Origin of the sequence: Polaribacter glomeratus, assembly GCF_002954665.1 — a bacterium.
Taxonomy (GTDB): Bacteria; Bacteroidota; Bacteroidia; order Flavobacteriales; family Flavobacteriaceae; genus Polaribacter; species Polaribacter glomeratus.
The window spans coordinates 1,490,974-1,606,316 of the sequence record NZ_MSCM01000002.1 but is presented as its reverse complement, the minus strand read 5'-3'; the positions used below and the strand labels follow the sequence as shown (position 1 = coordinate 1,606,316).

Below are 115,343 nucleotides of genomic sequence, written 5' to 3'. Positions count from 1 at the left end.
AAGTTACACTTGCCGTGTATTCGCCTAATAATGTTCATACAGCAAAAGATATGGAAGATGCGCTAAAAACAATGGTGCAAGCACAATCAAACTTTTTAAAAGGATTTAAAACTACCAACGAATATAATATTTTACTCTATCTTTTTGATCCAGAAATTTACAAATGGGATAGCTTTGGAGCCTTAGAGCACCTTTCGTCTACAACGGTTGTGTATCCAGAAAATTTTACAAAAGAACGTTTGTCTAATGGAATGATAAACGGAACTGTTTCACACGAGTTTTTTCATATTGTTTCGCCGCTTTCTGTACATTCCGAAGAAATTCATTCGTTTGATTTTAATACTCCAAATATGTCTAAACATTTATGGATGTATGAAGGAGTTACCGAATATTTTGCAAACTTATTTCAAGTAAACCAAGGCTTGATAACTGAACAACAGTTTATTGACGAAATGAAAGGTAAAATTGCAAGTTCATTAAGTTATAATGACACGATGTCTTTTACCAAAATGAGTAAAAATATTTTGGAGGATGAATATGCAAAAAATTACGGCAATGTATATCAAAAAGGCGCATTAATTGGTATGACTTTAGATATTTTACTAAGAGAAGAAAGCAAAGGAGTTTACGGAATTAGAAATTTAATGAAAGATTTGTCTGTTAAATATGGAGAAAAAAAACCTTTTAAAGATGATGAAATCTTAGCTGAAATTGTAAAAATGACGTTTCCATCTGTGGGTGCTTTTTTCGAAAAACATTTAACCGGAAACACACCTATTGATTATGTTCAATTTTTGAACAAAGTGGGTGTTGCTAACAAAACAGAAGATATTGATGCTTCCTACTTTTTAGATAGCCAAAATCAATTATTTATATCTGCCAATAATAACAAAGAAATTTTCTTTATTGATAGAAAAAATACAGCTTTAGATACTTTAGGTGTAAAAGCAGGTGATATTTTAAAGTCTGTTAATAACGAAGCTGTTACCTTGCAAAGTGCTAGAGTAGTTATTGGAAAATCGATGCAATGGAAAGAAGGTGATGCTGTAACATTTGAAGTTGTAAGAGATGGTGATACATTAAAACTTGAAGGAAAAGTGATGAAAGGAGAAGCCGAAATAGAAAACTTAGTACTTGAAGATTTACCAGAAAATGACCCTAAGAAAAAACTTAGAGAGGCTTGGTTAAAAGCACTATAATTTTAGTTTTTAAAAATTTAAGAAAGGTTATCATTGCGATAACCTTTTTTTTGCGCCAATTTTTAAAACGATTTTAATTCATTTTAACAAAAGATTTTCTAATACCTCTTTTTAGTTTCGTAGATTTAACGAAACTTAGTAACTCAAACAATGAAACATCAAATTTTAAGGCTCTTTTATATCGCTATTTCCTTTACTTTTTTTATCGGATGTACTCCAAAAACGGAAAAAACATTACAATCAGCTGCAATTCCAGACACTTTTGTTGCGGACCACTACACTAAAAAAGAAGTTGATATTATAATGAGAGATGGGATTAAACTCCACACAACCATTTACACGCCAAAAGACAAAAGCATAAAATACCCAATTTTAATGCAAAGAACTCCTTATAGTTCTGCGCCTTATGGAGAAGGAAAAATGAAGACCAAAATTAGTCCGAATGTTCATTTAATGAAAGAAGGAAATATTGTAGTATATCAAGATGTTCGTGGCCGTTGGATGAGTGAAGGCGTATATGATAATATGCGTGCTTACATCCCAAATAAAAAAGAAAATCAGTCTGATGAAGTTTCTGACACCTATGATACAATAGACTGGTTGGTAAAAAACGTAGAAAACAATAATGGCAATGTTGGAACTTGGGGAATTTCTTATCCTGGGCATTATGCAACAATTTCTGCTATTGATGCGCATCCAGCTTTAAAAGCAGCTTCTCCACAAGCCTGTATTGGCGATTTTTTCTTTGATGATTTCCATCATAATGGTGCATTTTTATTGAGCTATTTTAGAGCTATTCCGTTATTCGGAACCTACAAAGATACACCAACGGATTCTGCTTGGTATTCTTTACCTGAGATGAAAACTCAAGATCAATATCAATTTTTCTTAGACAAAGGACCTTTAAAAAACTTGAATGAATATTTTCAATATGATAAATTAGATGTAAAAACAGCCGAAAATAAAGATAAAATTGATGATTTTTTCTGGAAAGAAATTATTGAACATCCTAATTACGATTCAGTTTGGCAAAGCAAAGGCATTATACAACATATGGATAAAGTACCTAGCTCTGTAGCAACCATGATTGTTGGTGGTTTCTTTGATGCAGAAGATTTATATGGGCCTTTAGAAACGTATAAAGGCATAGAAAAAAATGGAAAAGAAAATTACAACACACTCGTTTTTGGCCCTTGGGATCACGGAAAATGGGCAAGTTCTGCTGTTAGAAATGATGTGGGTAATTATTATTTTGGAGATTCTATTTCATTAAAGTTTCAGAAAGAAATTGAAACAAAGTTTTTTAATCATTTCTTAAAAGGAAAAGGAGACAAAAACTCTGGATTGCCAGAAGCGTATGTTTTTGATTCAGGTAAAAAAGAATGGAAAAGTTATGATGCTTGGCCACCAAACAACATGGTGAAACAAGATTGGTTTTTATCAGAAAATCAAGAATTAACAGCGGCTAAGAAATCAAAATCAGCAATAAAATTTATAAGTGATATTAAAAGACCTGTTCCGTATTCTGAAGATATTAAAACCGTTTTTACGCCAAGAAAGTACATGACTGATGACCAGCGTTTTGCAGCAAGAAGACCCGATGTATTGGTTTTTGAAACAGATGTTTTAACCGAAGATTATACTTTGGCGGGAGATATTTTAGCAAAATTAAAAGTAGCAACGACAGGAACTGATGCAGATTGGATTGTTAAAGTAGTAGATGTTCATCCTGCGGATGCTGCAGAAAATAATGATAAAATGCAAGACCATTTAAAAATGAGTAATTATCATTTAATGGTTCGTAGCGAAGTAATGCGTGGCAGATTTAGAAATAGTTTTGAACACCCAGAACCTTTTACGCCCAATAAAAAAACGGATGTAAATATTAAATTACAAGATGTTTTTCATACGTTTAAAAAAGGACATAAAATACAAATTCAAGTGCAAAGTACTTGGTTTCCTTTAATCGATTTAAACCCGCAAACCTATGTAGACAACATTTACAAAGCAAACGAAAAAGACTTTAAAACGCAAACACATACTGTGTTTACAGATTCTTCAATCGAATTTTCAGTACTAAAATAACCCTATAGATATCAACATGAAAAATAACATCAAATTTCAATTTATCATTTTATTTCTTATTGCTTTTTCAATAAAAGCGCAAGAAAAAGCAGTACCCGTTTTTAAAGATGGAGAAGCTCAAATTGTAGAAGCTTTTAGCAATCCAGAAAAATGGATTCAACACGATTTATGGGTAGAAACTACCTTTGACTCAGACGGAGACGGAAAATTAGACCGAATGCACGTAGATGTAACCAGACCAGAACAAACAGAAACGGAGGGTTTAAAATTACCTGTAGTTTATGAATCTAGCCCTTATTATGCAGGAACAGCTGGTGATGCACCTGGTTTATTTTGGGAAGTAAAACACGAAATTGGCGCAAAAGAAAAACCTAGAACTAAAGTAGAAGTAACAAGAAGAGGCGAACGCCCAATTATTTCAAATTCTCAAGTAAAAAATTGGCTTCCTTTAGGATATATTGTGGTGCATTCGTCATCACCAGGAACAGGTTTATCCGATGGTGCGCCAACAGTTGGGGGCGATAATGAATCTTTTGCTCCGAAAGCAGTTATAGACTGGTTAAACGGTCGTGCAAAAGGATTTACGTCTAGAGAAGGAACTGAAACTGTAACCGCATTTTGGTCTACAGGAAAAGTAGGCATGACAGGAACTTCTTATAACGGAACAATTCCTTTAGCAGCAGCAACCACAGGTGTTGAAGGTTTAGAAGCAATTATTCCTGTAGCCCCAAATACTTCTTATTATCACTATTATCGTTCCAACGGATTAGTGCGTTCTCCTGGAGGTTATTTAGGCGAAGATATTGATGTTTTGTACGATTTTATCCATAGTGGAAAAGAAGAAAATAGAGCCAGAAATAACAAGGTAGTTCGTGATACAGAAATGGCAAATGGCATGGATAGAATGACTGGAGATTACAATGATTTTTGGGCTGGACGTGATTATATAAATGATATGAAACCGATGAAAGCAGCATTATTAATGTCTCACGGTTTTAATGATTGGAATGTTATGCCAGAACACAGTTATAGAATTTATAAAAAAGCTTCGGAAATGGGCTTGCCTACTCAGATTTATTATCATCAAAATGGACATGGAGGACCACCACCAATGAAAATGATGAATCGTTGGTTTACACGTTATTTACATGGAGTAAAAAATGATGTAGAAAACGATGCTAAAGCTTGGATAGTTAGAGAAGATGACAAAAGAGAAGAACCAACGGCGTATGCAGAATATCCCAATCCTGAGGCAAGTAAGGTTACTTTTTATTTAGAAGCAGGTGCTCCCGAAGCAGGAAATTTATCAACCGACAAATCAAAATCCAAAGGAAAAGAAACCTTGGTAGATAATTATTCGTTTTCATCCGAAGTACTAGCACAAGCAGCTTATACAAATCATCGTTTATTATATGTTACTCCTGTTTTAAAAGAAGATGTTCATATTTCTGGTTTGGCTTCAATTACTATAAAAGCTTCGAGCTCTAAAGCTGCAGTAAACTTATCCGTTTGTTTAGTTTCTTTGCCATGGAATACTAGTAAAAATTCTAAAATTACCGATAATATTATTACTCGTGGTTGGGCAGATTTACAAAACCATGCTTCTTTAACTAAAAGTGCTCCTTTGAAACCAGGAAAATTTTATGACATGACTTTCGATTTACAACCGGATGATCAAATTATTAAAAAAGGACAACAAATTGGTTTGATGATTTTTTCTAGTGATAATGAGTACACTTTATTACCAAAACCAGGAACTGAATTAACCATTGATTTACAAGGAACAAAAATAACAATACCTATTGTTGGTGGCGAAAATGCTTTTAAAAAATCTGTTGAATAGTTTTTAAAATTCTTAAAATTCATTTGTAAAAATCAAAACCCGATGAAAAGATTATATGTGCTCTTTTTAATGATAACATCAGTTTCTATTAGTCAGAATATTAAAAAAGATTCGGGAAAATACAGGGTTTTAATTGTTATTACGAGTGATAAAAACAATGTCGATTTTATGAATCAAATTGAATTGTTAAAAAATAAAAGTACTGAATTTGAGGAACGGAAATTAAAAATTCTTCAAGCGCTACCAAATTTTTTTAAATCAGATTCTGATGAAAGTTGGAACCCATCACCAGATTTATATCAAAAATTTAATAAAGAAAAAGCAGCATTTAAAGTAGTGTTAATCGGTTTGGATGGTGGTATAAAACAATCTCAAACAACAGTTTTGTCCGCAGAAAAATTATGTGCCATTATTGACGGAATGCCAATGAGACAAAGAGAATTAAAAAATTAAGATTAATGAATGAAAAATTAATTTACGGAATTCAGCAAATTGGTATTGGTGTAGAAAATGCAGATGTAGCTTTTAAATGGTACGCAACCATTTTAGGTGCAGATGCTCTAATTTTTGATGATTATAATGAAGCTACTTATATGGCAAAATATATGGGTGGAAAATCAAGAAAAAAAAGAGCACTTTTAGCAATGAACTTGCAAGGTGGTGCAGGTTACGAAATTTGGCAATATGCAGATAGAAAACCCTCTAAACCAACGCATGAATTTAAAATTGGCGATTTAGGAATTAATTTTCCGTGTTTAAAAACGAGAAATATCGAAAAAACTTACGATCGTTTACAAAACTTACAACAAAATATTATTTCTAAAATAGTTGTTGAGCCCGATTTGAGTAAATGTTTTTACATCAAAGATCCTTTTAATAATATTTTAAAAATAAAAGAATTCAGCTCTTTTTACACGAATAACAAAGGTGAGCTAGGAGGTGTTTTTAGTGCTGTTTTAGGCGTTTCTAATATTGAAAACTCTTTAAAATTATATGCTGATATTTTAGGATATGACAACGTTATTTATGACAAAACAGCTTGTTTTGATGATTTATCAGCCTTAAATAATGGTGATAAAAAATTTAGAAGAATTCTGTTATCACATTCAAAAGAAAGAGTTGGAGGTTTTTCTAAATTGCTAGGAAATAGTCAAATAGAGTTAATTCAAGCCATTGAAAATACGCCTAATAAAATTTTTGAAAATCGTTTTTGGGGAGATTTAGGATATATTCATTTATGTTTTGACATCAGTAACATGAAAATACTTGTTGAAGAATGTAAAGAAAAAAAGCTTCCGTTTCAAGTTTTAAGCGCACCTTCTTTTGATATGGGTGACGCAAATGGCCATTGGGGTTATATAGAAGACGCAGATGGCACTTTAATTGAATTTATAGAAACCCACAAAGTGCCTTTGATAAAAAAACTTGGTATTTATATTAACCTTAAAAATAGAAACCCTAAAAAATCACTGCCAAATTGGATGTTAAAAGGCATGAGTTTAAAGCGTGTTAAAAAATTTAAAATTTAGCAACTTTAAATTATTTAAAATTTAAACAACTATTTTTGCGCTATGTTTAAACCAAGAATAGAACTAGAAAAAGACGATTATTACCTAAATGAACAGGGTTATAAAGTTTTTACAGAGAAATATCATTTAAAAAGAGGATATTGTTGCAAAAGTGGTTGCAAACATTGCCCTTTTGGCTATGATAAAAGAACGGATAGTTTTAAATAAAAATAATAACTTTAACCGTAAAATCGATTTAAATTAAAAAAAAATACATGATAAAAAGAATTTTAGTTTTGGTAATTGCAATTCAGTTTGCTGGCTGTGCAGAATTACAAAATGTAATTAATCAACTACCAAATGGTGTTGGTTTATCTCAAGAACAAATTGGTAACGGATTAAAACAAGCATTAGATAACGGGATTCAAAATCAGGTTTCTAAATTAACAACACAAGATGGTTTTTATAAAAACGATTTAGTTAAAATTTTATTACCAGAAGAATTGCAAGCTGTAGATAACGGTTTACGTAAACTTGGCCTAGGCAATTTAGCGGATGAAGGAATTAAAGTTTTAAACAGAGCTGCAGAAGATGCTGTAAAAACGGCTACTCCTATTTTTATAAATGCGGTTAAAGAAATTACGTTTAACGATGCTAAAAATATTTTATTAGGCAATCAAAATGCGGCAACTAGTTATTTACAAACTAAAACATCAGAAACTTTGTATAGCAGTTTCAGCCCCGTTATAAATGATTCATTCTCTAAAGTAGGCGCAGACAAAATTTGGGCTAATTTAATTACTAAATACAATTCTATTCCGTTTGTAGCTAAAGTAAATCCAGATTTAACTGGCTATGTTACAAGTGAAGCTTTAAAAGGTGTTTTTACAATGATTGAAGTAGAAGAAAAAGGCATACGAGAAAAGGTAAGCTTAAGAACTACCACTTTACTAAAGCAGGTCTTTGCATTACAAGATAAATAATTAATTTACTTACAAAGTTTTAAGCCTCGTTATATGTTAATAATGAGGCTTTTTTTTAGACTGTATGGTTTTTATATAGGTTTAACTTTAGATAAACGTATTTAAGTGTCCTTATTTTTTTTAGACTGTATGGTTTTTGTATAGGTTTAACTTTAGATAAACGTAATTAAGTGTCCTTATATTTGTAAAATGACTTATTTACAGAATATGCGAAACTTATTTACGCTACTAGCAATTGCTTTTTTTACTTCCATTTTTTCTCAACAAAATGTTACTGATGATTTTGAAGGAAATGGAACAATTACAACTTGGGCTGGTGATGCTTGTGGCATGAACAAGGCTTTTTTAAATCCTTTTAAAACAGGAATTAATAATTCTAATACCGTTTTAAAATATACCGATGAAGGAGGCCAATACGCAAACATACGCTTTGATATTCCTGTGAATTTCGACTTATCAATTAACAATACGTTTTCATTAAAAATATATGTACCATCTTCTAGTATTACTGGTAGTGAAAAAAATCAAATTTCCTTAAAATTACAAAACTCAAAAATCGCAGCTGCTTGGTCTACACAGTCCGAGATTATTAAAACCATTGTTTTAGATCAATGGCAAACCATCACTTTTGATTTTGCAAATGACAACTATATAAACATCAACAATAACTCAGCAAACCCAGCTGATAGAGATGACTTTAATAGAGTTTTAATTCAAATTAATGATGAGGACAATACGAGTAAAGTTACTGCATACATTGATGATTTTTTATATGATGGAACAATAGCAGAGAATAACAATTCTGGCACAAATCCTATTTTTGACAATTTAGTTTGGTCTGATGAATTTGATGGAACTGGTAACTTAAATACCTCAAATTGGTTTAAACAAACCATCCCTATTATAAATGGACAAAGTTGGGCAAATGGTGAAATTCAACATTATACAGACAGAACAGACAACTCATTTGTTAGTAACGGAACGCTTAAAATTTTAGCAAAAAAAGAAAACTATTCAAAAAACGGAGTTTCAAAAAATTACACATCAGCAAGGTTAAACTCTAAGTTTGCATTTACGTACGGTAAAGTTGAAATTAAAGCAAAAATGCCTTTTGGTGTTGGTACTTTTCCTGCACTTTGGATGCTAGGTCAAAACATTACAGAAAATGGTGGGTATTGGGCTGAAACATATGGAACTACAGGTTGGCCAGACTGTGGGGAAATAGATATTATTGAACACTGGGGCGCTAACCAGAACTACGTGGCAAGTGCACTACACAATGGATCAAGTTCTGGAAATACGGTTAATAAAGGCGGGCGATATATTCAAAATGCTTCAACGGAATTTCATATTTATACTTTAGAATGGAGTGCCACTAAAATGGTTTTTAGTGTTGATGGCATTGCACATTACACATACAATCCAGAAAATAAAAATATGCAAAACTGGCCTTATAACGCTCCTCAATATTTGTTATTTAATGTAGCTATTCTGCCTAACATTGCTGCAAATTTTACAGAAAGCGCCATGGAAATAGATTATGTGAGAGTCTATCAAGAGTCTACAGCTTCTCTTTTTGAAAACAATAATTTAATGGATGTAAGCGTATATCCAAACCCAGTAAATGATAAGTTAACAATTAAAATACCGAATCTTGAAGGTGCATCAAAAGCTATTTTATATACCATAACAGGTAAAAAACTATACACTTTTAATCAAAATTCTAGGCTAGAAACTCATGACGTTTCCTTCTTAAAGTCAGGAATTTATTTATTAAAACTTGAAATGAATTCTGATTCTAAGTTTATTAAAATTATAAAAAACTAAAGGTGAGCCCTTTAAAATTAGAGAAAGTTTCTTTTTTTTAAAATTGTTTGTTTTTATAATATAATTTTTTTTATATTTACTTTGGTAAATCCCCTAAAAAGACAAACTGGCATGCAACATCAAAACCAATTTAATAGCTTTAAAAAACACCTTAAAGAAAGGTATGATAATCTTGTAGAAAAATCTAATGATTACAGATTCGAAGATGAAACCGTTAGCGATTTAGCTGCTTTTAAAGCAATGAAACTGCTTAAAAAACTGAATCAAATTAGTTATTTAGATAGAAAGTTTACCCTGTAAATTACTCAGAATTTAAACAACAATAGTTACCTAATCTCATGCATCTATTTAGTTTCTTATTTTTAAACAAAAAAAATCTAAATAGTAAGTTTTTTTAATGAAAGGTTAAACAACGCAACTCGTAGACAATTTAATTCTCCTTATTAATTACCGAAGAAGGTATTTCAAAAGTAAAATCTTTCCATACTTTGCTATTTAAAACAAATGTAGTCTCATTTATATTTTACAATACGACATATAAATTTAACTATAATTACTTGTTTTGTCAACAAAACAATCCGAATTAGCATACTTACACCAGATAAAAAAAATCGGTTCCAACTTTTATGCCTATTTGCTAAATGACAATTAATATGTTTTATCACAAAAAAATAAAACCAAATAGCTAAAACATAAAAGATTTCTAAAAATTATCCTGTTATAAGTAACTTAAAAGTCTCTTATTAAAAAAGTATAAAAATTGCTTGACAATTTTTAAAAAAAAGTAGCAAGACAATCTATTTATTTAACTCATAAATGACATTTTAAAAATGAATTTAACTAGCAAAAGAGGTTTAGCTTACATTATAAATAATCATTTTAGCTTTTTTTAAGATTTATTGACCCTTTCAAAACTAAAAACACAACAATTATTATCATAAGAAGCAAATTAACCAGATAAATATCGATTGAATTTACAGCGATAAGTATTTTACATTAAATTATAATTAAAATTTTAACATTAATTTAATAAATAATATAATTTTCACATATTCTTAGTGTTAATGTTGTTTTGCGTAATAATAAATTAAGAAAAGGTGTTTATTTTAGCAATCAAATAATTCAAATCAAATATTTATGAAACAAATGTATAAGAAGGCACTGTTGTTTATGATACTCATTGGGAGTGCATTTACAATTAATGCACAAAAAATGTCTGTAACAGGTAAAGTGTCTGATAATTCAGGAACTTTACCCGGAGTTAGTATTTTAATTAAGGGAACCAAAACTGGTACTGAAACTGATTTTGACGGAAAATATACTATATCCGCAGAAAAAGGTGCAGTTTTAGTTTTTCGTTATTTAGGATACAAAGCTGCAGAAAAAACTGTTGGAAACTCATCTGTTATCAATATTACATTAGCAGAAGATAGTAGTGTTTTAGATGAAGTTGTTGTAATTGCTTTTGGTACTTCTACCCTAGAAGCTTTTACTGGATCTGCAAGTGTTGTAGGTGCAAAAGACTTAGCACTTAGAAACTTAACCTCGCCAATAGCCGCTATAGAAGGTAGAGCTACGGGTGTTCAATTTACATCTGCTTCGGGGCAACCAGGTTCTTCGCCAGGAATCGTTATTCGTGGTGTGGGTACACTTAATGGTAACTCAGATCCACTTTATATTGTTGACGGAATGCAATATGAAGGTGATTTAAATACAATTAACCAAGAGGATATTGATTCTTTTACCATCCTTAAAGATGCAGCTTCAACTTCTTTATATGGATCTAGAGCAGCAAATGGTGTTGTTTTAATTACTACAAAAAGTGGTAGTAAAGGAGACATAAAAGCATCCTTTTCATATTCAACAGGTATTGTAAATCAAGGAATCCCTTTTTATGATGAAGTTACACCTGGACAGTATTACGAAACTATGTGGGAGGCTTTAAAGAACTCAACTGCAGGTGCTGGAGATGCTGCTTTTGCTTCGGCAAATATTTACAATAGTTTAGGGTATAACCCTTTTAATGTACCTAATAACCAAATTGTTGGTTTAGATGGTAAATTAAACCCTAGCGCTCAAGTAATTTATAAAAGCTTAAGCTGGTATGATGAATTAGAACGCACTGGTGTTAGAAATAATTACAATGTTAATGTTTCTGGTGGTGGTGATAAACATAAAGTATTTTTCTCTGCTTCGTATTTAGATGAAGAAGGATACGTTGTTACTACTGGGTTTGATCGTTTAACAACTCGTTTAAATGCAGATTTTGAAGTAAACGACAGAATTTCTATGGGTGGTAGTGCAAACATAACAATAGCAGAATCTACAGGACCTACTTCTGCAGGAGCTGCAAGTATTGTAAATCCATTTGCTTTTGCAAAAAATATAGGTTCAATTTACCCTGTTTATGTAAACGACTTAGACGGTAACCTAGTGCTTGATGCTGCTGGAAATCCAGTTTTTGACAACGGAGAAGGTTTCTCTCAATTTAATATTGGATCAAGACCAACAAACCAAGGGCGTCATGCGCTTCAAGAATTGTTATTAAACGATGAACGTACTAGAAATAATACTTACGGTTTTAGATATTACGCAGACTTGAAACTAGCAGAAGGCCTTAGTTTTAGAGTAAACTACGGTAGGGATATTAATGAATTACTAAGTAAAGAGTATGAAAATAATATTATTGGTGATGCACAACCAACAGGAAGATATAGTGAAACAAGAGCTAGAAGAGAAGTAAGAAACTTCAATCAAATTTTATCTTATTCTAAATCCTTTAAAGATGTTCACAATATAGATATTACCGCTGGGCATGAAAGTTTTGAAAGAATTTTTTCTTCTATGAACGGAAGATCTATTGAACAAACTGCTGAAGGTATCTACGAATTTGACAACTTTGCAACTCCTAATGGTTTAGGTGGTTCTACAACAAATAAAACATTGGAAGGATACTTTGCAAGAGCAAATTATAACTTTGATAATAAATATTACATTAGTGCTTCTGCAAGAAGAGATGGTTCATCTGTTTTTAGTACTGGTGCAAGATGGGGTAACTTCTACTCTGTTGGTGCATCTTGGCGTATAGATCAAGAAGATTTCATGAAAAATGTATCTTTTATTAATAAGTTAAAGCTTAGAGGGTCTTATGGTGAAGTTGGAAATGATGATTTAGGAGACTTTTTCTTATCTCAACCTCGTTACGCTTTAACATCCAATGCTGGTAAACCTGCAATTGTATGGACAGAAATTGGTAATGCTGGTTTACAATGGGAAACTGCTGAGAGTTTTGATGTTGCTTTAGAGTTTGGACTATTTAATAACTTTATAGATGGTTCTGTTGAATATTATAAAAGAAATTCGTCTGACTTATTGTATGATTTACCAATAGCACTTAGTAATGGATTAAATGCATTTCCTGCAAACATAGCAGATATGTATAATTCAGGTTGGGAAGTTGGTTTAACAGGTCATTTAATCAATAAAAATAATTTTAAATGGGACATTACTTTACAAGCATCTACATTTAAAAATGAAATTACAAGTCTACCAGATCCTTTTATAAATGGATCTAAAAGATGGGAAGTAGGTAAATCTAGATTCGATTTCTTTTTACTACACACAGCCGGAGTTGACCCTGCAACGGGTGACCAATTGTTTAAAATGTTCGAATTTGATGCAGATGGTAACAGCGTAGCTGTTTTAGATGCAAATGGTGTGCAAGAAACTACAAACGATTGGCAAGCAACAGAAAGAGCTTATACAGGAGATAGTACGCTTCCAGATCTTTTAGGATCTATTTCAAACACATTAAGCTATAAAGGATTTGACTTAAACTTGTTGGTAACTTATGGTATTGGTGGTACATTTTTAGATAATGGATACGCAGCAATGATGCATAGTGGGGCTTTTGGAAGATCTTACCATCCAGACATTTTAAATGCATGGCGCAAACCAGGTGACATTACAGATGTACCTAGATTAGAAAGTGGTAATGCAGATTTAGTGCTAACACAATCTACTAGATTTTTAACAGATGCTTCTTTTTGGGCATTAAAGAACATTAATTTAGGGTACTCTTTTGACAGCTCGTTAACTAAAAAACTTGCAGTTGACAACCTAAGACTTTCTTTAACTGGTGAAAATTTATTTTTACAAAGTAAGAGAGATGGTTTAGACCCTCAGTATAATTTAGCAGGTACACCTGATGGAACTGACTTTAACCCAGCTAGAATTTTCTCTTTTGGTTTAAATGTTACATTTTAAATAATCTTAACTATATAAAACATACTAATTATGTTCAAAAAAATAAAAATACTGTTATGTGTAACAGGGCTAATTACAATAACATCTTGTTCTGAAGATTTTCTAGAACAATCACCAACGGATGCTATTTCTGCCACAAGTGCTTTAGCCACTGCAGATAATATGAATCTGATTCTACAAGGAATGCACCGTGCGTTATATGCACAAAATGGATATATTTCTGGAGGCTCTAACAACAGAGCAGGTAATCACTATTGGATTCCTTTAGACGATAATATAGGAGGCCAAGTAATACATTCTGCACCAGCTAATAATTTAGGTTGGCAAGATGATACGAGATGGTTATCACACACACAAGAAACATCAGAAACAGGAGAGCAATTATGGTATCAACGTTATCAACTTATAGCTAGTGCTAATGCTATTATTAATAGAGCAACAGATGGATCAATTCCTTCGGATGCAAAATTAAAGCAAATTATAGGACAAGCTTATACTTACAGAGCGTATGCATACCTTTCATTAGTGCAGCATTACGGTAAAGGCTATTTAATTGGAAGCCCTGCTACAGATCCTGGAGTTCCAATATTGTTCTCATCTGAGTTCCCTTTCGAAAGTGGACCTAGAGCATCAGTAAAAGCTGTTTATGATCAATGTATGTTAGATATTGATGCAGCAATAGCTTCTTTTAAAGGCGCTACGGCAAGACCATCAGGAAACCCATCAGATAAGGCTGAACTAAACATTGATGTTGCTTATGGTATTAAAGCACGTATAGCATTAAATAGTGGAAAGTGGCGTATTGCTGCCGATGCTGCAAAATTAGCACGTACTGGTTACCCTTTAATGAATGAGACTGATTATAAATTAGGATTTAATTCTAATAACCTTCCAGAAGTTATTTGGGGTAGCAATGTAATAACAACCGAGACAACATTTTTCCGTGCTTACTTTTACTTAATATCTAATACATTTAACGGAAGTCAAGTTAGAAACAATCCTAAAATTGCAGATAAAAGATTGATTGATGCACTACCTAATACGGATTACAGAAAAGATCTTTTTTTAATTAATGCACCAAATGAAAACGGTTCAGCATCTAATGGTACTGGTGGTTTTGCAAGGAACACAAACCCTTTATACCCAACTAGAGCTGCATGGAATGCAGAAATAACAAGACTTGAAGGTGTTTATGGCTGGAAGTCTAACTTTAATGCGCACCCGTACATGCATGTTAAGTTCAAACAAACACAACCAGGAGGTATAGAACCAGATGATATTATTTATATGCGTACTTCTGAAATGTATTTAATAGAAGCTGAGGCGGAAGCTATGATTCCAAATATTGCTGCTGCACAAACAGCACTAAGAACTTTAGCAAGAGCAAGAAATAGTGCATTCGATGTAACTATTTACAATAATCAACCATTGCTTTTACAACAAATTAAGTTTCAAAGAAATATAGAATTATGGGGTGAAGGATTTAGATATACAGATTTAATACGTTGGGATGAAGGCATTGATCATGCTGCTAACGGAGGTTCTGGGGCATCTCAAATTCTTTATCAAGACGGGTACTTACAAGGAAAACCATCAGTTAACAAAGAGTGGATATTTAAAATTCCTCAAAGAGAAATTGATGCAAACCCAAATTTAGGTCCTGGAGATCAAAATTAATCTTAATACAAATTAATTTGTCTTAAGTAAATATTTACCTATTATGATTATAATTAAAGCCAAAACTGTAAAAGTTTTGGCTTTTTTTTTAAAAATATAATTCCATTTGTTGCTGTAGCTCTTTTGCTTTCAAAGCTGCAACTTTTGCAAAATCATCAGAATTTGAGGCGTAAATTATTCCGCGAGAAGAATTAATTAAGAGACCAATATTTTCTGATAAACCATATTTACAAACGTCTTGTAAACTTCCTCCTTGTGCACCAACTCCCGGAACTAATAAAAAAGAAGTTGGAATAATTTTTCTTATTTCTTTAAAATATTCTGCTTTTGTTGCACCAACAACATACATTAGGTTTTCGGCATTTTTCCAGTTTTTAGAAGTTTCTAACACTTGTTTATACAATTCCAGTTCACCAACTTTTTTTGTTTGAAAGTCAAAGGCCCCTTCATTAGAGGTTAATGCCAACATAATGGTATGCTTATTTTTAAACGCTAAAAAAGGCTCAACAGAATCTTTACCCATATAAGGCGCAACCGTAACCGAATCAAACGCTAAGTCTTCAAAAAAAGCTTTTGCATACATTGTTGATGTGTTGCCAATATCGCCTCTTTTAGCATCCGCAATTGTAAAAATTTCTGGATACTCTTTGTTAATGTAGGTAATTGTTTTTGCTAACGCTTGCCATCCTTTAATTCCGTAGGCTTCATAAAAAGCGGTATTTGGTTTATATGCTACACATAAATGATGAGTTGCATCAATAATAGCTTTATTAAACTCAAAAATAGGATCTTCTAAGTTTAACAAATGTTTAGGAATCTTTTCTAAATCTACATCTAAACCAATGCATAAAAAAGATTTCTTTTGTTTAATTTGCGCTACAAGTTGTTGGGTTGTCATTAGTTGTACTTAAAGTTTCACAAAAGTACTATTTTTAAGATGCAACATTTGTAAGTTATTCATTTTTTAATAGACAAATTTTACATGAAAAAAATAATTCTTTTACTATTTATCGTTTTTGTAAGTTGTAATTCAAAAAAACCAACTCAGTTTTCTGAAGAAGCAAATATGGAAATGTTACTTGGTTTAGACGATTCTAAAATTACTTTGAGAGAAGTTATCTATGAACATAAAGGAAAAAAAATATTAATTGATGTTTGGGCCTCTTGGTGTAAAGACTGTATTGTTGGTTTTCCAAAAGTAAAAGAGCTGCAGAAAGAGTTTCCGGATGTTGTTTTTCTTTTTTTATCAGTAGACAGAAGTAGTCCTTCATGGAAAAGAGCCATTGAAAAATATAATTTAATAGGTGAACATTACAATTTACCCGAAGGAATGGACGATGGTGCGTTTGTAAATTTCATCAATTTAAGTTGGATTGCAAGATATATGGTGATAGATGAAGCCGGAGAAATTAGTCTTTTTAAAGCAACAGATGCATCCGACGAAAAAATAAAAAAAGCATTAAAAGCTGATATATAAATCGTTTTAGTAACTATTTTAATTTATAAAGTAGAAATCCTTTAGCATTTGTTAAATTTACCTTTTAATAAATAAAATAATTATGAGACAAAAAATAGTAGCTGGTAACTGGAAGATGAATAATGATAAGGATGAAACAAAACAGCTTATCAAAGAAATTAAAAAATCGATTAAAAAATTATCTCTAAAAAGTACTAGAGTTATAGTTGCACCAACGTTTGTTAATTTGGCTTCTGCTGTTAAAAGAGCAGAAAACACTAAAATAGAAGTAGTTGCACAAAATATGCATCAAGCTAAAAATGGCGCTTATACTGGCGAAATTTCTGCAGATATGCTAAAATCAATTGGTATAAAAACTATTATTTTAGGCCATTCAGAAAGAAGATCTTATTTTGGTGAAACAGATGCTATTTTAGCGGAAAAAGTAAATGCAGTTTTAGAAAATAACTTAGAAACTATATTTTGTTTTGGAGAATTACTAGAAGATAGAAAATCTGAAAATCATTTTAAAGTTGTAGAAAGTCAATTAAAAAATGGTTTGTTTCATTTAGAAGCGGCCGCATGGAAAAGTATCGTTTTAGCATACGAACCTGTTTGGGCAATTGGTACAGGAGAAACTGCAAGTCCAGAACAAGCGCAAGAAATGCATGCTTTTATTAGAAGTATTATAGAAAAAAAATACGGTAAGGAAATTGCTGATGATGTATCTATTTTATACGGTGGAAGTGTAAAACCTTCAAATGCCGAAGAAATTTTCTCTAAACCAGATGTTGATGGAGGATTAATTGGAGGTGCTGCTTTAAAGGCCGAAGATTTTACTGCAATTATAAAAGCAATTTAAAAAGAAGTTAATTTGTAAAACTTCTATAGAAAACCAATAAATTTGCGTCAAGATTTAAAATCTTGACGCATTTTTAATTATGGACAATATTTATATAGAATACAATTTTACAATTACACCAAAAGAACCTGCAACAGAAATTTTAATTGCAGAATTAGGTGAAGTAGGTTTTGAAAGTTTTGTTGAAAACGAAAACGGAGTTACCGCTTATATTCAAAAAAGCGAATGGAATTCTTCAATTCTTGAAACTGTTTTTATTTTAACTTCTGATGAATTCTCGATTGAATATAATCAAAATGAAGTTGAACAAACTAACTGGAACATAGAATGGGAAAAGAACTTTAACCCTATTCAAGTTGATGATTTAGTGAGTATAAGAGCACCCTTTCATGACAATCCTAATTTAAAATATGATATTGTTATAGAGCCAAAAATGAGTTTTGGTACTGGTCATCATGAAACTACACACATGATGGTGCAGCATTTATTGCAATTGGATTTAGAGAACAAGAAAACTTTAGACATGGGTTCTGGCACAGGAATTTTAGCAATTTTTGCTGAAATGAAAGGCGCAAAACCTGTTGACGCCATTGATATTGATAATTGGTGTTATGAGAACTCTATAGAAAATATTGAAAGAAATAATTGCAAAAATATTACTGTTTTTGAAGGAGATTCATCCCTTTTGGTGAACAAAAAATATGATGTAATTATTGCCAACATCAACAGAAATATTTTATTGATGGATATGGAGATATACACCAACTGCTTAAATGAAAAAGGTGTTCTTTTATTAAGTGGTTTTTATGAAGAAGACATTCCTATTATTGATGCCGAAGTCTCTAAATACAATCTAAAACTAGAAACTTTTTTACAAAGAAATAATTGGGTTGCCTTAAAATACAACAAAGAGTAAAAAATATTTTATACTTTTATAGCATGAGCACAAAAGAAAAAATACAAGAAGAAGTAGATGTTCTTGAACAAGAAACTTTTCAGCATGAAATAGTGTTACATAATGATGATGTAAACACATTTGATTTTGTTATTGATTCTTTAGTTTCTGTTTGCGAGCATACTTTTGAACAAGCAGAACAATGTGCCACTTTAGTACATTACAAAGGCAAATGCACAGTTAAATCTGGCGAATTTAAAGACCTAGAGCCAAGGTGTTCTAAATTATTACAACTAGGTTTATCCGCAGAACTTATTTAAATTATGGAAAACGTATTAAAATACTATGAATTTTCTCTTTTTATGAAAGATGAGTCAAACTCATTTTCTGGAAACGAAATTGCATATACAGAACTAAATGAAACTCATTTTCTAATTTTTGAAAAAATAGACGAAACCTATAATTTGTATGTTTCTAAATATTTGAACAAAAAAGAGATTGGTATAAATGCGCCAACAATACTAGAATTGTTAGTAGAAAATTATGATAAAAGTATTCCAGAACACAGAATGGCTATTAAACAATATTTAAATTAGATAGCTAATTTTTTATTTTATAAAAAGTGTGACTTATTAAACTTTATGGTGTCTTACTAATAGAAGACATTAAAATATTCGAAAGAAGAAAGTATTAGTAGTTAGTTTTTATACTAAGTTTGGTTAGACGAAAAGGCCTTGAACATGTTCAAGGTCTTTTTTAATTAGCTTAATTTTCTTTGGCAACATCCTTAATAACTTTTTTTAATGGCAACACTTCTCGTATCATACCATAAATAAGTGTATCCTTATTATCTTTAATATCTCTCCATTTTATAACTTTAACTTCTATCGTATTACCATCTTTATCAATAATCTTTTCGATAACATTTAATTTATCGCCAGTAATAGAGACAGCAACGTCATTTTCATAATAAAGTTGAGCAGTAAATTTAGGAAATAACTCAAAGTTATTCTTACCCATAATTTGGTACTTATCATAATTAAAATTATGTCCTACTATTTTCATAAATTCAGGATTTACGTAATTCATTACAAAATGATTACCTCTTTTTACCTTTTGCCATAGCGGTAAAGGAAATGTTTCATAATCTCTATTAAAAATAATTAAGTTCTGCTGTAAACCTAAATTTTTTTCTTTTAAAGTAGCAGACTCAATTTTAACGTCTTGGTTTTCTCCTCTTAAAAAATAGGTGGAAACAGTCAAGAATAGTAAAGAAACATAAGTTATTATTTTATGTTTTTTTTCTAAATTAGAAACTACAAATAAAATTTGTTTTGATTTTACTGTTAATTTATTCATGCCTTTTCATTTAAAAGATTCATTAAAAGAGCATTACTAAAAAATAAACTAGTAACTAAAAAAGCGTAAACATTTGCAAATTGATATTTGCTCGTATTTTTAAAAACACGGTAATAAACGGAATTTAAAGACATAAATTCTTTTTGATTGGATAAACTTAAATTTTTAGAGAGGTTTTTTTTGGTAAAATAAGATTGTTGAAAGAAATATCTTTTAACTAATTTACTGAAACTTGACTTAATATTAGTTTTTATCTTATCCATGTTTGGGGGTTTAGGACTTATTAAATAACTAAATATCTACCATAATAGATATATGATTAATAACAAATATAGGAATTTAAAATTATAATTTCTATTAATTGGTCGATAATAAAAAATTTAACATTGATGCCTTGCTACTTTATAATACTTACTATTATTTAAAGAAAAAGCAACTATCTGCTCAATTTAATTAAAAAACTCACCTTTAATAAAGGTGAGTTTCAGTGACCATGACTGGATTCAAACCAGTAACCTCTTGAGCCGTAATCAATTTTTACACCACATGTCTATTATGGTTTATTATTTAACAATGCTTAATATCAGTTAGTTAAATTATTTTAATACTATTCAGTATGTTCTATTATTTGTCTAATACTGATTTTTGTGGGCAAATCGTGGGCAAATGATTATCTTTGTTTTAAATAAATAGGCAATGATTTACACCATTTCAATAGTATTAGATAAAAGACGTAAAAAAGGTAACGGAACCTACCCTGTTAAATTAAGAGCATTTAACAGGCAATTAAAAAAAGACAAACGTTATCCGCTTTACATTGATTTATCTGAAGATGAATATATTGAGGTATGGAAGAACCCAGAAAACAAAAGCTTTAGAGGTGCAAAAAAAGAACTTGAAATAAAACTTAAAGCAATTGAATCTAGAGCAAATGAAGAAGCAAAACAAATGACTGTTTTTGACTTTGATAGATTTGAAAATCGCCTATTTAGAAAATCGTCTGATAAAAATAGTGTGAAATATTATTTTGATACTATCATAAAAAACAAAATGGATGATAATAAAATTGGTACAGCAGAAAGTTACAAATACACTTTAAACTCTTTAGCCGAATTTATTAAAGACAAAAAAAACGTAAACATAGAAAAACTAACATTTAGCCTTATTGATGTTAGTTGGCTTAAAGAATACGAAAAATTCATGTTGGATAAAGGTAAAAGCTACACTACAGTAGCAATCTACACCAGAACATTAAGGGTAGTATTTAATGTTGCCATAGAAAATAATGACATTAGTATTGATATTTACCCATTTGGTAAAAACAAATACAAAATACCAAGAACTAAAAAAGTAAAAAAAGCACTAAACTCACAACAACTAAAAACTTTATATAGTGCCGAAACTTTAAATGATAATGAAGTAAAATGTAAAGACTTTTGGTTTTTTAGCTTTGCTTGTAATGGCATGAATTTAAAAGATATTGCACTTTTAAAATATTCAGATTTTGAATCTGATAAATTTAATTATTATAGAGCCAAAACACTAGATAAATCGGCAGAAAAAACGAAAATAACCATTTATTTAACCGAATTTACAAGCTACGTAATTGAAAAATACGGAAATAAGAAAAAAACAGGTTTTGTGTTTAATATTGTAAGTGAAAAAGATGACAATTTAACAGAATATAAAAAAATAAAAAACTACACTAGGTATATTAATGACCATATAAAAAAAATTGCCAAAAGAATAGAAATACCCAATGACATTTCCAGCTATTGGGCGCGCCATTCATTTGCAACAAATTCTATACGAAAAGGAGTATCTAAAGAGTTTATAAGTGAAGCTCTTAATCACAGCAGTATGGAAGTAACAGATAACTATTTTGCAGGGTTTGAAGATGAAACCAAAAAAGAATTTGCTAACACTATAATGGATTTTTAAATGGAAAATAGAATAGAAAAAATTTTAACCCTAACAAAAGATTTTAAAAATATTTACGACATTGAAATTGTTCTTAATCCAGAATTATTAGATGAGTATTTTTATTCAGTAAAGAAAAAAGTTAAGCATCATTTGTGTTTAATTAAAGATTATTTGGAAGATTATAACCTTTTTATCTCTTTGATCAAACTGTATAAAATTCATCCAGATTATTTTATAAACAAACAAGAAAATACTTCCTGTAATGGTTGTTTGATGAATTGCATAAACCATATGCATCCAACTTTTAATTTTGCTTGTTATATTATTATTGCAAATATTGAAGTTAGAGGTAGTTCAATTCATGAACAAGATAAAAATTCATTAGTAATAAATTGCCTAAACTTATTTTCAATAAAAGATGAATTATTATTTTATGATTATGAAAAAATGATAGCAAATTTTACTGAATTTGACTTTAGAAGTATAAATCATATATTATCGCAAAATATTGATTTAAAAAATTTAGAATATTTGAATAAATTAGGTGACAGTATAAATTCAATAGACAGCCAAATTTCTATTTTCTACAACTACAAGAAAAAGCCCTGCGTAATAAAAAAACACATAAAAAACAAAAAAAAATACTTTGATAAAAAAATAATCATTGATGAGAAACTAAAGGAAATAGAAGAAGTCTCAACACCTGTATCTTTTAACTTCGAAAACAATTTTGATAAAATAGATAAAAATACTGTTTACAACTATTTTAATGATTCCCTTGTAAAAAAAGGATACTTAACAAAAGTAGATTTAGAAAAATATCTTTTACTAGCTTTTCAAGATAAGGAACTGCCAAAAGAAAAGTTTACTTTCATAAAAATAGATATAGGTAACATAATTAATATTTTCTACAAATATTATCGAATTGTTGCCGCTAAACCACATGGAAAACAAATAAACTACGCAGAACTTTTAGGTATATATTTTGAGGGTTTTAATACACAAAAAGTGAAAAATAATTTTGCTAAAAACTACTAAATAGTACTAAAAAGTACAGAATTAATACAGAAATACGTATTTGAGTACGTACATTACGAACTTCTATTAAACATTCTTAACACTCATTAATATTACGGAATAAAAAAATTTAAACCCGTAATAATGGTAGATTTTGAAAGAATGCAACTTGATGTTGCAGAGGCAAAAAAAGACCTCAAAGAATTAAAAGCTTTATTGCTAAATAAAGCAGAAACTACAATTGGAGATGAAACACCAATTAAAATTGATGGAGTTGAAAAACTTACAGGATATAAAAAGCAAACTATTTACGAGTATTGCCGATTTAACAAAATTCCGTACCACAAAAAGAACAATCGTTTATTCTTCTTCAAATCCGAAATTACTGATTGGATAAGACAAGGAAAACAAAAAACGATTACCGAAATTGAAGCTGAAACTGACACCTTTTTTTGTAACAAAGTAAAAAAGTATAACAGCCGCAAAACAAAAACTTCATTAACTAAAACTAAAAAATAGCTATGGAGAATTCAAAAAAATTAGAGGGAGTTGTTGGCGGAACTAATGATGTTGTTAAAAATCAATTTCAAGAAACTGCGGTTGAAGTAAAGATAGCGGAAGGTTTAAGTTTCAACAGCAATCATTACCAAAATGAACTAAAAACCATAAAAGAACTTTTAAAAGAAGCAGAAATAGACCCTTTTTCAGTTATTGAGAAACCACCTACAATTTTAAGTGTTGATGATATTTCATTTGGTACTTTAGGTAATTTTTCTTGTATTACAGGAAAACCAAAGAGTAAAAAAACTTTTTTTTTATCAATGCTAATCGCAGCAGCTTTAGATGTAGATGGTCAATTTCAAAGAATTAAAACAGAAATCGCCAATACTACCATTTTGCATTTTGATACAGAACAAAGTAGGTACCATACTCAAAAAGTTTCAAAAAGAATCATCATATTAATTGGTAATAATCAAATTAGTGAAAAGTATTATAAGTGCTACTGTTTAAGACCCTTTTCTCCAAAAGAAAGAACTGAGATAATTAAAGAAGCCATTTACAATACAAAAGGCGTAAAATTAGTCATTATTGATGGTATTGCAGATCTTATTATTGGCTATAATAATGAAGAAAGCGCTATTAATATCGTTAATGATTTAATGAAGTGGACGGCTGAACTAAATATTCATATTATCACAATTTTACATCAAAATAAAGGCGATAATAATGCAAAAGGACATTTAGGCAGTATTATTTTACAAAAAGCAGAAACAGTTTTATCCGTTGATAAAGATGGAGATATTTCTAATGTTACTCCATCTCACAGTAGAGATAGAGATATTGCACCAATAAGTTTTTCTGTTAACAAAGATGGATTACCTTATTTTGTGGATTTCACAACTAATAGCAACAACAATGATAGTAAAATAAGGCACCCTAGAGATGTTGATAAAGATGTTCATATAACAATCTTAAATGAAGTTTTCAACGGTAAAACAGAACTTTTAAGCACGGATTTTCAACGCTTTTTAAAAGACATTTTAGCAAAACATAGCATTAATATTGGAAATGCAGCAATTAGAGATTGGAAAACTTTTTACGAAAGAGCTAATATGATAATTAAAGAAAACCAGCAGTCACCATTTAAACTTTCAGCGAATATTAGAGTTGGTTAGTTAAACCTATGTGTACGCATATAACCAACCAACCAACTACTATAAAAGAAGTAAGTTAGTTAATTGAACAACTTAACTAACTTACTTATTAAACTAAAAAGAACATTAAAATATGATAAAAAAATCAATACTAAATATCAAGATTAGTGCTTTTGCAAATTATAGAGCAACTGAACCTATAGAAGTTAACTTATTGGATTGGTTAAACTCTAAAGTGCACCGCAAGGAAGTGGAAGAAATTAGAAACACAACAGATGACGCAACAAAAAAAACACTAAAATCTAAACTTCCAGCAATTACACCTAGTGGTTTATTTACTAAAAGAAATTCTCAAAGTCTAATAAAACATTCTGGCTTTATTCAGTTTGACATTGATTTTAAAGATAATCTACATATCACCAACTATTCAGATTTAAAAAATGAAATTAGAAAAATAAAAGAAATAGCTTATTGTGGTTTATCTGTTTCTGGAAATGGTTTTTGGGGGTTGATACCTATAAGTAATCCTACAGAACATACACAACATTTTGAAGCGTTGTATTTAAAGTTTAAATATTTAGGAATACACATAGACGTTAGCTGTAAGGATGTTTCAAGACTTCGCGGTTATTCTTGCGACGATGATGCATATTTTAATCATTCTGCAACAACATTTAATCAAGTATTAAAGCACCAAAAAAAGAAACAAACACGAGCAACATATTTAAAAACTAACGATTCTGAAACCACTAAAAATACCGTTGAAAAATGTATAAATATAATACAAAATAGAGGAATTGATATTACGGGAAACTATCAAACTTGGTTTCCAATTTGTTGCAGTATTGCAAATGAATTTGGAGAAAACGGAAGAGATTATTTTCATATTTTAAGCAGAATGAGCAACATTTACGACGAGCGAAAAACAGAAAACCAATATACTCATTCTATGAAAACAAAATATCCTTACGGCATTGGTACATTTTTTTACTTCTGCAAATTAAATAATGTAACTATTTAATTACTCAAAACATTATTCCTTTTTTAATGCGTTTGCAATAATTGTATTAAATTTATGAAATTATTTTTTAGGTTTTACTTCTTTTGGTTTTAATGAATTATTAGGTTTTAGAGTAGTCCTACCTAAATCAATTTTACCGTTTTTTGTTTTACCTTCTGAGTTTTGCTTTGCCATATATTTTTATTTATTAGATTTATCTTTTGGTTTTATCGGGGGCTTTGGAGTAGTACGACCTTTATTACCTCTTTCTTCTTTTTCTGAAGGTCTAGTGCTTGGTTTCGGCTTATTTTGTTTAACCATTATTATATGCGTTTACTGTAGTGAAAATTAATATAAAAAGTATCCCTAACCCTAATAAGATGATAGATTTAAATTTGATATTGTCTTATTACGCCTATCAATATTATTAATAAGTTCTTCATATGACAAAGTATCGTCTATATTTTGAACAGTTTTTTCATTAAAGCGGCTTGAAAGATAATGGGATAGTAAATTTATAAAAAGTGTGCTAGCAAGCATAAACCAGCCCATCACAATAAGCCAGACACAAATAGATGTGTGAAGAGGACTTATTTTATCAATAAATGTAAGTGTTAAACCTAAACCACCTGCAGCAATAAAAGTAATATACTTTTCAAAGTCATCATCACTTTTACTTTTTTGCTCAAGAATTGACAAACGATATTCTTTCCATTCTTTTATTTCTTCTTCTGATTTTTCCATAACCTAACTATTTTCTACAATTGCAATTTCTTCTACTGTTAAACCATATAACTTATAAACCATTTGGTCTATCTCTTTTTCTAAAATTGAAGTGTCTGCTTTTGAGTTTTCTTGTTTATAAAATAAAGCCTTATCCACTAAATTTATTATAATTTCTTGCTGTTTTAATAAAGCTTTTTTTACTGGAAACTGCCTAAATACTTTCACGCCAATATCTACACCAACACCTCTTTTTTTACCATTTGAATTAAACCAATATTCACCAAGTTTTGAATTAATAATAGCTAAAAGATATTTCAAATCATAGTCTTTATTTTTTTGCCATATTACAGAAAACGAAAAACCTACATAATATTTTTTGTCATCAAAAGTAAAATGTGGTGATTTAAACATCCCTGGACAAATAATTTTTGGAATATCAAAAGGGTTTATTTTAGAACTCCTATCTCTGTGTAAGCCATAAGGAGCGTTGGAAGACGTTATAAATGGGCTTACATTATCTAAATGGTTTTTTAGGTTAGGGTATTTATTTTCTTTAATATCTTCTCTAATATGTTTGTCTGAAAAGATTAAATACTCATCTGTGAAGTTTACACCATACTTTACAACATTATTAGTATTTAGATATGGTTTTAATATAGTAAGTTCACTTTCGTTTAAGTTTAAATTTTCTACCTCACTTTTATTAAGAACAAAAACACCTTCACCGCCGTTAAATTCAGATTCTAATGCGGTTGGAATATTTTTAGCAGCAACTTTATCAGAACTTTCTTGTATGCCAACAGAAGTACTATATAATTCATCTAATTCAATAGTGTCTTTAAATAATTCGTTTGAACTAACATTTAAATTGATAGAGTCGTTATCTACTATTCCTTTATTATTATAGTATGTTACAACCTCATTGTTTATGTCTTTACTAAACTCTTCTGTATTAACTAAAACTAATTTTACTTCATAATCATTATTAACTAATGAATTAAAGTAAGAGTGAATCATATGCTTTCCAGAAACTTCTTCAAAAATGGGGTAATCATCAAAATAAATAATCTCGTTTAAAGTTTTTTCATTAAAAACTCTATTTATAAGTCTTTTAGAGCCATCACTTTTCATCCAATAAGAATTTGTTATGTAAGAAATATATGCAGTTTTGTTAGCTATATTGAAAGCTTGATGTAAAAAGAAATACCATAAATCCATTTTACCTTGAAGGTACTCTTGCCATTTAGGGCTTTTGCGTATTGGCTCAAAAATATCTTTTGCATCCCGTTCTTTAATATAAGGCGGATTACCAATAATAGCGTCAAAACCAATATACCCACCATCTTCTGCTAATACTTCTGGAAATTCAAAGCGCCACTCAAACGCATTGTGATAAATAGCATTGTTTACTATTTCTTCTTTTTCTAAAAATGTTTTTTCTGCTTTGGTCTTTAATTTTTTCAGCGCATCTTTTTCTGTTTTTTTAATTTTTTCGCCAAAGGTTTTTAGGTTTTTTTGTCTTTCTTGTTCGTTAATTAATTTTCCTTGTGCTTCTTCATATTTAACCAAAAAGGATTTATCTAATGTGCTTTTAAAATTATTCTTAACCTCATCGATAATTTGTAAAACTTCTCTTTTACGTTCTTTACTATTGGTTTCTTTGTATTCTAAAACAGCATTTTTGTAGTCTAAAAAAGTGTAATTTATTTCTTTATTTTTAAAAGCATCTTTTAAGTCATCATCTAAATTAAAACGGCTAATTAAAGAGTTGCCACATTTTATATTAATATCTATATTTGGTAGCGTTTGTAGTCTATTCTCTGGTGTGTAATAAGCGTTTTTAAGGAGTTCTATCCATAAACGCAGTCTACATATCTTTACAGAATTTGGGTTAATATCCACCCCAAACAAACAGTTTTCTATAAGTGTTTGCTTTTCGTGAAATAAGGTGTGTTGTATTCTTATGCTTTCTTTATCTTTTGGGTTGTATTCGAATAATAAGCCTTTATAATCAATTACATATAACTCATCATTTACAATTTCTATATCGCAACGCAAAGGCACTCCTTTTGCATCAATTAAAATGCGTAGTTCGTTTTTTACAACAATTAATTCATTTAATGCACTTACTAAAAAGTGACCAGAACCTACTGCTGGGTCACATATTTTTAAACTATTTACAACTGTATTTAAACGCTTTAAATCATCTACTTTAAACAATCTACTACAATAGGATTGTAAGTCTTCAAAGGTTTCTATTTGCGCTTCTTCTTGTTCTTTAAATTTCTGTATTACAGCTCTTCTTATCGTTTCTCTACACATATACATTGTTATGTATGCAGGTGTATAAAAAGAACCTTCTTTGTATCCGTTTATTTTTTCAAAAATTAGACCTAATACAGATGCATTAATTAAAGATTTGGTTTCTAAATTGTCTTCAATACCTTCATTACCATCGGTAGCAAAATCATAGGCATCTAAAAACTGAAAGAGATACTCTAATGTAGGTAATTTGCCTTTTTGCTTTTTACCTGTAGCATCTTTTAAAACAGTACCGCTGTAAATAGCAATGTTATCATTGTTTAATGCAGAAATTTCAAAGGCTTCATTTTCTAAAATACTTCTTTCAAATAACGAACTATTTAAATAGGGTATGTCTTTGTATTTCTCTTTGTATTTTGGATGTCTTTCATCTATTGGTTTTGCCAATGCAGAGAAAAACAAATCGTTTAAATCATCAAAGCCATTTATAAATTTAGCATTTAAAAACTTATATTTTTCATCTTTTTGATGATAGGTTAGTAATTGAGATTCTAGTAGTTTTAAAAACAATATTCTATTTACCCAAGTTAAGCATAATTCTAAACCTGCATTAAAGGCTTTGTCTTTTGGATTAGAAATACTTTTTATGCTAGACAAGTAATCTCTATCTTCTATATGAAATATTGTGTTTTCTAATAATGATGCATAATCTCTTTCTTTTGCTACTTTACGATTGATGACTTTTTTGCCTTTGTCTTTTACCTCTTCTAAACCAATTATATGTAATAACTCGTTATAGAAGGTTTTGTTTAATTGGTTGCTGTCATTACCAAAAGGATGCCCTAGAATATGTACATCAGAAAATATTTTGTACAATGTATTTAAATGACCATCATTTAATTTACTTAAATTGGTTTGCGTAAAATCTAAATAAACAAATGGTAATTGTTCTTCTACTTGAGCAATATATTTTTTTGCTATCTCATTATAAAATAGTTCGTTTTTACTAGTGTCTTTTAAGCCATCTCTAAAGGATTCGTATTCTTTTATTAATGCTTTATTTTTAAAGAAGTAATTGTAAAAATCTTCGCCTTTAAATAAATACCATTCATAGCCATTTGTAGCAATTAAGTGTTTTATGTTGTTGTTGTTATTATCTAATCTTTCTCTTAAATAATACAATAATAGCTCTTGTAATGCTTTCTTGTTAAGGCTGTCTTGTCTTAAAAATTCTGATTTGTTACTTGGTTTTTTTGCTTCTATGATTACACCAACATCTGATTTTGCATTGTTTTCTGTATAGATTGCAAGATCTATTCTGTCTTTTGTATTGATATAATTATCTGCATAAAAAGTAGTATTAAAAAAAGTAGTAAAATGAGATTTTATGTGTTCTTCACTTTCGCCATTATCATCACTTAATTTTACGGCATTTATGCAATCTTGCAACTGAACTATAAAATTGGTAACCTCTTTTCTTAATGGTTTGTGTTTTCTGTATGCAGGATTTAATGCTTTTCTTGTATTAATCTTATTCATAGATAGTACTCTTTACTTTTTCAAGGCTAAAAATAGAATATTATTATTAAAAAACTTAACGTTTAAGATTTTTTTAATTACCATAATATAGAATATTTTGTATTTATATGACAGTAGTTAAAATTTGCTAGGTAAGTTATCCTAGCACCAAACAAGTAACTCAATTGCGTCTGTAAACTTGTTTTTGTGCTTTTCTTTAACCTTGTTGTAATGAAAAGTAATTACCTTTTCTTTTGAAATAGAAATTTTACAAATTTTTGGGAAAGAATTTACTGTGCTTAATATTTGTTTAATTGCATGTTCCATATTTTTAATTTTCAGGAAATCTACAACTAACCGTTTATTAATACGGGTTTCCACATTGCTGTCTATTTTTTACATAAATGATGACTTAGAAAGAGATGCCTGTATTGCAGTATTGCTTGTAATTAGATTGTTTAACCCCATAAGTTTAATTACTAGCAATACTATTTGCAAAAGTGTAACAATACCGAGTATTGCGATATTGGTTACAATTAACTTGCTCAACCCTTGTGGTTTAGTCGCTAGCAATACCACTTGCAATACTCTTTGCAATACTCTTTGCAATACTCTTTGCAATACTCTTTGCAATAAACAGTATTGCTTACAATTAACTTGTTTAACCTTTTAAGTATGGTCGCTAGCAATACTCTTTGCAATAAATAGTATTGCAGTATTGCTTACAATTAACTTGTTTAACCTTTTAAGTGTCGTTGTTCGCAATACCATTTGCAATGCTTATTGCACACTAACGAGCATTGCAGTATTGCTTATAATTAAGATATTTAACCCTTTGTTTTTAGTTGCTAGCAATACCATTAGGAGTGTTCATTGCAATACCAATCAACACCTTTAGCAATACTTATCGAGATCTGTTGATAGCTATTGATTGCCGTTATGAATGTTGCAACTCTTATTTATATTTGTTGGTGTTGTTGCTCTTTCGTAGCCTTTGATTTTTTATTGCAACACTTGTTAGTAGACGTTGCAATGCGCATTAATGAGTTTTGGTAGGCGTTAGTGTTTTATTGTAACACTCGTTGGCGTATGCTGGTAAATTTTAACAAATACCATTCTGATGCAATAGTTGGAGATTTTTTATTGCGGTAACTTCTGGTAGTTATTTCAACAACTATAAATGATAGCCATTAGCCGTTGCAATAAGTATTAAATTTAATCCCGAACATTTTAATTGCCGTTGCGTTCAAAATCTAAATACACTATGCTCCAAAATATTTCTAATTTTAAATATTATGGGCAAATTGCGGGCAAATAAAAAACCAGTAATTTACAAAAACGTTGTAAAGTACTGGTTTTACTGGTGACCATGACTGGATTCAAACCAGTAACCTCTTGAGCCGTAATCAAGTGCGCTATTCAGTTGCGCCACATGGCCTTAAATCGGGTGCAAATATAATAGCATTTTTATTAATAAGGAAATATAGACTCGTTTTTTATTCGTTTATTTTTGCTTTATATGCATTAATGATTGTTTTTGCTTTTTCTACATCAGTATCTAACACATGAACTTCAACAGTATCCATTTGTTCTCCAAAACCTCCTAATCTAGCAGATTCAAATCTATCCTTTATAATGTAACTTATATCTTCTGTATCCAATAAGTTTTTTACGCCATTTACAATAATATTAGATCCGGTAAATAGTTTCGTATGTTCTGTTGTCATAATTTTATATTTTAATTAAGTGAGTTTATTGTTACAAAAGCTCTCCAACCAATAATGATCAATTGAAATTTAGTTGCTTTAGAAATGTCTAACTTTTGTTTTGTATAAGACGGCAAAATAGCTTTATTAACTCTAGCTAAGATTTTAAAAATCTGTAATTTCATTTTTTTCTTTGTTACATTATCAAATCTAATGAAAATAAACAACAAATCGGTTTTTGTAAAAAGTCTTATCAAACTTACTTAAATAAAACGACAAGTATACTGTCAGTAATTATTTTACAGCAATTACTATCATCATAAATAGTTTGTATATAAGATTAATTTCACAATTACTTTTTCAATATATACCAACTGCATTACTCCTACCTAAGTTTTCTGTCCAAGTTATTCAATTTAATTTTATACAAAATAATAGAATATTGTTATGATAAGAAACCACTAAACCTACAATTACATTACAATGTATAACCATTACACTACTTATCATTAAAATTATAAGATAGCAAAGCATAGATTTTATCGTTTTTAAAAAAACAAATTAGAAATGATCATTTTTTATAGTCTCAAAAGGACTTTTTTTATTTAAGTTTTCTATAAAGCGCTAAAAATGTATCTTCGCGATAAATTAAAATAGATGAATTTTTTACTAATAATTGGGGGTTTAGTTTTATTGATTTTAGGTGGTAACTGGCTCTTAAAATCAGCTGTTGCTTTATCTTTAAAGTTAGAAATTCCTAAAATTATTATTGGAATGACGGTAGTTTCATTTGCTACTTCGGCTCCAGAACTTATTGTTAGTATAAATGCTGCTTTAAATGGCTCGTCAGATTTAGCTTTAGGTAACGTAATTGGCTCTAATATTGCAAATTTAGGTTTGGTATTAGGTATTACGCTACTTTTTGGATCTATGTATATTACAAAAGGTTTTTATAAAGTTGATTGGCCAATAATGATGATTGCCTCTGCACTACTCTATTTATTTTTATCAACAGGTAAAGTAATTGAACAATATGAAGGAATAATTCTATTTTCTTTACTAATCGTGTTTTTAATTTATCTTTTAAAATTTCAGAAAACAGCAGTTATAGACGAATTACCAGAAGACGATGTACCCTTGCCACTCTATAAAACTGTTTTATTTTTTGTTTTAGGAGGTTTAGGTCTTTATGGCGGATCAGAATTATTAATAAAAGGAGCTACTGCTCTAGCACTACAATACGGTGTTACAGAGCGCGTTATTGCTGTTACAGTTGTTTCTATTGGTACAAGTATACCTGAATTAACAGCATCTATTATTGCCGTACTTAGAAAGGAAAAGGCTATTTCTTTAGGGAATTTAATAGGTTCAAATATCTTTAATATTTTTGCGGTTATAGGTATTACGTCTATAATTACACCAATTTCTATTACTGATGAAAGACTTTTAACGAACGATATATTTTGGATGCTTGGAATTTCGTTTATTCTTTTACCGCTAGTTTTTCTTAAAGAAAAATTAAGTTTAGGATGGAAAGAAGGCTTGTTGTTAATACTAGCTTATTGTGTTTTTATTTATCAAACAATATAAAAGAACAGCTTTTTTCTAGGTTGATAAATGCACCCTTTTTCTTTATTTTACATAATAAGAAACAGTATAGAAGTCTATTCTTATTGATTTTAATGCAATTTATTAATATAATAGCTACTACCTTTTCTTTATCTATTTTTGATTACTAAAATAAAGTGCATAAAATAATTGAAAGTTGTATTTTTATCAAAAGTAATTAAAAGGATGAAATTCAAGAAAAGACTTTTTTATGCAACTATTATACTAATATTACTTTTTGTCACAGATATTTTTATATCCACAGGATTTTTTAGATCTATAGAAAACAAATTTGATGGAGAAGTAATTCAGAAAATAAATATTGCAGGCGCCGAAGATATTACCGTCAGTAAAATAGATAGTTTTGCTATAATTTCAGCTACCAAAAGAAACAAATTACCTAATAGTAGCCAAGAATCGGGCGGTTTATATTTTATGGATTTAAAAGGTGACAGCTACAAACCTGTTCTTCTAACCAAGGATTTTACAAAACCTTTTGCACCTCACGGAATTTCTATATTTCAAAAAGAAGGTGCAACTACAATTGCTGCGATTAATCATACTATTAATGGCGAATTTATTGAGATCTTCTCCTTAGTTGATAAACAATTAATACACAAAAAAACATTAAAAGACGACCAAATACATAGTCCTAATGATATTGTTTTACTCGACGAAAATCAATTTTATTTTACAAATGATCACAAATACAAAAACGGCGTTCAGCGTTTAGCAGAAGATTATTTAGGTCTTTCAGTTTCTAATGTTATGTATTTTGATGGCAAAAACTACACAGAGGTAGCCAACGGAATTGCCTATGCAAATGGCATAAATTTAGATACTAAGCGGAATTTAGTTTTTGTGGCTTCACCTAGAAAATTTTTAGTAAAAGTGTATCTGAAAAATAAAGATAACACGCTAACTTTTATAGAAGATATTGATTGTAAAACAGGTGTCGATAATATTGAAATTGATAAAAATAATGATTTATGGATTGGTGCTCATCCTAATTTATTGCAATTTGCTTCGTATGCAAAAGGTAACAAAAAAATAGCGCCATCAGAAATCATCAAAATAAAATACACCAAAAAAGGAGATTATAAAATTAACCAAGTTTTTATGGATAACGGCGCTAAAATGTCTGGCTCAACTGTTGCTGCACCTTTTAGTAACATCATTTTAGCAGGCAATGTCATGGACAATTATTTTCTGGTTTTAAAAAGAAATTCCAACTAATTATATACTTTAGCAACTATGAAAAAAATCATGTTACTTTTCTGTTTATTATTAATTGCATCTTGCAACTCGCAAGACAAACGCCCCTTAATGGGTGATACTGAATATCAACAAGAATTAAATGCAAGTTATAAAGACGCATCAAAATCACCTTTAAAAACCAAAGATTTAAAAAATTTCAAAGGTTTAGATTTTTATAAGGTAGATTCTACTTTTATAGTAACTGCAAAATTGACAAAAATAGCAAATGCGCCAACGTTTGAAATGGCAACAACTACCGACAGAAAACCTTTGTATAAAGAGTATGGAATCTTAAATTTTACCTTAAAAAATAAAGATTTTGAACTAACAATTTACCAAAGTCAAGATGACTTAAGTGACGCAAAATACAAAGACTATCTCTTTTTACCTTTTACTGATGATACTTCTGGCGAAGACTCTTACGGAGGCGGCCGTTATATGGACGTAATGATAACTGATGAAAATCCTGACGGTACCATAAAACTTAACTTTAACAACACCTACAACCCTTATTGTGCCTACAATGAAAAATACTCTTGCCCTTTAACACCAAGAAAAAATCATTTAGATATTGAAATTAAAGCGGGCGTAAAAGTTTTTAAAAAACATTAATTTTTGAAGTTTTTCCCTACTTTTTTCTATAGAATTTTTTCGCTGTTCACCTAAAAAAAAACCAAAAACGAAATAAATCTAACTTATAAAAAAAATCAACAGTTTTCAAACGGTTTCAATTAGTATTAAGCTTAACTTAAAAATCAGTTTAGATTATAACTGTTCGTTTCTAGAATAGTTAAATTCATATTAAAACCAACATTATTAGTAAATAAGCTTAATCCTGATTTAAATTTTAAGCAATAAAACTCACTATTTAATATTTAAACCAGGCTTTTAGACTTCAACTAAAAAAAACAATAATTAACTTGTAAAAAAGTTAAGAATTTAAAGAGATTTCTCCAGCTAAATCTAGCTCAATTGCAACTGCTAAAGCTTCTAAATGTGGTTTTCTAACTCTTAGTTTTGTTGCCGCATGTGCTTTTTTATTAAGTTTTGCAAACATTTCTGCCACTTTAATTGCTGTTGGTAACAGCTGATCTTCAGGCACAATTACATCTAAAAAACCAGCGGTAAGTGCATCTTTAGAACTAAAAATCTCTGCATTATTTACACTTCTATTTATATAAACTTCAGAAAGTCTAGACTTTGCGATGGCAATCCCAGCATTGTGCATCGTCATACCGATCATCACTTCGTTTAAACCAATTTTATAATCGCCTTCTACTCCTATTCTATAATCTGCAGACAATAATAAAAAAGCACCTTTTGCAATTGCATGACCATTACAAGCAATAATAATTGGCTTGGAGAAAGACAACATTCTTAGTGATAATTTTGACCCTTTTGTAACTAATTCTTTTGCAGATTCCGGTGATTTCGTCATCACTTTTAAATCAAATCCTCCAGAAAAAATGCCAGTAGTTCCTGTTAAAATAACAATCTTATCTTCTTGTTCGGCTTTGTCTAAGCTTGCATTTAAACCCGCTATAACTTCATGAGAAATTGCATTTGCTTTCCCGTTATTTATGGTAATAATTGTGTAATTTTCTTCTGATTGATATGCTACAAATTCGTTCATTATTTTTGTTTTAAAACTGGAAACAATTTACAATAAAATTTTAAAAAGCAACATCTTTAGGTGTAAAATGATACTTTAAAATACAGATACTCTTTATTTTTATTTGTTTAAATTTGCCTTTCTCAAATTAAAAAATTTGCACTACTTTAATATATGAGAATCTAAAAAATATGGATAAAATTAAAAGATTCTTTCTTTCTTTTAAACAAAGCTCTTCTTTGTTTTTTCTGTTAAAATGGACATTTATTTGTTTACTAATAGGTGCATTTACAGGCAGTGCATCTGCTGTTTTTTTATGGACTTTAGAATGGGCAACAAATTATAGAGAAGCTAATCTGTGGATTATTGCATTATTACCAATTGGTGGTTTTATCATTGGCTTATCCTATCATTTATATGGGGAAAGCGTTGTAAAAGGAAACAATTTATTGCTAGAAGAATTTCATTCTCCTAAAAAAATAATACCCTTTAAAATGGCTCCTTTAGTCTTTTTAGGAACTATTCTTACACATTTATTTGGTGGTTCTGCAGGTCGGGAAGGAACTGCAGTGCAAATTGGTGGTGCAATTGCAGACCAGTTTACTAAAATTTTTAAACTTTCTAATTTAGATAGAAAAATTATATTGGTTGCAGGTATAAGTGCGGGTTTTTCATCCGTTTTTGGAACACCTTTAGCTGGTGCTATTTTTGCGCTCGAAGTTATGGTTATTGGCCGAATAAAATTTGATGCTATTATACCAAGCTTTTTAGCGGCTATTTTTGCAACCTATTTTTGTGATATTTGGCAAATTTCTCATCACACCCATTATACTATTTCATCCGTTTCAGAATTAACACTAACAACCATTTTATGGTCTTTATTAGCGGGTATTATTTTTGGATTGGTAAGTATGCTGTTTTCAAAATCTACACACTTTTGGGGTAATTTATTTAAAAAATATATAAAGTATCCTCCTCTTCGACCTTTAATTGGCGGCGCTGTTTTAGCACTTGTTGTTTATTTTATGGGCACTACAAAATACATAGGTCTTGGTGTGCCAACAATTGTTGATGCTTTTAATATTGATTTGAATTCTTATGATTTTTTATTAAAAATAATATTCACCTCATTCACTTTAGGCGCCGGATTTAAAGGAGGCGAAGTAACGCCTTTGTTCTTTATAGGCGCAACTTTAGGAAATGTGTTAATTTGGTTTATTCCATTACCAATGGGTTTATTAGCAGGAATGGGATTTGTTGCTGTTTTTGCAGGAGCAACAAACACGCCAATAGCATGTACTATAATGGGTATAGAATTATTTGGAATTGAATCTGGAGTTTTTATTGCACTAGCCTGCACAACGTCCTATTTATTTTCTGGTCATTCTGGTATTTATACGTCTCAAACTATTGGAAGTCCAAAACATTTATCTTTTAACAGTGAAAAAGGACTATCTCTAACAGAAATTGAAAATAAAAGGAATAAAAAGTAAAAAAATTACAATTCTAAATCTTCTGCATCGTTCCAATTTTTTTTGCCTACTACGGTACCTTTGTTTAAAATGATAATTCCTGGATTTGCTCTAATCATCGTTTTTAAAGTTGTTTCATCACAAAATAAAAACTCAAAAGGCAACTCAAATTTTCTTTTTGTCAACTCTATAATATCAGAAAAAGAAGCCGAAACGCCATAAACCTTGTACCCTTTTTTAATAGCTTGATCTGCAATTATCTTAATTTCTGGAAAACCTTCAAATTCTGATTTATTCAAATTAGATGCGATTACCAACATCACTTTTTCCATTTTTAGAATTTCTGGAGCTAAATCATTTTGAGTATCTTCTAGCATAAAGTCATGAACAGGCGGTATTTTTCCGTCATCCTTATATTTCATTCCTTCAGAAATATTTTTACCAATTGCATAAGCTCTAAAATCTATAATTGGTAAATGTGCCAATACATAATAGGTAATAAAACAAGATATAGCTAAAGACCAAAACACAAATTTACCTGGCAACCAGGTTGTTGTAATTGGCTTAATTAAAGTGGTTTTATAACTTAAAAAGAGTATCAAAATTGTTAAAATAACATCTTTAAAGAAAGTTTCCCATGGTTCTAATTTAATCGCATCGCCAAAACAGCCACAATCTGTAACCTTATTATAGTAGGCAGAATAAAAAGTTAAAAACAAAAAGAAAAGAATCATTGCCGTTAAACTTCTTACGGTTAATTTAGATTTGTAACCTACTAAAAGTGCAACACCTAAAACGATCTCTGCTATAATTAAAAAAATTACAAATGGAAGTGCATACGGAACTAAAAACTCCATATTTAAAACACCCTCAGAAAAATATTCTTCAAATTTATATTGAGAACCAATTGGATCTACAAGCTTTACAAAGCCCGAAAATATAAATAAAACTCCTACTAATACTCTTGCTATTTGAACCAAGATAAATGTAAATGTGATCTGAGCTTTTCTCATAAAAAATAGTATTTATTTTAACGAATAGTGTCTGTAAAAACTTTTATTTTTTAAGTAAAAACTAATTACCCCAAATGAATCATTGCAAAAACAGCATAATTAATCATGTCTTGGTAATTAGCATCAATACCTTCCGAAACTAAGGTTTTACCTTTATTATCTTCAATTTGTTTAACGCGTAATAATTTTTGTAAAATCAAATCTGTTAAAGATGAAATTCTCATTTCTCTCCAAACTTCGCCATAATCATGATTTTTATTCATCATCAATTCCTTGGCAATTTTACTGTGTTTATCATATAAAATAGTAGCTTCTTCAGTTGATAAATCCGGAGTTTCTACAACTCCTTTTTCTAATTGAATTAACGCCATTATAGAATAATTTATGATCCCAATAAATTCAGACTTCTCACCTTCATCAACCATTCTCACTTCATTTTCTTGCAACTGCCGCGTTCTCTGTGCTTTTATAAATATCTGATCTGTTAAAGATGGTAAACGTAAAATACGCCACGCGCTGCCGTAATCAGACATTTTTTTTATAAATAAACTTCTGCAATCTTCAATTACAGCATCATATTGTTTTGATGTATCTTGCATTTTTGGAAAAAAAGTATTTCTTCAAAAATAGTAAAACTTAAACGTAATTCCTTTATTTTTACTGTGAATTTATCAATTATACAAATGAATAAAATTGTCGTTTTTTGTGGCTCAAGTTTGGGTTTTAATCCTATTTACAAAGAAGCTGCCATTGAGCTTGGAAACTATTTTGCAAACAACACTATTGGTTTAGTGTATGGTGGCGGAAAAATTGGAATGATGGGCATTCTTTCTGATACAATTCTTGCTAAAGAAGGCGAAGTTATTGGGGTAATTCCTAAATTATTAGAAAAAGAAGAAGTTGTTCACGCCGGAGTTGAAGAAATGATAGTTTGTAAAAAAATGAGTGAGCGTAAGGTAATTATGAGCAAATTAGTAGATGGTTACATTACACTTCCTGGTGGTTTTGGCACATTAGATGAACTTTTTGAAGCCCTAACTTTAAACCAATTACAAATAGAACAAAAACCTGTTGGGCTCTTAAATGTAAATGGTTTTTTTGATGCTACTTTATTACAATTAAATAAAATGGTAGAAGAAGGATATATTAAACCTCAAAATCTAAAATTGTTAATCGTAGCAAATACTGTTACTGAATTAATGAATAAAATGAACAGCTACCAAGCACCTAAATTAAGTCATGTAATTAATAAAGTTGTACGTTAAATGACGATAAATTGTAAAGGAAACTTAGTAGATTTATCATCACCAAAAGTGATGGGAATTTTAAATATTACACCTGATTCTTTTTTTGATGGAGGAAAATTTCAAAACAAAAAAGAGATTCTTTTACAAACAGAAAAAATGCTTTTTGAAGGTGCCACTTTTATCGACGTTGGCGCATACTCTTCTAGACCAGGTGCTCAACACATTTCGGAAACCGAAGAACTTAAAAGAATTGTTCCGGTTATAGAATTGCTGATAAAAAAATTTCCTGAAATTATTATTTCTGTAGATACTTTTAGAAGCAAAATAGCTAAAGAAACCGTCAATGCTGGCGCCGCAATTATCAATGATATTTCTGGCGGAAAAATGGATGCAAAAATGTTTGAAACGGTTGCAGACTTGCAAGTTCCTTATATTTTAATGCATATGTTAGGTACGCCACAAAAGATGCAGCAAAACCCTGTTTATAAAGATGTGATTCAAGAAATTATTTTATTTTTTGCTGAGCAAATTTTTAAACTTCATCAACTAAAATTAAATGATATTATTATTGATATGGGTTTTGGATTTGGAAAAACTACACAACACAATTTTGAAATTTTAAAGAATTTATCGCTTTTTAAAAGTTTAGATGCACCAATTTTAGCAGGAATTTCTCGTAAATCTATGCTCTATAAAACCTTAGGTATTAATGCGCAACAGGCTCTAAACGCAACTACATCAGCAAATACAATAGCACTTTTAAACGGTGCAAGTATTTTAAGAGTTCACGATGTAAAAGAAGCTATTGAAGCAGTTAAAATTGTGGAGCAACTTAATTAATTTTGTACTTTTACATAAAATCAACCAATTTTCATGCTAGATTTTATTGACTTTTCTTTCTTAGATATTTTAGACATTGTACTTGTTGCAATTTTATTATACTACGTTTACAAACTGCTAAGAGGTACTGTAGCTATCAATATTGTTATTGGTATTGCCTTTATCTTTTTAATCTGGCAAATTACACAGGCTTTAAAAATGGAAATGTTAAGTGGCATTTTGGGCTACTTACTTTCGGGTGGTGTTATTGCATTAATTATTGTTTTTCAACAAGAAATTAGAAAATTCTTACTGATGATTGGAACTACAAATTATACCACTAAAAAAAGCTTTTTAAATCAGTTAAAATTTTTGCAATCAGAAATCAATATTGAAATCGACACGGATAAAATTTTAAAAGCTTGTAGCAATATGGCCAAAACCAAAACAGGTGCTTTAATTGTTATAGAAAGAACTAACAGCTTAGACTTTTTAATAAATAATGGAGACTCTATGAATGCGCTTGTAAACGAGGTAATCTTAGAAAGTATCTTCTTTAAAAACAGTCCTTTACATGACGGCGCAACTATTATTAGAGATAACTATGTAGTTGCAACTAGAGTTGTTTTACCTATTTCTGATAGCACAAAAATACCTGCAAGATTTGGGTTAAGACACAGAGCTGCTATTGGTGTAAGTGAAAAAACAGACGCAGTTTGTTTATTAGTTTCCGAAGAAACTGGCGAAATTTCTTATATAAAAGATGGCGAGTTTGTGCTGTTTAAAAATCATGATGAACTTGACGAAAAGCTTAAAAAAGATTTAGCATAATAAAAGCACACATTGCTTACATTTATTAAGAGTATTAAAAATTTAAGATGCTTTGTCTAAGCTAAACTGTTTGTCATATAGATTTTTATAGTATCCTTTTTCTTTTTCTAATAACTCTAGATGCGTACCTTCTTCAACAATCAAACCTTTATCCATTACAATAATTTTATCTGCTTGTTTTATAGTTGCTAATCTGTGTGCAATTACTATTGAAGTTCGCTCTTTTGTAATGGTTTCTGTGGCATATTGTATCATTTGTTCTGCTTGTGCATCTACTGATGATGTGGCTTCATCCAAAATTAAAATACTTGGTTTACTAACGTACGCTCGTAGAAAAGCAATTAATTGCCTTTGACCAGAAGATAACATTGCTCCTCTTTCTTTTACATTATAGTCGTAACCTCCAGGAAGCGTCATTATAAAATCATGAATTCCTATTTGTTTTGCAGCTTTTTCAACGTCTTTAAAAGAGATGTTTTCATCCTTTAGGGTAATATTATTTAAAATAGAATCAGAAAACAAAAACACATCTTGTAATACAATTGCCACCTGGCTTCTTAAACTCTCTAAAGAATATTCATCCACAGAAATACCATCTATAGCAATTGAACCTTTATCAATTTCATAAAAACGATTTATTAAATTAATGATAGTCGATTTTCCTGCACCAGTAGCACCAACAATAGCAATTGTTTGTCCACTTTTTACATCAAAAGAAACTCCTTTTAAAACTTCTTCGTTTTTAATGTAACTAAATCTAACGTCTTTAAAAGTGATGTTCCCTTTTAAATTTTCGGCTTTTATAGATCCGCTTTTAGCGATACTACTATTTGTATCCATTACTTTAAAAACGCGTTCACCGGCTACAATACCCATTTGAAGCTGATTAAAACGATCTGCAATTTGCCTTAAAGGTCTAAACAACATTTGTGCATATTGTATAAACCCCATAATCATACCAACAGAAATTCCTGAATTTTGAATGGCTTGTCCACCACCAAACCAAACAATCAACCCGATTCCTACTGACGATAAAATTTCTGCAATTGGAAAAAAAACTGAATAATACCAGATAGTTTTTACGTGCGCTTTTTTGTGCTTGTCATTTATTTCTTTAAAATTCTGATATTCGATATCTTCTCTATTAAAAAGTTGCACAATTTTCATTCCTGTAACTCTTTCTTGTACAAAGCTATTTAAATTTGCAACTTGATTTCTTACTTCTTGAAACGTAACTTTAATAGCAACTTGAAACAATTTTGTTGCGTACACTAAAATTGGTAAAATAGATAAAGTAATCAGTGCCAACTTCCAATTTAAAAAAAGCATCACAACTGTTACCGCAAACATTTTAAGAATATCACTAAAAATTGTAAAAACACCGTTACTAAAAAAAGCTGCGATCGTTTCTATATCAGAAACTACTCTGGTTACTAGTTTACCAACCGAATTTGTATCAAAATAAGACATTTTAAATTGCAAAATATGCTTAAATATTTTTGATCTAATATCTCTAATTATATGTTGACCTACCCAATTTGCAAAATAAATAAAAATGAACTGCAGCAAAACTTCTATCAATAAAACAGCAAGCATTAGCAAGGTATAATCTAATAAACCCGCTTTGTCTTTTGATAAAATATAATCGTCTACTGTATTGATTAATATGTAAGGTGATAAAACCGAAAATAACGCGAGTAGAATGGTAGATGACGATGCAATAAAAAAGTACAGACGATAGCGTTTTGCAAAAGACATTAATCTTGAGAAAATTTGCATATCAAAAGCATTTCCTGTTTTTTCTGCCAAAATTTAATATTTAATTTTTGTTAAAAATAAGCCTTTCGCAGGAACTGACAAACCCGCATTACTCCTGTTTTTACTCTCTATGATTGCTCTAAAACCTTCAATTGTAATTTTACCTAAACCAACATCTACAAGCGTTCCAACAATAGCTCTTACCATATTTCTAAGAAATCTATTTGCTGATATATGAAACGTTAATTCAGATCCATTTAATACCCAAAAGGCTTCGGTTACATCACAATTAAAAGTATAAACCTCTGTTTTTACTTTAGAAAAAGTTTGAAAATCTGTGTATTCTAAAAGTAATTTTGCAGCTTCATTCATTAAATGTATATCTGGTCTTTGAGAATGAATTTGCCAAGAAAAATCTAATAAAAAAGGATTTCTTCCCAACCAAATTTTATACTCATAACTACGTGATGTTGCCGTAAAGCGTACATGCTTTTCAGCATCTACCAAAAAAACTTGATGCACAGAAATATCGTTTGGTAAAATAGAATTTAATTTAAAAACAATATTTTTTTTTAATTCTTTATCTATATCAAAGTGCGCGAACATTTGGGATGCATGCACACCTGTGTCTGTTCGTCCTGCACCAACAACCTGAATTTCTTCTTGAAAAATAGTACTTACTGCGTTATTTAATTTTTCTTGTACAGAAATTGCATCTGGTTGAATTTGCCAACCATGATACTTTTTTCCATTATAAGAAAGTTCTATAAAATATCTCAAAAATAGTTTTTTTTGGAGTCATCAAAATTACGAAATTTATTTTGTTATCCTTACTTTTGACGTTGTAACCCACGTTAAACTTTTCTTACTATTTTTAATGAAAAAAATTTTACTATTATCCGATACTCATAGTTTTATTGACAACCAAATTTTAAAGTTTGTAAAACAAGCTGATGAAGTTTGGCATGCAGGCGATATTGGTAATTTAGAAGTTACTGATACCATCAAAAAACTAAAACCGTTAAGAGCTGTATTTGGAAATATTGACGGAAATGAAGCAAAAGCTGAATTCCCTTTAGATGCAAAGTTTTCCGTTGAAAATGTAGCTGTATGGATGACTCATATTGGCGGATATCCTAATAGATATAATATAAGAATTAGAGAAGAAATTACTAAAAATAGCCCCAAAATTTTTATTTCTGGTCATTCACACATTCTAAAAGTTCAGTTTGATAAAAAATTAAACTTATTACATTTAAACCCAGGTGCTGCTGGAAATCATGGTTTTCATAACATTAGAACAATGCTTCGTTTTGAATTAGAAAAAGGAGAAATTAAAAATTTAGAAATTATAGAATTGGCTACAAGAGGTTAATAGTTTCTCTTTCTTGAATTGGCAATTCTACTTTAATTATAGTTCCGTTTCCTTTAGATGTAATTATCTTAAACTTACCTTTCATCATCTGTATTCTGGCATCAATTTGATTAATACCAATGCCTTCTCTAGCAGTGATTGTATTTTTATTAAAACCAATTCCATCATCAGAAATTTCTAAAACAAGTGTATTTTCTATTTCTCTTAATTTAATAAACGCATTATTTGCCTCACTGTGTTTTAAAATATTATTGATAAATTCTTGAATAATATTATATGTTTTAATTTCGAAATTCTGCTCATATCGCCTTAAACCCTCAATCTGTGTATCAATAGATAATTCTGAATTAGAATATTTTTCTGCAATATCTTTTATTGCAAAATTTAATCCGAATTTTAACAAAACTGATGACATTAATGAATGTGATAAACTCCTAATTTTAGTTGCAGCTTCGTTAATTATTTTTTGTGTTTTATCTATTTCAATAGGTACTTTACCATTAAATTGGCCTCTTGACGCTTGTAAATGTAAATTTGCAGATGAAAGCAGTGCGCTTACATTATCGTGTAATGTTTCTGCTATTTCTTTTCTTTCAGATTCTTTACCGTCAATAGCCGCATTTAAGATTCTTACTTGAGACTCTGACTTTAATTTGTCTAAATTTTGACTTTGAAGAAGTTCTGTTTTAGATAACTTTATTTGCAAATCTTTTTGTCGTAAACTATAATATGTAATGATGATTAAAAGAAAAATAAGAATTAAAACACTTATAACAACTATTGTATTTACTTTGTCTTTTTCTTTTAAAAGCTTAACTTCCTCTTGTCTTTGAAAGCGTTCTTTTTGAGCATCAAAGTCAAATTTGGAAGACAACTCATCTATTATCCCTCTAAACTCCTTATCCCTTATATTGTCTTGAAATTCATATGACATCTCTTGAAAATCATATGCTTTGAAATCCTTGAGATTTCTCATTGCCCAGGCAAGATTTGTATAAAGACCTGCTTTTACTCTAATGGCCTCAGTACTATTATCATCTTTGATTAAATTAATACCTTCTAAATAAAAGTCTTTAGACTTCTTATAATTTTTCTGGGATAAAAAAATGTTGCCTAAGTTATTTGTAGCAAATGCAAGACCTATTTTATTATTATATTTTTCATGTATCCTTATTGATTTTTTAATATAACTTTCAGCCTTATCAAAAACAGAATCACGTTCATAAATAGCTGATAAATTATTAAATGCCTTAGCCTTTATAGTTTCTATTTCATTGTTTAATTGGGGTAGGTTTTCAATTTTCTCATAATAATATTTAGCACTATCTAAATATTTAAATTTATTTTTTTCTTCTTTTGCTACGGACAACTTTTGATATAAGCTACCTATTTTTAAAAAAGCTAATCCTAAGTTAGAATCAGAAGATATAAGGTCATTTTTATCCTCAACATAAAATTCAACTACCTCTAAAGATTTTTTATAATACTCTAAAGAGTTCTTGTACTTTCTGGTTTTATCATAAATATCAGCAATTAAAAATAAAATCTTCTGAGACCAAAATTTATCATTTTTATTTTTACATAGATTAAATAGTTCAAATGCTTTTTCTAGAGCTTCATCATAATCTTCACCTTTATATAGTTTTACAATTATATCATATTTTATTTTTATCAATGTATCATTTAAAACAACAAAAACTGGAGAAATATCTTTTTTAGAAATTTCTCCAGTTAAGTGAGTTTTAATACCAGCTTTTGAATAAGAAAACGTAAAGCTTATCAATAAAAAAGTGAATAAAATATGTTTCAAGAAATATAAATTAATTATCTATCAAGATGACCGGCTTTCTTTCAGTTGACTGTGTTTCTGCTTTCAACATATCAGTTAAATGGTTTACAAAATGTATTTGAAGTAATTTGTCATTTTCCTTTTCTAAAGTTCTAGAGAAGTTTTTATTTCCTTGAGATTTAACATTCGCTTCTAAATGAACTTCATACGCCTCAAGGTCTGTATTATATACAAAATCTACAGCAACGTTATTTATTACTTTAAAATCTAAGTCGTAAGTACCGTTTTCGTTTTTGGTAACACTAAATTCTTCAAGAAAACTAGTATCAGATTTTTTTACGAATTTAATATTGTCATCAAAAACAGATATACTTGGTGTTTTATTAGAATTAGCACTTATAAAATCTATCTTAAAATTTTCATCATTAAAAAACAAATCTGTTTGTACAGTACTTTTTTGAGTAAATTTATCATCCGATAGTGTTAAATATAATTCATTGGTATTGCTTATAGCGTTTTTTACTTTGCTAATATTTACATTACCATTTACATTTATATCAACTGAATATGCACCAGACGCATCTCTCTTTAGTTGGTATGTGTTTAGTAATTCGCTACTTTGTTCTTGTGGCATCATTGAATCTTCTGTAGAACACGATGAAAATGCAAAAGTTGTTACTAATGCTAGTGCTAAAATTTTAATTTTTTTCATTTTATTTGGTTTTTATTATTTTGATTTATAATGACTTAGCTAATGTAAGCAGTTTAAACTTGCTGGGGGTATTATAAAAAATTATATTGGGGGAATTTATACTATTTTATTTTTTACTGCATACATTGCTAAGCCTACTGAGTTTTTTACTTTTAATTTTTTTAATAAATTTTTTCTATGTGTATCAACCGTACTAAGCGCTAAATTTAACTTATCTGCTATTTCTGGTGAACTATACTGTTTCGTTATTAATTTTAAAACATCTAATTCTCTTTCTGTTAAAGCCTCAATTATTGATTTAACTGGTGCTTCTCCTGTTGGCACATGATGTCCTGAAAAACGTTTTAAAAGAATTTTTTGAATATCATCACTAAAATATTGCTCTCCGTTTGCAACTGCTTTTATAGCATCTACAATATGTTCTCCGGCATTATTTTTAGTAATATAACCCTTACAACCAAGGCTTAACATTTCTTGAACGATTTTAATATCATCGTAGCTAGAAAGTATTATAACCTTTGGGTTAATTCCTTTTTGATTAAAATGTCTAAGAACTTCAAAACCATCTAAAACTGGCATTGTAATGTCTAAAATTAATACGTCTGCTTTGTTTCCTTTTTTATCAAACCAGTCTACAACTTCTTTACCTGTTAAAGAATAATCTCTAATTTCTATATCTTTATCAGTGTTAATTACAGCAATGATACCTTCTATCAATATTTTATGATCATCAGCTACGTGAACGTAAATTTTTTTCTTCATTTCTTTTATCAAATTTAAAACACAATTAAAGACTGTACAATACCCATTTATGATGAAATATTTTTCTCCCTATTTATGGGGAGAAGCCTCCCTATTTACAGGGAGAAGAAATTTTTAAAAAACTGGTTTTCAGAAAATTATAAATAGAAGGGAAATCATAAAAAACATTAATTACACACGCTAATATAAATATATTTTTTATTTTATTCTGAATAAATAAAAAACCGAGAAAAATTTCTCGGTTTTTTTTCGCACTAAATATACTATTTGTTAGTCTTATCGCAATCTATCCACAGATTTTACGAGATCTTCATCCTTTTTAATAGCTTTATTTGCCAAAACAACAAGCAAAATTGCCAAAATTGGTAAGAACATCCCAATACCTTTCTCCGAAACAGAAGCTTCTCCAGGTAAAGTTAGAGATACATAAATCAATAATCCTAATAAAAAAAGATTGATCAAAATTATTATACGTCCTAATACAAACTGTAACTTTCTATCTTTAAATAAAAATATAGTTACAAATGATAAAACAGCAGACGTAATGAACATAAAAGGAATTACTTTTAACAACAGTAATTCATTAAAAAACAAATCTAAAACAAATATTTGTTTTTTTAAAGTATTCCATAAACTAAATACAAAAATTAATCCTCCAGAAATTGCAGAAGCTAAAATTAAATATATAGTTTGTATTCTTTGTATCATACTTTAATTTTTTTACAAAAATAGTGCTTCTTTTTTTAAAAAGAAAACCTATAATTAAAAAAAAAGTTTATATTTGTAAAGTAATAACCACACAAAATCATATTGTATAGCACTATATACAATCAGTAAAATCAAGAAAAACAATTTGTAACATCTTAACTGCTTAAGATTAATTTAACTTAATATATACATAAATGTTCGAAATTTCTGAACTAAAAGAAAAAACACTTGCTGACTTACAAGTAGTTGCCAAATCTATTGGACTAACAAAAACAAGTCAATTAAAAAAATTAGACTTAGTTTATCAAATATTAGATACGCAAGCGGCAACTCCTGTTAAAACCTCAAACTCTGAGGTGTCAGAAACTTCAAAAACTGACAAACCAAAAAGAAGAAGAGTTGTTAAAAAAATTCAGCCAAAAAAAGCGACTGTTGAAACTAGAACTGTAGAAAAGACAGAAACTATAGCGCAAACGAATACTTTAGAGGAAAAAACACCTTTAGAAAAAACAACTATTTTAGAGAAGAAAGTAGAAGTTAAGAAGGTAATAGAAAAAAGAGCTCCTCCAAAACCAAGAGCAAAACAGGATAAAAAGGAAGATGATGCTGTAAATACGTCAGCTGATTCAACTACTGAGCCTAAAGTTAAAAAGGAATTAAAACCTGTTAACAATAATCCAAACAGGAATCCGCCAAGAAATAGTAATCTTCCTAAAAATAAGAGTAAGGAACCTAATAACTCTAAAAGCAATACAAATAGGGGTAATAAGTCTGGAAACAGATATAAAGATCCAGATTTTGAATTTGATGGAATTATTGAAAGTGAAGGTGTGTTAGAGATGATGCCTGATGGTTACGGTTTTTTACGTTCTTCTGATTATAATTATTTATCATCACCAGATGATATTTATGTTTCTCAGTCTCAAATTAAATTGTTTGGTTTAAAAACCGGTGACACTGTTAGAGGAAATGTTAGACCACCTAAAGAAGGTGAAAAATATTTTCCTTTAATTAGAGTTTCTAAAATTAACGGGTTAAACCCAAATATTGTTAGAGATCGAGTTTCTTTTGAACACTTAACACCTTTATTTCCAGAAGAAAAATTCAATTTAGCAGAAAAAGGAAGTTCTTTATCAACAAGAATTATAGACTTATTTTCTCCTTTAGGAAAAGGCCAGCGTGGTATGATCGTTGCGCAACCTAAAACTGGTAAAACAATGTTGTTAAAAGACATTGCGAATGCAATTGCAATGAATCATCCAGAGGTTTATCAAATTGTATTATTGATCGATGAACGTCCTGAAGAAGTTACTGATATGCAAAGAAGTGTTCGTGGTGAAGTTGTAGCATCTACTTTTGATGAGCCAGCAGACAAACATGTACGTGTTGCAAATATTGTTTTAGAAAAAGCAAAACGTTTGGTAGAATGTGGACACGATGTTGTTATCCTTTTAGATTCAATTACTCGTTTAGCAAGAGCTTATAATACAGTTGCTCCTGCATCAGGAAAAATACTTTCTGGTGGTATTGATGCAAATGCATTGCACAAGCCAAAACGTTTCTTTGGGGCTGCTAGAAACATAGAAGGTGGTGGTTCTTTAACAATCATAGCTACTGCACTTACAGAAACTGGTTCTAAAATGGACGAAGTAATTTTCGAGGAATTTAAAGGAACTGGAAACATGGAACTTCAATTAGATAGAAATATTTCTAATAGACGTATTTATCCTGCCATCGATTTAATTAAATCTTCTACAAGACGTGATGATTTATTACTAGATGCAAAAACAGTGCAAAGAATGTGGGTGTTACGCAAGTATCTTGCAGACATGAATCCTATAGAAGCAATGGAATTTATTAATGATAGAATTAAATTTTCTAAAAATAATGATGAGTTTTTGATCTCAATGAATGGATAAAAAGCTTTTCAATTAGATCTAAAAAAATATGCGAAACCTTTTTGAGAAATCAAAAAGGTTTTTTTTATAACACTATTTCATACTTTGAATTTAACTTTGGTAAACTCAAAAAAAAGTATTTTGAATATGAAAAAAACAGCAAAAAGTTTTAGATATAGGAATCTATTTTAAACTATATACTACCACTAAGAGAACCAAAAGGTAATTGTTTATAGGCTTAGACACATACAACTATAGAATTAAAGCATAAAAAAATCCGTTCAATATATTTGAACGGATTTTTTTTTGATTGAAAATAAAAGCTACATATTAGTTTGCACTATACATCATTGCTCTATTATCTTCTATTTCAGAAGCGTTTTTAATTGCTTCATACATTTTAAAAGTTTGTCTTTTTCTGTCTTCAGAAATTCTTTTTCTGTTTGTATCGTAATTTGGCAATGCTGTAGGTAACTCTCTACTTGTTACTTTAAAAGTATACACACCTCTATCTCCTTGCACAGAATTAATTACTTTATTTATTGGTGCGTTATACATTGCTCCAACAATTTTTGGTTCAACTCCAATTCCAGATAATGTAGGACTTTTTAAAGTAAGTCCGTTAGATGTTCTAACTGTTTCACTGTTTGCAGCTGCAATATCTGCTAAAGAACTACCTTTTAATTTATCACTAATTAATGCTGCTTTCTTTTCATTTAATAGAATAGGTCTTACAGTATTTGTAGCTTTTTCTGCAGACATTAACCCTTTTTCTTGAGAACTTGTTACAAAAGCAACTACATGACTTCCATCTAAATCAAAACGTTTAAAATCATTTACTTTAGTTTCTTTACCAAAAGCCCAACTTACAATTTGTCTTTGATTGCCTAAACCGGCAACACTTTCGTCTAAAACTTTTAAGCCTACAGCAGACCTTGGTTCGTATTTTTTCTCTTTTGCTAATTCATCAAACTTGTTATTTTTAGACACTGCTAATGCAAATTCTTCAGCATTTCTAAAAGTAACATTTTCTGTAGCTTCAGATGCAATAATCTTTCTACCATAAGTAGCTAATTTAACTACTTTTTGATTGTTCTTTTGATCATCGATTTTTATAACATGAAAACCAAATGGAGTTTTAACTACTCCCATATCTCCTTTTTTACCTTGAAAACAAAAATCTCTAAAAAGAGGTGTCATTCTATTATAATTAAACCAATCTAGATCGCCGTTTTTTGCTCCAGATCCTAAATCCGAAGAAAAAGTTTTTGCCAATTCGCCAAACTTACCAACATTACCTTTAACGACTGACAAAAGGCTATCTGCTAATATTTTAGCTTCATCTTCTGTTCTAGTTACATCTGCAGCAACTCTTTGAGAACCTGCAAACGGAATTAATATATGACTTGCTCTTGCAGAATCTGGCATCTGAGAAACTTCTAAAATCTTAGAAATTTTAAAATAATCTTTATCTTTATAAGGACCAACAACATCTCCTTTATTTGCTTCAAAAATCTGTGCTGATGTTTCTTGATTTAATAAATTCTTGAATTGAAAACTTTCATTTAAACTCGTGTCTGAACCATTTTCTGATAAAAACACAGCTTCGTTTGTAGAAACTTTAAAATCTTCAATTAAAGCTGAAATATTATTTTTTATCACTTCTTCATCCGCAGGCGTAGCAATGATATTAAATTGAACATAAGAAATGTCTCTAGAAGCCTCTACTTTAAAATCTTCCTTATGATTTTTAATATAGCTTTCAACTTCAGATTTATTAATTTTAACGTCACTGTCTGCAATGCTAGTGTAAGGCACAAAAACGAATTGAGCATTTAGTTTCGTGTTTTCTAATAAATATTCTAGTTCACCTTCTTTTAAAGAAGCGCCTAAACCAGCAGCTACTAAATTATTGTAAGTGTTTGTTTCTGCATTGTCTCTAATTTGATTCATATAAGTAGACCATTGAGACCACATTGCAGTTTTATTTTCTTTTTCTGTAGCTAAAAATTGTTTGAATTTAGAAACATCAAATAAACCAGATTCAGTTTGATATTCTGGATTATTTTGTACAAATGGTGCATTTACAAGTTCATTCCAAACATCTGCTTCTCCAATTGTAATACCTGCTCCAGTTAACTGATTTTTATATATTTTTTTTCTTAAAATATTATCCCAAACAGTTTTTGCTGCTTGCATTTCAGAAACTTGGCCTCCTGCTTGTTGTTTATAATCTTCTAATTCTTGTACAAACTCTTCTCTAGAAATCGATTCTCCATTAATTTCACCTATTTCATTTACTTTACTAGAGTTAAAAAAATCACCAAGAGTAGAAGGGTCTAGTACAAAAGCAAAAAGTGCTAAACCTATAATGATGATTAAGAACATTGAACGTTCTCTAATTTTTGATAAAACTGCCATACGTCTTTTTATTTATTTTCAGTTCGCGAATATACGGTTTTTGGTTTTAATCTTGCAACCCATTTTACACTTATTAGTAGGAGGTTACACGCAATTTTAGGGTAAAACTTTAATTTAAAACTTTAATCTCCTTGATTTAAAATTTTAAGAGAGACTTCGTCTATTTTAGCACCGCTCATTTTTAGAATTCTAAATTCAAAATCTTCTATATCTATATGTTCTTTTTCGCTTGGGATATTTTCGGTGTGCTCAATAATATAACCACCTAAAGTTTCGTATGCTTCTGACTTTGGTATGTTTAAATCGTATTCTTCATTTAAATAATCAATTTCTAATCTTGCCGAAAAGTTGAATTTTGAATCACTTATTTTTTCTTCTAAAAATTCTTGAGAATCGTGTTCATCTTCTATTTCACCAAACAATTCTTCAACAATGTCTTCTACAGTGATCATTCCTGATGTTCCGCCGTATTCATCAATAACAACGGCTACACTTTTACGTTTTTTTATCAACGTATTTAGTAAATCATTAATCATCATAGATTCTGGCACAATTTCTAATGGAAGTAAAATTGATTTTATAGTTTTTGGTTTTTTAAATAATTCAAATGCATTTACATAACCAAGAACGTCATCTAAAGATGTTTTATAAACTAAAACTTTTGACAATCCTGTTTCTATGAAAATATTTTTTAGATTCACTACAGTTTCATGAATTTCTACAGACACAATTTCTGTTCTTGGCACCATAACTTCTCTTGCCTTTACATTATGAAAACCTAGCGCATTCTGAAAAATTTGAATTTCAGAATCTACTTCATTGTCTATATTACCCGTTTCTAATTGTTCATTTATATAAATTCCTAACTCTTCTTTACTAAATACAGTTTGCATTTCGTCTGCATTTGTTTTAAAAAAAACACGTAAAAAAAAGTCTGAGATTAAGGTAATAAACTCAGAAAAGAAGTGAAATAAATTATAGAAAATATATGCTGGTACAACAAAAAGTTTTAAGACTTCGTTTGCATAAATTCTAAAGATTGCTTTTGGTAAAAACTCGGCTGTTACTAAAATAACGATTGTAGAGATAATTGTTTGAATAAATAAAACAGTAAACTCATTAAAACTATCTATTGGCAATATTCTTATTAAGAATTTACCCATAAAATAGCTATAAATTACTAAAGAAATATTATTACCTACTAGCATTGTGGTAATAAATTTTGAAGATTTTTGTGTAATTTTTGTTAAAATTCTTGGTATAAAACCATCTCTTTTCTTCTCTAATTCGATATGCATCTTATTGGCAGAAAAAAATGCAATTTCCATCCCCGAAAAAAACGCAGATAATAAAATAGATACAATTATAACTATAAGTTCAACTTCCATTTAAAGAGTAAAATGCTATTTATTTTGGTTGTTTCTTTTTTCAACTTTTTTCCTAAAATGTCTTTTAAAGAAAAACACTAAGGTAATAAAAATTGAGAAGCCGATAAAAAAGAACGCTTTTTCTTTATCAGAGTTAAAACGAACTATACCTTCTATTAAACAAATAATTGCTATTAATAAGTATCCGTATTGAAAAAATTTCCAAATGTTATTCATAAAATTATTCTTCTGATGTTTCTAATTTTCCTGTTGTTTTTTTTGCTAAATGTTTAGATAAATCTTCTTTTGACTCAAAACCAACTCCAAAAACGGTGTCTTTTTCAGTCATTAATTTAAAAGCTTTTTCTGAAACAAAGTATTCTGTGGTTTCATCCCAAAATAATTGCGCTGTTTCTAATCTAGATTTTTCTGTATGATTTACCACAACTACATTTCCTTTAAGTTCTGATATTGTTGTCTTTGGGTAAGATATAGCATAGTTTCCTGTAATAGTGATTGAATCTCTTCCGTTTTTCTCAAAATTGATTATTTTGATTCCTTTAGGAAACTCACTATAAGGGTGTTCTTTTCTATTGCTAAAATCTAACAACAAAGGTGTTATTAATTTTGATGTAATTCTACCAGAATCTTTATAAACATGATACGCATCTTTTGCAGTACCAACTGGTAAGTTTTTGTCTGCTAAAAAGTCTCTTACTTTTTGCGTATTGTTATCACAAGAAAAAAGCATTGCTGTTACAAATGTAACAGCAATGCTTTTAGATATTATTTTTTTGTAATTACGCACAAACAATTAATTAGGTACACTTACTGTTTCTCCAATCCAACATTTAATAGTATAACTACTTCCAGGTGCAACACCTGCAGTAAAAATTACTTTTTTGCTTGGCAAATTAGCTCTATAAGAGTCTATATATTTTCTTGCAACAGAAGACATACTTGGATCTACACTTTCAGCTATTTGAGCTTGTCTTAAAGCTGCTGCGTAAACCATTCTCTTTTCAAACTCATCACCACCACAATTGTTTACACTAGATTGGTACAATCTTGCAATTAATAAGTATGCTCTACCAGAACTTGGATTGTATCTTATAGCTTCTCTTGCTAAACTTCTAGCTTCACTTAATTGACCTCTATTTTTAGCAGTTTCAGCAAATTTTAACTTATATCTAGATTTTTTTAAAGGATCTGTTTCTAGATCAAATGCTTTTTTTCTCATGGCTACTGCACCACTTACATCTCCATTTTTCTCTAAAATACCTGCGTAAAATGAGTAAGAATCTGGAGAAGGAGTTGCTTCTGCATACGCTTTTGCTAAAGTTTCAAACATTGGATCGTCTTGACAATCTTTATTAAACATTCTAGAAACCGCTCTTCTTAACCAAATAGCATCTCCTTTCTTAGCTTCAAAATCTCTTTTATATAAAGGCACTAATCGTTCACAAGTAGCAATTTCAGAAATTATAGCATCTAAGCCTCCTTCTATAGTACCAAGTGCTGTAGAGTTAATTTGGTATGCTTGCAACAATCTAGTTTCTTTTGCGTCTAATACTTTGGTAGAATCTGTTAATTCATTGATTCTTTTAGCATAACCGTCTAATTTTTCACCTACAGATTCTACAACATCATCATAAGTATCAAAAACTCTTTGAGGGTTTTCGTCTTTATATTTGTCTGTAACTCCTTGAAAATATTTATAGATATTTCTTACACCCATTTCTTGCGGAGAAATTTCGTATGCTTTTTCTAAAATAACAAAGACTTCTTTTTCTGATGCTAAATTATTATCTGCTAAATATGTAGCGTAATCGCTATGCACTTTAGCTGGATGATCATCTGGGAAGAACTGTAATCTTTGTTCGTATACTCTTTTTGCTAAAACAGGATCTTTTCTAATATCTTGTACTAAATCTGCTCCATATTTGTAAATATTTACAGATAAATCTTTACAATTATCCATTAAATAAATCCAATTTGTGTAAGCATCGTCATACTTTTTAGATTGGTTATCGCCTTTAAAAAGGTTATACTTTATTGTACATTCTCTTAATGCTTCGTCCTGTGCGTTTGTTTTGACAGTTGCAAGAAGCACTGTAGCTGCTAGTAAAAAGGTAATTTTCTTCATTTTTAATGTTTTTGTTAATCAATCTTTCTTTTAATGAACCAAGTATCCGTCAAAGATAAACTTAATCTAAAATTAAAATAATTTTCTTCAATTAAATTATTATTTATGGTTCCTCTTTTACCAAACTCAAATCCCATATTTACTGTAGATAATCGTTGTAGTGGTAAACCTAAACCAAAAGATATGCCAAAGTCGTCAATTGGAGTGAAATTTGTATTAGTTTCTGAACCTCCCACTAGCAAACCAGACTTCTCTAAACGAACACCTGCCCTATAAGTTACTCTATTCCAGTAATTTGAGATGGAATTTATTTTAGGTAAATAAAATCCTCCGAAAGAAATTCGATTAGAGCTACCATATTGATACGCCCCGTTTGTACTTGCTAATAATCCTGTTGTAGAAATTGCATCTTGGTTTTCATATTCTAAACCAGCATACCATTTATCTTGTTTACCTAACCCAAACCCTATAATAGATTTAAATGGTAAGTTAAACTTACCATTAATTTCGCTTGTAGAAACAGTATCTCTTGGAGATTCAGATCCCGAAGCACCAAAAGCGAATGAATATAAATAATCATTACCGGTAACATTTAAACTGTTGCCTACCTTAAAAGTTGCTCCCGCATTTAAAATCAACTTATTTTTTAACTCTTTTTGATATTGCGCCCCTAACTTTACAGAAGTACCATCTAAAACAGTAACTTCATTATATTTAGTTGCTAAAGAAATGTTAGCTTTTTGATTTATAACACTATTATCTATGTTACCAAAACTATAATCTGCTTCTAATCCTACAGATAATCCTTTGGCAACTTTAATTCCGAAACTACCATATACCCTACTAACTCCTCCATCACCAGCAAAAACTGATATTTCAGAAACACCACCAATACCGTCTGGTATTGAATTTGACAAAGAGTACCCAACAGAAGAAACTGGCTGTAAACCAATAGAAAGACCTGCCTTGTTACCAATAGGAAATGCTAAAGCTAGGTACGATAAGCTTGTTGAATTAGCATTCTGCTCAGAAATATTGCTTTTTACTGTTAAATTATTATTTAAAATACCAAAACTATAAGTAGTATATCTTAAATCTGCATAAGCCGCAGGATTTGTAAAATTTAAATATTTATAATGGTTAAAAGCAACACCAATGCCCCCCATTGAACTTTGTTCTACTGTTGTTCCGCTAAATTCTTCGCCAATACCAAAATATGAATATGGTGATGAATTTGTTCTTTGTGCTAAAAAAGTTACAGAAGTTAACAGTAAGAAAGCTACTAAAATCTTTTTAATCATTTGTTTTTGTTAAAAATCAATATTTCATTTAATCCTTCAAGGAGAAAATTTTGATGCGCAAATATGCTACTTTTTAATTGTTTTGCCAAGAAATTTGTATCTCCTCCTGTTAAAACAACTGTTAAATCGCTAAATTTATTTTTATATTGATTAATTACGCCCTCAATCTCCTGAACAACACCATTTACAACACCAGAATTAATGCTTTCTATTGTATTATTGCCAATAAAATTTTTTGGATAATTTTTTTCTACAATAGGTAATTTACTTGTAAATGTATGAAGTGCTTTATACCTCATCTCTACACCTGGTGAAATTGCACCACCAAAATAAGCCGATTTATCATTTACAAAATCAAAAGTGATACAAGTTCCTGCATCAATAATTAAAATATTTTTATTTGGAAACTTTTTTACGGCAGCACTAACTAATGCAATTCTGTCGACGCCTAAAGTTTTTGGAGTTTCGTATAAATTGGTAAAAGGAACATTTGTTGACGACGATAAAATGACTAAATTGAGTGTGTTTTTTAATTTTTCTAGCTTTTTTTCTGATATAAAACTGACAGAAGACAAGATTGTGGTAAAAATTTCATGTTTTTTTACTATTTTTTTTATTTCTGATAAAAATCTTTTTTTATCTATTATCACCACTTCTACTAGCCTACTTCGCTCAAAGACAGCTACTTTTACTCTTGTATTACCTGCATCAATAATTAGATTCATCCTTTATTTTATATAAAATTCAAAAATACAATAGAATTTTTTAAAATTTCTTTAGCAAATGTAAAAAAACATTTTATATTTGCATCCGCTAAGGCATGGTACCTTAGCTCAGTTGGTAGAGCAAAGGACTGAAAATCCTTGTGTCCCTGGTTCGATTCCTGGAGGTACCACAAAAAAATCCGAACATTAAGTTGTTCGGATTTTTTGTTTTAAAAGTACTTTAAACTTATTTCAAATTATCAATCATCGTTTTAGTCATTAGCTTTAAGTTATAATCTGGTTTCCAATTCCAATCTTTTCTGGCATCAGTATCATTAATAATTTTTGGCCACGAATCTGCTATACCTTGTCTAAAATCTGGTTTGTATTTAATTTTAAAACCTGGATAGTGTTCTTTTATAGATGCTGCAATTTCCTCTGGATTAAAACTCATACCGGCTAGGTTATAAGAAGTTCTAATAATAATATTTTCTCTAGGCGCTTCCATCAACTCTAAAGTAGCCCTAATTGCATCATCCATATAAATCATAGGCAAAGTTGTTTTAGCTGCTAAAAAGCACTCAAACTCTGCATTTTTTATAGCTTGATGATAAATATCAACTGCATAATCTGTTGTTCCTCCTCCGGGTAAAGATTGATATCCAATTACACCTGGATATCTAAGAGAACGAACATCCAACCCATACTTTTGATAGTAATAATGAATCCAATTTTCGCCAGCAGCTTTACTCATTCCGTATACAGTTGCAGGTGTTAAGTTTGACGATTGCAGCGTATTTTCTTTATCGATGTTATTACCAAACACAGCAATTGAACTAGGAAAAAAAACTTTTTCAACTTTATGTAATCTAGAAACTTCTAAAACATTGAATAAGGTTTTCATGTTTAAATCCCAAGTGCCTAAAGGATTTTGCTCTCCTTTTGCTGATAAAATAGCAGCTAAATGATAAATCTGAGTAATTTTATTTTTCACAACAATCTCTTCAACCGCTTTATAATCCGTAGCATCTAAAGTTATAAAATTATCTGCAGAAACATTTTTTTTAAATAAATCTGATGTAATTACAGAACCATCACCATAAATTTGACGCAGTTCATGAGATAAAACAGTTCCTAATTGACCATTAGAACCAACAATTAAAATAGTATCTTTTTTCATTTCTTATAAATTCTTAAAAAAAATGAAATTATAGTATTTATCAATAAAAAGAGCATATCTACTTTAATTTATACTAAAATAAGTGTTTTAGTCTTTCTTTTAACCCATAAAAAGTTTTTTTATCTTTTAATGTATTAAATTTATGGTTCTAAAAGACAAATATGCTGCATTCAGAAAAAATAGACGAAACAGATCTTAAAATTTTAAGAATATTACAAAAAGACGCTAAAAAAACAACCAAAGAAATTGCTGAAATTCTAAACCTAACTTCCTCCCCTGTTTATGAAAGAATTAAAAAATTAGAAAAACAAAAGCTGATAAAAAAATATGTGGCAATTTTGGATAAAAAAAAGTTAAACATACCAATAACCGTAATTTGTATGGTTTCCTTAAGATATCATAACGAAGGATTTATTGATAAGTTTGAGAAACAAATTAAAGAACTAAAAGAAGTACAAGAATGTTATCATATGGCAGGAAAAGTTGATTTTTTCTTAAAAATAAACATGGAAAGCCTCGATAATTATCATGAATTTGTAAGAACCAAATTATCAAGAATTGAAAATATTGGTGTACTAGAGAGCTATTTTGTATTAAAAGAAATAATGTCTAGTACAGAATATTGTATCTAATAAATTTTAAAAATTATTTTAAAATTTCTTTCATAATTTTTATGTGATGATTCGTATGCAATCCTATAAATTTTATGGTTTGCTTTTTATTTAATTGCTTAAATAACGGATGCGTAAAAAATTGATTGTCATCAAAACCATTTATAGATTCTAGATTTTTTCTAGCTACAACTAATTGATTCTCAACAGCTTCTTTTAAGATGATTTCTGGCGGTAAAACTCTTTTAGGTGCTTTTGCTTTTCCCCTAGGAAAAGACCCTAAAGTAAAAGTTACCAGCCGTAACAAATTAAATTTCTTCTCGTAATTAGTAGGTTTTGATTCTTTTATATTCTCATAAACACTATTAATCACTTTTAAAGAATGATCTAAATGCCAACCAACACTTCCTTTAGAAACCTTTAAGTCTTCTTTTTCTAGGTGCTGTATGTTTGCTTTTATAAAGCTAAATTCTTTGTGTAACATTTGGTCTTTCAATTTATACTAATATATGTAAATATAGTTCAAAAAAAAATCCAGCTAAAAGCTGGATTGTAATTTTATTTCATCATTTTAAGATTCGTAACCTCTAAATTAGTAAGCTCTCTCCATCTTCCTCTCGGTAAATTTTTCTTCGTCAATTCAGCAAAAACAACTCTATCAAGTTTATTTACTTTATACCCAACATGTTCAAATATTTTACGAACAATTCTATTTCTACCAGAGTGAATTTCGATTCCGATTTCTGTTTTTGGTTCACCATTCACATACGAAATCGCATCAATAAATACTTTTTTACCTTCAATAACAACTTCGCCTCTTAGTTTTTCTAAATCATTTAACTCTAATTTACGATCTAAAGAAGCATGGTATAATTTACGTACGTTATGCTTTGGGTGTGTTAATTTCTTAGCTAAATCTCCATCATTTGTAAACAATAATAAACCGGTAGTATTTCTATCTAATCTTCCTACAGGATAAATTCTTTCTTTTGATGCATTCATAATCAATTCCATAACTGTTTTTCTACCACGCTCATCATCCATGGTTGTTATGTAATTCTTTGGCTTATTTAAAAGAACGTATTTCTTTTGTTCTGGAGTTATTGAGGTTCCGTCGAAACGAACAATATCGTCTGGCTGAACCTTGTAACCCATTTCTGTAACCAATTTACCATTTACCTCTACACTTCCGTGTTCTATATATGTATCTGCTTCTCTACGCGAACAAACCCCAGAATTAGCGATATATTTGTTTAAGCGAATTCCAGATGAATCGTCAGATTTTTTAATGGGAGTAATCTTCTTAAAGTCTTTTTTAACGATTTTTCTGCTTAGTGGTGTGCTTTTTTTAGCGTCTCTTTGAAACACAGGCTTGTTAGCATCTTTTTTAAATGTGCTTTTTTTAGGATCTCTTGGAGAAGCACTTTTGCTGCCTTCTCTTTGAGAAGTGCTTTTTTTAGTATCTTTTTGAGGTCTACCTTTATTACCTTCTTGTCGTCCTCGCGACGAGTTTTTATTTGATTCCATTTTTAAAAATTTTTGCAAAGATACTCAAATAGAATCTCTAATTCAATCTATCAATTACTTTTTCTAAAAGCATTGATGTATCAATAAAAACCAAACTAAAAACACCTATTAATAATAAGATTTTTAGAATGTTATGTAACAATGTATAGTTGCTTTGTTGGTTTGATTTCCAGAGATAAAAACCCACATAAAACAGGGTGAAAAATGACAAATAAAAAAAATATTTCATGTAGCTTAATGCAGGATGATTCAGCAAAAATATAGTTGGAAATAGTGTTAATACAAGTAAAAAAGTAGATAATTGCTTTGTTTTTACTTCTCCATAAACAATAGAAAAAGTCTTATAATTATTAGCTAACGCACCTTTTATATTTTCTAAATCTTTTATCAACTCTCTTACCATAATTAGTAAAAACAAGAAAATTGCATGCACAAAAATAATTTTTGAAAAATTTTTATAGTAAACAAATACTGCAAAAAAAGGTAAAATAGTAAGTATAGTCGCAGAAATTAAACCTGTAAAAGCATATTTTTTTAATTTGTGAGAATAAAACCAAATAGAAAAAATATAAACCGAAAAGAAAAGTGCAGATTTAAAAGATACAAATAAACCAAAAGCAAATCCTAAAAAATTTAAGAAGAAATAGAGCGATAATTTCGTCTCTTGCTTTACGTAATTATCTAAAGAAGTTTTTAAAGGCCTGTTAATTCTATCTACCTTAACATCATAAAAATTATTTATAATATAACCAGCTGCTACAACACAAACTGAAGCAATTACGATGTAAAGTAAATCTATATCAAATACAACTTGTCTTATTGATTTTTCTGATGAAAAAATAAAAATAGAGGCTAAATACTGGGCAAAAATTAAAATAAGAATGTTGTACCCTCTAACAACAGATAGTAAGCTAACTATTTTTTTTAAGAATATCTTCGTCTTTGAAGACCCCATAAATTCCATGTTAGAACCTGTAAACCAGTTCTGTTTTGTAATCTTTTAAGCTTTTCTGTGCTTTCTCGTAATCTTCGGTAAAACCTAAAATATATCCACCACCACCAGAACCACAAAGTTTTAAATAATAATCGTTTGTTTTAATACCCTTTGCCCATACTTTATGAAAAGCATCAGGTATCATTGGCTTAAAATTTTTAAGTACTACTTGAGATAAACTTTTAACGTTTGTAAATAAAGACGCTACATTACCATGTAAAAAATCGTCAATACAAGCATCCGAATAGGTAACAAACTCTTCATTTAACATTTTTCTAAAACCTTCATTTTTCATCTTATTCATAAAGATGGTAACCATAGGCTCAGTTTCACCAATTTGCTCTGAATCTAATAAGAAAACGGCTCCTTTTCCTTCTTTTTGAGACGGAATTCCTGCTGGCTCTATATGTTCTCTAGAATTGATTAAAATTGGTAAGCTTAAATATGAATTTAAAGGATCTAAACCAGAACTTTTACCGTGAAAAAAAGACTCCATCAAAGAAAATATTTCTTTTAACTTTAGAAGCTTTTCTCTTGTTAAATTCTCTAAAACTGTAATTTTATCTGCAGCATATTTATCATAAATTGATGCCACTAAAGCACCAGAACTTCCTACTCCATACCCTTGAGGTATTGAAGAATCGAAATACATCCCTTTTTCTAAATCAGCTTTAAACTTTTTTAAGTTAAAAGAAACTAACTCAGAATTTAAAGCAGCTATGTAGTTGTAAAATTTATACAAATTTTCGTTTGAAGCTTTTGCCTTGCCTTCTAAAACTTTTGTTGTTTTTAAACCTCCTCTATAGGCATTAAAGGGAATCGCTAATCCTTTAGAATCTTTTATGATTCCGTATTCTCCAAAAAGTAGAATTTTAGCGTAAAATAGTGGACCTTTCATTTTCTTTTTCAATTACAGTGCAAAAATACAAATTATATTACTAGGTATTACTTTTTAAATATTTTTATAAAAAGTCTTCCAAATTCCTACTTTCTCTCCGGCGCTATATTTACCACGAGACTGAATTTTACCGTTTTTATAAAATATTTTCCAAATTCCTTCACGTAAACCATTCTCGTATTTTCCAAGTCTCTGGGTTTCTCCTGTATCATAATATTCAAAGAAATTGCCTTCTGGTCTGCCATCTATATAGTTCACTTTTTGAAAAACCTTTCCGTTTTCATGAAAATAATTCACTTTTCCTTGAAATTTCTCTATGTTCGCTTCGGATGTTTTACTATAACCCTCCATTTGTACTTTTCCAGAAATATAATAATCTACAATCCAAAAACCATTATCTTTTTTCTTTGGATTTGGCCTGTAATACGCAGCTTTTTCTTTGGTTGATACTTTCCAATTAGAATCAAACCAAACGGTTTCTTGGGCGTAAGCAGAAGTTGTTAAAAACCAAACAACTAATGCAATCAGTGACGTTGAAGTTTTCATAATATTATGTTTTTGGTTGCTGAGAATTTTAGAACATTTTTGCTCCAAAACCTACAGTATCACAAATATACTGATTTTTATCGCAGTATTTAGATAATTGACTCTCAATAATTTGCCCCACGTTTTCTTTTTCCTTTTCTGGAAACAACACATGCACATTTGCGCCAGCATCTAAGGTAAAACAAATTGAACTCTCGTTTTCTTGACGATATTCCCAAATTTTGTTGATGATTTCTAAAGTGTTTGGTTTCATCAATATAAAATAAGGATTGCTTGTTAACATCATTGCGTGCAAGGTTAACGCCTCACTTTCTACCAAATTGATAAAGTCTTTTGCATTTCCTTCTTGAAGGATTTTAGACATTTTAGCCAAATTTTCATTTGCTTGTATAAAACGATTTTCCGCAAAAGGATGCTCATGCATTAAATTATGACCAACCGTACTAGATACTTGCTTCTCACCCTTATCAACCAATAAAATTACATCTTGATAATTTTCAAAAATAGAATGTACTTTGTAAGGAAATTGGACTCCAAATAAATCTGAACTTCCTTCTATTTCTGCATGTTTTCCCCAAACAACCAAAGGGCCTTCTATACTTCTACTTGCACTTCCAGATCCTAATCTTGCTAAAAACGAGGCTTTTTTATTGCTGTTTTTTGCTGATAAATCAGCATTAAGTTCCTTCTCTAAACTCATTAAACACATCGCAATAGCGCTTAATCCGCTTGCCGAAGAAGCTATTCCGCTAGAATGCGGAAAAGAGTTTTCTGAATTAATTGTCATTTTATATTCTAAAATATAAGGACAATATTGTTGCACTCTCTTAAAAAATTCTGCAATTTTTGGTTTAAACTCTGCTTTCTCTTTTCCTTCAAAAAACAAGTTAAAAACTGCCTCGTTAGACTTTTCTTTCTTTACAAAATCTATCGTAGTAATAGTATGACAATTATTCAATGTAAAACTGATAGAAGCGTTTTTTGGGATTTGAGGATTACTTTTACCCCAGTATTTTACAAGCGCAATATTACTTGGTGTTTGCCATGTAAAACTTGCTCTATCTATATTTTTTAATGCCGATTTAACTAAAAACTGATCTGTATTCAAAGTCTAAAAATTTTGAAACAAAGATAAAGTATTACACTAGACTTCTGCTAATTTTTGTAAAACGGATTCTTTATAACTTCTACTTATTGGCAAAGCTTTTTGATTTATTTCTATAAATTCGTTGGTGTACGAAGTAATATTTTGAAGAGAAATTATAAAAGATCTATGAATTCTGATAAATTTTTTAGAAGGTAATTTTTCTTCTAAACTGCTAATAGTCTCTCTAATAACAATTGTTTTTTCTGATGTAAAAATCTTTACATAATCACTTAAACTTTCTATATACAAAACGGAATTAAAGTCAATTTTCACCATTTTTCTATCGGATCTTACAAACATAAAATCAGCATTATTTTCTGTAATTTCTAATTGTAAAACCTTCTGAACCGCTTGTAAAAACCGATCAAAAGAAATAGGTTTTAACAAATAATCGACCACATTTAAATTAAAACCATCAATTGCATATTCTCTATATGCTGTGGTAAAAATTATTTGTGCTTTTTGATCGATAATTTTAGCCAAACTTAAACCGCTAATTTCTGGCATATTTATATCTAAAAAAAAGACATCCACCGCATGTTCTTGCAAAAACAAAATAGCTTCAGAGGCATTTTTACAACTTGCAATTAGTTCTAAATTAGGAGTTTTAGCAATATACGTTTGTAGGATTTCTCTTGCCATTGGTTCGTCATCTACAACAACACATTTTAGTTTATTCCTCATTTTTGATAGCGATTTTTAGGCTGATTTTAAACATCTCCTCTTCTTGTAAGATTTCTAAAATATGTTTCTCTGGATACAACATTTCTAGTCTCTTTTTAATATTTTCTAAACCAATTCCGTTTTTAGAATGCTCTTTTTTAATTGCCGAATTTTCAATTCTAAAATTCAGCTCGTTTTCATCAACCTTTAAATAGATCTTTACTTTTACCACGCCAACAATTTGCGATCCATGTTTAAACGCATTTTCTACAAAAGGCAATACTAACATCGGTGCAATTTCAAGTTTTTTATCCATTAAATTTTTATCAAAAGTAACTTGTAAACCGTCTTGAAAACGTGATTTTTCTAAAGAAATATAATCTTCAATATGATTAATTTCGTCCTGTAAAAGCGCTTTTGGCTTATCCACTTGATATAAAATATAATCTAACAAACTAGCTAATTTTAAAATCATTTCTGGCGCTTTATCAGACTTTTTTAATGCAAATCCGTATAAAGTGTTTAGTGTATTAAACAAAAAATGCGGATGAATTTGCATCTTCAAAAACTTTAATTCTTGTTCTTTTAATTGCAATTGCGTTTGTAGAAATTTATTTTCTAAAGTTTTCTTTTCATCCAAAGATTTGTAATTCTGTTTTAAAATTTTAAAGGCACTTGCCAATACAATAATTAGCAAAACACAGACCAAAATAACACCAGCATTTTTAGTTAAAGCCGGCATTTTTTGATATTCTAAATTGTAGAAAAAAACAAAGCCAAAAACAACGGTCATTAAAACCGCACAAACAATAAAAACGCCTGCATAAAAAGTATATAAAATAAACTGTTTGTGTTTTTTAGTGATTAAAAAAACAGGAATTAAATAATACACAAAAACATAAGAAGCTACTATTGAAATGGTGCTTAAAATCGTTGAAAACCAAAAAATAAAGCTTTCACTTGTAGAACCTACACTAAAAAAACTTGAGAAGAAAAACCAAATCAACATCCAAAAAAGAAGATGTAAAAAGGCTTTCTTTAAAATTTTTGATGCAGATTTGTTCATCTTACAAATAAACTATTTTTTTAATTTGATCGCGCTAAAAATAGACGAAATACCGAATTAACAGGTGTTTTAACAATTTTTGCTTTAAATTCCTTAAAAATACGATATTTGTTAAAACCTAACCAGAATTGGTCGTTGGTCGCTAAAATAATTTCAACCACAATTTACCAAATACTTTAGCAGCATAATCTTAAAACATATATTATGAATTTTATTTTAGAAGGTGGACCAATTTTTATGGTTCCGTTAGTACTTTTATTAATTGTTATTGTGCTTTTATTTGTAAAAGGATTAAAGAACAACACTGATAAAAATCAGAAACTCATCAACTCTTTAGCATTATTTGCTTTTGTATTTGGCGTTTTGGGTTTTGTAATCGGCCTTTTAGGCGCTTTAGAAGATATAGCTGCTATGCGTGGCGATATTGCTCCCCAAGTTTTAGCTGGCGGATTTAAAGTTGGTTTGCTCGCTCCTACTTTTGGAATGGTAATTTTTCTTTTAGGAAAACTATTTACCATCATTTTAACTTGGATCAAAAAATAAGAAGCGGTTTTTTGTTTGTTAAGTTTGAAAAAGCATCTTTCTAATTTTTAGAAATGGTGCTTTTTTGTTTGTATTTTTGCCACTGATGAAACAAAAAAAAGTTTTCCTATTGTTAAATGGAGAAGCTCCAGAAACGCTTCCAGATGTATCAAACTATGCTCTTATTTGCGCAACCGATGGCGCTTATCATTATTTAGAAGAAAACAATATTGTACCAGATTTAGTTTGTGGGGATTTAGATTCATCGCAAGAAATACCTAAAAATATTGAAGTAATTCATACTCCAAATCAAGATTTTACAGATTTTGACAAAACGCTACAAATTCTATTAGATAGAGGTTTTACAGAAATTGATGTTTTTGGCGCCAGCGGAAAAGAACAAGATCATTTTTTAGGAAACTTGCATACGGCAATTCAATTTAAAGGAAAATTAAATCTTACTTTTTTTGATACCTACAGTCGTTATTTTTTAGCTGACAAAAGCACAGAAATCTCTAATTGTAAAGACCAAATTATTTCGTTAGTTCCGTTTCCAAAAGCAACAAATATTACTACCGAAGGATTACACTATTCTTTAAAAAATGAAGATTTAATTTTTGGAAAAAGAATTGGCACACGCAATAAAGCAAGTAAAAATAACATAAAAATCACTTTTGAAAGTGGAGAACTCTTCATTTTCATCAATCATAAAAAAGAAAATAATGAGTAAGAAAATAAAATTATTGTGGGATTTTAGAGGAGAAGATGCTAAAAAAACAGCAGAACATCACACTATTCATTTAAAAGAATTTGCAACCATCGAAAACTTAACTTTTCATGAAATTGATGTTGAAGAAAAAAACCCAATGTTATTCTCTGCATTTATAGTTGTTGATGAAACAGATATGAAAATTTATAGAGATGCTTTAAAACCGCATCGAGGAGAAGTTGCGTAGTTTAAGCTGTTTTTAATTTCAATAATTTTATGTTACGTTTCCTTTTGTTTAGCCTATTGTAACCCTTTAAGATATTGTTAAAAGACGCCCTTTAAATCTAGTTAATATTCAAAAAATCAATCTTCTTTTATGACTGTTGATAAAAATATTAAAATCAAAACAGCTATTTTAAAAAAAATTATTAATCATGTTCAATTATTGGTCTTTTGTCTAAATATAACATTTTGCAAACTTGTAAATTTATTCTTTAACTGACTATTTTATAAAAAAATAATTTCTAGAACAACAAAAAACTATATGCAAAGTAAGACAAGGAAATAATAAAGACCTCTTTTTCAATAATTTAAATATAATGACGTTATCTACACATAAAAGTTATATATTTACTATACTTAACCCCCATAACCCCCACTCGTCTGTACAAAACTACTTTTAGGCTTTTAATCCTATTTTTTTTCAAGAACAAAACTACTTTTGAGGCGTACAAAAAAACTTATATTATGAAAAATAGTAAAATCATTATTTTATTACTGATCTTAACAACTGTATTTCATAGTTGTATAAAACCAGAATATATCGCGGAACAAGATCCAGATGGTGAAACGGTAGACAAATTTGTAGTTCCTGCCAGTTTTGATTGGAAAACTACGCAAACCTTAAATGTATCTGTAGTTTTGCCAAATGATGGAGCTATACAACCCTTAATCATTACAAATAGTGCTGGTACAAAAAGATATTTTCAGGGATATCCTGATAATGGTTCAAGAACTGTAAATACATTAATCACTATACCGTCATATATAAATGAATTAAGGCTAATTTATAATGGTACCGAAGGACCAACTGTAGATTTAGTAAGTAAATCTGCATTATCCTATAATTTTAACACCGCTCTAAAATCAGCTAAAAAAAGTGCTGTTTCTCAAATTACACTTGGATCTATTTCAGACTTCACACTCTATACTGGCTCAGGAGCTGTATCAAACGTAGGTGTTTCTGATGTAACTGGTAATATTGGTACAACTTTAGGAGCTGTAACTGGTTTTGGACCGCCATCAATTTTAAATGGAATTATTCAAAATGCGAATGAAGTTACTTTACAAGCATCTTTAGATTTAAAAAATATGGTTACTCAAATAACAAATACAGTAACTACAAATGCATCACATGCCCCAGCTTTTGGATCTGAAACATTAAATCCGGGAGTTTATGCAGTTGCAGGTGCAGCGTCTATAGCAGGCACCCTTACCTTAGATGGGCAAGGAGACAGCAACGCACAATTTATTTTTAAAATTGGAGGTGCATTTACAACTGCCGCAGGCGCTACCGTGGTTTTAACAAATGGAGCTTCTTCAGAAAACGTGTTTTGGCTTGCTACCGGCGCAATAGCTATGGCTGCCTCTACAACAATGAGTGGGAATATTATTGCGAACCCAGGAGCAGTTTCTATGGGTAATGGCGGCGAATTAAACGGCAGGATGCTTTCTGTTACAGGAGCTGTTAGTTTACTTAATTGCAAAACTTTAATACCTCTTCCTTCATATACAGGAACATTAGCTTTTGAAGATTTATGGCCCGCTAAAGGAGATTATGACTTTAACGACCTAGTGGTAGATTATGACTTTAATATCGAGAAAAATAATCAAGAGGTTGTGCAAAGTATAACTGCAACTTTTGCTATTCAAGCATTTGGTGCTGCTACACACAACGGATTCGGATTTACATTACCAACAGTAAACCCTAACGATGTGGTTTCTGTTACTGGCTTCGATGTAGCAAACAATACCGTTTTTAATATTGGTAGTAACGGACTTGAAAGTGGTCAAAGCAAAACGACTATCATTGTTTTTGATGATACTTATAGAGTTATGCCAACATCAACCAGCGGAACTGGTGCAAATACACAATTAGCTCATGGGTATACAGAACCAGTAACTATTGTTGTACATATTATTTTAGCTGATAACGCAATCACATTTAGTGAATTAAATATTGGTACTTTTAATCCATTTATGATTGTAGCAACTTCTGTAAACGGATCACCTGGTTCTAGAGGTAAAGAAGTACACTTAGCAAATTACGAGCCTTCAGATTTATTTGATTCAAGTTATTTTGGACAATCAAGCGACGATTCATCTCCTGCTGACGGACGTTATTTTGTTACTGTAGATAATCTTCCATCAGCTATAAACATTGCAGAAAAATTTGATTGGGTCGTAGAATATCAAAGTATAACCGACGCGTATACAGTATTTAGAGACTGGGCAGAAAGTAGTGGAAGTATCTACGCAGACTGGTATCCAGCAAATTCAGATTTTAGAACTAACTGGATGATTTATCCAACTCAAGTTGGTAATTAAATATAGTTTAAAAGTAATCGCTTTTAAAGTGCTAAAACACGCTTCTCTTTTTAAAAAAAGAGAAGCGTGTTTTTTTTCTATTCTTATTTTAGAAACTTTATTAACAACTAAATAACGTAAAAAAAAACGTTACACTATACTTTTTAAAAATCAAAAACTTGTAAATCTGTCATGCTTCAAAAACATAATTATACACAATACATTTAAAAAAATCTAATTAATGTATCTTGCAGGTCTATCTAAATATGGAAATTATGATGAAAAATAGCGTAGTAAATTATATCAAAGTAGTTTTAGAAAATATGCCAACTAGTTGGTTAAATATAACAACTCATAGACTAGATATTTATGATGAAAAATTAGCTAAAACTCAGTTTTTAAATCAGTTTGAAAGTCTGTTTCTAGACAATAATTCTGAATCTTCTGCATTAAATGAATTACCAACTGCTTATGACTACATTCGCTTGGGGCATCCGTTATCTTGTGTATTAGAGTGGGGCATTGCTAAACTAAACCATCTAAAATCAGAAAATGTAATAAGTTTTTCTTCAAAAACAATTCCGGTTTTAGCAATTCTTAGAAAAAATTTATTACTAAATAAAAATACTCGAATTCTTTATTCTGATAAATTACCCGCATTTTTTGATGCAGAAATAGTAAAAGAAGTTTATGGTTATACGTTTGATTTAGAAAAAATTGAAAATGCCAACGCTATTTCTGAATTTAACGGAAGTACTATTTTTATTTCAGAACAAGATGCAATTAGTAGTATCAATAATGTTCAAAATATTGATTTTTTCATCAACGTATATGCGAAACTCGGAAGTGTTTTAGTAATAAATGGCGAACAAAATGAAACTTATATCTCAGAAATTCAGCACGTAAGAAGGCGAGAAACCATTGCAATGACACCAGCCAATTGTCTTGTTGCCTTAAATTCTTTAATAGAACAGTCATCATTTGAAAATCAGAAAAAAAATAATGAAACAAACAAAGTAGCTGTCTTAAATTCAATCAAAGAAGTTACAGGCACAATAGCAAAACCGTTGGTTGCATCTAGCGGATTGTCTATTCAATATGCAATTATGATGGGATTAATTCATTATGCGCAAGAAAATCATAAAGGAAAGGCTATAAAGTTTATTGTTCCAACAAATTGTTATGGCGGCACAAATGACCAAGCAAGACGAGTTGCTGCTTGTGTTGATAATGTTGAAGTAGTAGATTTACCTGTTGATGGTGATAATGATATGGTAAAAAGTATTCATGCTGTTCTAAATAAAATTGCAAACGAAGATGCAGTACCTTATATTATTGCCGAAATACCAACAAACCCAAGGGTTGAAGTTCCTGATCTTCTAAAATTGAAAGAAGCTCTAAGTGTGCCTCGTAAAACAGCAAACGGTGAACTAGCTATTGACCCAGTTTTTATTTTAGATCAAACATTTTGTCCTAATTTTCTCTTTTTAGGTGAAGGTAAAATACTCTCAACAGTGCGAGCAATTTCTTACGCTAGTGGATCAAAATTTCCAAGCGGAGGAGAATGTACCGCTGGATATTGTGTAGGTAATAAAAAAACAGATGCTTTAATGACAAAGATAGAATTACATCTAAATCTTTGCGATAACGAAGCAACGGATCTGCAATATGAAATATTAGCAAAACAGTTGCCGTCTATGAATCAAAGAATTATTGATGCTTATAAAAATACCCGTGAATTTGTAAATTTTATCCACGATAGTTTACCAGCAGCAAAAATTAATTTTGTTTCGGAAGAATTGGCATCACTAGGATTTACGCCTTCTGTATTTTCATTAGATTTGCCTACTAAAGGTGCTACAGATCAAGAGAAAGAAGCGTATAAGAGAGCTTTAAATTTAAAGTTAATCAATTTAATGATTACAGAAATACCTAATGAGAGCAAGTATTGTGTAAGCTACGGCCAATTAAAAGGTTGTTACTGGACGATTCCTGCAACCTCTACTCAAGGAACCACTAAAGAGGGCGATAAGGATTATATTATACGCGCATCACTTTCACCAAATTTAGATCTTGAACATCATAAAAAAGTGTTTTTAAAGTTTATTGAAACCATTTAATAAAACGGGAGGTAGTAATCGCCTCCAATTTTTTTTGCTTGATTTTAATAATTATCAAAATTACTTCTCTAAAATCTCATATATATTAGGCTTAAAATAATTTGGCCCTTTTAAAACTTTACCGTCTTCTCTGTAAATTGGTTTACCGTCTATACCCAATTTACTCATATTACTTCTCTGAATTTCATTAAAAACTCCCTCAATTTTATCCTGCATTCCGTGTTCTATAATTGTACCACATAAAATATAAAGCATGTCTCCTAAAGCGTCTGCAACCTCAACTAAATCATTTTTACTTGCAGCTTCTAAATATTCTTCATTCTCTTCTTTCATCAAATTAAACCTTAGCAAGTTTCGATCTTTACCAATATTTGCTATTGGTTTCGTATTCATGTTTAATTTAAATGCTGTGTGAAATTTAGTAACCGCTGCTATTTTACTTTTCATTATTTATTTTAGTTTAATATGTTCTTTTACAATCGCGCTCAAAAGCGTAATAACTAAAACTAACATTTTATTTAATTTTTAACTTATTTAATATAAGAGCCAGTAATCCTTTGAAAAAACCGTTTACTGCTCACTGATTATTGATTATTGATTACTGTCAACTACATCATTTTTTTCAACACCCAAGCTGGTGCAATTTTTAAAACCCAAGCTACTAATTGCCAACGTTTAGAGATATAAGCAACTCTTTTTTTCTTTTTGATTGCCGCATAAATTTGAATTGCTGCTTTTTCTAAAGGCACCATCCAAAATAATTGATCGCCTAAAGCCATCGGTGTGTCAACAAATCCTGGGCGAATATCGGTTATAAAAACCTTTTTTGATTTAATTGATTTTGTTTTGATGTACAACCCTTCTAAATACGATTTCTGATAGGCTTTTGACGCAAAATAATCTGGTGCGGCTCTGCTTCCTCTTATCGATGCTATGGATGAAATGCCTACTAAATGTCCAAATTGTTGTTCTTTAAAAAGTGTATACGCCAACACATATAATTTTGTAACACCCAAAACATTGGTTACTATTGTTTGCTGTTGCTTGTTCCAATCTAGTTTAGGATTTACAAAACCAACTCCAGAAGATTGTATTACTAAATCTATAGTTTTAAATTCTGACACAATTTCATAAAAAACTTTTTCAACATCTTCTATTTGCTGAATATCGTTTTGTTTTACCAAAATATGATCTGGAAATTCCTTTTTTAGTTCTTCTAACTTTTCTAATCTTCTTCCTGTAATAGCAACTTTATAACCTTCTTTTACTAAAATTTTGGTTATTGATTTTCCGATACCAGAAGTTGCTCCAAAAACGATGGCGTTCTTCATTTAATTTGTAATTTTGCAAGTAACAATATATAGAAACTTTATGATACAAAGAAGCTTCATAAAATCTAATAATTCAAAACTTATAAAAGGTTACAAACTATGTTTTTAGGTGCATATTTTACTACAGGAAGAATCATTTTTATTATTTTCTTTGTGCTTGCTTTTGGAGCACTAATTGTTTGGAGCTATAAAGCAGATGGTAAAAATCATGCGCGGTATTACAAAAATGCTGGCAAAAAAGTAGCTATTTATGGCGGATTAATCATTGCCGTATTTATAGCTATCCGACTTATATTTGGAAATTAAACATTTAATTTTTCGATCGTGCTCAATTTATGATGGTCTAAAACGGTGAATCCTTCCTTATCAAACGTAGAAGAAGACACATATTTTACATCTAAAAGTAAATCCTCGAAATCGTAAGTGTAAATTTGATATACTTTTTGAGAAAAAGACTCTTCGTGATAATTGATTAGCAAATACAAATGTGCGTCTAAGTTTTTTATTTCGTCTTTTGTATATTTAAACAACGGACTTTCTTCATCAATTTCATGAACAATTGTCCAAATTGTGGGCATGTACATAATTTTATTCCGTTCTAAATTTAAAGTATAAAAATCGCTTTTAAAATCGCCTTTTTCATCTTTCTCTGTAATCGATAATGTAACCGTAATTTCTGGTTCTATCATTACCGTTTTTCTACTATTCATAAATCTAAACATTAGTGCACGCCCTTCTTTAAAATCTCTTAAAATTAGATTTTCACTAAACTTTAAAGATGCTTTTGGTTTCGAAAAACGTCCATATAATAAACCCGTAATAAACGAGAAACTTAACAGACCAATCATCGCTTCAAAAGCTGCTATTAAGTTTGATGCAATTCCTTCTGGTGCAATTCCTCCATAACCTACAGTTGTTAATGTTTGTGCGCTAAAAAAGAATCCGTTTAAAAAGTCTGAAAAAAAAGTACCCTTCGATTGTGTAATTTCTTCAATACCAATTGCAACATACATCAATCCGAAGAAAATATTTATAAAAACGTATGCAGCAATTATCAACAAAAAAAATTGCCCCCAAGAAATATCTATAAAAAAGATATAAACGTCATTTATATTTCTTTTTCTATTAAGATGAAATACGTTGCTACTACCATCATGATTTAAAATACTTTTAGCATTCTCTTTAGAATTGTAACCAAAACCTGGATCTTTTGTCTTTTTTGCCATTTGTAAAATAATTAAGAATTCAATTTTCTACTATTCTTTAATCTAAACCAAGCCATTTTATTTCTTTGTGTATACATTACAAAACATCCAACATCTAGCAAAAAATAGAATAAACTAATGCCGCTTGGCGGATTGTTACTTGGTAGAAACTCGAAGCTATCAAAAGCTATATTTGGCCATTTCCAACATCCAAAAGCGGTTCCTCCTATTTCTAAAATGGCTACCAAAAAATACATTGTAAAGAAAAATAATCTATCCTTTGGTCTTTTCCATAGTAATAGAAATACGCAAATTGTCATCACAAAACCAAAAATATCCGCAAAAAAAAGTAAATAGATACTTGCAAAAAGTAGAATTAGAATCCCAAAAAATTGTTCGATACTTTTATGGTACTTTCTTACCAATGACACTTTACTAAATCTAAAAACTCTAGCGAATAAAACGGCATGACCAAAAGGCACGTATAAAGGTATATTCTCTAATCTATAGGTGTACATCCCTAGATACTTAGAGAAAAAATATTCGCCTAAAAACCCAATAATAACAGCATAAATCATTAATTCTTGAACTCTTTTAACGGTTCTAAAATACATGATAAAAAAACCAACAATCATTAAAAAATTTAGGATATTTTGAACTTCCTTAACGTTCTCTGAAAAATAAATGCTGTCAAAAAACAAGACAAAAACCATAAAAACAAAAAGTCCAATTTCTCTAATAAAGACTGAAACTATTTTTTTTAAATCTACTTTGGGGATTTTAAAAACACTCATTCAGCTGGGTGTTTAAAACAGTCTGTGGTGTGATCGTTTACCAACCCAACCGCTTGCATGTATGCATATATTACCGTGGAACCCATAAATTTAAATCCGCGTTTTTTTAAATCTTTCGAAATTTTATCAGATAAAGAAGTTGTTGCTGGCACTTCTGCTCTTTTTTTGAATTTATTAACAATTGGTTTACCATCAACATAAGACCAAATAAATTTAGAGAAAGAACCAAATTCTTGTTGAATATCGATAAATAATTGTGCGTTGGTAATAGCACTTCTTATTTTTAATTTATTTCTAATAATTCCTGCATCTAACAACAAAGATTCGTACTTGCTTTCTGGATATTTTGCAATTTTTTTATAATCAAAGTTATCAAAAGCTTTTCTAAAATTTTCTCTTTTATTTAAAATGGTAATCCAACTTAATCCCGCTTGAAAAGTTTCTAAAATTAAAAACTCAAACAAAGTTTCATCATCAATAACAGGCTGACCCCATTCTTGATCATGATACTCTTGATACAATTTACTATCGGTAACCCAAAAACATCTGTGCTGCATTTATTTTGTTTTTATAGGTATTATTGCCGTTTGCCTTTTGTTTACATATTCAAAAACATCGTCACCAAAAAAACCAGCTTCTTCTAACATAATTCTAATATCTTTTTGCCATTCTTTTATGGTAACCGTTGTATTTAACTCAATTGCGTACACAGTATTTTTTTTCAAAGGATAATCGCCGGTAAAAGGAACGCCGTCTTGAGAATCCCACATTCCAATCGTTGTACCTGCACTGTGACCGTATTTGCCTAAAGGATGTGTGTAAATAGACGGAACTAAACCTTCCTTTTTTGCTTCGGATAAAGAAGCTGCTAATATTTCATTTCCAGTATTTCCAGATTTCATATTGCTGGTTAAAATATCTTGTAATCTATTTCCCTTTTTTAAAGCTGCTACTAAAAATGTAGGAACTTCATTTTCACCATCATCTAAAACATACGCGTGTTGCTGACAATCTGTATTTAAACCAATGTACGTGATACCAAAATCGCAGTGCAACAAATCACCTTTGTGAATCGTTTCTTCCGCTTCTCCTTTCGAAAAAGATGCTATATGAGATTTTAATGCTTTCGTATTTCTTTGTACATCTATTGTTGGATGAAACCACGTTTCTAAACCTAAATCGGTTACTTTTTGACGTAAAAACCAAACGACATCTTCTGTGGTAGTTTTACCAGGTATAATGGTGTTTTCGGAAAAAGCTTCCTCAATAATAGTATGCGTAATTTTCACTAAATTTCTAAATAACTCTAGCTCTTTTTCTGTTCTTGTTTCTATCCAAGCAATTGCTAATTTTTCTGCAGAAACTAATTTTAAGGAAGCTTCTTCTGGTAAATTTTCTTTTAATTCATCATAATCTGTTTTCACCAAACCATCCGCTAGTGCAAAATGTTTAGAAAAATTAATTCCTATTTTCTGCGGATTTCTTTCTTTAATGATTTTTGCTAAGGCTTTCCATTGATCTGGTTCTTGTTCTTTATTCCAAGCAGATTTTATGCTGTTACCAATATCATATCTTGCAACCGCCAATCTTTCTAAAGTATTTTTTTCTTTGTTTCTATAAAAAACAATAATGGTTCTTCTTCGGGCATTTAGCCAAGTTGCTGGCAACATCGTTTTTAAAACTGGGTCTTCATTATATTCCCTAGAAATTAAAAGCCACATATCAATTTCTGATGTGTCCATTAATTTTGGAAGTAGGTTTGTAAATCTGTCTTCTAAAATTTCATCTTTTAAAGTTGCTCTATCTTTTTCATTTAAAATTAAATATTGATTTATTTCTTCTGATTTTTTGGAACAAGAAAAAGAAATCATTAGAATGAAAATTACTAAAATTTTAAACTTCATTTTTTTTGATTTTAATTTTTAAAATTAATGTTAAAAGATTTAAAAAGCAATGGTTTTTGGAATAATTTTTGCAACTTTACGTAGTATAAAACTTCTGATTATGAAACTTTTAAAACAAGTTATACTTCTATTTATTGTTGGCAGCTTTTTCTGGGCTTGTGGGGCATCACCCATAAATAATAAAAACATAGAAAAAGAAGAACCTGTTGTAATTGCCAACGATAGTCTAGAATACGAAATTACAATTATCGATCCTGGTTTTACCTATTATTTAAATGCTATTGCGCAACCTGAAGGTTTTTATACTCAAGATTATTTAGAAACTAGAAATAGAATTTGGGTGCAAGAATGGAATAATAGAGCTATAAGTTCGATGCAATTTGATGCTAATATCTATGAAAATATTATTGATTATCAGCTATATACAGATTATGGGTACGAGGTAAATTACAAGCTTTTTAATTATTTTTTGTTTGCACAACAAAAATATAAAATGAATTTAGGTGGCGGGTTTAGAAGTAATAGAATTAATTAACTTTTCTATAGCTTACAAAACTGTAATCAAATTTATTTTTTTCATCCGCTTTAAAGTCTTCTCTAGAAACCTCTTTCCAGATTTTTAAATCTATTTCTGGAAAAAAAACATCGGCTTCAAATTCATGATGCACTAAGGTAATGTCTAGGGCATCTACAAGCTTATTCTCCATAGCATACTTATAAATTTGTGCGCCGCCAATTATATAAATTTCTTGATCTTCTTTAGCAAGCTCAATCGCTTTCTCTAAACTGTTGGTAGTTAAACATCCTTCTTTAAGATACTTATCATTTCTAGAAATAATAATAGTTGTTCTATTTGGTAAAGGTTTACCAATAGATTCAAAAGTATTTCTACCCATTAAAATATGATGACCAGAAGTAATATTTTTAAAACGTTTTAAATCCGCAGGTAAATACCAAATTAAATCGTTGTCTTTACCTAGCGCATTATTTTTTGCAATTGCAGCAATTATTGTAATCATAAATTTACTATCGATTTTACACAAAAATAAGTCAAATGTTTTGAGATTTGACGTTTTTACTACTTTTTAGTCTAAAAAATAGGTTTTACGAATACGTTTTCGGGGTAAAATAACTGAAAATCAAGCAAAAAGGGATGTTTCAAATTTAGATATACAATAATTTTAATTCTATTTTATTTAGAAAACAGAAGATTTACTCGTATAAAATTGACAATTTAATAATTCTTTGTCATTACTATTGAATAATGTTTGTTAACTATAAACTCTTCTATATTTTTACCAACGAATTTATAATTAATAAATTATGGCAATTAAAAAACAATTTTTAAAAAGCAAACCAGTCTGTAAAGTAACTTTTATGTTGGCTGCAGAGGAAGCTAAAAATGTTGCAGTAGTAGGTAGTTTTAATGAATGGAATGACAAAGCAACTCCTCTTAAAAAATTAAAAAACGGAACATTTAAAGGTACTGTTGATTTAGAGTCTAATACTTCTTACGAGTTTAGATACCTAGTTGATGGTGTATTTGTAAATGATGATGAAGCAGATTCTTTTTCATGGAATGACTATGCAGGTGCAGAAAATGCTGTTTTAGAGTTGTAATATATTTTTAATAAAAAAGAGCTTTCGATAAATTGAAAGCTCTTTTTTATTAAATAGCAATTGCACCTTTAATAGTAGGATGCGGATTGTAATTTAACAGCTCAAAGTCTTCGAACTTAAAGTCTTCGATATTTTTGATAGCTGAATTTATCTTCATTATTGGCAACGTTCTTAAATCTCTAGACATTTGTAATTCTAACTGCTCTTTATGGTTGTTATAAATATGTGCATCACCAAAAGTATGGATAAACTCACCTGCTTCATAACCACAAACTTGTGCAATCATCATTGTAAATAAAGCGTAAGAAGCAATATTAAAAGGAACTCCTAAAAAGATATCTGCACTTCTTTGGTATAACTGACAAGATAATTTACCGTCTGCAACATAAAACTGAAAAAACGCATGACATGGTGGTAGAGCCGCTTTTCCGTTGGCAACATTTTCTGAAAAACTTATAGAAGTATCTGGCATTACCGATGGATTCCATGCAGCAACCATCATTCTTCTAGAATTAGGATTGTTTTTTAAAGTATCGATAACTTCTTGCAACTGATCAATATCATCACTATTCCAATTACGCCATTGATGACCATAAACAGGACCTAAATCTCCATTTTCGTCTGCCCAAGAATTCCAGATTTTTACACCGTTTTCTTGTAAATATTTAATATTTGTATCGCCTTTAATAAACCAAAGTAGTTCGTAAATGATCGATTTTAAATGCAACTTTTTAGTAGTTAACATCGGGAAGCCTTCACTTAAATCAAAACGCATTTGATATCCAAAAACACTTTTTGTTCCTGTTCCTGTTCTATCTCCTTTTTCATTTCCGTTTTCTAAAACGTGTTTTACTAAATCGTGATATTGTTTCATATTACTGTATATGCGTTTAATTGTTCTATATAAGCTGATGTAAAAATAGAAAAAGGTTCAAGTATTTTTGATGCATTTTTATGAATTCTATTTAAAAGTTATTAACCATTTAGTAATTCTTTCCCATGCTTTAGAAGCTCAAAACGTCGTTTCAGAAAGTTTCACCAAAAAAAAGTAATCTTCCATAGTAAGTTTGTATAAAATTATAAAAATACATTATGAAAACTATTAAAAGTAAATACCGCGTTTTAACCTATTTAATCTGTTTCAGTTTTTTAGCAGTTACACAAATTAGTTGCGAAAATAATGACGATTTAGAAGAAATTATTGAGAAATCTAAATTGGAAATATCTGCTAAAAAAGATAAGGAAACTCATAAAATGGCTGAATCTAATAAAGCTTTTGCTCATTTTGGAAGAAGAAGAAGTAAACCTAAAAAAAGAATTTATGTTGTAACTGTTGCCACAAATAATGAAAGTATAGATGAAGTAAGGTCAGTAATTGTAGAAATTGAGAATAAAAAAGGTTTTTTTAATGAAAACAAAAAATATATCCTTGAACTTTCTAAAGATAGAAAGGAAACTAAAGAATTTACTTCTGAAGATATTACCATTGAAAATGATGATATAATAGGCCAAGAAGTAAATGTTAAAATGTATTTTTTAGATGCTAATCAAAGAACTATTGGTGAACCATTATCACAAACAGTGATTGTGAGTAATACAAAAGCTCCTAGAATTAGCTTTAGAAGAGCGATGAAAACTACAATTGCCTCTAGAATAAACAATTCTTACAGATCAACAGTAATACTTAAAGATAAAGATAATGAGGTTAGTTCTATTTCCTTAGAAATAGAACAAAAAGAAGGTTTTATTAAAGAAACCAAAACGTATTATTTAGCCTATTTTACAACGCTGAAAGGAGAAAAATACTACACTTTTGGTGATATTAAATTTGAAAACAGAGAAATAGAAAACCAAGAAGTAACTGTAAACATCACCTTATTAGATGCTAAAAAAGAAGTGATTTCTAAGACCACAGAGGTTGTGGTTGTAGCTGGTTTAGTTAATACAAGTATAAAAGAAGGTTCTTCTACAATAAAACAAAATAAAGATGGTGTTTGTGTTTTTAGTGCAAATTTAGAGAAATCAGAAGAAGAATTGAATGAGATTGAAATCTTAATAGAAAAACTTCCTAAAGGTGAAAAAATTGTCAATTTTAAATTAACAACACCAAAAAATGATCGTATCAATTCTAGTTTTAATTATAATGGAAAAAGTGAATCGCTTTATATTACATACACATTAAAAGATATGTTTGGAGATGTTATTTATATAAAACCAAGACATTTAGTAAGAAAGCAACTGCGTGAACGAGCTGTTTATAAAAAAAGAATGAGAAGTGCCGAGTATTAAATAACTAAATAAATGTTTTTTTCGAAATTTATTACTAAAAAAATGTGTGTTATCTGAGTTCTAAAAAAACCGAGTTTAAAAACTCGGTTTTTTTATGCTAAATATTTTATTCAGAAATGATAAATTATCTGTGGCGATTCGCTACTACCCAATAATCATTCCAGCAATAGTTGCAGACATTAGAGAGGCAATTGTACCTCCAATAAGTGCTTTTAAGCCAAATTCTGACAGCGTTTTTCGCTGTCCTGGCGCCAAAGAACCAATTCCTCCTATTTGAATTCCTATAGACGCAAAATTTGCAAAACCGCACAACATATAAGTAGCCATAATTACCGATTTTTCATAGGTTAAGTGGATGCCGTTTGTTACATCTTTTAGCTCTGATAATTGAATATATCCTATAAATTCACTAGCTGCTAATTTGATTCCTAATAACTGGCCCATCAAAGTCATATCAATAGAAGGAACACCAATTAACCACATTAAGGGCGCAAAAAGGTATCCTAAAATAAATTCTATAGAAAGTTTGTTGTAAGCTGTATTTGCCGCAATAATTTCATTTAAAGAAGTGATATTTCCTATTAAACCTAAGCCACCATTTAACATGGCTATTATTGCCACAAAAACCAATAACATTGCTCCCACATTTACTGCTAAACGCAACCCTTCTGTTGTTCCGTTTGCAATAGCATCTAAAAGATTAGATCCTATTTTTTCTTGAGAAACCGTTACATCTGTATTTACTTTTTCTGTTTGAGGATATAAAATTTTAGAAATAACAATTGCTCCCGGAGCTGCCATTACAGAAGCTGCCAATAAATGCTTGGCAAAAACCAATTCTAATTCTTTATCTCCACCACCTAAAAACCCAATATATGCTGCTAAAACTGCACCTGCAACTGTAGCCATTCCGCCAATCATTACCAACAGCATTTCTGACTTATTCATTTTCTCTAAATACGCTTTTATCAAAAGTGGTGCTTCGGTTTGACCTAAGAAAATATTACCTGCTACAGATAAACTTTCCATACCAGAAATTCCTAAAAATTTAGACAAAACGATGGCTAATACTTTTACAACTTTTTGGATAATTCCTAAGTAAAATAACAAGGACGTTAAAGCCGAAAAGAAGATAATCGTTGGTAAAACTTGAAAAGCAAAAATGTATCCGAAGGTATCCATGTCTGCAATTAATCCATCAAACAAAAATTTACTTCCTGCTTTTGTATATTCTAAAATTTCTATAAAAAGCTTTCCAATTAGCTCAAATGCTTTTTGAATAAACGTTACTTTTAATACGCCTATTGCAATTACTAATTGAAGCGCTAAACCAATACCTGCCTTTTTCCAATCTATTGCTTTTTTGTTTGAACTAAATAAAAATGCAATCAATATTAAAGAAATCATTCCTAAAACTCCACGCCATAAGGTGTTAATAGAGAACCCTTGACTCGGTAAAATAACGGTTGGTTTTTCTTCGGATGCTGCCGCATCATTTACTGTTAAATTAGCTTCATCTTGAAGATCTACGACACTTGCAAGTTGGTTTGATGATAAATTATAAATTACATCATTTTCCGAAAGCACTAACTTCGTGACATCAAAAGACACAATGTTAAAATAACGAACAGTATCTTTTGGCTCTTTGAAGTTAAAAATCAATAAGTTACTCTGATGAATATAATTTCCAGAAGCTCTTAAATTATCTTTTCCTTTTAGAGAATACGTAAATTTCCCATCCTTTAAATTAAAAGTATCTGTAGAATCTGTTTTAATAAATTCTTTACCGTCATTTTTTTTGATGGATGAAAAGTTCCAATTCTGCTCTATTTCTTGAGAATATGAAACCAATGAAACGATAGAAAATAGAAGTATAAAAAGTTTTTTCATAAGGATATCCTATTTAAGAACGATTGCTAATTTCGTCTCTAATTTTTGCAGCGAGCTCATAATTTTCATCAGTAACCGCGTTATTTAATTGAATGTTTAACTCTTTTAACGTTAAGCTCGAAAATTTACTTTTTGTATCGTTGTCAAGCGCTTCATCTAGTTTTATCGTAATTTCTGTTGACTCTTGTTTATTCTCAAAAGCCATTTCTTCTTCTACCTTTAGATAAATACCCGCTTTATCCAAAATATTTTCATAAGTGTAAATTGGAGAGTTAAAACGAACTGCAATTGCAATGGCATCCGAAGTTCTCGTATCAATAACCTCTTCTTTACCTTCTCTTTCGCAAATTAGACTAGAAAAGAAAACACCATCCACCAATTTGTGAATAATAACTTCTTTTATGTTGATATCAAAAGTATCTGAAAACGTTTTAAATAAATCGTGTGTTAGCGGTCTTGGAGGTCTAATTTCTGTTTCTAAAGCAATTGCAATAGATTGGGCTTCAAATGCTCCGATAATAATAGGCAAGGTTCTCGTTCCTTCCATCTCACTCAAAACCAATGCATAAGCACCACTTTGTGTTTGACTGTAAGAAATTCCTTTTATGGTAAGTAGTATTAAACTCATATATTTTTCTGCAAAAAAAGTACAAATATCTAAAATTGAATAGTGTCTTTCTAAACCAAATTGTAGTAATCTGTAATTTAAAGTTTACTTGGTTTATAAAAAATACAATAACTATATATTTCGATATTCTTAATCAAGGGCACAATTTAATAAAAATAATAGATTGAAAACTTTATTTCGCTAGTTTTTATTAAAAGTAAAAACCTACTAGATTTTAAGCTAAGTAGGTTTTTGAAACAATGTTTGAATATTTGAATTAAGCTTGTTTAAAGGCTTTTAACTTCTCTATTAGTTTAGGTACTACCTCAAAAGCATCACCAACAATACCATAATCTGCCGCTTTAAAGAAAGGTGCTTCTGGGTCAGTGTTAATAACTACTTTTACTTTGGATGCGTTAATGCCGGCTAAATGCTGAATTGCTCCAGAAATTCCGATAGCAATATATAAGTTTGAAGCCACTGGTTTCCCTGTTTGCCCAACATGTTCTCCATGAGGACGCCATCCTAAATCTGAAACGGGTTTAGAACAAGCAGTTGCAGCGCCTAAAACATCTGCTAACTCCTCTATCATTCCCCAATTTTCTGGACCTTTTAAACCTCTTCCTGCAGAAACTACGATATCAGCATCTGCAATTGTTACCTGACCTGTAATTTTTTCAATTTTTACTGATTTTATTTTTAAATCTGCATCAGAAATTGAAACATCAAAAGTTTCTGTTGTTCCAGAAACCGGATTTTCGTGAATTCCGTATGCATTTTTTGCAACTCCTATTACTTTTTTATCCGAAGAAATTACAGTATTTGAAAATGCTTTGCTAGAAAACGCTTTTCTTTTAACTGTAAAGGGATTTGTAGCACTTGGCAATGCAACTACATTAGATGCATATCCTGCATTTAGAGCAACAGCAACCATTGGTGCAATAAATAAGCCATCAATACTAGAATCTAAAATTACAACAGATGCGCTTTGTGCAGCAGCAACTTGGTTAATTGCAGATGCATATGCTTTGGCATTAAACGTTTTTAGAGAATCGTTTGAAACAGCTACTACTTTCTCTGCTCCATACACATATAACTCTTCATTTTTGTTCGCATTTATTGTTAAAACAACTAAATGGCTTCCTAATTGTTCAGCAACTTTTTTTCCAAAAGAAACTACTTCAAAAGCACTCTTTTTGAATTTCCCTTCTGCTGAATCTGCAAAAACTAAAACTGACATATTTTTTATTTTTTATGGTGTAATTATTTTAAAGTTTTACTGTTTTCACAATTACCCTTTTAAACAATTTTACGTTATTTTTTTAGTGATACTAAAACAAGTTCTGATTAATTTAAACTGCGATTAAATTACTTTAGCCTCATTATGCAACAGATTAATTAACTCGTCTATATTTTCTGCATCTATTAACTTTACAGATCCTTTAGGTGCTGGTTTTTCGAATGATTGTACCATAGTTGCACTTTCTGCGTCAACCGGTTCAACCACGTTTAAAGGTTTTTTACGAGCCATCATAATACCACGCATATTTGGTATACGTAGATCTTTTTCTTCTACAATACCTTTTTGACCTGCCACAACTAATGGCAAAGCAGTAGCTAAAGACTCGTTTCCGCCATCAATTTCTCTTGATAAAGAAACTGAGGTTCCGTCAACTTCCATTCCTACACAACCATTTACAAAATTGAAATCTAATAAAGCAGCTAACATACCAGGAACCATTCCTCCATTATAATCTATTGATTCTCTTCCTGCTAAAACTAAATCGTAGCCTCCGCTTTTAACAACTTCCGCTAATTGTTTTGCAACAGACAAACCATCTGTAGCTTCCATATTAACACGAATTGCATCATCTGCACCAATTGCCAAAGCTTTACGTAAAGTTGGTTCTGTAGATGCATTTCCTACATTTACAACAGTTACGGTTGCCCCTTGCTTTTCCTTAAACCACATTGCTCTTGTAAGGCAAAATTCATCGTAAGGATTAATTACAAATTGAACGCCGTTTGTATCAAATACTGTATCGTTTTCTGTAAAATTAATCTTTGAAGTGGTATCAGGAACATGACTAATACATACCAATATTTTCATAAATTCTATTTTTTAATCATTTATTCTGGTACGAAATTACGTCTTTTTTTTAAAAAATACTATGCATGCATAGTATTTTTTAAAAAATTTAACATTTATCGAAAACGATTGCGTATTAATTAACATAATTTCACAGAGTTTCTAAAAAAGGAATAAAAATTTTTAGTATTATTTCCTTACTTTTGCATATCAAAATTAACAATTAGATTTAACAATACATGAAAACAGTTCAATTCAGAGAAGCAATTTGCGAAGCAATGAGCGAAGAAATGCGTAGAGATGAAAGCGTTTATTTAATGGGTGAAGAAGTTGCCGAATACAATGGCGCTTACAAAGCTAGTAAAGGAATGTTAGATGAGTTTGGCGCAAAAAGAGTTATTGACACTCCTATTGCAGAGCTTGGTTTTGCTGGTATTGCAATTGGTTCTGCAATGAATGGCAACAGACCTATTGTTGAATATATGACCTTTAACTTTTCGTTGGTTGGTATTGACCAAATTATAAATAACGCTGCTAAAATTAGACAAATGTCTGGTGGCCAATTTAATTGCCCTATCGTATTTAGAGGACCAACAGGTTCTGCCGGTCAATTAGGAGCAACGCACTCACAAGCATTTGAAAGTTGGTTTGCAAACACACCTGGTTTAAAAGTAATTGTACCGTCTAATCCTTATGATGCAAAAGGTTTATTAAAAGCTGCTATTAGAGATGATGATCCAGTTATTTTTATGGAATCTGAACAGATGTATGGTGATAAAATGGAAATTCCGGAAGGAGAATATATCATTCCTATTGGAGTTGCAGAAATTAAGAGAGAAGGCACAGATGTAACTATTGTTTCTTTTGGTAAAATTATTAAAGAAGCTTACAAAGCTGCTGAAGAATTAGCAAAAGAAAATATTTCTGTAGAAATTATAGATTTAAGAACTGTAAGACCTATGGATCATGCAGCAATTGTTAAATCTGTAAAGAAAACAAATAGATTAGTAGTTTTAGAAGAAGCATGGCCATTTGGAAGTGTTGCTACTGAAATTACATACAGAATTCAAGAAGAAGCATTCGATTATTTAGATGCTCCTGTAAAAAGAATTACAACTGCGGATACTCCTGCTCCTTATTCTCCAGTTTTGTTAGAAAAATGGATCCCTAATTATAAAGATGTAATTAAGGCAGTAAAAGATGTATTATATTTAAAAAAATAGTAAAACATACTTTTTTAAAATAATAAAATCCTTTTTGATGAATTTCAAAAAGGATTTTATATTTAATAGATAGCGCCTTCATTTTGTAAAAAATCTTTACTTATTACGTCATAGTTGCATGAACAAAATATTAACCTACTTTTTTATATTTATTACTTATATTTCTTATTCTCAAACAAAAGTTAGCGGAATAATTACGGATAAAAACAATGAACCAATTCCGTATTGTAGCATTCAATTTAAAAACTCTACAGAAGGCATTGTTAGTAATGAAGATGGTAAATTTTACTTGGAGTCTGCCAATTTATGGAGTGAAATAGAAATAGCATCCATTGGTTACAAAACATTACTTTTTAAACTTGAGAAAAAAATTAGTTTTAATACTACATTTATTTTAGAAGAAGTAGAAGAATCTTTGAACAGTATATTTATCATATCAGGAAAACAACCTAAAAAAAATAATCCGGCAATTGATATTCTCAGAAAGATCTGGGAAAATAAAAAGACAAACGGTCTAAATCATTTTAATCAATATCAATATAAAAAATATCAAAAAGTAGAATTTGATCTAAACACGATCGATGATAATTTAAAAAATAAAAAAATCTTTAAAGGTCTTGAGTTTATTTTTAAAGACATCGACACCTCTTCTACAACAGGTAAAACCTATTTACCCGTTTTCTTAAATGAAACGTTATCCCAAGTATATGGCGATAACCTTTTACAGAAAAATAAAGAAGTTATAACTGCCAATCAAAATTCTGGCTTTAGCAACAATCAAGAATTAACAGATTATATAGAAAACCTATATCCAGCGTATAATATTTACGATAATTACTTAAATTTTTTTGATAAAAGCTTTGTGAGCCCTTTATCGAAAACAGGAATAAATAATTATAATTATGTTTTAGCAGATAGCGCTTTTATTGGTAAAAAGTGGTGTTATAATATTGTCTATTATCCTAGAAGAAAAAACGAACTTACTTTTAAAGGTAATTTTTGGGTAAACGATAGTACCTATGCTGTGAAAGAAATAAACATGCAAGTACCTAAAAATGCAAATATAAATTGGGTAAAAGATATTTATATAGAACAAGAATTCGATATTTTAAACGACTCTATTTTTGTGTTAAAACGAGATTATTTTTTATCTGATTTTGCTTTAAATAAAAAAGAGAAATCGCGAGGAGTTTATGGTAAAAGAACCACGATCTATAAAAATTACGAATTTAATAAACCCATCACAGAAAAAAATTTCTACGAAAAAAAAAGATATAATCCTATTTCTGATACCGTTTACAAAAGATCCAAAGAATTCTGGAACTCTAACAGATTAGAAGAATTAAATGAAGACGAAAAATCTGTTTATAAGTTACTAGACACTTTAAAGACCGTAAAAAAGTTTAAGAATTTTTCTAAAATAGTAGAAACGCTGTCTTCTGGTTATTTTGAAATTGAGAAACTAAATTTAGATTATGGACCCATTTTTTCTACTTTAGGTTACAATGATGTAGAAGGTTTAAGAGTTCGAGTTGGTGGTAGAACATTTAAAACAATTAATGATTTATTTAGGTTAGAAGCCTACACTGCCTATGGCCTTAAAGACGAACAAATTAAATACGGCTATCAAGCAAAATGGCTTCTTAATAAAAAAAATAGATTCATTTTATCTGGTGGTAATCGAAACGATATTGAGCAAATTGGGGCATCACTTACAGCATCTACAGATGTTTTAGGAAGAAGCAACGGCTCTTCTGCTCTAATTGGTACTGGTATAAATGATAAACTAACAAACATTAATTTATCTACCATCACCGCAGAATTAGAACCTGCAAAAAATCTAGAGCTAAAACTTTCTGCAAACTATAAAACATTAAGTTCTGCTTCTGAAACATTTAGCTTGGATTATAATGATCTTGAATCGGCAAACGGAATTTCTTCAACAATTAATCAGTTTGAATCGCTATTTTCTATAGGATACTATCCAAAGAGGAAGATGACAGGTTTTGGTGTAAAACGAGAAAGATCTAATTATTACTACACACAATATTTTATGCAAATAACAAAAGGAATTGACGGGTTATTTGGTAGTGATTTTGAGTATGCTAAAGTACAATTTTCTTTCTATAATTTATGGGAAATTGGCAACTTAGGCAGATTCACGACATCACTAGAAGCAGGAAAAACTTTTGGACAAGTTCCGCTTGGATTATTGCATATCGCCCCAGGAAATCAAACCTATTTCACCTTTGAAAATACCTTTAATTTATTAAATTTTTACGAGTTTACAACAGATACTTACACCTCTTTGCATTTAGAGCATAATTTTAATGGTAGAATATTTTCTAAAATCCCTTTGTTAAAAAAGACCAAATTAAGAACAATCATTGGTTTTAAAGCTTTTTGGGGTCAATTATCCGAAGAAAATAGGTTATTGAGTACCACTGGAAATAGTGCAGAAATACCTCTTATCGCTCCTTCGTCAAAACCTTATTATGAATATAGCGTTGGTGTTGGTAATATTTTTAAATTATTACGGGTAGACTTAAATTATAGAGGAAACTATTTAGAGAATACAAATGCCAGAAAATTTGGAATAACAGCTGGCTTAAGATTTAGCTTTTAATAATCAAACTAAAACATAGATTCATTATTTTAAAGTGTAAAATACTTTTTAACAAATTTTAAAAAAGGATTGCCTTATTATTAACTCATTTACTATTAATTAGATAAAAGTCGAAAAGGTTTGCGTAAATTTTTCTTCTAAAAACTCATTAATTCAGTATTTTCGCAGTCTAATTATCAATTGAAAAAAATAAATATATGGTGAGAGATGACGAAACTACGTTTGATGTTTTAATAGAAATACCCAAAGGGAGTAGAAATAAATACGAATACGATTTTGACTTGCATAAAATCCGTTTTGATAGAATGCTTTTTTCTTCAATGATGTATCCTGCGGATTATGGCTTTGTACCAGAAACCTTAGCGCTAGACGATGACCCTTTAGATGTTTTAGTTTTAGGACACGAACCAACCTTCCCAATGTGTGTAATGGAAGTAAAACCAATAGGTGTTTTTCATATGACGGATGAAAAAGGACCAGACGAAAAAATTATTTGTGTTCCTGTTTCTGATCCTATTTGGAATGGCAAAAAAGATATTTTTGATCTAAACCCTCATCGATTAAAAGAAATAGAACACTTTTTTAAAGTGTATAAAGATCTAGAAAAGAAAAAAGTTGATGTTGGTGGTTGGGGAGACGCAACCGAAGCATTAAAAATTTATCATGAATCTGTTAAAAGATATCACGAAAGTGATTACAAAAAGACCGATAAATTTAAAATTTAGCAAAAAAAATAACAATATTTTATCAACCTCTTAAAATTAACTTTTTAAGAGGTTTTTTATTTCATTATGAATTTATTACTTTTACCCCCGTTTTAAACTAATCAAAATAAATATTATTTATGGAATCAATGATGATTTACATGCCAATTGCAATGGCAATTTTAGGCTTAATCTATATGTGGATTAAGAAATCTTGGGTATTAAAGCAAGATGCAGGAGATGGTAAAATGAAAGAAATTTCTGATTACATTTATGAAGGAGCTTTGGCTTTTTTAAGTGCAGAATATAAATTATTAGCAATCTTTGTTGTTATTGTAAGTGTTGCTTTAGCGGCAGTATCCTTTATTGTACCTACAACTCATATTTTAATTGTAGTCGCTTTTATATTCGGAGCTGTTTTTTCTGCTTTTGCAGGAAATATAGGAATGAGAATAGCTACCAAAACAAATGTTAGAACTACGCAAGCTGCAAAAACGAGCTTACCAAATGCTTTAAAAGTATCTTTTGGTGGCGGAACCGTAATGGGTCTTGGAGTTGCTGGTTTAGCGGTTTTAGGTTTAACAATATTTTTTATTATTTTCTATAACTACTTTATGGGTGGTGCAGAAGGAGTTTTTTCTGTAGATAAAATGACAATTGTTTTAGAAACCTTAGCTGGTTTTTCTTTAGGAGCAGAATCAATTGCTTTATTTGCTAGAGTTGGTGGAGGAATCTACACAAAAGCAGCAGATGTTGGTGCTGATTTAGTTGGTAAAGTAGAAGCTGGAATCCCAGAAGATGACCCAAGAAACCCTGCTACAATTGCAGATAATGTTGGTGATAATGTTGGTGATGTTGCTGGTATGGGAGCAGATTTATTTGGTTCGTACGTTGCAACCGTTTTAGCTGCAATGGTTTTAGGAAACTACGTAATTAAAGATATGGGCGGAAGTATTTCTGATGCTTTTGGCGGAATTGGTCCAATTTTATTACCAATGTCTATTGCCGGAATCGGAATTATTATTTCTATTATAGGTACAATGCTTGTTAAAATAAAAAGTAACGAAGCTAAAGAATCACAAGTAATGGCAGCTTTAAACTTAGGAAACTGGGTTTCTATTGGTTTAGTAGCAATTGCTTGTTATGTATTATGTAAATGGATGTTACCAGAAACCATGCAAATGGAGTTCTTTGGTGAAGGTTTGCAAGAAATCTCTTCTATGAGAGTATTTTATGCAACTTTAGTTGGATTAGTTGTGGGTGCTGTAATTTCATCAGTAACTGAGTACTATACAGGATTAGGAAAACCTCCAATCTTAAAAATTGTACAACAATCTTCTACAGGAGCAGGAACAAATATTATTGCAGGTTTAGCAACAGGTATGATTTCTACATTTCCATCAGTGTTATTATTTGCTGGTGCAATATGGACTTCTTATGCTTTCGCAGGGTTTTATGGTGTTGCTTTAGCGGCATCAGCAATGATGGCAACAACTGCTATGCAATTAGCAATTGATGCTTTTGGACCAATTTCTGATAATGCTGGTGGTATTGCAGAAATGAGCGAACAAGAACCAATAGTTAGAGAAAGAACAGATATTTTAGATGCTGTTGGTAATACAACTGCTGCAACTGGTAAAGGTTTTGCTATTGCTTCTGCTGCATTAACTTCATTAGCACTTTTTGCTGCATATGTAACTTTTACAGGAATAGACGGAATTAATATTTTTAAAGCACCAGTTTTAGCAATGCTATTTGTTGGTGGAATGATTCCTGTAGTATTTTCTGCTTTAGCAATGAATGCCGTAGGAAAAGCAGCTATGGAAATGGTAGAAGAAGTTCGTCGTCAATTTAGAGAGATTCCAGGAATTATGGAAGGAACAGGAAAACCTGAATATGATAAATGTGTAGCAATTTCTACAGAAGCTTCTTTAAAAGAAATGATGTTACCAGGTTTATTAACCATTGGTTTTCCATTAATTATTGCTTTTGTTCCAATGATTTTTGGAATGGATAATTTAGCAATTGCAGAAATGCTAGGTGGTTATATGGCTGGTGTAACAGTTTCTGGTGTGCTTTGGGCAATCTTCCAAAACAATGCTGGTGGTGCCTGGGACAACGCTAAGAAATCTTTCGAAGCTGGTGTTGTAATTAATGGTGAAATGACCTATAAGGGTTCTGAAGCTCATAAAGCAGCTGTAACTGGAGATACTGTTGGTGATCCGTTTAAAGATACTTCTGGACCATCAATGAATATTTTAATTAAACTTACGTGTTTAATTGGTTTAGTAATTGCACCTATTTTAGGTGGGCATAATGCAGATGAAAGCCTTTCTGATAAACAAGAAATTAAAAAAGAAGTGCGTTTAGAAATTAAAGAAAATAATTCTGAAACGGCTATTGCAACAATTATAACGACTACCACTATTAATGGAAAAACAACCAATTATATTGAAGAAGTTGAAGGAACTATTAAAGAAATAGAAAAGAAAGCAAATGAAGCAGGAAATGTAGTTTCTGTAAATATTGTTAAAAAAGAAAATAAGATTGAAGCAGCTATTAAATAACGCTGTTCTCTAAAATTAGTTACAAAAAGCATCCACATTTGGATGCTTTTTTTTATGTCTAAACTTTCTAAAGCTAAATTAAAAGAAAAATACTTAGAATTAATGTATCAATATTTTTATACAAATTATAATTTTTTTCTACCTGTGATAAGAGATAATATGAACAGAATAATAAAAACAACAAAAATTATTTTTGCTATTCCGGCGGCTGCTCCTGCAATTCCTCCAAATCCTAGAATCCCTGCTATTAATGCAATTATTATAAAAGTGATTGTCCAACGTAACATAGTTATATTTTTTTAATGGTTTATAAATTAAATAGTTAAGAACTATTTTCTACACAACAAATTTAAAACACTTACACACAAAAACTTAACTCTTATAAAACACATTTTAGCTCAAATACATTTTAGAAAAACTATTTTTTTAAAAAACCAGCCAACTAAAAACCTTTAACAAATAGGCTCTAAAGATTTACTATTATAAAGTCCATTTTCAATTTTACTTTTTTGAGCTTCTAATAAAGACTTTGTGCTAGTTGGTAAGCTTGGTTCTTTAATTATAGCTTCATATTCTTTTACAGTGGTTTTTTCTCCTTTAATGGCTACTTCTAAAATAAACTCTTCATTATCCAAAGAAAAAAGAGCTTTTGTATCCATCCAAGTGCTTTTTGCAGAACCAGTTAAGCTACCTTCTTTTTTAACCTCTTTATTACCTGCTGTAATTTCTGTTTCCAATTCTTTTCCAAAAGTATTTTTTTCGAACGACTTTGCACTAAAATAGTTTTTTAATGCCTTATTATCTATGTTATCGGCTGCTTTCTTAAACCCTTTCTCTGCATCATAAGTCTTTTCCAAAATTCCATTTAATTTTTCTTTAACTTGTGCGGTATAAGTCATAATTATTAGTAATTTTAAATGAACGCTTGCTTATTTTAAAGATGTCAAACGTTTTACATCTTTATTTCTAATTTACTACTAAATTCGTTTAATAGCTTTAATCCTCTAAGATATTAATAGTTAAAACATCTAATTAATGCACCTAATATAAATCTTAACTCATATAAAAATATTACTTTTAAATAGTATCATTTAACTATTTTGAGACCATTTTCTGATAAAGTTTCTTTTTTTCTGATGATACACTTTAATAAAAAAATTATTGTTATTCATTCTCAAAATAGACTATTTATTTATCTATTTGATGCCTTATCGAAATACTATAATTTTACTTTTTTTTATGTTATCAGTAATTTTACTTACCAAATGTGATTGGTTCAACTGTCTATAGTTATATCAAAAAAATTACCTAGTTAGGCTTAAAGTAAATCTAAAAATTACCTAAAGACTGTTTTTAATTGTTCGCTATTTATAAGTTATCAAGCTATTTCGTAAAATTTAACTTACTTTTATTTTTTTTTATTTAAATAAATAGAACTAGTCTGTTTAAATACTTTTTCCCTATGATTGAGATTGAAATAATTGCTGATAGTCCAAAAGATACACTTGTACAGATTAAAGAAGTTATTGGTGGTACTATTGAAGAACATTGGAGTGAATGCACACTGATTATTGACAATGAAAACGCTACTGGAAAAATAAAGTTCACTCCTTTTGATTGGGGTGTAAATTTGTTAGATTTTGATATTACTTTTCATAAAAACCTTATCTTAAAGGTAAAAGCTCATAATGAATTTAATCCTATTCGTTTTGTTTATCCTTCATTAGGATCTTTAATACATAAATTTGATATTCATGATAAAGAAAAAATTGTTGAGCAATTTCAATCATTAATATTCACAAATAAAACTGATGGATATAGTTATATTTATTTTCCAGAAAACGAGGCTTTAGAAATTAATAGTATTCAAATAGTTAGAAAATATTTTTTAAAGAAACGAACCACAAAAGTATCTACGCTTAATAAAAAATTATACGAAGTTTTTGCAGACACAGATCATAATAATAGGTTTTCTCATTTTGGTACACTTAATTTAAAAATGGCTGACCTTATAAGAGGATTAAAAAAAATTAAGGGAACAGGAATGTTACGCATTCTTAGAATTGAAGCTAAAGTTTATGAAATTTTATCTTTACACATACAACAACACAATACACTTTTAGAAGGCGTTCCTTTACCAACTTCACTTACTAAAGAGGAGTTAATAATGGTTCGTAAATTTGGAAATAGAATTATAAAAAATCCTGCTAAAGGGTACACTTTAGAGGATCTTTCTTTAAATTCTGGTTTAACCCAAGCCAAATTGCAAGATGGTTTTAGATTTTTATATAATAGAACTGTTACAGAATATATAAGGCATATTCGTTTAGAATCTTCAAGAGATTTATTAAAAAATACAGATTTAAATATATCTCAAATTGTTTACAGTATTGGTTTTAGCAGTAGAAGCTATTTTTCTAAAATTTTTAGAGAAAAGTATGGTATTACGCCAAACGGATTTAAGAAAAAATTATTAACCGTAGTTTAGAACCACTAAAAAAATCTTTAGGTTAAACAACAATTATTTAAAAACTCTTTTGATAAGCATCAAGGTACCAAACTTACCAAAAGTAGTAAGTATATTTTTAATCATACTTAAAGGTTTTAAACTTTCTTCAAAATCGTTTTTAACCATTTTAAGCTCTTCTAAAGCTATTTGCCTTTCTAGGGATAACAGTTTTAAATCTCTACTTATTTCTTCAAAACTTTGATATGTTTTCATTGTGTACGTATTTAAGTTTAGCAACTAATCAAAAAATATTTTAGACAAGCTAGTTATTACTTTTCTATCAAAATATTTTCTAAAAAGATAAATTAATATAGAAATTGTTAAAAAAACCAGTCCAACAATTAAATACCCAAAAGCAATATTTTCTAAATATTCTCCTATTGCAATTGCCGAAGAAAAAGCTAGAAATATAAACCCTAAGATTGCCAAACTTCCTATAATAAAAAGTTTGACAATTACACTTAGAGTTAAAGCTGTTAGTTGAAAAGCTTTTAGTTTTGTATGCTCAAAAGTTTTTGAAACAAACTGCTTACTTGCATCGGTTCCTTTATCTGCAGAATCTTTAAAATTTTCGAATATACTCATAGATTAGGCAGGTTTTTGTAGCTTCTTGTTTTTCTCTTTTAGTTCATGTAATTTTTTTTCTAAAGTTGATATAACATCTTCTGCTTTATGACTAACATTAGAAACTACATTTTCTAATTGCGCGTCTAAAGTTTCTTTTTTTGAAGAAACTGATGAAGAAACTTTGTCTGAAAATTCGCTTGCTGTTTCTACTATTCTACCTTTTACACTTAAAGCTTCATCAGAAATTCTTCGTCTTGTTTTAGTTCCTTTATCTGGTGCAAATAAAATACCTAAAGTTGCTCCTATTACTGTTCCTGCTAATAATCCTACTATTGTGTTACTACTATTACTCATGTTTATTTTTTTTTAATGTTAGATTAAATGTGTGTGTCTCACATAACAAAATTACTAAATTAATTAGTATCAACTTAACTCAATAAGTTTTATTATTAACTCAAACAAAAAAATAAAGGTTTAACTATTTTCCTAAAAAAAACAAATAAAAATTAAAAATTGTACTTATATTTCATTTTAAAATTGATAATAAAATCTTGATTTTAAATAAATTAAACTTAAAATCAAATAAATTTAAAAACAATTGAACCTAATAATCAGTAATTTTAGCTTGTAAAATTATTTTAATAACTTCTTTTTTTGATAATACCAGGAGCTTTCTTCTCTACAAACTTCTTAGAAAATCTAGCAAACCCAGCAAAAATGGCTTTAAAATTTGCCAGCTTTAAAGCAAACTCACTAAACCTTAATAATTTTCCGAACTCATTGTCTATATCTTTTTTATAAGAAGACATAAATGTTTCAGAAAAATTATTTTCTTTTAAACAACTTGCTATCTTTTTAGCGCAAATTATTCCAGACATCATTCCTGTTCCTACTCCTTCTTTATAAAAGGAATTTGCCAAACCTGCGGCATCACCAACTAATAAAAATCTATTTCCGCAAATGGTCTGTTTTTTAAAGTGATAAGGAATACCCCAACCACGCCAAGCACCTATCTGTTCTGCGTAAATAAACTTATCAGCAACCTTAGGATGCGTTTTTATAATTGATTCGATCTCCTCTTTTAAATTAATGTTATTATCTAAAAGCTTTTGAGTATTTCCGCCTAAAGAGACATTAACTTCATTATTTGCTAATGGAAAAACATAAAAAAATAAAGGCATTTTTCTATAATACAATCGTATTTCTGCTGCTTTATCTAAAGGCATTTTAACATTATTAAAGTAGGCACTAATAAATGTAGAACTCTTATTTTTATTAGGAATAAAACCTGCTAATTTTCTAGAAACTATAGATTGAATACCATCTGCACCCACGACAATTTTTGCTGTTATTTGTTTTCCGTTTTTTAAGGTAATTCGTATTCCTTCTGCAACTTCTTCTAGATTTTTAACTCCACTTCCAAATTGACAAGTTGTGTATTGCTTTGACATTTCATTGACTAAAAAATGGTCAAAATCAATACGTTTTCCATATGAAATAGCCATATCTCTATCTTCACTTTCCTTAAATTGAAGATTTAAATTATCTTTTATATATAGATTAATATTTTTACTATGAATAAACTTTGAATTTGTTAAAAAAGCATCCAACAACCCTAAAGTAAGTAACGATTTGTAAGCATGTAGAATTAACCCATCTCCACAGGTTTTATCCCTTGGAAAAATTGCTTTGTCTATAATATAATGCTCAATTTTAAGTTTTGAAAGCATTAAAGATGCACTAGCGCCCGCAGGTCCTGCTCCAACAATACAAACAGCTGTTTTTATCATAACTCGCTTCTTAAATAAATGTAATTTTAACGCTTAATTATAGTAAATAAAAATTTTTCTTTAATTATTTATCCTACTTGCTTCATAAGAAAGGAATTTCAATAATTTAGAATTTAGAAAATTCTTATCAAAAAAAATCATTTATAAAAAAAGCATCCAAATTTGGATGCTTTTTTTATAAATGAACTATTTTTTTTATAACGCATAACGTTGTGGACCTCCTCTTCGGATTTCTTCGTTCGCAAATTCTTCAAATTGTTTAAAATTTACTCTAAATGCATTTGATAATTGAAATGCTGTTTTGTAATAAGATTCATCATCGTTCCAAGTAGATCTTGGACTTAATAAATCTGAAGGCACACCTGGACAAGATCTTGGTTGTGCAACTCCAAATACAGAATGAATGTGGTAATTTTCGTAAGTATAATCGCCTAAATCACCATTTAAAACGGCCGTAATCATTGCTCTTGTGTATTTTAATGGCATTCTTTTTCCAACGCCATATTTACCTCCAGACCAACCTGTATTTACCAACCAAACGTTTACACCTGCATCTTTCATTTTTTTGCTTAACATTTCTGCGTATCTCGTTGGATGTAATGGCATAAAAGGTGCGCCAAAACAAGCTGAAAAATTTGGAACTGGTTCTGTAACGCCAGCTTCTGTACCTGCAACTTTTGCTGTATAACCAGAGATAAAATGATATGCTGCTTGACTTGGTGTTAATTTAGAAATTGGAGGCAAAACACCAAAAGCATCCGCAGTTAAAAAGAAAATGTTTTTAGGATTTTTTCCTGTTGATGGTTGCTGAATATTATCTATATGATAAATTGGATAACTTACTCTTGTATTTGGCGTAATCGAAATATCCTCAAAATCGATAACTCCATCTTTATCCATGATTACATTTTCTAGAATTGCTCCTTTTTTAATTGCAGCATAAATTTCTGGTTCTTGTTCTTGCGATAAATTAATCACTTTTGCATAACAACCACCTTCAAAATTAAAAACGGTGTTTTCTTCTGTCCAGCCGTGTTCATCATCACCAATTAAACTTCTATTTGGATCTGTAGATAACGTAGTTTTTCCGGTACCAGATAATCCAAAGAAAATAGCAGTATCGCCATCTTTACCAACATTTGCAGAACAATGCATTGGCAAAGTTTTTTTATACATTGGTAGTATAAAATTTAGCGCAGAAAAAAATCCTTTTTTAATTTCACCCGTGTACCCTGTGCCACCAATTAAGGCAACTTTTTTTGTAAAATTTAAGATTGCAAAATTATGCTGACGAGTTCCGTCTGCTTCCGGATCTGCCATAAAACCTGGCGCATTAATTACCGTCCATTCTGGATCAAAATCTTTTAACTCTTCTTTTGTTGGTCGTAAAAACATATTGTAAGCAAACATGTTGCTCCAAGGATATTCATTTACAACTCGTATGCTTAATTTATATTTTTCATCCGCACAAGCGTAACTATCTCTAACAAATATTTCTTTTTCTGATAAGTAATCTACTACTTTATCGTATAGTTTATCAAATTTATCGGTTTCAAAAGGTATATTTATTTTGCTCCACCAAACTTCATCTGTGGTAATAGCATCTTTTACAATAAAACGATCTAATGGCGAACGCCCTGTAAATTCTCCTGTGTTAACAGCAATTGCTCCTAAAGAAGATACTACTCCTTGTTCTTTTTTTATGGTTTCATCATGTAATTCGCTAGAAGTAAGCTGATAACGAATTGTTGCATTTTTGATTCCTAGACTATTTAACGAAATCGATTTCGTATTTGTATCTATCATGTCAATATATTTTTGTTTTATTACACTACAAAATTAAACAATAATTTAAAACAGGCTTCTTTTTTAAAGGGAAAATTATTATTATTTTAAATTCTTTACATTTTTTTTCACGAATACTGTTAACATCATCAACCATCCTATTATAAAAAACAAACCGCCTAAAGGTGTTACAAACCAGATTGATTTTGCTGTTATTGACGTTAATTGAAGTGCATAAATAGAGCCAGAAAAAAATAAAATACCTACAAAGAACATATAACTAATTCTATTTTTTTGTTTTAAAGTAAAGCCTTCAAAAGTATTTACAAATAACAATACAAGTACATGATACATTTGGTATTTAACGCCTGTTTCAAAACTTGATAATTGGTCTGGTGTTAATACTTCTTTTAATGCATGAGCGCCAAAAGCACCTAAGATAATGGCGAACATTCCTAAAAAACTGGTAATAATTAAATTTTTAAACATTAACTTTATCTGTAAATTTACATTAAAGAGATTTCAAAATATGTTTTTAAAGATTATAGAATTAAAAAATTTAATAATCAATAAAAATTTGCTTTGAGTAAATAGGTGTTTTTATTTTTTTCTATCTACTTGACTAGAAAATGTGCTTTCAAATATTTTGTCTGCGTTAGATGCCTCAAAACCTTCTCTTCTATGCTCTCTTTTAATTTCTTTTTTTGGTAGATTTTTAAATTCTGGAAGTATTTTTCTTTCTGCAAACTCTACATAACTTCCAGCTATTGAATGTTTGTCTCCATCAGAAAATGTAGCTTCACATACTTGTGAAATTGTTGAACTTTGCAAAAGTAAACCATCACTACTTGTTTTTATAAAACCACCTGCATCACTTAATTCTACACCAATACTATTAACAAACGTATTAAACTGAACTAATGAATTGTATCCTTCTGGCAATCCATCAACAGTAATTGTGTAATGATTTAAATAATATCTATTATAAATAACCCAAGCTGCATATTCACTCTCTTCTTTTAATGTGCAATAATCCTCCCAAGTTGGTACTCGCCATAAAGCGGCATGTAAGTATGCATCTATTTCTTTAGAATTATTTAAATTTAGAGCATCAACTGGATCAGAAGTTACTTCATTCGTATAAGATTTAATAATATTTTGAATGTTTTCTGAAAAACTTGAAACATTAAGTTCACTCAAAAAAATTCTTGGATATTTATTAGTTGGTGGCTTATACCAACGTGCATTTAGTTTCTTTTTTTCAAAGAGATATGTATCTTCTGCAGTGTAACCAAAATGTAAAAATATTTTTTCAAAAGAGGCAATACCTAAATTAGGAACGCCCATTGTACGAAAGGCAATATGATCATTTTCAATATCTTCCTGGTTTTCAATTAAATGATTTGTAATTAAAGCATTTGTAATTTTTGACACATCAGGAACTCGATCTTTGTAACGATCCATTAATCCTTTTAAAACCTCATCTAAAACTTTCATTATTTCTAATTTTTAATAATTTGTTTTTAAATCTACAACAAATTAAATACATTAAAAGGTATCGTATCTAAAAACCCTTTGAGTGTAGTTTAATTTTAAACAAATATATTATTATTTGTTTAAATTATAACTAAAATTAATATATTCGTGGTGAAATAAAAAAACAATTTTTATGAAAAACATATTGATTATTGGCGCAGGAAAATCGAGTTCTTCTTTAATAAAATATTTATTAGATAAATCTGATGAAGAAAACTTACAATTAACTGTTGCTGATATTTCTACAGAAAACGCTCTAAAATTACTAAATAATCACAAAAATGGAACAGCTATTAGCTTAGATATTTTTAATGAACAGCAGCGTGCGCAAGAAATCAAAAAATCTGATATTGTAATTTCTATGTTACCGGCTCGTTTTCATATAGAAGTAGCCAAAGATTGTATAAAGTTTGATAAACATATGGTTACTGCTTCTTACATATCCGAAGAAATGAGAACCTTAGATGCAGCTGCCAAAGAGAAAGGATTGGTTTTTATGAATGAAATTGGTTTAGACCCTGGTTTAGATCATATGAGTGCCATGAAAATTATTGACAGAATTAGAGAAAAAGGCGCAAAAATGCTTTTATTTGAATCTTTTTGTGGCGGGTTAGTGGCTCCAGAAAGTGACACTAATTTGTGGAATTATAAATTTACCTGGAACCCTAGAAATGTGGTTTTAGCAGGCCAAGGAGGCGCTGCAATGTTTAAACAAGAAGGTACTTATAAGTACATTCCTTATCATAAATTATTTAGAAGAACCGAGTTTTTAAACGTTCATGGAACGGGTAAATTTGAGGCGTATGCAAATAGAGATTCTCTAAAGTATAGAGGTATTTATGGTCTAGAAAACATACCAACAATGTACAGAGGTACCATTAGAAAAGTTGGTTTTTCTAGAGCTTGGAATATTTTTGTTCAATTAGGAATGACAGATGATTCTTACACAATTGAAGATTCTGAAAACATGAGTTATCGCGATTTTGTAAACTTGTTTTTAGCATATTCTCCATCAGATTCTGTTGAATTGAAACTTAGATCTTATTTAAAAATTGATCAAGATGATATTATGTGGGAAAAATTAATTGAGCTAGATATTTTTAATCCGAAGAAAAAAATTGGACTCGTAAATGCTACTCCAGCTAGAATGCTTCAAAAGATTTTAGAAGATTCTTGGACGTTACAAGAAGATGATAAAGACATGATTGTAATGCAGCATTTATTTGGCTATGAAATAAACGGCAAAAAGTTTCAAATTGAAAGTAGCTTAGTTGTTTTAGGCGAAAACCAAACCTATACAGCCATGGCAAAAACTGTTGGTTTACCTGTTGGAATTGCGGCATTAAAAATCTTAAAAGGAGAAATAAAAAACCCAGGAGTTCAATTACCAATATCTAAAGAAGTATACGATCCCATTTTAAAAGAACTAGAAAATTACGGAGTACAATTTACAGAAAGAGACGTAACTTATTTAGGATACAATCCTAATAATGTAATTGGATAAGTAGATGTAATTACTTGGCATTAAGCGATTTGCTCATAAAAGAGAAGATTGCTTCGTTCCAAGTAATAACATTATAAACTTACATTTTTAAATAAAAATCTTTCGTTAAATTTATATATTCTTTTGTGTATTGGTGGCGTTCAATTTCTATAATTAAATGTTCTTCTTTTAATTCTGATAAATAAAAAGAAAACTCTAATAAACTTCTTTTTATTTCTGATGTTGTATTTCCTTGAACACGACAAACTCTATTTAACAACAAGTGCTTCTTTTTTGCTAAATTGATAAAATTTTCTTCTTCCTTAAAAGGGATAATCACGGCAAATGTACCATCCGAAGAAAGAATTTTTACAACGCCAGAAACTAATTCTTCAAAAGACAATGCACTCGTAAAACGCGCTTTATTTCTCGCAACATCTTCAGATTCAAACTCATCTGTATAAAATGGCGGATTAGATATTATTAAATCATAGGTTTCTTCTTCGGATGCAATTTCATCAGCAAATTCTTGAAAAGTTGCATTATAGCAATATAATCGATCTCCCCAAACTGACTGCTCAAAATTTTCTACTGTTTGTTCATAAGCACTTTCATCAACCTCTACAGCGTCAATAGTCATGGCGTCTGCACGTTGCGCTAACATTAAAGAAATGATTCCTGTACCAGAACCAATATCTAAAATAGTATCTGGATAATTTTCTACAGTACACCAAGCACCGAGCAAAACGCCATCTGTACCAATTTTCATGGCTGTTTTATCTTGATAAATTGTAAACTCTTTAAATTTAAATGGTTTCATAAAATGAAGATTAACTACTATTTTATTGTAAAAGTATATTACTTTAGGATAATTCTCTAAGAAATTCTATTTAAACTACCTTTGTTTAAATGATTTACAACAAATATAATATTATGAGAAAAATAATACCAGTGCTTATCATACTAATTTCTATTTCTTGCACTACAACAGCAGACCAGATAGTAATAGAAGAGATTCCGATTGTTCCTAAAAATGTAGAAATTATCATAACCTCTGATACTCCTGAATTTGACGAAATATGGATTACCTATAAAGATTTTGATCTTGACCCGCTCTTACAAGACAGATATGGTGCTAGACAATTTAACTATGATAGTAATGGAAACCAAGAACCAATAATCATTTCATTCACAGATTACAAGTACGAAGAAATTATAGGAAATGCATATAGAAATAACGATCTACCATACAACCTAAAGGCTCAAATTTTTATTAATGGAAAACTAGAATTCGATGTAGAAAGTGTAGGCTCTACTGGTGTTTACGCTACTATATCTTTTAATTATACTATTGAAAACTAATCGAACAAAAAAGCTCTTTTCCTTGTTTCTTTTAACATAATAGCTGTTGAAAAAAGTTTACAAAATAGCAACAAACTTAACTTCAAGTGCATACAAAACTGTTTAAAACAATATTGTAAAAATAGTTGCTTAATAAGATAATAAAGCATGTTTAATTAATGTAAACGATTAATTATAAACTTTCCCTTTTACCATTTTACCAAAACTATTATTTAAATGTAACCATTTATTTTAGTTAATACTTTAGGTTTAAATATTATCTTATTTTCATAAATAACGGCTGTTTTTTTTTAACATTTCAAATTCTACGATCCTTTTTCAATTGTTACTTATTTGTTGATTTTCTTTTTGATTTCTGCCACTTCTTTTTCCACAAAAATAAAATACTAATAAGAAAATTGTTCCGCCTAAAATTACATATGATGGATTCATTATTTTAATACTAAACTTAATGATATTTTTTAAAATTAGAGCAAATTGTAAAATCTAATCGTATAAAATAATTGCTTTTATAATTAAAGAAAGAATAAAAAACCTAATTTGCTAACAGAAGCTTAGAAAAGTGTGCAACTGTTTATTTGTATTTCAAAGCTTTTATTTAACTAAATAAAAAAGCCTATAAACTGTCTGTTTATAGGCTTTTTGTTATAATTATTTTTCTAATTGCAGAGAGAAAGGGATTCGAACCCTTGATACCGTTACCAGTATACTACCTTTCCAGGGTAGCCTATTCAGCCGCTCTAGCACCTCTCTAGTTTATAAATACAACTCTATTAATCCTTCAGGAGCATTAACGTGTATTGTTTTGTTTGCTCTATCTACTTTCTTGATAAAATCATCAATCATTGGTATAAAAACTTCTTTACCATCACTGTCAATTTCAAAAAGTGGTTGTGCTGCTTTGTCATTTATATGAACTAGCGTGCCAACTTCCCCATAATTTTCATCAACAACGGTAAAACCAATTACTTCATGAAAATAAAATTTATCGCCCGTTAATTTTGGTAATAAATCTAAAGGTAAATAAACACCGCATTTCAAAATTGATTCTGCTTCTTCATCAGAATATACATCTTCAAACTGAACACGCAATTGATTTCCTTTGTGAAGCGAGCTTTTATCAATAAAAAATGGAACCAAATTTGCGCCGAATTCGACATAAACTGATTCCATTTCTGTATACAACTCTGGTTCGTCGGTATCTAATTTGATAACAACTTCACCTTTAAAACTATATTTTGTAACGATTTTGCCTAAATAAAAACAATCTTCTTTACGCATTGTCGTATAAATTTATAATTTATTCTGCTGCTTTTGCTGATGCTTCATCAATTGTATCAGGAGCTGCTTCAACTTCTGCAACTGCTTCTTCTACAACCTCTTCAACAACTGGCTTAGCTGCTTCAATTCTTGCTTCGTTAACTGCTTTTTCAGCTGCTAAAGCTTTTGCTTTTGCATCTGCTTGAGATTTTGTTAAACCTTCTTCTTTAGCAGTAACTTTACCACCTTTTTCTTCTAACCAAGCAGTAAATTTAGCTGCTGCTTGCTCTTCAGTTAAGGCTCCTTTTCTTACACCACCAGCTAAATGATTCTTTAATAAAGCTCCTTTATAAGATAAAATTGCTTTAGCAGTATCAGTTGGTTGTGCACCATTTTGTAACCAAGTCACCGCTTTATCAACATCTAAGTCAATAACTGCAGGATTGATATTTGGATCGTAAGTACCTATTTTTTCTAAGTATTTACCATCTCTTTTTGCACGTGCATCAGCGGCAACTATCCAATAGAATGGTTTCCCTTTTTTTCCGTGTCTTTGTAATCTAATTTTTACTGGCATTTTGTATTAATTTTTTAAGGTTCTCGACCTTGATTATTAAAAATCTCACCATCTCGTGGTAAGTGGGCGCAAATATACAAATTATTTTAATTGATATTCTTTTAAATCAACTTATTTTTAACAGGTTAAAACATCGCTTTTGTTGATAAGTCAAGACACTTTATAAGTCTAAAATATTTTATGTTTTTGTATTTTTAACATCCCAAATTCAGCAACAAAAACATCCATTTTATGTACTTAATTTTTGACACAGAAACAACCGGTTTACCAAAAAGTTGGAACGCTCCAATTACAGATACAGATAATTGGCCTAGATGTGTGCAAATTGCATGGCAGTTGCATGATAAAATGGGGAATCTTATTGAGCATAACGATTTTTTAATTCAGCCAGACGGATATAATATTCCGTATGATGCAGAAAGAATTCACGGAATTTCTACTGAATTGGCCCAAGAGCAAGGTATTCCTTTAAAGAAAAGTTTAGCGTTATTTAATGAAGCTTTAAACAAAACCAAGTTTATTGTTGGTCAGAATTTAAATTTCGACCTTAATATAATGGGGTGCGAATTCCATCGTTTGGGCGTTGAAAGTATCCTTTCTTCATTGCCGATTTTAGACACCTGTACAGAAAAAACAGCGCTAATGTGCCAACTTCCTGGTGGTAGATATGGTAAATTTAAACTGCCAACGTTAACCGAATTACACAATCATTTATTTGGTGTTGGTTTTGGTGAAGCCCATAACGCAACTGCCGATGTTGAGGCAACCACACGTTGTTTTTTGGAGTTGATTCGTTTACGTGAATTTACAAAAGAGCAATTAGATGTTGATGACGAGTATTTTAAAAATTACTCAGAAAAAAATCCAAAATCGATTCAATTAATTGGTTTAAAACACATCAACCTAAAAAAGGAAAGTGATAAAATTCGTAAACGTCTTGATAAATTAAAAGATACCGAAAATACAAAATCTACTTCAGAGGGTTTATCAGAATTAAAAAATGTACAGTTTTCGCACTTACACAATCATACGCAATATTCTGTTTTGCAATCTACCATGCAAATTAGTCAAATTGTAGCTGCAACTGCAAGTGATAATATGCCGGCTGTTGCGATGACGGATACCGCGAATATGATGGCAGCTTTTCACTTTGTAAGTGCTATTCTAAATCACAACAAAACTGCAGAAACACCAATTAAACCAATTGTTGGTTGTGAATTTAATGTTTGTGAAGATCATAAAAACAAGTCTGTTAAAGACAATGGGTATCAAATTGTTTTACTAGCAAAAAATAAAAATGGGTATCATAATTTAGCAAAAATGTCTTCGATTGCTTTTGTTGATGGCTTTTACTACGTACCAAGAATAGACAGAGAAATCATCAAAAAATACAAAGACGACATCATTGTTTTAACAGGGAACTTATATGGAGAAGTTCCGAGTAAAATTCTAAATCTTGGAGAAGTTCAGGCCGAAGAAGCCCTAGTTTGGTGGAAAGAAGAGTTTAAAGATGATTTTTATATTGAGTTGATGCGCCACAATCAGCAGGATGAAAATATTGTAAATGAAACCTTACTCAAGTTTTCTAAAAAGCACGATGTTAAAATTATCGCAACAAACAACACCTTTTATTTAGAGAAAAAAGATGCAAATGCGCACGATATTTTATTGTGTGTAAAAGATGGCGAAAAACAAGCGACACCAATTGGTAAAGGTCGTGGTTACAGATATGGTTTGCCAAATGATGAGTATTATTTCAAATCTACTGAAGATATGAAAAAACTCTTTGCAGATGTACCTGAAGCCATTAGTAACATTCAAGAAATTGTAGATAAAATTGAAATTTACACACTTGCCAGAGAAGTTTTATTACCTGCTTTTGATATTCCAGAGAAGTTTCAATCAGAAGAAGATAAAGTTGATGGCGGCAAACGTGGTGAGAATAGCTATTTAAATCACTTAACTTTTGTAGGTGCAAAAAAACGCTACGGAGAAATTACAGAATCCATCAAAGAACGATTGGATTTTGAACTATCCGTGATTGAAAAAACGGGATATCCTGGTTATTTTTTAATTGTTGAAGATTTTATTAGAGAAGCAAGAAATATGGATGTTGCCGTTGGTCCTGGACGTGGTTCCGCAGCGGGTTCTGTGGTTGCCTATTGTTTATGGATAACCAATATCGATCCTATTCAATACGATTTGCTTTTTGAGCGTTTCTTAAATCCTGAGCGTGTTTCTATGCCAGATATTGACATCGATTTTGATGATGAAGGTCGCGGTCGTGTTATGGATTATGTAATAAATAAATATGGCGCAAATCAGGTTGCGCAAATTATTACTTACGGAACGATGGCTGCAAAATCATCTATTAGAGATACGGCGAGAGTTTTAGATTTACCTCTTTTTGAAGCCGATAGAATTGCCAAATTAATTCCGAATATCAAACTACAAAATATTTTTGGAAATGATGAAAAAAGCAAAGGCAAAATAGCAGGTTTACGTTCTGAAGAGAAAGTAATGGTAGAAGAATTAAGATCGATGTCTTTTGGAAACGATTTGACATCAGAAACCATTAATAAAGCCACCATATTAGAAGGTTCTGTTCGAAATACTGGTATTCACGCTTGTGGGGTAATTATTACTCCTGGTGACATTACCAATTACGTGCCTGTTGCTTTGGCAAAAGATTCTAACATGTATGTTACCCAATTTGACAACTCTGTAGTAGAATCTGCTGGTTTGTTAAAAATGGATTTCTTGGGATTAAAAACACTGACCTTAATTAAAGACACGGTTAAAATTGTAAAAGCAAAACATGATGTAGATTTAGATCCAGATAGTTTTCCTTTAGATGATGATAAAACCTATGAATTGTTCCAAAAAGGAGAAACTGTAGGTGTTTTTCAGTATGAATCTCCAGGAATGCAAAAACACATGCGCTCCTTAAAACCAACTGTTTTTGCCGATTTAATTGCCATGAATGCCTTGTACAGACCTGGACCGATGGAATATATTCCGTCTTTTATCCAAAGAAAACACGGAACAGAAGATATTGAATATGATCTACCAGCAATGGAAGAGTATTTGGCTGAAACATACGGAATTACAGTGTACCAAGAGCAAGTAATGTTACTCTCGCAAAAGTTAGCAAATTTTACCAAAGGTGAAGCCGATGTTTTGCGTAAAGCGATGGGTAAAAAGCAAATTTCTGTTCTTGATAAAATGAAGCCTAAGTTTGTAGAACAAGCTGCTGCAAATGGTCATGATGCCGAAAAATTAGAGAAAATCTGGAAAGATTGGGAAGCCTTTGCAAGTTATGCTTTTAACAAATCTCACTCCACGTGTTATGCTTGGATTGCCTATCAAACTGCCTATTTAAAGGCACATTATCCCGCAGAATATATGGCGTCTGTGTTATCAAACAACATGAATGATATAAAGTCCGTTTCGTTCTTTATGGAAGAATGTAGAAGAATGGGATTGGCCGTTTTAGGACCAGATTTAAATGAATCTTATTTAAAGTTTTCTGTAAATAAAGAAGGTGCTGTTCGTTTTGGAATGGCTGCTGTTAAAGGTGTTGGCGCATCTGCTGTAAGAGCGATTATTGAAGAAAGAAAAGAAAACGGAAATTATACTTCCATTTTTGATTTGGCAAAACGTGTAGATTTAAGAGCTGCGAACAAAAAATCTTTTGATAGCTTGGTAAAAGCGGGTGCTTTTGATTCTTTTACGGATACGCACAGAGCGCAATATTTTGCTGTGGATGAAAAAGGAATTACCTTTTTAGAACGTGCCATGAAATTTGGAAGTAAATACCAAGAAAACGAAAATTCTGCACAAGTTTCAATGTTTGGTGAGGCTTCAAATATACAATTTCCAGAACCTGATATTCCTACGTGTGAAACTTGGGGAACTATGGAGCTTTTATCGCAAGAAAAAGAAGTCATCGGCATTTATATTTCTGCGCATCCTTTAGATGATTTTAAAAATGAAATGATTTTTTGCAACGCAACACTTAAAGATTTTAAAGGCGATTTACAAAAAATTGTAGGTAATAATTTATCTTTTGCTGGCATTGTAACCGATGTGCAACACAGAGTTTCAAAAGCAGGAAAAGGCTGGGCTTTATTTACCATAGAAGATTATGGAGATAGTTATGAGTTTCGTGTTTTTGGTGAAGAATATTTAAAGTTTAAACACTTTTTTGTGCCTAATTCATTTTTATTTATCAGAACCACCATTCAGCCTGGTTGGACGAGTAAAGAAGGTGTCGTTGGCGAACCTAGATTAAAATTTATCGATTTTAAATTGTTACACGATATTATGGATGAACTCTGTAAAAAAATTACGATTAAAATTTCTGTGGATGCCATTAACGAAAAAACAATTTTAAATCTAGAAAGTATTTTAAAAAACAACCTGGGTAAGCAAAGCTTAAAGTTTACTATTTGGGATGCTAAAGAAAAAATCGAAGTGAATTTACCAAGTAGAAATACGAAAGTAAAAATATCTAACGAATTGTTATCAATTTTAGAAAAGCAACAGATTAATTTTAAGTTAAATTAAAATACAAATTTCTTATTTAAAGGGAAGATTAGGATGAAATGATTTTTTTTTTGAAAATTTAACCCGAACTTATGCTAAACACTAGAAAAAAGTTGCCCATTTTCTAAGTAAATACGATTTCTTAAACATAGAATGTTACTAATTAAAAATTACTTAAACGACTATTTATTTAAGGGATCCTGATTTTTAATAAACTTTAATAATGCTATTTTTTTCCTTATAACTGCGGATCTAATCAATAGCTATTGATTTACCTTTTAACAAGAATTGCCATTCTAAGCCAAATAAATGTTTCCTGAGCAACTACTAAGGCAAATTTTGCTTCTAAAAAGTACTTAAAAAGTAAATTACTCTTTAGTTTTAACTAATTAAGTAAATTTATTTACATCTACACAAAACTAAATCAATTACCTACTAAAAAAAACGAAATACAACTTCACAATTAATATTTTTTTCTATATATTAGCGTCATATATTAATAACATGTTTATTTTGAGCAATATAGTAGCCCTTTTAATAAATTATATTTTTTCATCATCATTAATTATTCTTAGGTCATGAAAATAGATGAAGCCTTACTAATTTTTTACAAATTAAACGACAAAACTCAGGACAAGGCTGAAACAGCAATTTACAACAACTTTATTACCATACTTTTAGATCTAGAACAAAGAGATTTTACTTCAAACCAAAACAAAGATCTAGAGGCTAAACTGCTATCTCTAGACTTAAAAAATGAGTTATATCCTTCAAAAAAGGACTTAAATAAAAAGCTTATTTCTTTTGAATATTTTTTAACCAATACGTTTTCAATTATCTCAAAAAATCATTATGTTCACATAGGTATGGCTTTATGGCTATTTTCTAGTACAATATTATTCTATTGTTTTGGTCAATTTTCTGTAATAGGAGCCCTTTTAATTGCAATTATATTCGGTATCGTATTAGACGCAGAAGCTAAAGGGCAAGGAAGAGTTATTAGAATGGCTATTAACAATCGACTAGAATCTTTTTCTTTGGAGAAGCCTTTGATGTTAAATCAATTTTCAGAGGTACAAAATGATCAAAAAGATACAAGAAGTGAGCTTCAGAATTATCGAAGAAAAAAATTACAACAATTTGGTAATAAACAGGTTAACTCACAAGACCAAAACATAGAAAAACATTTATATTAATCTTCTTTTTTTATAGTTTCCACTTGATACCACAACCAACACTTGGTTTTTGATTTTGTAAAAGACCTTTCTTTTCTAATAAAAAATCCAAACAATTTCTTACATTATTTCCCGTAACCTGTATTCCGTTTCCTGGTCTTGAGTCATCTAATTGACCATGATATACTGATTTTAAATCTGCATCAAAAATATAAAAATCTGGTGTACAAGCAGCATTGTAGCATTTTGCGACTTCTTGAGTTTCATCATACAAATAAGGAAAAGGATATTTTGCATCTTTGGCCAATTGTTTCATTAATTGAGGTGAATCTTGCGGATAATTTTCAACATCATTAGAACTTATAGCAATAAAATTAATTCCTTTTTGTTGATAATCGTTCGCCATTTTCACCAACTCAGCATTTATATGAATTACAAACGGACAATGATTACAGATAAACATAATTACAGTTCCCTTTTCTCCTTTTAAATCATCCAAAAAAGTAAAACAATCATCAATTGTATTTAATAAATTAAAAGCAGGAGCTTTTGTGCCATTTTTAAATTCGTTGGATTCTGTTCTTGCCATTTATTGATTGCTAGTTTTTAGTTTTTAGTTTTTAGTTGATAGTTTCCGTGATACTAGAAATTCACCTATTCTTCCGCCAAAGCTTTTGCGCAAATAAAGCCGCTAGTCCAAGCATTCTGGAAATTAAAGCCGCCAGTAACTGCGTCAATATTTAAAACTTCACCTACAAAAAAGAGATTTGTATGTTTTCTGCTTTCAAAACGTTTAAAATCGATTTCTTTTAAATCTATTCCGCCTGCAGTAACAAATTCATCTTTAAAAGTGGTTCTTCCATTTGCATTAAAAACCCCTTTTGTTAGTTGATTTGCTAAATTTTCTAGCTGCGCTGAATTTAAATCTGCCCAATTTTGACCAACTCTTATATCTGATGCAAGCACAAAACGCTCCCACAGTCTTTTAGAAATTTCTGTAAATGGCGATTTTAAAATCACTGTTTTGCGAGGTTCTTTCTTTTTTAAGTTTAAAAGTACATTTAAGACCTTTTCAGTTGGTCTTGATAACCAATTTACCTCAACATTGTATTGATACTTTTTGTCTGCTAAAATTCTAGCTCCAAAAGCAGATAGTTTTAAAACCGCCGGTCCGCTCATTCCCCAATGTGTAATTAACAAAGGTCCTGAAGCTTCTAATTTTGTACCTACAATTTTCACCGTTGCACTCGGCACAGAAATACCTAATAAATCTACCAATCTTTTGTCGTTGATATTAAAAGTAAACAAAGAAGGAACGGGCTCAATAATTGAGTGATCTAATGTTTCGCACAACTCCCAAATACGTTTAGAACTTCCTGCCGCAATTACTACTTTATCAGCTTCAAAATTTTTCTCTTTTGTGTTGATAACCCACTTATTTTCTTGTTGATAAACTGAATTTACTCCGCAGTTTGTGAACACTTTAATGCCTAAGTTATCAACAGCATTTTGAAAGCAATCTATAATAGCTTGACTTGTATTTGCCTCTGGAAAAACACGATTATCATCTTCAATCTTCAACGGAACGCCCCTGTTTTCGAACCATTCAAAAGTATCGCCGGTCATGAATTGATGAAAAGGTCCCAATAATTCTTTTTCTCCTCTTGGATAAAATTCACAAAGTTCTTTTGGCGTAAAACAGGCATGTGTAACATTACATCTTCCGCCTCCAGAAATTCTTACTTTTTGCAAAACATCATTTCCTTTTTCAAGGATGATAATGTCTAAATCAGGATTATTTTCTTTTGCATTAATCGCTGTAAAATAACCAGCTGCTCCTCCTCCAATAATTATTATTTTGTTCATTTTTTTATATTAGACCTCACAGATTTTGAAAACCTGTAAGGTTTTATGTATTTATAAAACCATTTGATTATAAGTCAATATAGTTTCAAATCCTTTCTTTTTAAAGTATGCTTGTGTTGATTCATTTCCAGTTACTAAAACAAAATCGCCACCCCAAGCTCCTAAACTTTTTATTTCTCCAAAATAATCTGGAAATAATTTCTCTTTTACTGGTTTTAGCTTGATAATTGAACTAATAATCTGTTCATGTTCAACTATTAATTTATCAAATTCTTCTACTGATTTTGCTGATAAAAACTCATCAGAAATCGCTGAAATTCTTTTTATTTTTCCTTGAATGTCATATTGAGCGCAGTCAAGATGTTCTCTAAATTTTGCAATTGCTTCTTTAGAATCTTGCTTCTGATTTAAATGTACAAAAAACAACTTGTCTTTAAAAGCTGGATTGAATTCTACTTGTTTAATAATTGGTGCTTGATCTTTAATTTGATAAAAAATAGAACGATCATTTTGTGCACAAGCAATATCATAACCGCTTCCCTTAAAGGAATTCCAAAGTAATTTAAAAGCATCTACTTTTGCCCAGGCAGCAATAGAGTTTATTAATGTTGATGAACTTCCTAATCCCCAATTTCTTGGAAAAGTGAGTTTTGTTTTTACTACAAAACCTTCATCCGAAGTTAAAAAAGCTGGATTTAAATTTCTTGCTTCCTGTAAAATCCCCAACAACGTCTCTGCTATTAAATCTGCATTTCCTTCTTTTTCAGAATTAAAAGTACAAGTAACTAAACGTAATTTTGGTATATCGAAAGTAGCTTCAAACCAACATTCTCCAGAATCTGTAAAACTACCCCAAATTAATTGAGACTCTTTAATTTTTTCAACAATTAAATCTTGTCC

General features: G+C 30.1%; 107 protein-coding genes and 3 tRNA genes (2 of these 110 only partly in view). 50 read left to right on the top strand and 60 right to left on the bottom strand.

All coding sequences use genetic code 11. The features are described 5' to 3' along the window. From BTO16_RS17135 to BTO16_RS17090, 11 genes are all read left to right on the top strand, one after another. Positions 1-1,199 carry the 3' portion of a M61 family metallopeptidase gene (locus BTO16_RS17135; protein ID WP_105022855.1) on the top strand. 664 nt of this gene lie to the left of the window's left edge, so the window shows 1,199 of its 1,863 coding nt (coding positions 665-1,863); the start codon falls outside the window, past its left edge; its stop codon occupies positions 1,197-1,199. Between the two features lie 150 nt (positions 1,200-1,349). Beyond that, on the top strand, positions 1,350-3,284 hold the full coding sequence (locus BTO16_RS17130) for a CocE/NonD family hydrolase (protein WP_105022854.1): 1,935 nt from the start codon (positions 1,350-1,352) through the stop codon (positions 3,282-3,284). Positions 3,285-3,300: 16 nt separating this feature from the next. After that, positions 3,301-5,127, top strand: coding sequence for a Xaa-Pro dipeptidyl-peptidase (locus BTO16_RS17125; RefSeq protein WP_105022853.1), 1,827 nt, complete (start codon positions 3,301-3,303; stop codon positions 5,125-5,127). A 42-nt stretch (positions 5,128-5,169) separates the two neighbouring features. After that, complete coding sequence (locus tag BTO16_RS17120) at positions 5,170-5,580, top strand: DUF4174 domain-containing protein (protein WP_105022852.1); 411 nt, start codon at positions 5,170-5,172, stop codon at positions 5,578-5,580. Positions 5,581-5,585: 5 nt separating this feature from the next. Continuing rightward, on the top strand, positions 5,586-6,656 hold the full coding sequence (locus BTO16_RS17115) for a VOC family protein (RefSeq protein WP_105022851.1): 1,071 nt from the start codon (positions 5,586-5,588) through the stop codon (positions 6,654-6,656). A gap of 42 nt (positions 6,657-6,698) precedes the next feature. Continuing rightward, positions 6,699-6,863 (top strand): DUF5522 domain-containing protein, encoded by a 165-nt coding sequence (locus tag BTO16_RS17700; RefSeq protein WP_170064484.1) that lies wholly within the window; start codon positions 6,699-6,701, stop codon positions 6,861-6,863. A gap of 47 nt (positions 6,864-6,910) precedes the next feature. Next, complete coding sequence (locus tag BTO16_RS17110; RefSeq protein WP_105022850.1) at positions 6,911-7,618, top strand: DUF4197 domain-containing protein; 708 nt, start codon at positions 6,911-6,913, stop codon at positions 7,616-7,618. A 189-nt stretch (positions 7,619-7,807) separates the two neighbouring features. Beyond that, the gene (locus BTO16_RS17105; protein ID WP_245892137.1) at positions 7,808-9,445 is read left to right on the top strand and encodes a family 16 glycosylhydrolase; all 1,638 of its coding nucleotides are present in this window, start codon (positions 7,808-7,810) and stop codon (positions 9,443-9,445) included. A gap of 111 nt (positions 9,446-9,556) precedes the next feature. After that, entirely contained in the window at positions 9,557-9,745 is a 189-nt protein-coding gene (locus BTO16_RS17100; RefSeq protein ID WP_105022958.1) for a hypothetical protein, read from the top strand. A gap of 846 nt (positions 9,746-10,591) precedes the next feature. Further along, entirely contained in the window at positions 10,592-13,711 is a 3,120-nt protein-coding gene (locus tag BTO16_RS17095) for a SusC/RagA family TonB-linked outer membrane protein (protein ID WP_105022957.1), read from the top strand. A 30-nt stretch (positions 13,712-13,741) separates the two neighbouring features. Next, complete coding sequence (locus BTO16_RS17090; protein ID WP_105022849.1) at positions 13,742-15,388, top strand: RagB/SusD family nutrient uptake outer membrane protein; 1,647 nt, start codon at positions 13,742-13,744, stop codon at positions 15,386-15,388. A gap of 88 nt (positions 15,389-15,476) precedes the next feature. Here the strand turns inward: BTO16_RS17090 and pyrF are convergent, their stop codons facing one another. Next, positions 15,477-16,286 (bottom strand): orotidine-5'-phosphate decarboxylase, encoded by an 810-nt coding sequence (gene pyrF / locus BTO16_RS17085; RefSeq protein ID WP_105022848.1) that lies wholly within the window; start codon positions 16,284-16,286, stop codon positions 15,477-15,479. 84 nt (positions 16,287-16,370) lie between these two features. On the opposite strand from pyrF, the gene BTO16_RS17080 reads away from it, so the two are divergent. The 5 genes from BTO16_RS17080 (at position 16,371) to BTO16_RS17060 (ending at position 19,197) form a co-directional block, all read left to right on the top strand. Continuing rightward, positions 16,371-16,865: a TlpA family protein disulfide reductase gene (locus BTO16_RS17080; protein ID WP_105022847.1), complete on the top strand. Its 495-nt coding sequence runs from the start codon at positions 16,371-16,373 to the stop codon at positions 16,863-16,865. Between the two features lie 82 nt (positions 16,866-16,947). Next, entirely contained in the window at positions 16,948-17,706 is a 759-nt protein-coding gene (gene tpiA / locus BTO16_RS17075) for a triose-phosphate isomerase (RefSeq protein ID WP_105022846.1), read from the top strand. Positions 17,707-17,785: 79 nt separating this feature from the next. Beyond that, entirely contained in the window at positions 17,786-18,622 is an 837-nt protein-coding gene (prmA, locus tag BTO16_RS17070; protein ID WP_105022845.1) for a 50S ribosomal protein L11 methyltransferase, read from the top strand. Between the two features lie 23 nt (positions 18,623-18,645). Further along, the gene (locus tag BTO16_RS17065) at positions 18,646-18,921 is read left to right on the top strand and encodes an ATP-dependent Clp protease adaptor ClpS (RefSeq protein ID WP_091894892.1); all 276 of its coding nucleotides are present in this window, start codon (positions 18,646-18,648) and stop codon (positions 18,919-18,921) included. A gap of 3 nt (positions 18,922-18,924) precedes the next feature. Next, complete coding sequence (locus tag BTO16_RS17060; RefSeq protein ID WP_105022844.1) at positions 18,925-19,197, top strand: hypothetical protein; 273 nt, start codon at positions 18,925-18,927, stop codon at positions 19,195-19,197. A 169-nt stretch (positions 19,198-19,366) separates the two neighbouring features. Here the strand turns inward: BTO16_RS17060 and BTO16_RS17055 are convergent, their stop codons facing one another. Next, entirely contained in the window at positions 19,367-19,960 is a 594-nt protein-coding gene (locus BTO16_RS17055; protein WP_105022843.1) for a hypothetical protein, read from the bottom strand. Positions 19,961-20,656: 696 nt separating this feature from the next. On the opposite strand from BTO16_RS17055, the gene BTO16_RS17045 reads away from it, so the two are divergent. The 5 genes from BTO16_RS17045 to BTO16_RS17025 all read left to right on the top strand — a co-directional run bounded on the left by BTO16_RS17045 (position 20,657) and on the right by BTO16_RS17025 (position 25,576). Next, positions 20,657-21,901, top strand: a complete 1,245-nt coding sequence (locus BTO16_RS17045; RefSeq protein ID WP_105022841.1) for a tyrosine-type recombinase/integrase — start codon at positions 20,657-20,659, stop codon at positions 21,899-21,901. Then, positions 21,902-22,921, top strand: a complete 1,020-nt coding sequence (locus BTO16_RS17040; RefSeq protein WP_105022840.1) for a hypothetical protein — start codon at positions 21,902-21,904, stop codon at positions 22,919-22,921. A gap of 123 nt (positions 22,922-23,044) precedes the next feature. Beyond that, complete coding sequence (locus BTO16_RS17035; protein WP_105022839.1) at positions 23,045-23,419, top strand: helix-turn-helix domain-containing protein; 375 nt, start codon at positions 23,045-23,047, stop codon at positions 23,417-23,419. A gap of 2 nt (positions 23,420-23,421) precedes the next feature. Continuing rightward, complete coding sequence (locus BTO16_RS17030) at positions 23,422-24,576, top strand: AAA family ATPase (protein WP_105022838.1); 1,155 nt, start codon at positions 23,422-23,424, stop codon at positions 24,574-24,576. 112 nt (positions 24,577-24,688) lie between these two features. Continuing rightward, entirely contained in the window at positions 24,689-25,576 is an 888-nt protein-coding gene (locus tag BTO16_RS17025; protein WP_105022837.1) for a BT4734/BF3469 family protein, read from the top strand. Positions 25,577-25,927: 351 nt separating this feature from the next. Here the strand turns inward: BTO16_RS17025 and BTO16_RS17020 are convergent, their stop codons facing one another. The 6 genes from BTO16_RS17020 to BTO16_RS16995 all read right to left on the bottom strand — a co-directional run bounded on the left by BTO16_RS17020 (position 25,928) and on the right by BTO16_RS16995 (position 31,952). Further along, positions 25,928-26,299 carry a hypothetical protein gene (locus BTO16_RS17020; RefSeq protein WP_105022836.1) on the bottom strand — a complete coding sequence of 124 codons (372 nt, stop codon included), beginning with the start codon at positions 26,297-26,299 and terminating at the stop codon, positions 25,928-25,930. A gap of 3 nt (positions 26,300-26,302) precedes the next feature. Beyond that, positions 26,303-30,082 (bottom strand): type IIG restriction enzyme/methyltransferase, encoded by a 3,780-nt coding sequence (locus tag BTO16_RS17015; RefSeq protein WP_105022835.1) that lies wholly within the window; start codon positions 30,080-30,082, stop codon positions 26,303-26,305. A gap of 141 nt (positions 30,083-30,223) precedes the next feature. After that, entirely contained in the window at positions 30,224-30,388 is a 165-nt protein-coding gene (locus BTO16_RS17695; RefSeq protein WP_170064483.1) for a hypothetical protein, read from the bottom strand. Between the two features lie 1,034 nt (positions 30,389-31,422). Next, positions 31,423-31,499, bottom strand: a tRNA-Arg gene (locus BTO16_RS17005). Between the two features lie 58 nt (positions 31,500-31,557). Next, positions 31,558-31,788, bottom strand: a complete 231-nt coding sequence (locus BTO16_RS17000; RefSeq protein ID WP_105022833.1) for a putative signal transducing protein — start codon at positions 31,786-31,788, stop codon at positions 31,558-31,560. An 11-nt stretch (positions 31,789-31,799) separates the two neighbouring features. Next, positions 31,800-31,952: an SsrA-binding protein gene (locus tag BTO16_RS16995; RefSeq protein ID WP_105022832.1), complete on the bottom strand. Its 153-nt coding sequence runs from the start codon at positions 31,950-31,952 to the stop codon at positions 31,800-31,802. A 472-nt stretch (positions 31,953-32,424) separates the two neighbouring features. Between BTO16_RS16995 and BTO16_RS16990 the strand changes: the two genes are divergently transcribed. The 3 genes from BTO16_RS16990 (at position 32,425) to BTO16_RS16980 (ending at position 35,244) form a co-directional block, all read left to right on the top strand. Then, positions 32,425-33,357 carry a calcium/sodium antiporter gene (locus BTO16_RS16990; protein ID WP_105022831.1) on the top strand — a complete coding sequence of 311 codons (933 nt, stop codon included), beginning with the start codon at positions 32,425-32,427 and terminating at the stop codon, positions 33,355-33,357. Positions 33,358-33,561: 204 nt separating this feature from the next. Continuing rightward, entirely contained in the window at positions 33,562-34,611 is a 1,050-nt protein-coding gene (locus BTO16_RS16985; RefSeq protein WP_105022830.1) for an SMP-30/gluconolactonase/LRE family protein, read from the top strand. 18 nt (positions 34,612-34,629) lie between these two features. Then, positions 34,630-35,244 (top strand): DUF1684 domain-containing protein, encoded by a 615-nt coding sequence (locus BTO16_RS16980; protein WP_105022829.1) that lies wholly within the window; start codon positions 34,630-34,632, stop codon positions 35,242-35,244. Positions 35,245-35,563: 319 nt separating this feature from the next. On the opposite strand, the gene BTO16_RS16975 is transcribed toward BTO16_RS16980, so the two are convergent. Next, positions 35,564-36,265: a crotonase/enoyl-CoA hydratase family protein gene (locus BTO16_RS16975; protein WP_105022828.1), complete on the bottom strand. Its 702-nt coding sequence runs from the start codon at positions 36,263-36,265 to the stop codon at positions 35,564-35,566. A 170-nt stretch (positions 36,266-36,435) separates the two neighbouring features. Here BTO16_RS16975 and BTO16_RS16970 point away from each other — a divergent pair, with 170 nt between their 5' ends. Beyond that, positions 36,436-37,737, top strand: coding sequence for a voltage-gated chloride channel family protein (locus BTO16_RS16970; RefSeq protein WP_105022827.1), 1,302 nt, complete (start codon positions 36,436-36,438; stop codon positions 37,735-37,737). Between the two features lie 5 nt (positions 37,738-37,742). Here the strand turns inward: BTO16_RS16970 and BTO16_RS16965 are convergent, their stop codons facing one another. Together BTO16_RS16965 and BTO16_RS16960 are read right to left on the bottom strand one after the other, a co-directional pair. Next, complete coding sequence (locus tag BTO16_RS16965) at positions 37,743-38,729, bottom strand: DoxX family protein (RefSeq protein ID WP_105022826.1); 987 nt, start codon at positions 38,727-38,729, stop codon at positions 37,743-37,745. 65 nt (positions 38,730-38,794) lie between these two features. Beyond that, positions 38,795-39,328: a DUF1599 domain-containing protein gene (locus BTO16_RS16960; RefSeq protein WP_105022825.1), complete on the bottom strand. Its 534-nt coding sequence runs from the start codon at positions 39,326-39,328 to the stop codon at positions 38,795-38,797. Positions 39,329-39,412: 84 nt separating this feature from the next. Here BTO16_RS16960 and BTO16_RS16955 point away from each other — a divergent pair, with 84 nt between their 5' ends. The 3 genes from BTO16_RS16955 to cdaA are packed head-to-tail and all read left to right on the top strand — an operon-like array spanning position 39,413 to position 41,626. After that, positions 39,413-39,994, top strand: a complete 582-nt coding sequence (locus BTO16_RS16955; RefSeq protein WP_105022824.1) for an LOG family protein — start codon at positions 39,413-39,415, stop codon at positions 39,992-39,994. Next, positions 39,995-40,816, top strand: a complete 822-nt coding sequence (folP, locus tag BTO16_RS16950) for a dihydropteroate synthase (RefSeq protein WP_105022823.1) — start codon at positions 39,995-39,997, stop codon at positions 40,814-40,816. It abuts the gene before it with no gap. Positions 40,817-40,849: 33 nt separating this feature from the next. Continuing rightward, entirely contained in the window at positions 40,850-41,626 is a 777-nt protein-coding gene (gene cdaA / locus BTO16_RS16945) for a diadenylate cyclase CdaA (protein ID WP_105022822.1), read from the top strand. 42 nt (positions 41,627-41,668) lie between these two features. Here the strand turns inward: cdaA and BTO16_RS16940 are convergent, their stop codons facing one another. Together BTO16_RS16940 and truA are read right to left on the bottom strand one after the other, a co-directional pair. Continuing rightward, a complete protein-coding gene (locus BTO16_RS16940; protein ID WP_105022821.1) occupies positions 41,669-43,435 on the bottom strand; it encodes an ABC transporter ATP-binding protein in 1,767 nt (588 codons plus the stop codon). 3 nt (positions 43,436-43,438) lie between these two features. Further along, entirely contained in the window at positions 43,439-44,164 is a 726-nt protein-coding gene (truA, locus tag BTO16_RS16935) for a tRNA pseudouridine(38-40) synthase TruA (RefSeq protein ID WP_105022820.1), read from the bottom strand. A gap of 97 nt (positions 44,165-44,261) precedes the next feature. On the opposite strand from truA, the gene BTO16_RS16930 reads away from it, so the two are divergent. Then, complete coding sequence (locus BTO16_RS16930; protein WP_105022819.1) at positions 44,262-44,759, top strand: metallophosphoesterase family protein; 498 nt, start codon at positions 44,262-44,264, stop codon at positions 44,757-44,759. On the opposite strand, the gene BTO16_RS16925 is transcribed toward BTO16_RS16930, so the two are convergent. From BTO16_RS16925 to BTO16_RS16910, 4 genes are all read right to left on the bottom strand, one after another. Next, positions 44,746-46,434: a tetratricopeptide repeat-containing sensor histidine kinase gene (locus tag BTO16_RS16925; RefSeq protein WP_146105424.1), complete on the bottom strand. Its 1,689-nt coding sequence runs from the start codon at positions 46,432-46,434 to the stop codon at positions 44,746-44,748. The two genes, BTO16_RS16930 and BTO16_RS16925, sit on opposite strands and share 14 nt — an antisense overlap. A 145-nt stretch (positions 46,435-46,579) precedes the next feature. Continuing rightward, complete coding sequence (locus BTO16_RS16920) at positions 46,580-47,260, bottom strand: hypothetical protein (protein ID WP_105022817.1); 681 nt, start codon at positions 47,258-47,260, stop codon at positions 46,580-46,582. Positions 47,261-47,356: 96 nt separating this feature from the next. Beyond that, the gene (locus BTO16_RS16915; protein WP_105022816.1) at positions 47,357-48,022 is read right to left on the bottom strand and encodes a response regulator; all 666 of its coding nucleotides are present in this window, start codon (positions 48,020-48,022) and stop codon (positions 47,357-47,359) included. Positions 48,023-48,298: 276 nt separating this feature from the next. After that, positions 48,299-48,730: a DUF4293 domain-containing protein gene (locus BTO16_RS16910; RefSeq protein ID WP_105022815.1), complete on the bottom strand. Its 432-nt coding sequence runs from the start codon at positions 48,728-48,730 to the stop codon at positions 48,299-48,301. A 194-nt stretch (positions 48,731-48,924) separates the two neighbouring features. Here BTO16_RS16910 and rho point away from each other — a divergent pair, with 194 nt between their 5' ends. After that, complete coding sequence (gene rho, locus BTO16_RS16905; RefSeq protein ID WP_105022814.1) at positions 48,925-50,649, top strand: transcription termination factor Rho; 1,725 nt, start codon at positions 48,925-48,927, stop codon at positions 50,647-50,649. A gap of 309 nt (positions 50,650-50,958) precedes the next feature. On the opposite strand, the gene BTO16_RS16900 is transcribed toward rho, so the two are convergent. The 6 genes from BTO16_RS16900 to BTO16_RS16870 all read right to left on the bottom strand — a co-directional run bounded on the left by BTO16_RS16900 (position 50,959) and on the right by BTO16_RS16870 (position 58,588). Further along, positions 50,959-53,049: a peptidylprolyl isomerase gene (locus tag BTO16_RS16900; RefSeq protein ID WP_105022813.1), complete on the bottom strand. Its 2,091-nt coding sequence runs from the start codon at positions 53,047-53,049 to the stop codon at positions 50,959-50,961. Between the two features lie 122 nt (positions 53,050-53,171). Then, positions 53,172-54,437: a hemolysin family protein gene (locus BTO16_RS16895; protein WP_105022812.1), complete on the bottom strand. Its 1,266-nt coding sequence runs from the start codon at positions 54,435-54,437 to the stop codon at positions 53,172-53,174. A gap of 220 nt (positions 54,438-54,657) precedes the next feature. Further along, on the bottom strand, positions 54,658-55,224 hold the full coding sequence (gene lptC / locus BTO16_RS16885; RefSeq protein ID WP_105022956.1) for an LPS export ABC transporter periplasmic protein LptC: 567 nt from the start codon (positions 55,222-55,224) through the stop codon (positions 54,658-54,660). Positions 55,225-55,230: 6 nt separating this feature from the next. Continuing rightward, positions 55,231-56,562, bottom strand: coding sequence for a tetratricopeptide repeat protein (locus BTO16_RS16880; RefSeq protein ID WP_105022810.1), 1,332 nt, complete (start codon positions 56,560-56,562; stop codon positions 55,231-55,233). A gap of 14 nt (positions 56,563-56,576) precedes the next feature. After that, entirely contained in the window at positions 56,577-57,863 is a 1,287-nt protein-coding gene (locus BTO16_RS16875; protein ID WP_105022809.1) for a hypothetical protein, read from the bottom strand. Continuing rightward, entirely contained in the window at positions 57,860-58,588 is a 729-nt protein-coding gene (locus BTO16_RS16870; protein ID WP_105022808.1) for a type III pantothenate kinase, read from the bottom strand. The genes BTO16_RS16875 and BTO16_RS16870 overlap by 4 nt, the downstream gene beginning before the upstream one ends. 97 nt (positions 58,589-58,685) lie before the next feature. Between BTO16_RS16870 and BTO16_RS16865 the strand changes: the two genes are divergently transcribed. Then, a tRNA-Phe gene (locus BTO16_RS16865) sits at positions 58,686-58,758 on the top strand. 56 nt (positions 58,759-58,814) lie between these two features. On the opposite strand, the gene BTO16_RS16860 is transcribed toward BTO16_RS16865, so the two are convergent. Then, positions 58,815-59,747: an NAD-dependent epimerase/dehydratase family protein gene (locus tag BTO16_RS16860; RefSeq protein ID WP_105022807.1), complete on the bottom strand. Its 933-nt coding sequence runs from the start codon at positions 59,745-59,747 to the stop codon at positions 58,815-58,817. A 161-nt stretch (positions 59,748-59,908) separates the two neighbouring features. Here BTO16_RS16860 and BTO16_RS16855 point away from each other — a divergent pair, with 161 nt between their 5' ends. Further along, the gene (locus BTO16_RS16855; protein ID WP_105022806.1) at positions 59,909-60,379 is read left to right on the top strand and encodes an Lrp/AsnC family transcriptional regulator; all 471 of its coding nucleotides are present in this window, start codon (positions 59,909-59,911) and stop codon (positions 60,377-60,379) included. Positions 60,380-60,392: 13 nt separating this feature from the next. On the opposite strand, the gene BTO16_RS16850 is transcribed toward BTO16_RS16855, so the two are convergent. From BTO16_RS16850 to BTO16_RS16815, 8 genes are all read right to left on the bottom strand, one after another. Then, a complete protein-coding gene (locus BTO16_RS16850) occupies positions 60,393-60,842 on the bottom strand; it encodes a DUF1569 domain-containing protein (protein ID WP_146105423.1) in 450 nt (149 codons plus the stop codon). 74 nt (positions 60,843-60,916) lie between these two features. Beyond that, positions 60,917-61,885: a pseudouridine synthase gene (locus tag BTO16_RS16845; RefSeq protein WP_105022804.1), complete on the bottom strand. Its 969-nt coding sequence runs from the start codon at positions 61,883-61,885 to the stop codon at positions 60,917-60,919. Positions 61,886-61,922: 37 nt separating this feature from the next. Continuing rightward, the gene (locus BTO16_RS16840) at positions 61,923-62,840 is read right to left on the bottom strand and encodes a geranylgeranylglycerol-phosphate geranylgeranyltransferase (protein WP_105022955.1); all 918 of its coding nucleotides are present in this window, start codon (positions 62,838-62,840) and stop codon (positions 61,923-61,925) included. A 10-nt stretch (positions 62,841-62,850) separates the two neighbouring features. After that, positions 62,851-63,777 (bottom strand): mevalonate kinase family protein, encoded by a 927-nt coding sequence (locus tag BTO16_RS16835; protein WP_105022803.1) that lies wholly within the window; start codon positions 63,775-63,777, stop codon positions 62,851-62,853. A 54-nt stretch (positions 63,778-63,831) separates the two neighbouring features. After that, a complete protein-coding gene (locus BTO16_RS16830) occupies positions 63,832-64,323 on the bottom strand; it encodes a toxin-antitoxin system YwqK family antitoxin (protein ID WP_146105422.1) in 492 nt (163 codons plus the stop codon). 28 nt (positions 64,324-64,351) lie between these two features. After that, on the bottom strand, positions 64,352-65,431 hold the full coding sequence (mvaD, locus tag BTO16_RS16825; RefSeq protein WP_105022801.1) for a diphosphomevalonate decarboxylase: 1,080 nt from the start codon (positions 65,429-65,431) through the stop codon (positions 64,352-64,354). A gap of 36 nt (positions 65,432-65,467) precedes the next feature. Further along, on the bottom strand, positions 65,468-66,154 hold the full coding sequence (locus BTO16_RS16820) for a LytR/AlgR family response regulator transcription factor (protein ID WP_105022800.1): 687 nt from the start codon (positions 66,152-66,154) through the stop codon (positions 65,468-65,470). Beyond that, the gene (locus BTO16_RS16815; protein ID WP_105022799.1) at positions 66,144-67,199 is read right to left on the bottom strand and encodes a sensor histidine kinase; all 1,056 of its coding nucleotides are present in this window, start codon (positions 67,197-67,199) and stop codon (positions 66,144-66,146) included. The genes BTO16_RS16820 and BTO16_RS16815 overlap by 11 nt, the downstream gene beginning before the upstream one ends. 204 nt (positions 67,200-67,403) lie before the next feature. Here BTO16_RS16815 and BTO16_RS16810 point away from each other — a divergent pair, with 204 nt between their 5' ends. The 5 genes from BTO16_RS16810 to BTO16_RS16790 all read left to right on the top strand — a co-directional run bounded on the left by BTO16_RS16810 (position 67,404) and on the right by BTO16_RS16790 (position 73,136). Beyond that, positions 67,404-67,742 (top strand): MotA/TolQ/ExbB proton channel family protein, encoded by a 339-nt coding sequence (locus BTO16_RS16810; protein WP_105022798.1) that lies wholly within the window; start codon positions 67,404-67,406, stop codon positions 67,740-67,742. 85 nt (positions 67,743-67,827) lie between these two features. After that, complete coding sequence (locus BTO16_RS16805) at positions 67,828-68,451, top strand: thiamine diphosphokinase (protein WP_105022797.1); 624 nt, start codon at positions 67,828-67,830, stop codon at positions 68,449-68,451. Next, positions 68,444-68,677 (top strand): hypothetical protein, encoded by a 234-nt coding sequence (locus BTO16_RS16800; RefSeq protein WP_105022796.1) that lies wholly within the window; start codon positions 68,444-68,446, stop codon positions 68,675-68,677. Before BTO16_RS16805 ends, BTO16_RS16800 begins: the two co-directional genes overlap by 8 nt. A 500-nt stretch (positions 68,678-69,177) precedes the next feature. Next, on the top strand, positions 69,178-71,037 hold the full coding sequence (locus BTO16_RS16795; protein WP_105022795.1) for an LruC domain-containing protein: 1,860 nt from the start codon (positions 69,178-69,180) through the stop codon (positions 71,035-71,037). Between the two features lie 254 nt (positions 71,038-71,291). Then, a complete protein-coding gene (locus tag BTO16_RS16790) occupies positions 71,292-73,136 on the top strand; it encodes a PLP-dependent aminotransferase family protein (protein ID WP_105022954.1) in 1,845 nt (614 codons plus the stop codon). A 60-nt stretch (positions 73,137-73,196) separates the two neighbouring features. Here BTO16_RS16790 and BTO16_RS16785 read toward each other — a convergent pair whose 3' ends face one another. Together BTO16_RS16785 and BTO16_RS16780 are read right to left on the bottom strand one after the other, a co-directional pair. Beyond that, positions 73,197-73,583 (bottom strand): pyrophosphohydrolase domain-containing protein, encoded by a 387-nt coding sequence (locus tag BTO16_RS16785; protein WP_105022794.1) that lies wholly within the window; start codon positions 73,581-73,583, stop codon positions 73,197-73,199. 161 nt (positions 73,584-73,744) lie between these two features. Beyond that, a complete protein-coding gene (locus BTO16_RS16780) occupies positions 73,745-74,467 on the bottom strand; it encodes an SDR family NAD(P)-dependent oxidoreductase (RefSeq protein WP_105022793.1) in 723 nt (240 codons plus the stop codon). A gap of 99 nt (positions 74,468-74,566) precedes the next feature. Here BTO16_RS16780 and BTO16_RS16775 point away from each other — a divergent pair, with 99 nt between their 5' ends. Continuing rightward, positions 74,567-74,773 (top strand): hypothetical protein, encoded by a 207-nt coding sequence (locus BTO16_RS16775; RefSeq protein ID WP_105022792.1) that lies wholly within the window; start codon positions 74,567-74,569, stop codon positions 74,771-74,773. On the opposite strand, the gene BTO16_RS16770 is transcribed toward BTO16_RS16775, so the two are convergent. From BTO16_RS16770 to BTO16_RS16755, 4 genes are read right to left on the bottom strand one after another with little or no spacing between them, the layout of a single operon-like run. Next, a complete protein-coding gene (locus BTO16_RS16770; protein WP_105022791.1) occupies positions 74,770-75,693 on the bottom strand; it encodes an ion channel in 924 nt (307 codons plus the stop codon). The two genes, BTO16_RS16775 and BTO16_RS16770, sit on opposite strands and share 4 nt — an antisense overlap. Positions 75,694-75,704: 11 nt before the next feature. Further along, entirely contained in the window at positions 75,705-76,466 is a 762-nt protein-coding gene (locus BTO16_RS16765; protein ID WP_105022790.1) for a hypothetical protein, read from the bottom strand. Further along, positions 76,463-77,023, bottom strand: a complete 561-nt coding sequence (locus BTO16_RS16760) for a DNA-3-methyladenine glycosylase I (protein ID WP_105022789.1) — start codon at positions 77,021-77,023, stop codon at positions 76,463-76,465. Before BTO16_RS16760 ends, BTO16_RS16765 begins: the two co-directional genes overlap by 4 nt. Continuing rightward, a complete protein-coding gene (locus tag BTO16_RS16755; RefSeq protein WP_105022788.1) occupies positions 77,024-78,370 on the bottom strand; it encodes a M24 family metallopeptidase in 1,347 nt (448 codons plus the stop codon). Positions 78,371-78,470: 100 nt separating this feature from the next. On the opposite strand from BTO16_RS16755, the gene BTO16_RS16750 reads away from it, so the two are divergent. Beyond that, a complete protein-coding gene (locus BTO16_RS16750) occupies positions 78,471-78,905 on the top strand; it encodes a DUF6146 family protein (protein WP_105022953.1) in 435 nt (144 codons plus the stop codon). Here BTO16_RS16750 and BTO16_RS16745 read toward each other — a convergent pair. Next, complete coding sequence (locus BTO16_RS16745; RefSeq protein WP_105022787.1) at positions 78,898-79,389, bottom strand: dihydrofolate reductase; 492 nt, start codon at positions 79,387-79,389, stop codon at positions 78,898-78,900. The two genes, BTO16_RS16750 and BTO16_RS16745, sit on opposite strands and share 8 nt — an antisense overlap. A 304-nt stretch (positions 79,390-79,693) precedes the next feature. On the opposite strand from BTO16_RS16745, the gene BTO16_RS16740 reads away from it, so the two are divergent. Beyond that, positions 79,694-79,990, top strand: coding sequence for an isoamylase early set domain-containing protein (locus tag BTO16_RS16740; protein ID WP_105022786.1), 297 nt, complete (start codon positions 79,694-79,696; stop codon positions 79,988-79,990). A gap of 49 nt (positions 79,991-80,039) precedes the next feature. Here BTO16_RS16740 and BTO16_RS16735 read toward each other — a convergent pair whose 3' ends face one another. Continuing rightward, positions 80,040-80,864, bottom strand: a complete 825-nt coding sequence (locus tag BTO16_RS16735; protein ID WP_105022785.1) for a thymidylate synthase — start codon at positions 80,862-80,864, stop codon at positions 80,040-80,042. 218 nt (positions 80,865-81,082) lie between these two features. On the opposite strand from BTO16_RS16735, the gene BTO16_RS16730 reads away from it, so the two are divergent. Next, positions 81,083-82,279 carry an uS7 family ribosomal protein gene (locus BTO16_RS16730; protein ID WP_105022784.1) on the top strand — a complete coding sequence of 399 codons (1,197 nt, stop codon included), beginning with the start codon at positions 81,083-81,085 and terminating at the stop codon, positions 82,277-82,279. Positions 82,280-82,423: 144 nt separating this feature from the next. Here BTO16_RS16730 and BTO16_RS16725 read toward each other — a convergent pair whose 3' ends face one another. The 4 genes from BTO16_RS16725 to BTO16_RS16710 form a co-directional block, all read right to left on the bottom strand. After that, positions 82,424-84,169, bottom strand: coding sequence for a NupC/NupG family nucleoside CNT transporter (locus tag BTO16_RS16725; protein ID WP_105022783.1), 1,746 nt, complete (start codon positions 84,167-84,169; stop codon positions 82,424-82,426). A gap of 13 nt (positions 84,170-84,182) precedes the next feature. Next, positions 84,183-84,797 (bottom strand): bifunctional nuclease family protein, encoded by a 615-nt coding sequence (locus BTO16_RS16720; RefSeq protein WP_105022782.1) that lies wholly within the window; start codon positions 84,795-84,797, stop codon positions 84,183-84,185. Between the two features lie 256 nt (positions 84,798-85,053). Further along, positions 85,054-86,016, bottom strand: coding sequence for an electron transfer flavoprotein subunit alpha/FixB family protein (locus BTO16_RS16715; protein ID WP_105022781.1), 963 nt, complete (start codon positions 86,014-86,016; stop codon positions 85,054-85,056). Positions 86,017-86,139: 123 nt separating this feature from the next. After that, positions 86,140-86,886 (bottom strand): electron transfer flavoprotein subunit beta/FixA family protein, encoded by a 747-nt coding sequence (locus BTO16_RS16710; protein WP_105022780.1) that lies wholly within the window; start codon positions 86,884-86,886, stop codon positions 86,140-86,142. A 218-nt stretch (positions 86,887-87,104) separates the two neighbouring features. On the opposite strand from BTO16_RS16710, the gene BTO16_RS16705 reads away from it, so the two are divergent. From BTO16_RS16705 to BTO16_RS16690, 4 genes are all read left to right on the top strand, one after another. Then, entirely contained in the window at positions 87,105-88,088 is a 984-nt protein-coding gene (locus tag BTO16_RS16705) for a pyruvate dehydrogenase complex E1 component subunit beta (RefSeq protein WP_105022779.1), read from the top strand. A 118-nt stretch (positions 88,089-88,206) separates the two neighbouring features. After that, entirely contained in the window at positions 88,207-90,714 is a 2,508-nt protein-coding gene (locus tag BTO16_RS16700; RefSeq protein WP_105022778.1) for a DUF5686 family protein, read from the top strand. 197 nt (positions 90,715-90,911) lie between these two features. After that, entirely contained in the window at positions 90,912-91,439 is a 528-nt protein-coding gene (locus tag BTO16_RS16695) for an inorganic diphosphatase (RefSeq protein ID WP_105022777.1), read from the top strand. Positions 91,440-91,558: 119 nt separating this feature from the next. Beyond that, entirely contained in the window at positions 91,559-93,985 is a 2,427-nt protein-coding gene (locus tag BTO16_RS16690) for a sodium-translocating pyrophosphatase (protein WP_105022776.1), read from the top strand. A gap of 125 nt (positions 93,986-94,110) precedes the next feature. Here BTO16_RS16690 and BTO16_RS16685 read toward each other — a convergent pair whose 3' ends face one another. Beyond that, positions 94,111-94,272, bottom strand: a complete 162-nt coding sequence (locus tag BTO16_RS16685) for a DUF1328 family protein (RefSeq protein WP_105022775.1) — start codon at positions 94,270-94,272, stop codon at positions 94,111-94,113. Positions 94,273-94,437: 165 nt separating this feature from the next. Next, entirely contained in the window at positions 94,438-94,884 is a 447-nt protein-coding gene (locus BTO16_RS16680) for a ferritin-like domain-containing protein (RefSeq protein WP_245892136.1), read from the bottom strand. Between the two features lie 563 nt (positions 94,885-95,447). On the opposite strand from BTO16_RS16680, the gene BTO16_RS16675 reads away from it, so the two are divergent. Beyond that, on the top strand, positions 95,448-96,473 hold the full coding sequence (locus tag BTO16_RS16675; RefSeq protein ID WP_105022773.1) for a helix-turn-helix domain-containing protein: 1,026 nt from the start codon (positions 95,448-95,450) through the stop codon (positions 96,471-96,473). A gap of 33 nt (positions 96,474-96,506) precedes the next feature. Here the strand turns inward: BTO16_RS16675 and BTO16_RS16670 are convergent, their stop codons facing one another. The 7 genes from BTO16_RS16670 to BTO16_RS16640 form a co-directional block, all read right to left on the bottom strand. Then, positions 96,507-96,707: a DUF6327 family protein gene (locus BTO16_RS16670; protein ID WP_105022772.1), complete on the bottom strand. Its 201-nt coding sequence runs from the start codon at positions 96,705-96,707 to the stop codon at positions 96,507-96,509. 24 nt (positions 96,708-96,731) lie between these two features. Further along, positions 96,732-97,079 carry a hypothetical protein gene (locus BTO16_RS16665; protein WP_105022771.1) on the bottom strand — a complete coding sequence of 116 codons (348 nt, stop codon included), beginning with the start codon at positions 97,077-97,079 and terminating at the stop codon, positions 96,732-96,734. Positions 97,080-97,082: 3 nt separating this feature from the next. Then, positions 97,083-97,415 (bottom strand): YtxH domain-containing protein, encoded by a 333-nt coding sequence (locus BTO16_RS16660; protein WP_105022770.1) that lies wholly within the window; start codon positions 97,413-97,415, stop codon positions 97,083-97,085. A 284-nt stretch (positions 97,416-97,699) separates the two neighbouring features. Then, positions 97,700-98,851 (bottom strand): NAD(P)/FAD-dependent oxidoreductase, encoded by a 1,152-nt coding sequence (locus BTO16_RS16655; protein WP_105022769.1) that lies wholly within the window; start codon positions 98,849-98,851, stop codon positions 97,700-97,702. A gap of 195 nt (positions 98,852-99,046) precedes the next feature. Continuing rightward, a complete protein-coding gene (gene pckA / locus BTO16_RS16650) occupies positions 99,047-100,657 on the bottom strand; it encodes a phosphoenolpyruvate carboxykinase (ATP) (RefSeq protein ID WP_105022768.1) in 1,611 nt (536 codons plus the stop codon). 81 nt (positions 100,658-100,738) lie between these two features. Next, a complete protein-coding gene (locus BTO16_RS16645; protein WP_105022767.1) occupies positions 100,739-101,125 on the bottom strand; it encodes a DUF423 domain-containing protein in 387 nt (128 codons plus the stop codon). A 111-nt stretch (positions 101,126-101,236) separates the two neighbouring features. After that, the gene (locus BTO16_RS16640) at positions 101,237-102,133 is read right to left on the bottom strand and encodes a DUF1338 domain-containing protein (RefSeq protein ID WP_105022766.1); all 897 of its coding nucleotides are present in this window, start codon (positions 102,131-102,133) and stop codon (positions 101,237-101,239) included. Between the two features lie 172 nt (positions 102,134-102,305). Between BTO16_RS16640 and BTO16_RS16635 the strand changes: the two genes are divergently transcribed. Continuing rightward, on the top strand, positions 102,306-103,676 hold the full coding sequence (locus tag BTO16_RS16635) for a saccharopine dehydrogenase family protein (RefSeq protein ID WP_105022765.1): 1,371 nt from the start codon (positions 102,306-102,308) through the stop codon (positions 103,674-103,676). Between the two features lie 79 nt (positions 103,677-103,755). Here the strand turns inward: BTO16_RS16635 and BTO16_RS16630 are convergent, their stop codons facing one another. Continuing rightward, positions 103,756-104,475 (bottom strand): tRNA1(Val) (adenine(37)-N6)-methyltransferase, encoded by a 720-nt coding sequence (locus tag BTO16_RS16630; RefSeq protein WP_105022764.1) that lies wholly within the window; start codon positions 104,473-104,475, stop codon positions 103,756-103,758. Positions 104,476-104,588: 113 nt separating this feature from the next. Between BTO16_RS16630 and BTO16_RS16625 the strand changes: the two genes are divergently transcribed. Continuing rightward, a complete protein-coding gene (locus BTO16_RS16625) occupies positions 104,589-105,017 on the top strand; it encodes a hypothetical protein (RefSeq protein WP_105022763.1) in 429 nt (142 codons plus the stop codon). A 666-nt stretch (positions 105,018-105,683) separates the two neighbouring features. Here BTO16_RS16625 and BTO16_RS16620 read toward each other — a convergent pair. The 3 genes from BTO16_RS16620 to BTO16_RS16610 form a co-directional block, all read right to left on the bottom strand. After that, positions 105,684-105,770, bottom strand: a tRNA-Ser gene (locus BTO16_RS16620). A gap of 3 nt (positions 105,771-105,773) precedes the next feature. Beyond that, the gene (gene rimM / locus BTO16_RS16615; RefSeq protein WP_105022762.1) at positions 105,774-106,298 is read right to left on the bottom strand and encodes a ribosome maturation factor RimM; all 525 of its coding nucleotides are present in this window, start codon (positions 106,296-106,298) and stop codon (positions 105,774-105,776) included. Positions 106,299-106,317: 19 nt separating this feature from the next. After that, positions 106,318-106,854, bottom strand: a complete 537-nt coding sequence (locus tag BTO16_RS16610) for a 30S ribosomal protein S16 (RefSeq protein ID WP_105022761.1) — start codon at positions 106,852-106,854, stop codon at positions 106,318-106,320. A 231-nt stretch (positions 106,855-107,085) separates the two neighbouring features. Here BTO16_RS16610 and dnaE point away from each other — a divergent pair, with 231 nt between their 5' ends. Further along, positions 107,086-111,423, top strand: coding sequence for a DNA polymerase III subunit alpha (gene dnaE / locus BTO16_RS16605; protein WP_105022760.1), 4,338 nt, complete (start codon positions 107,086-107,088; stop codon positions 111,421-111,423). A 557-nt stretch (positions 111,424-111,980) separates the two neighbouring features. Next, positions 111,981-112,598 (top strand): hypothetical protein, encoded by a 618-nt coding sequence (locus tag BTO16_RS16600; protein ID WP_105022759.1) that lies wholly within the window; start codon positions 111,981-111,983, stop codon positions 112,596-112,598. Between the two features lie 10 nt (positions 112,599-112,608). Here BTO16_RS16600 and BTO16_RS16595 read toward each other — a convergent pair whose 3' ends face one another. From BTO16_RS16595 to BTO16_RS16585, 3 genes are all read right to left on the bottom strand, one after another. Then, positions 112,609-113,166: a thioredoxin family protein gene (locus BTO16_RS16595; RefSeq protein ID WP_105022758.1), complete on the bottom strand. Its 558-nt coding sequence runs from the start codon at positions 113,164-113,166 to the stop codon at positions 112,609-112,611. Between the two features lie 65 nt (positions 113,167-113,231). After that, positions 113,232-114,443, bottom strand: coding sequence for a BaiN/RdsA family NAD(P)/FAD-dependent oxidoreductase (locus BTO16_RS16590; protein WP_105022757.1), 1,212 nt, complete (start codon positions 114,441-114,443; stop codon positions 113,232-113,234). Positions 114,444-114,494: 51 nt separating this feature from the next. After that, positions 114,495-115,343, bottom strand: the 3' portion of a protein-coding gene (locus tag BTO16_RS16585) for a GYDIA family GHMP kinase (protein ID WP_105022756.1). 90 nt of this gene lie beyond the right edge of the window; only the last 849 of its 939 coding nucleotides appear in the window; its start codon lies off the right edge, out of view; its stop codon occupies positions 114,495-114,497.

Bases quoted from the DNA above. Each gene is read 5' to 3' on its own strand.
- BTO16_RS17130 (WP_105022854.1), top strand. From the start codon at position 1,350: ATGAAACATCAAATTTTAAGGCTCTTTTATATCGCTATTTCCTTTACT.
- BTO16_RS17125 (WP_105022853.1), top strand. From the start codon at position 3,301: ATGAAAAATAACATCAAATTTCAATTTATCATTTTATTTCTTATTGCT.
- BTO16_RS17120 (WP_105022852.1), top strand. From the start codon at position 5,170: ATGAAAAGATTATATGTGCTCTTTTTAATGATAACATCAGTTTCTATT.
- BTO16_RS17115 (WP_105022851.1), top strand. From the start codon at position 5,586: ATGAATGAAAAATTAATTTACGGAATTCAGCAAATTGGTATTGGTGTA.
- BTO16_RS17700 (WP_170064484.1), top strand. From the start codon at position 6,699: ATGTTTAAACCAAGAATAGAACTAGAAAAAGACGATTATTACCTAAAT.
- BTO16_RS17110 (WP_105022850.1), top strand. From the start codon at position 6,911: ATGATAAAAAGAATTTTAGTTTTGGTAATTGCAATTCAGTTTGCTGGC.
- BTO16_RS17105 (WP_245892137.1), top strand. From the start codon at position 7,808: ATGACTTATTTACAGAATATGCGAAACTTATTTACGCTACTAGCAATT.
- BTO16_RS17100 (WP_105022958.1), top strand. From the start codon at position 9,557: ATGCAACATCAAAACCAATTTAATAGCTTTAAAAAACACCTTAAAGAA.
- BTO16_RS17095 (WP_105022957.1), top strand. From the start codon at position 10,592: ATGTATAAGAAGGCACTGTTGTTTATGATACTCATTGGGAGTGCATTT.
- BTO16_RS17090 (WP_105022849.1), top strand. From the start codon at position 13,742: ATGTTCAAAAAAATAAAAATACTGTTATGTGTAACAGGGCTAATTACA.
- pyrF (WP_105022848.1), bottom strand. From the start codon at position 16,286: ATGACAACCCAACAACTTGTAGCGCAAATTAAACAAAAGAAATCTTTT.
- BTO16_RS17080 (WP_105022847.1), top strand. From the start codon at position 16,371: ATGAAAAAAATAATTCTTTTACTATTTATCGTTTTTGTAAGTTGTAAT.
- tpiA (WP_105022846.1), top strand. From the start codon at position 16,948: ATGAGACAAAAAATAGTAGCTGGTAACTGGAAGATGAATAATGATAAG.
- prmA (WP_105022845.1), top strand. From the start codon at position 17,786: ATGGACAATATTTATATAGAATACAATTTTACAATTACACCAAAAGAA.
- BTO16_RS17065 (WP_091894892.1), top strand. From the start codon at position 18,646: ATGAGCACAAAAGAAAAAATACAAGAAGAAGTAGATGTTCTTGAACAA.
- BTO16_RS17060 (WP_105022844.1), top strand. From the start codon at position 18,925: ATGGAAAACGTATTAAAATACTATGAATTTTCTCTTTTTATGAAAGAT.
- BTO16_RS17055 (WP_105022843.1), bottom strand. From the start codon at position 19,960: ATGAATAAATTAACAGTAAAATCAAAACAAATTTTATTTGTAGTTTCT.
- BTO16_RS17045 (WP_105022841.1), top strand. From the start codon at position 20,657: ATGATTTACACCATTTCAATAGTATTAGATAAAAGACGTAAAAAAGGT.
- BTO16_RS17040 (WP_105022840.1), top strand. From the start codon at position 21,902: ATGGAAAATAGAATAGAAAAAATTTTAACCCTAACAAAAGATTTTAAA.
- BTO16_RS17035 (WP_105022839.1), top strand. From the start codon at position 23,045: ATGGTAGATTTTGAAAGAATGCAACTTGATGTTGCAGAGGCAAAAAAA.
- BTO16_RS17030 (WP_105022838.1), top strand. From the start codon at position 23,422: ATGGAGAATTCAAAAAAATTAGAGGGAGTTGTTGGCGGAACTAATGAT.
- BTO16_RS17025 (WP_105022837.1), top strand. From the start codon at position 24,689: ATGATAAAAAAATCAATACTAAATATCAAGATTAGTGCTTTTGCAAAT.
- BTO16_RS17020 (WP_105022836.1), bottom strand. From the start codon at position 26,299: ATGGAAAAATCAGAAGAAGAAATAAAAGAATGGAAAGAATATCGTTTG.
- BTO16_RS17015 (WP_105022835.1), bottom strand. From the start codon at position 30,082: ATGAATAAGATTAATACAAGAAAAGCATTAAATCCTGCATACAGAAAA.
- BTO16_RS17695 (WP_170064483.1), bottom strand. From the start codon at position 30,388: ATGGAACATGCAATTAAACAAATATTAAGCACAGTAAATTCTTTCCCA.
- BTO16_RS17000 (WP_105022833.1), bottom strand. From the start codon at position 31,788: ATGACAACAGAACATACGAAACTATTTACCGGATCTAATATTATTGTA.
- BTO16_RS16995 (WP_105022832.1), bottom strand. From the start codon at position 31,952: ATGAAATTACAGATTTTTAAAATCTTAGCTAGAGTTAATAAAGCTATT.
- BTO16_RS16990 (WP_105022831.1), top strand. From the start codon at position 32,425: ATGAATTTTTTACTAATAATTGGGGGTTTAGTTTTATTGATTTTAGGT.
- BTO16_RS16985 (WP_105022830.1), top strand. From the start codon at position 33,562: ATGAAATTCAAGAAAAGACTTTTTTATGCAACTATTATACTAATATTA.
- BTO16_RS16980 (WP_105022829.1), top strand. From the start codon at position 34,630: ATGAAAAAAATCATGTTACTTTTCTGTTTATTATTAATTGCATCTTGC.
- BTO16_RS16975 (WP_105022828.1), bottom strand. From the start codon at position 36,265: ATGAACGAATTTGTAGCATATCAATCAGAAGAAAATTACACAATTATT.
- BTO16_RS16970 (WP_105022827.1), top strand. From the start codon at position 36,436: ATGGATAAAATTAAAAGATTCTTTCTTTCTTTTAAACAAAGCTCTTCT.
- BTO16_RS16965 (WP_105022826.1), bottom strand. From the start codon at position 38,729: ATGAGAAAAGCTCAGATCACATTTACATTTATCTTGGTTCAAATAGCA.
- BTO16_RS16960 (WP_105022825.1), bottom strand. From the start codon at position 39,328: ATGCAAGATACATCAAAACAATATGATGCTGTAATTGAAGATTGCAGA.
- BTO16_RS16955 (WP_105022824.1), top strand. From the start codon at position 39,413: ATGAATAAAATTGTCGTTTTTTGTGGCTCAAGTTTGGGTTTTAATCCT.
- folP (WP_105022823.1), top strand. From the start codon at position 39,995: ATGACGATAAATTGTAAAGGAAACTTAGTAGATTTATCATCACCAAAA.
- cdaA (WP_105022822.1), top strand. From the start codon at position 40,850: ATGCTAGATTTTATTGACTTTTCTTTCTTAGATATTTTAGACATTGTA.
- BTO16_RS16930 (WP_105022819.1), top strand. From the start codon at position 44,262: ATGAAAAAAATTTTACTATTATCCGATACTCATAGTTTTATTGACAAC.
- BTO16_RS16920 (WP_105022817.1), bottom strand. From the start codon at position 47,260: ATGAAAAAAATTAAAATTTTAGCACTAGCATTAGTAACAACTTTTGCA.
- BTO16_RS16915 (WP_105022816.1), bottom strand. From the start codon at position 48,022: ATGAAGAAAAAAATTTACGTTCACGTAGCTGATGATCATAAAATATTG.
- BTO16_RS16910 (WP_105022815.1), bottom strand. From the start codon at position 48,730: ATGATACAAAGAATACAAACTATATATTTAATTTTAGCTTCTGCAATT.
- rho (WP_105022814.1), top strand. From the start codon at position 48,925: ATGTTCGAAATTTCTGAACTAAAAGAAAAAACACTTGCTGACTTACAA.
- BTO16_RS16900 (WP_105022813.1), bottom strand. From the start codon at position 53,049: ATGGCAGTTTTATCAAAAATTAGAGAACGTTCAATGTTCTTAATCATC.
- BTO16_RS16895 (WP_105022812.1), bottom strand. From the start codon at position 54,437: ATGGAAGTTGAACTTATAGTTATAATTGTATCTATTTTATTATCTGCG.
- BTO16_RS16880 (WP_105022810.1), bottom strand. From the start codon at position 56,562: ATGAAGAAAATTACCTTTTTACTAGCAGCTACAGTGCTTCTTGCAACT.
- BTO16_RS16875 (WP_105022809.1), bottom strand. From the start codon at position 57,863: ATGATTAAAAAGATTTTAGTAGCTTTCTTACTGTTAACTTCTGTAACT.
- BTO16_RS16870 (WP_105022808.1), bottom strand. From the start codon at position 58,588: ATGAATCTAATTATTGATGCAGGTAATACAAGAGTAAAAGTAGCTGTC.
- BTO16_RS16860 (WP_105022807.1), bottom strand. From the start codon at position 59,747: ATGAAAAAAGATACTATTTTAATTGTTGGTTCTAATGGTCAATTAGGA.
- BTO16_RS16855 (WP_105022806.1), top strand. From the start codon at position 59,909: ATGCTGCATTCAGAAAAAATAGACGAAACAGATCTTAAAATTTTAAGA.
- BTO16_RS16850 (WP_146105423.1), bottom strand. From the start codon at position 60,842: ATGTTACACAAAGAATTTAGCTTTATAAAAGCAAACATACAGCACCTA.
- BTO16_RS16845 (WP_105022804.1), bottom strand. From the start codon at position 61,885: ATGGAATCAAATAAAAACTCGTCGCGAGGACGACAAGAAGGTAATAAA.
- BTO16_RS16840 (WP_105022955.1), bottom strand. From the start codon at position 62,840: ATGGGGTCTTCAAAGACGAAGATATTCTTAAAAAAAATAGTTAGCTTA.
- BTO16_RS16835 (WP_105022803.1), bottom strand. From the start codon at position 63,777: ATGAAAGGTCCACTATTTTACGCTAAAATTCTACTTTTTGGAGAATAC.
- BTO16_RS16830 (WP_146105422.1), bottom strand. From the start codon at position 64,323: ATGAAAACTTCAACGTCACTGATTGCATTAGTTGTTTGGTTTTTAACA.
- BTO16_RS16820 (WP_105022800.1), bottom strand. From the start codon at position 66,154: ATGAGGAATAAACTAAAATGTGTTGTTGTAGATGACGAACCAATGGCA.
- BTO16_RS16815 (WP_105022799.1), bottom strand. From the start codon at position 67,199: ATGAACAAATCTGCATCAAAAATTTTAAAGAAAGCCTTTTTACATCTT.
- BTO16_RS16810 (WP_105022798.1), top strand. From the start codon at position 67,404: ATGAATTTTATTTTAGAAGGTGGACCAATTTTTATGGTTCCGTTAGTA.
- BTO16_RS16805 (WP_105022797.1), top strand. From the start codon at position 67,828: ATGAAACAAAAAAAAGTTTTCCTATTGTTAAATGGAGAAGCTCCAGAA.
- BTO16_RS16800 (WP_105022796.1), top strand. From the start codon at position 68,444: ATGAGTAAGAAAATAAAATTATTGTGGGATTTTAGAGGAGAAGATGCT.
- BTO16_RS16795 (WP_105022795.1), top strand. From the start codon at position 69,178: ATGAAAAATAGTAAAATCATTATTTTATTACTGATCTTAACAACTGTA.
- BTO16_RS16790 (WP_105022954.1), top strand. From the start codon at position 71,292: ATGATGAAAAATAGCGTAGTAAATTATATCAAAGTAGTTTTAGAAAAT.
- BTO16_RS16785 (WP_105022794.1), bottom strand. From the start codon at position 73,583: ATGAAAAGTAAAATAGCAGCGGTTACTAAATTTCACACAGCATTTAAA.
- BTO16_RS16780 (WP_105022793.1), bottom strand. From the start codon at position 74,467: ATGAAGAACGCCATCGTTTTTGGAGCAACTTCTGGTATCGGAAAATCA.
- BTO16_RS16775 (WP_105022792.1), top strand. From the start codon at position 74,567: ATGTTTTTAGGTGCATATTTTACTACAGGAAGAATCATTTTTATTATT.
- BTO16_RS16770 (WP_105022791.1), bottom strand. From the start codon at position 75,693: ATGGCAAAAAAGACAAAAGATCCAGGTTTTGGTTACAATTCTAAAGAG.
- BTO16_RS16765 (WP_105022790.1), bottom strand. From the start codon at position 76,466: ATGAGTGTTTTTAAAATCCCCAAAGTAGATTTAAAAAAAATAGTTTCA.
- BTO16_RS16760 (WP_105022789.1), bottom strand. From the start codon at position 77,023: ATGCAGCACAGATGTTTTTGGGTTACCGATAGTAAATTGTATCAAGAG.
- BTO16_RS16755 (WP_105022788.1), bottom strand. From the start codon at position 78,370: ATGAAGTTTAAAATTTTAGTAATTTTCATTCTAATGATTTCTTTTTCT.
- BTO16_RS16750 (WP_105022953.1), top strand. From the start codon at position 78,471: ATGAAACTTTTAAAACAAGTTATACTTCTATTTATTGTTGGCAGCTTT.
- BTO16_RS16745 (WP_105022787.1), bottom strand. From the start codon at position 79,389: ATGATTACAATAATTGCTGCAATTGCAAAAAATAATGCGCTAGGTAAA.
- BTO16_RS16740 (WP_105022786.1), top strand. From the start codon at position 79,694: ATGGCAATTAAAAAACAATTTTTAAAAAGCAAACCAGTCTGTAAAGTA.
- BTO16_RS16735 (WP_105022785.1), bottom strand. From the start codon at position 80,864: ATGAAACAATATCACGATTTAGTAAAACACGTTTTAGAAAACGGAAAT.
- BTO16_RS16730 (WP_105022784.1), top strand. From the start codon at position 81,083: ATGAAAACTATTAAAAGTAAATACCGCGTTTTAACCTATTTAATCTGT.
- BTO16_RS16725 (WP_105022783.1), bottom strand. From the start codon at position 84,169: ATGAAAAAACTTTTTATACTTCTATTTTCTATCGTTTCATTGGTTTCA.
- BTO16_RS16720 (WP_105022782.1), bottom strand. From the start codon at position 84,797: ATGAGTTTAATACTACTTACCATAAAAGGAATTTCTTACAGTCAAACA.
- BTO16_RS16715 (WP_105022781.1), bottom strand. From the start codon at position 86,016: ATGTCAGTTTTAGTTTTTGCAGATTCAGCAGAAGGGAAATTCAAAAAG.
- BTO16_RS16710 (WP_105022780.1), bottom strand. From the start codon at position 86,886: ATGAAAATATTGGTATGTATTAGTCATGTTCCTGATACCACTTCAAAG.
- BTO16_RS16705 (WP_105022779.1), top strand. From the start codon at position 87,105: ATGAAAACAGTTCAATTCAGAGAAGCAATTTGCGAAGCAATGAGCGAA.
- BTO16_RS16700 (WP_105022778.1), top strand. From the start codon at position 88,207: ATGAACAAAATATTAACCTACTTTTTTATATTTATTACTTATATTTCT.
- BTO16_RS16695 (WP_105022777.1), top strand. From the start codon at position 90,912: ATGGTGAGAGATGACGAAACTACGTTTGATGTTTTAATAGAAATACCC.
- BTO16_RS16690 (WP_105022776.1), top strand. From the start codon at position 91,559: ATGGAATCAATGATGATTTACATGCCAATTGCAATGGCAATTTTAGGC.
- BTO16_RS16685 (WP_105022775.1), bottom strand. From the start codon at position 94,272: ATGTTACGTTGGACAATCACTTTTATAATAATTGCATTAATAGCAGGG.
- BTO16_RS16680 (WP_245892136.1), bottom strand. From the start codon at position 94,884: ATGACTTATACCGCACAAGTTAAAGAAAAATTAAATGGAATTTTGGAA.
- BTO16_RS16675 (WP_105022773.1), top strand. From the start codon at position 95,448: ATGATTGAGATTGAAATAATTGCTGATAGTCCAAAAGATACACTTGTA.
- BTO16_RS16670 (WP_105022772.1), bottom strand. From the start codon at position 96,707: ATGAAAACATATCAAAGTTTTGAAGAAATAAGTAGAGATTTAAAACTG.
- BTO16_RS16665 (WP_105022771.1), bottom strand. From the start codon at position 97,079: ATGAGTATATTCGAAAATTTTAAAGATTCTGCAGATAAAGGAACCGAT.
- BTO16_RS16660 (WP_105022770.1), bottom strand. From the start codon at position 97,415: ATGAGTAATAGTAGTAACACAATAGTAGGATTATTAGCAGGAACAGTA.
- BTO16_RS16655 (WP_105022769.1), bottom strand. From the start codon at position 98,851: ATGATAAAAACAGCTGTTTGTATTGTTGGAGCAGGACCTGCGGGCGCT.
- pckA (WP_105022768.1), bottom strand. From the start codon at position 100,657: ATGATAGATACAAATACGAAATCGATTTCGTTAAATAGTCTAGGAATC.
- BTO16_RS16645 (WP_105022767.1), bottom strand. From the start codon at position 101,125: ATGTTTAAAAATTTAATTATTACCAGTTTTTTAGGAATGTTCGCCATT.
- BTO16_RS16640 (WP_105022766.1), bottom strand. From the start codon at position 102,133: ATGAAAGTTTTAGATGAGGTTTTAAAAGGATTAATGGATCGTTACAAA.
- BTO16_RS16635 (WP_105022765.1), top strand. From the start codon at position 102,306: ATGAAAAACATATTGATTATTGGCGCAGGAAAATCGAGTTCTTCTTTA.
- BTO16_RS16630 (WP_105022764.1), bottom strand. From the start codon at position 104,475: ATGAAACCATTTAAATTTAAAGAGTTTACAATTTATCAAGATAAAACA.
- BTO16_RS16625 (WP_105022763.1), top strand. From the start codon at position 104,589: ATGAGAAAAATAATACCAGTGCTTATCATACTAATTTCTATTTCTTGC.
- rimM (WP_105022762.1), bottom strand. From the start codon at position 106,298: ATGCGTAAAGAAGATTGTTTTTATTTAGGCAAAATCGTTACAAAATAT.
- BTO16_RS16610 (WP_105022761.1), bottom strand. From the start codon at position 106,854: ATGCCAGTAAAAATTAGATTACAAAGACACGGAAAAAAAGGGAAACCA.
- dnaE (WP_105022760.1), top strand. From the start codon at position 107,086: ATGTACTTAATTTTTGACACAGAAACAACCGGTTTACCAAAAAGTTGG.
- BTO16_RS16600 (WP_105022759.1), top strand. From the start codon at position 111,981: ATGAAAATAGATGAAGCCTTACTAATTTTTTACAAATTAAACGACAAA.
- BTO16_RS16595 (WP_105022758.1), bottom strand. From the start codon at position 113,166: ATGGCAAGAACAGAATCCAACGAATTTAAAAATGGCACAAAAGCTCCT.
- BTO16_RS16590 (WP_105022757.1), bottom strand. From the start codon at position 114,443: ATGAACAAAATAATAATTATTGGAGGAGGAGCAGCTGGTTATTTTACA.